The 112533-nt window shown below is 73.4% G+C and carries 85 protein-coding genes and 2 pseudogenes; 42 read left to right on the forward strand and 45 right to left on the reverse strand.

The genetic code is table 11. From position 1 onward, the window contains the following. The first annotated feature begins 166 nt into the window (after positions 1-166). The gene (locus AC07D6_RS14575; protein WP_315877211.1) at positions 167-859 is read left to right on the forward strand and encodes an iron-dependent transcriptional repressor DtxR; all 693 of its coding nucleotides are present in this window, start codon (positions 167-169) and stop codon (positions 857-859) included. 752 nt (positions 860-1611) lie between these two features. After that, complete coding sequence (locus tag AC07D6_RS14580; RefSeq protein ID WP_315877212.1) at positions 1612-2475, forward strand: alpha/beta fold hydrolase; 864 nt, start codon at positions 1612-1614, stop codon at positions 2473-2475. 112 nt (positions 2476-2587) lie between these two features. Here the strand turns inward: AC07D6_RS14580 and AC07D6_RS14585 are convergent, their stop codons facing one another. The 3 genes from AC07D6_RS14585 to AC07D6_RS14595 all read right to left on the reverse strand — a co-directional run bounded on the left by AC07D6_RS14585 (position 2588) and on the right by AC07D6_RS14595 (position 5938). Continuing rightward, entirely contained in the window at positions 2588-4246 is a 1659-nt protein-coding gene (locus AC07D6_RS14585) for a transporter (protein WP_479044391.1), read from the reverse strand. Further along, positions 4243-5067, reverse strand: coding sequence for an ABC transporter ATP-binding protein (locus AC07D6_RS14590; RefSeq protein WP_391653091.1), 825 nt, complete (start codon positions 5065-5067; stop codon positions 4243-4245). Before AC07D6_RS14590 ends, AC07D6_RS14585 begins: the two co-directional genes overlap by 4 nt. Before the next feature lie 187 nt (positions 5068-5254). Further along, on the reverse strand, positions 5255-5938 hold the full coding sequence (locus AC07D6_RS14595) for a bifunctional DNA primase/polymerase (RefSeq protein WP_315877214.1): 684 nt from the start codon (positions 5936-5938) through the stop codon (positions 5255-5257). A gap of 354 nt (positions 5939-6292) precedes the next feature. On the opposite strand from AC07D6_RS14595, the gene AC07D6_RS14600 reads away from it, so the two are divergent. Both AC07D6_RS14600 and AC07D6_RS14605 read left to right on the forward strand, forming a co-directional pair. Beyond that, entirely contained in the window at positions 6293-7675 is a 1383-nt protein-coding gene (locus tag AC07D6_RS14600) for an NsdA family TPR-like regulatory protein (protein ID WP_315877215.1), read from the forward strand. Between the two features lie 81 nt (positions 7676-7756). Then, positions 7757-9103 (forward strand): hypothetical protein, encoded by a 1347-nt coding sequence (locus tag AC07D6_RS14605; protein WP_479044394.1) that lies wholly within the window; start codon positions 7757-7759, stop codon positions 9101-9103. Between the two features lie 15 nt (positions 9104-9118). Here AC07D6_RS14605 and AC07D6_RS14610 read toward each other — a convergent pair whose 3' ends face one another. Then, a complete protein-coding gene (locus AC07D6_RS14610; RefSeq protein ID WP_479044536.1) occupies positions 9119-10387 on the reverse strand; it encodes an ABC transporter substrate-binding protein in 1269 nt (422 codons plus the stop codon). A 201-nt stretch (positions 10388-10588) separates the two neighbouring features. Here AC07D6_RS14610 and AC07D6_RS14615 point away from each other — a divergent pair, with 201 nt between their 5' ends. Together AC07D6_RS14615 and purU are read left to right on the forward strand one after the other, a co-directional pair. Next, a complete protein-coding gene (locus AC07D6_RS14615) occupies positions 10589-11071 on the forward strand; it encodes an SCO4402 family protein (RefSeq protein ID WP_315877218.1) in 483 nt (160 codons plus the stop codon). Positions 11072-11198: 127 nt separating this feature from the next. Next, the gene (purU, locus tag AC07D6_RS14620; RefSeq protein WP_479044396.1) at positions 11199-12050 is read left to right on the forward strand and encodes a formyltetrahydrofolate deformylase; all 852 of its coding nucleotides are present in this window, start codon (positions 11199-11201) and stop codon (positions 12048-12050) included. Positions 12051-12073: 23 nt separating this feature from the next. On the opposite strand, the gene AC07D6_RS14625 is transcribed toward purU, so the two are convergent. Together AC07D6_RS14625 and AC07D6_RS14630 are read right to left on the reverse strand one after the other, a co-directional pair. Continuing rightward, on the reverse strand, positions 12074-13369 hold the full coding sequence (locus tag AC07D6_RS14625) for a zf-HC2 domain-containing protein (RefSeq protein WP_479044398.1): 1296 nt from the start codon (positions 13367-13369) through the stop codon (positions 12074-12076). Continuing rightward, positions 13366-13950, reverse strand: coding sequence for an RNA polymerase sigma factor (locus AC07D6_RS14630; protein ID WP_479044400.1), 585 nt, complete (start codon positions 13948-13950; stop codon positions 13366-13368). The genes AC07D6_RS14625 and AC07D6_RS14630 overlap by 4 nt, the downstream gene beginning before the upstream one ends. 192 nt (positions 13951-14142) lie before the next feature. Here AC07D6_RS14630 and AC07D6_RS14635 point away from each other — a divergent pair. Then, a pseudogene (locus AC07D6_RS14635) lies at positions 14143-14487 on the forward strand (STAS domain-containing protein); the annotation flags it as partial. A 435-nt stretch (positions 14488-14922) separates the two neighbouring features. After that, positions 14923-15396, forward strand: coding sequence for an ATP-binding protein (locus AC07D6_RS14640; RefSeq protein WP_315877222.1), 474 nt, complete (start codon positions 14923-14925; stop codon positions 15394-15396). A 322-nt stretch (positions 15397-15718) separates the two neighbouring features. Here the strand turns inward: AC07D6_RS14640 and AC07D6_RS14645 are convergent, their stop codons facing one another. Further along, positions 15719-17659 (reverse strand): acetate--CoA ligase family protein, encoded by a 1941-nt coding sequence (locus tag AC07D6_RS14645; RefSeq protein WP_479044403.1) that lies wholly within the window; start codon positions 17657-17659, stop codon positions 15719-15721. Between the two features lie 254 nt (positions 17660-17913). Between AC07D6_RS14645 and AC07D6_RS14650 the strand changes: the two genes are divergently transcribed. Beyond that, positions 17914-19278 (forward strand): COG1361 family protein, encoded by a 1365-nt coding sequence (locus AC07D6_RS14650; protein WP_479044405.1) that lies wholly within the window; start codon positions 17914-17916, stop codon positions 19276-19278. A 392-nt stretch (positions 19279-19670) separates the two neighbouring features. On the opposite strand, the gene AC07D6_RS14655 is transcribed toward AC07D6_RS14650, so the two are convergent. Continuing rightward, a complete protein-coding gene (locus tag AC07D6_RS14655; protein ID WP_479044407.1) occupies positions 19671-20351 on the reverse strand; it encodes a pyridoxine/pyridoxamine 5'-phosphate oxidase in 681 nt (226 codons plus the stop codon). A 211-nt stretch (positions 20352-20562) separates the two neighbouring features. Next, on the reverse strand, positions 20563-21210 hold the full coding sequence (locus AC07D6_RS14660) for a TetR family transcriptional regulator (RefSeq protein WP_479044410.1): 648 nt from the start codon (positions 21208-21210) through the stop codon (positions 20563-20565). Between the two features lie 419 nt (positions 21211-21629). Here AC07D6_RS14660 and kbpA point away from each other — a divergent pair, with 419 nt between their 5' ends. Beyond that, positions 21630-22457, forward strand: coding sequence for an AfsK-binding protein KbpA (gene kbpA, locus AC07D6_RS14665; protein ID WP_315877227.1), 828 nt, complete (start codon positions 21630-21632; stop codon positions 22455-22457). 442 nt (positions 22458-22899) lie between these two features. Further along, entirely contained in the window at positions 22900-25395 is a 2496-nt protein-coding gene (afsK, locus tag AC07D6_RS14670) for a protein serine/threonine kinase AfsK (RefSeq protein ID WP_479044413.1), read from the forward strand. A 48-nt stretch (positions 25396-25443) separates the two neighbouring features. Here the strand turns inward: afsK and AC07D6_RS14675 are convergent, their stop codons facing one another. After that, positions 25444-26256: a hypothetical protein gene (locus AC07D6_RS14675; RefSeq protein WP_479044415.1), complete on the reverse strand. Its 813-nt coding sequence runs from the start codon at positions 26254-26256 to the stop codon at positions 25444-25446. 191 nt (positions 26257-26447) lie between these two features. Here AC07D6_RS14675 and AC07D6_RS14680 point away from each other — a divergent pair, with 191 nt between their 5' ends. Continuing rightward, a complete protein-coding gene (locus tag AC07D6_RS14680; protein WP_479044417.1) occupies positions 26448-26957 on the forward strand; it encodes a hypothetical protein in 510 nt (169 codons plus the stop codon). A gap of 140 nt (positions 26958-27097) precedes the next feature. Here AC07D6_RS14680 and afsS read toward each other — a convergent pair whose 3' ends face one another. From afsS to AC07D6_RS14695, 3 genes are all read right to left on the reverse strand, one after another. Beyond that, positions 27098-27352 (reverse strand): regulatory protein AfsS, encoded by a 255-nt coding sequence (gene afsS, locus AC07D6_RS14685; protein WP_479044419.1) that lies wholly within the window; start codon positions 27350-27352, stop codon positions 27098-27100. 209 nt (positions 27353-27561) lie between these two features. Continuing rightward, positions 27562-30600, reverse strand: coding sequence for an SARP-family global regulator AfsR (gene afsR / locus AC07D6_RS14690; protein ID WP_479044421.1), 3039 nt, complete (start codon positions 30598-30600; stop codon positions 27562-27564). 355 nt (positions 30601-30955) lie between these two features. Then, positions 30956-32242 (reverse strand): right-handed parallel beta-helix repeat-containing protein, encoded by a 1287-nt coding sequence (locus AC07D6_RS14695; protein ID WP_479044424.1) that lies wholly within the window; start codon positions 32240-32242, stop codon positions 30956-30958. Positions 32243-32365: 123 nt separating this feature from the next. Here AC07D6_RS14695 and AC07D6_RS14700 point away from each other — a divergent pair, with 123 nt between their 5' ends. Next, on the forward strand, positions 32366-32959 hold the full coding sequence (locus AC07D6_RS14700) for a pentapeptide repeat-containing protein (RefSeq protein WP_479044427.1): 594 nt from the start codon (positions 32366-32368) through the stop codon (positions 32957-32959). A 135-nt stretch (positions 32960-33094) separates the two neighbouring features. Here AC07D6_RS14700 and AC07D6_RS14705 read toward each other — a convergent pair whose 3' ends face one another. Then, positions 33095-33844, reverse strand: coding sequence for an SDR family NAD(P)-dependent oxidoreductase (locus AC07D6_RS14705; protein WP_315877235.1), 750 nt, complete (start codon positions 33842-33844; stop codon positions 33095-33097). Between the two features lie 453 nt (positions 33845-34297). On the opposite strand from AC07D6_RS14705, the gene AC07D6_RS14710 reads away from it, so the two are divergent. From AC07D6_RS14710 to AC07D6_RS14730, 5 genes are all read left to right on the forward strand, one after another. Then, entirely contained in the window at positions 34298-35230 is a 933-nt protein-coding gene (locus AC07D6_RS14710; protein ID WP_479044429.1) for a threonine/serine dehydratase, read from the forward strand. A gap of 256 nt (positions 35231-35486) precedes the next feature. After that, the gene (locus tag AC07D6_RS14715) at positions 35487-37052 is read left to right on the forward strand and encodes an APC family permease (RefSeq protein ID WP_479044431.1); all 1566 of its coding nucleotides are present in this window, start codon (positions 35487-35489) and stop codon (positions 37050-37052) included. Positions 37053-37385: 333 nt separating this feature from the next. Further along, the gene (locus tag AC07D6_RS14720; RefSeq protein WP_315877238.1) at positions 37386-37703 is read left to right on the forward strand and encodes a cupin domain-containing protein; all 318 of its coding nucleotides are present in this window, start codon (positions 37386-37388) and stop codon (positions 37701-37703) included. Positions 37704-38067: 364 nt separating this feature from the next. Continuing rightward, complete coding sequence (locus tag AC07D6_RS14725) at positions 38068-38571, forward strand: DinB family protein (protein WP_479044433.1); 504 nt, start codon at positions 38068-38070, stop codon at positions 38569-38571. A gap of 570 nt (positions 38572-39141) precedes the next feature. Further along, entirely contained in the window at positions 39142-41727 is a 2586-nt protein-coding gene (locus AC07D6_RS14730; protein WP_479044435.1) for a bifunctional FO biosynthesis protein CofGH, read from the forward strand. An 85-nt stretch (positions 41728-41812) separates the two neighbouring features. On the opposite strand, the gene AC07D6_RS14735 is transcribed toward AC07D6_RS14730, so the two are convergent. The 4 genes from AC07D6_RS14735 to AC07D6_RS14750 all read right to left on the reverse strand — a co-directional run bounded on the left by AC07D6_RS14735 (position 41813) and on the right by AC07D6_RS14750 (position 44499). Beyond that, positions 41813-42406: a sigma-70 family RNA polymerase sigma factor gene (locus AC07D6_RS14735; RefSeq protein ID WP_315877242.1), complete on the reverse strand. Its 594-nt coding sequence runs from the start codon at positions 42404-42406 to the stop codon at positions 41813-41815. A 157-nt stretch (positions 42407-42563) separates the two neighbouring features. Then, a complete protein-coding gene (locus tag AC07D6_RS14740) occupies positions 42564-43283 on the reverse strand; it encodes a hypothetical protein (RefSeq protein WP_479044438.1) in 720 nt (239 codons plus the stop codon). 149 nt (positions 43284-43432) lie between these two features. Next, complete coding sequence (locus AC07D6_RS14745) at positions 43433-44158, reverse strand: permease prefix domain 1-containing protein (RefSeq protein ID WP_479044440.1); 726 nt, start codon at positions 44156-44158, stop codon at positions 43433-43435. Beyond that, entirely contained in the window at positions 44155-44499 is a 345-nt protein-coding gene (locus AC07D6_RS14750) for a PadR family transcriptional regulator (protein ID WP_315877245.1), read from the reverse strand. Before AC07D6_RS14750 ends, AC07D6_RS14745 begins: the two co-directional genes overlap by 4 nt. Positions 44500-44593: 94 nt before the next feature. On the opposite strand from AC07D6_RS14750, the gene AC07D6_RS14755 reads away from it, so the two are divergent. From AC07D6_RS14755 to AC07D6_RS14785, 7 genes and pseudogenes are all read left to right on the forward strand, one after another. Next, positions 44594-45136 carry a hypothetical protein gene (locus AC07D6_RS14755; RefSeq protein WP_315877246.1) on the forward strand — a complete coding sequence of 181 codons (543 nt, stop codon included), beginning with the start codon at positions 44594-44596 and terminating at the stop codon, positions 45134-45136. A 5-nt stretch (positions 45137-45141) separates the two neighbouring features. Then, positions 45142-45435, forward strand: coding sequence for a DUF3817 domain-containing protein (locus AC07D6_RS14760; protein ID WP_315877260.1), 294 nt, complete (start codon positions 45142-45144; stop codon positions 45433-45435). 47 nt (positions 45436-45482) lie between these two features. Beyond that, a pseudogene (locus AC07D6_RS14765) lies at positions 45483-46103 on the forward strand (ABC transporter permease); the annotation flags it as partial. Positions 46104-46301: 198 nt separating this feature from the next. After that, positions 46302-47333: a ParB N-terminal domain-containing protein gene (locus tag AC07D6_RS14770; RefSeq protein WP_479044443.1), complete on the forward strand. Its 1032-nt coding sequence runs from the start codon at positions 46302-46304 to the stop codon at positions 47331-47333. Between the two features lie 540 nt (positions 47334-47873). Next, positions 47874-49076, forward strand: coding sequence for a cytochrome P450 (locus AC07D6_RS14775; protein WP_315877248.1), 1203 nt, complete (start codon positions 47874-47876; stop codon positions 49074-49076). An 875-nt stretch (positions 49077-49951) separates the two neighbouring features. After that, positions 49952-50575 (forward strand): dTDP-4-dehydrorhamnose 3,5-epimerase family protein, encoded by a 624-nt coding sequence (locus AC07D6_RS14780; protein WP_315877249.1) that lies wholly within the window; start codon positions 49952-49954, stop codon positions 50573-50575. Between the two features lie 30 nt (positions 50576-50605). Further along, positions 50606-50887: a ferredoxin gene (locus AC07D6_RS14785; RefSeq protein WP_479044447.1), complete on the forward strand. Its 282-nt coding sequence runs from the start codon at positions 50606-50608 to the stop codon at positions 50885-50887. Between the two features lie 365 nt (positions 50888-51252). On the opposite strand, the gene AC07D6_RS14790 is transcribed toward AC07D6_RS14785, so the two are convergent. Then, positions 51253-54054: an ATP-binding protein gene (locus tag AC07D6_RS14790; RefSeq protein WP_479044449.1), complete on the reverse strand. Its 2802-nt coding sequence runs from the start codon at positions 54052-54054 to the stop codon at positions 51253-51255. Between the two features lie 687 nt (positions 54055-54741). Here AC07D6_RS14790 and AC07D6_RS14795 point away from each other — a divergent pair. The 6 genes from AC07D6_RS14795 (at position 54742) to AC07D6_RS14820 (ending at position 62408) form a co-directional block, all read left to right on the forward strand. After that, positions 54742-56061 (forward strand): cytochrome P450 family protein, encoded by a 1320-nt coding sequence (locus AC07D6_RS14795; protein WP_479044451.1) that lies wholly within the window; start codon positions 54742-54744, stop codon positions 56059-56061. Positions 56062-56161: 100 nt separating this feature from the next. Next, positions 56162-57178 (forward strand): isocyanide synthase family protein, encoded by a 1017-nt coding sequence (locus AC07D6_RS14800; RefSeq protein ID WP_315880334.1) that lies wholly within the window; start codon positions 56162-56164, stop codon positions 57176-57178. Between the two features lie 88 nt (positions 57179-57266). Then, entirely contained in the window at positions 57267-58622 is a 1356-nt protein-coding gene (locus AC07D6_RS14805; RefSeq protein WP_479044454.1) for a cation:proton antiporter, read from the forward strand. A 1025-nt stretch (positions 58623-59647) separates the two neighbouring features. Continuing rightward, positions 59648-60148 (forward strand): hypothetical protein, encoded by a 501-nt coding sequence (locus AC07D6_RS14810; protein WP_479044456.1) that lies wholly within the window; start codon positions 59648-59650, stop codon positions 60146-60148. Then, a complete protein-coding gene (locus AC07D6_RS14815) occupies positions 60139-61173 on the forward strand; it encodes an NAD-dependent epimerase/dehydratase family protein (RefSeq protein WP_479044458.1) in 1035 nt (344 codons plus the stop codon). The genes AC07D6_RS14810 and AC07D6_RS14815 overlap by 10 nt, the downstream gene beginning before the upstream one ends. A 245-nt stretch (positions 61174-61418) precedes the next feature. Beyond that, a complete protein-coding gene (locus tag AC07D6_RS14820) occupies positions 61419-62408 on the forward strand; it encodes an alpha/beta hydrolase (RefSeq protein ID WP_479044460.1) in 990 nt (329 codons plus the stop codon). Position 62409: 1 nt separating this feature from the next. Here AC07D6_RS14820 and AC07D6_RS14825 read toward each other — a convergent pair whose 3' ends face one another. Genes AC07D6_RS14825 through AC07D6_RS14835 form a run of 3 tightly spaced genes read right to left on the reverse strand, consistent with a single transcriptional unit; the run spans position 62410 to position 65485 of the window. Continuing rightward, positions 62410-62910: a copper chaperone PCu(A)C gene (locus AC07D6_RS14825; RefSeq protein ID WP_479044462.1), complete on the reverse strand. Its 501-nt coding sequence runs from the start codon at positions 62908-62910 to the stop codon at positions 62410-62412. After that, positions 62907-65240 (reverse strand): heavy metal translocating P-type ATPase, encoded by a 2334-nt coding sequence (locus AC07D6_RS14830; RefSeq protein WP_315880340.1) that lies wholly within the window; start codon positions 65238-65240, stop codon positions 62907-62909. The genes AC07D6_RS14825 and AC07D6_RS14830 overlap by 4 nt, the downstream gene beginning before the upstream one ends. After that, a complete protein-coding gene (locus AC07D6_RS14835; protein ID WP_315880341.1) occupies positions 65237-65485 on the reverse strand; it encodes a hypothetical protein in 249 nt (82 codons plus the stop codon). The genes AC07D6_RS14830 and AC07D6_RS14835 overlap by 4 nt, the downstream gene beginning before the upstream one ends. A 393-nt stretch (positions 65486-65878) precedes the next feature. Between AC07D6_RS14835 and AC07D6_RS14840 the strand changes: the two genes are divergently transcribed. After that, the gene (locus AC07D6_RS14840; protein ID WP_479044466.1) at positions 65879-67351 is read left to right on the forward strand and encodes an MFS transporter; all 1473 of its coding nucleotides are present in this window, start codon (positions 65879-65881) and stop codon (positions 67349-67351) included. A 568-nt stretch (positions 67352-67919) separates the two neighbouring features. Here the strand turns inward: AC07D6_RS14840 and AC07D6_RS14845 are convergent. The 5 genes from AC07D6_RS14845 to AC07D6_RS14865 all read right to left on the reverse strand — a co-directional run bounded on the left by AC07D6_RS14845 (position 67920) and on the right by AC07D6_RS14865 (position 73905). Continuing rightward, complete coding sequence (locus tag AC07D6_RS14845; RefSeq protein WP_479044469.1) at positions 67920-69419, reverse strand: FAD-binding oxidoreductase; 1500 nt, start codon at positions 69417-69419, stop codon at positions 67920-67922. Positions 69420-69579: 160 nt separating this feature from the next. Next, positions 69580-71352, reverse strand: a complete 1773-nt coding sequence (locus AC07D6_RS14850) for an NAD(P)/FAD-dependent oxidoreductase (RefSeq protein ID WP_479044472.1) — start codon at positions 71350-71352, stop codon at positions 69580-69582. Between the two features lie 77 nt (positions 71353-71429). Then, the gene (locus tag AC07D6_RS14855) at positions 71430-72227 is read right to left on the reverse strand and encodes a TauD/TfdA dioxygenase family protein (protein ID WP_479044475.1); all 798 of its coding nucleotides are present in this window, start codon (positions 72225-72227) and stop codon (positions 71430-71432) included. Next, entirely contained in the window at positions 72224-73201 is a 978-nt protein-coding gene (locus AC07D6_RS14860; protein ID WP_315880346.1) for an L-tyrosine/L-tryptophan isonitrile synthase family protein, read from the reverse strand. Before AC07D6_RS14860 ends, AC07D6_RS14855 begins: the two co-directional genes overlap by 4 nt. A 32-nt stretch (positions 73202-73233) precedes the next feature. Continuing rightward, positions 73234-73905, reverse strand: coding sequence for an HAD family hydrolase (locus AC07D6_RS14865; RefSeq protein ID WP_315880347.1), 672 nt, complete (start codon positions 73903-73905; stop codon positions 73234-73236). A 548-nt stretch (positions 73906-74453) separates the two neighbouring features. Here AC07D6_RS14865 and AC07D6_RS14870 point away from each other — a divergent pair. Then, entirely contained in the window at positions 74454-75194 is a 741-nt protein-coding gene (locus tag AC07D6_RS14870) for a hypothetical protein (protein WP_479044478.1), read from the forward strand. A 122-nt stretch (positions 75195-75316) separates the two neighbouring features. Here the strand turns inward: AC07D6_RS14870 and AC07D6_RS14875 are convergent, their stop codons facing one another. The 3 genes from AC07D6_RS14875 to AC07D6_RS14885 are packed head-to-tail and all read right to left on the reverse strand — an operon-like array spanning position 75317 to position 78314. Next, positions 75317-76129, reverse strand: coding sequence for an ABC transporter ATP-binding protein (locus AC07D6_RS14875; RefSeq protein WP_315880349.1), 813 nt, complete (start codon positions 76127-76129; stop codon positions 75317-75319). Next, positions 76126-77232 carry a FecCD family ABC transporter permease gene (locus tag AC07D6_RS14880; RefSeq protein ID WP_315880350.1) on the reverse strand — a complete coding sequence of 369 codons (1107 nt, stop codon included), beginning with the start codon at positions 77230-77232 and terminating at the stop codon, positions 76126-76128. The genes AC07D6_RS14875 and AC07D6_RS14880 overlap by 4 nt, the downstream gene beginning before the upstream one ends. Then, entirely contained in the window at positions 77232-78314 is a 1083-nt protein-coding gene (locus tag AC07D6_RS14885) for an ABC transporter substrate-binding protein (RefSeq protein WP_479044483.1), read from the reverse strand. The genes AC07D6_RS14880 and AC07D6_RS14885 overlap by 1 nt, the downstream gene beginning before the upstream one ends. Before the next feature lie 187 nt (positions 78315-78501). Here AC07D6_RS14885 and AC07D6_RS14890 point away from each other — a divergent pair, with 187 nt between their 5' ends. Next, positions 78502-79623 (forward strand): ADP-ribosylglycohydrolase family protein, encoded by a 1122-nt coding sequence (locus AC07D6_RS14890; RefSeq protein ID WP_479044485.1) that lies wholly within the window; start codon positions 78502-78504, stop codon positions 79621-79623. Here AC07D6_RS14890 and AC07D6_RS14895 read toward each other — a convergent pair. From AC07D6_RS14895 to AC07D6_RS14910, 4 genes are all read right to left on the reverse strand, one after another. Continuing rightward, a complete protein-coding gene (locus tag AC07D6_RS14895) occupies positions 79608-81128 on the reverse strand; it encodes a sodium:solute symporter family protein (RefSeq protein ID WP_479044487.1) in 1521 nt (506 codons plus the stop codon). The genes AC07D6_RS14890 and AC07D6_RS14895 overlap by 16 nt on opposite strands. Positions 81129-81843: 715 nt before the next feature. Continuing rightward, on the reverse strand, positions 81844-82044 hold the full coding sequence (locus tag AC07D6_RS14900; RefSeq protein ID WP_315880354.1) for a DUF397 domain-containing protein: 201 nt from the start codon (positions 82042-82044) through the stop codon (positions 81844-81846). Between the two features lie 195 nt (positions 82045-82239). After that, positions 82240-83133 carry a helix-turn-helix domain-containing protein gene (locus AC07D6_RS14905; protein ID WP_315880355.1) on the reverse strand — a complete coding sequence of 298 codons (894 nt, stop codon included), beginning with the start codon at positions 83131-83133 and terminating at the stop codon, positions 82240-82242. 309 nt (positions 83134-83442) lie between these two features. Further along, on the reverse strand, positions 83443-84186 hold the full coding sequence (locus tag AC07D6_RS14910) for a GOLPH3/VPS74 family protein (RefSeq protein WP_315880356.1): 744 nt from the start codon (positions 84184-84186) through the stop codon (positions 83443-83445). Between the two features lie 178 nt (positions 84187-84364). On the opposite strand from AC07D6_RS14910, the gene AC07D6_RS14915 reads away from it, so the two are divergent. Further along, positions 84365-87094, forward strand: a complete 2730-nt coding sequence (locus AC07D6_RS14915; RefSeq protein ID WP_479044491.1) for a D-alanyl-D-alanine carboxypeptidase family protein — start codon at positions 84365-84367, stop codon at positions 87092-87094. Positions 87095-87340: 246 nt separating this feature from the next. Further along, positions 87341-89050 carry an MFS transporter gene (locus tag AC07D6_RS14920; protein WP_479044494.1) on the forward strand — a complete coding sequence of 570 codons (1710 nt, stop codon included), beginning with the start codon at positions 87341-87343 and terminating at the stop codon, positions 89048-89050. A 349-nt stretch (positions 89051-89399) separates the two neighbouring features. On the opposite strand, the gene AC07D6_RS14925 is transcribed toward AC07D6_RS14920, so the two are convergent. From AC07D6_RS14925 to AC07D6_RS14950, 6 genes are all read right to left on the reverse strand, one after another. Beyond that, entirely contained in the window at positions 89400-90233 is an 834-nt protein-coding gene (locus AC07D6_RS14925) for a 2OG-Fe(II) oxygenase (protein WP_479044496.1), read from the reverse strand. Positions 90234-90303: 70 nt separating this feature from the next. After that, complete coding sequence (locus AC07D6_RS14930) at positions 90304-90891, reverse strand: methylated-DNA--[protein]-cysteine S-methyltransferase (protein ID WP_479044498.1); 588 nt, start codon at positions 90889-90891, stop codon at positions 90304-90306. 40 nt (positions 90892-90931) lie between these two features. Beyond that, complete coding sequence (locus AC07D6_RS14935) at positions 90932-91738, reverse strand: Ada metal-binding domain-containing protein (RefSeq protein WP_479044500.1); 807 nt, start codon at positions 91736-91738, stop codon at positions 90932-90934. Further along, positions 91735-92328 carry an RNA polymerase sigma factor gene (locus tag AC07D6_RS14940; RefSeq protein WP_479044502.1) on the reverse strand — a complete coding sequence of 198 codons (594 nt, stop codon included), beginning with the start codon at positions 92326-92328 and terminating at the stop codon, positions 91735-91737. The genes AC07D6_RS14935 and AC07D6_RS14940 overlap by 4 nt, the downstream gene beginning before the upstream one ends. Positions 92329-92629: 301 nt before the next feature. Further along, positions 92630-93034, reverse strand: coding sequence for a VOC family protein (locus AC07D6_RS14945; protein WP_315880362.1), 405 nt, complete (start codon positions 93032-93034; stop codon positions 92630-92632). A 563-nt stretch (positions 93035-93597) separates the two neighbouring features. Next, positions 93598-97131: a hypothetical protein gene (locus AC07D6_RS14950; RefSeq protein ID WP_479044505.1), complete on the reverse strand. Its 3534-nt coding sequence runs from the start codon at positions 97129-97131 to the stop codon at positions 93598-93600. 608 nt (positions 97132-97739) lie between these two features. Between AC07D6_RS14950 and AC07D6_RS14955 the strand changes: the two genes are divergently transcribed. Together AC07D6_RS14955 and AC07D6_RS14960 are read left to right on the forward strand one after the other, a co-directional pair. Beyond that, positions 97740-100172: an aminotransferase class III-fold pyridoxal phosphate-dependent enzyme gene (locus tag AC07D6_RS14955; protein ID WP_479044507.1), complete on the forward strand. Its 2433-nt coding sequence runs from the start codon at positions 97740-97742 to the stop codon at positions 100170-100172. Positions 100173-100174: 2 nt separating this feature from the next. Beyond that, on the forward strand, positions 100175-101596 hold the full coding sequence (locus tag AC07D6_RS14960; RefSeq protein WP_479044509.1) for an aldehyde dehydrogenase family protein: 1422 nt from the start codon (positions 100175-100177) through the stop codon (positions 101594-101596). Between the two features lie 319 nt (positions 101597-101915). On the opposite strand, the gene AC07D6_RS14965 is transcribed toward AC07D6_RS14960, so the two are convergent. Further along, positions 101916-102140 carry a cold-shock protein gene (locus tag AC07D6_RS14965; protein WP_315880366.1) on the reverse strand — a complete coding sequence of 75 codons (225 nt, stop codon included), beginning with the start codon at positions 102138-102140 and terminating at the stop codon, positions 101916-101918. 341 nt (positions 102141-102481) lie between these two features. On the opposite strand from AC07D6_RS14965, the gene AC07D6_RS14970 reads away from it, so the two are divergent. Further along, positions 102482-104539, forward strand: coding sequence for a PA14 domain-containing protein (locus tag AC07D6_RS14970; protein WP_479044511.1), 2058 nt, complete (start codon positions 102482-102484; stop codon positions 104537-104539). 382 nt (positions 104540-104921) lie between these two features. On the opposite strand, the gene AC07D6_RS14975 is transcribed toward AC07D6_RS14970, so the two are convergent. Both AC07D6_RS14975 and AC07D6_RS14980 read right to left on the reverse strand, forming a co-directional pair. Next, positions 104922-105347 (reverse strand): VOC family protein, encoded by a 426-nt coding sequence (locus AC07D6_RS14975; RefSeq protein WP_479044513.1) that lies wholly within the window; start codon positions 105345-105347, stop codon positions 104922-104924. A gap of 990 nt (positions 105348-106337) precedes the next feature. Then, the gene (locus AC07D6_RS14980) at positions 106338-106559 is read right to left on the reverse strand and encodes a hypothetical protein (RefSeq protein WP_315880369.1); all 222 of its coding nucleotides are present in this window, start codon (positions 106557-106559) and stop codon (positions 106338-106340) included. 421 nt (positions 106560-106980) lie between these two features. Between AC07D6_RS14980 and AC07D6_RS14985 the strand changes: the two genes are divergently transcribed. Both AC07D6_RS14985 and AC07D6_RS14990 read left to right on the forward strand, forming a co-directional pair. Next, positions 106981-107304 (forward strand): helix-turn-helix domain-containing protein, encoded by a 324-nt coding sequence (locus AC07D6_RS14985; protein WP_315880370.1) that lies wholly within the window; start codon positions 106981-106983, stop codon positions 107302-107304. A 431-nt stretch (positions 107305-107735) separates the two neighbouring features. After that, positions 107736-108407, forward strand: coding sequence for an HNH endonuclease (locus AC07D6_RS14990; RefSeq protein ID WP_479044517.1), 672 nt, complete (start codon positions 107736-107738; stop codon positions 108405-108407). Positions 108408-109472: 1065 nt separating this feature from the next. On the opposite strand, the gene AC07D6_RS14995 is transcribed toward AC07D6_RS14990, so the two are convergent. Both AC07D6_RS14995 and AC07D6_RS15000 read right to left on the reverse strand, forming a co-directional pair. Continuing rightward, complete coding sequence (locus AC07D6_RS14995; RefSeq protein ID WP_479044519.1) at positions 109473-111200, reverse strand: GmrSD restriction endonuclease domain-containing protein; 1728 nt, start codon at positions 111198-111200, stop codon at positions 109473-109475. Between the two features lie 32 nt (positions 111201-111232). Continuing rightward, positions 111233-111994 (reverse strand): serine/threonine-protein kinase, encoded by a 762-nt coding sequence (locus AC07D6_RS15000; protein WP_479044521.1) that lies wholly within the window; start codon positions 111992-111994, stop codon positions 111233-111235. Positions 111995-112105: 111 nt separating this feature from the next. Here AC07D6_RS15000 and AC07D6_RS15005 point away from each other — a divergent pair. Next, positions 112106-112533: transposase family protein (locus tag AC07D6_RS15005; RefSeq protein WP_479044523.1), on the forward strand; the 428-nt coding region annotated here is incomplete at its 3' end.

Consider the following 112533-nt stretch of genomic DNA (forward strand, 5'->3'; position numbering starts at 1 on the left):
ACGGCCTTCCTCTCGTTGTGTCGCGGATCACGGTGCGGTCTGGACCATTCCCCTGTCAATACGGTGTCCGGCCACCGCTCCGTCCGGGGCGGCACGGCCGCCCACGGGATGCGCAACAATTGAGCCAGGGCCGCGCACACTGGAAGTCACGCATCGAGGGGCACGTATGTCCGGACTGATCGACACCACGGAGATGTATCTCCGCACCATCCTCGAGCTGGAAGAGGAAGGTGTGGTGCCCATGCGCGCCCGCATCGCGGAACGGCTCGATCAGAGCGGTCCCACGGTCAGCCAGACGGTCGCCCGGATGGAGCGCGACGGGCTGGTGACCGTCGCCGGCGACCGGCACCTGGAGCTGACGGAGGAGGGCCGCCGGCTGGCCACGCGCGTGATGCGCAAGCACCGGCTCGCGGAGTGCCTCCTCGTGGACGTGATCGGCCTGGAGTGGGAGCAGGTCCACGCCGAGGCGTGTCGCTGGGAGCACGTGATGAGCGAGGCCGTCGAGCGCCGTGTCCTGGAGCTGCTGCGCCACCCCACGGAGTCGCCGTACGGGAACCCGATCCCGGGCCTGGAGGAGCTGGGTGAGCAGGCGGAGGCCGACCCGTTCCTCGACGAGCACATGGTGTCCCTGTCCGAGCTGGACCCGGGCTCGGAGGGCAAGACCGTGGTGGTGCGCCGGATCGGCGAGCCCATCCAGACGGACGCCCAGCTCATGTACACGCTGCGGCGCGCCGGTGTGCAGCCCGGCTCCGTGGTGAGCGTGACCGAGTCGCCCGGCGGCGTGCTGGTCGGCAGCAGCGGCGAGGCCGCCGAACTGGACGCCGACGTGGCGTCGCACGTCTTCGTCGCCAAGCGCTGAGGCGCCCGCCGCCGAGCGCGGAGGTACTGGAGCACTCAAGCGCTCAACCGCTGAAGCACCCCACCGCTGAAGCGCTCAAGCACTCACGCACTGAGGCCCCGAGGGGCTCATCCGCTCCATCGCTGAGGTCTTGAAGCGTCCAAGCACTCAAGCGCTGAGGCCCCGAAGGGCTCACGCGCTCCATCACTGGGGTTCCGAAGCGCTGAGGGTGCCCGTTCCGCGCCGCCCCCGCCCGCTTCACCGGCCTCATCCGCCCTACCCGCGCCACCCGCCGCCCGGACGGTGCCGTTCCCCGGCCCGTCCGGGCGGCGCCGTTCCGTCCGGGGTCCGGCGCGTACCGTATGGGGTACTTTCGCGCGGAACGACAGCGGGGTGTCCGCGTGCGTGCCAGTCTGGGGCCAGGCCGGGGACCCGCCGTGGGGAGGGAGTCGCGCGATGCGCCGTCCGCCGTCCGCACCGAAGCGCGCGTCCACACACGAAGAAGGTCCCGGTGCCTTACGGCACCGGGACCCGGCCTCCCCTGTACTGACCCGGAGCCCCGAGCTCTCAGGGTCAATCCCGTCGGACCCTTTTCCCCGAGTGGTCCGCCTCCCGTTGAAGATCTCCCCTCGGCGGCGCCCGCCAATCCTTGAGAGGGGTCACTCGAACGAGCGATGTTGCCGCCGGCGCCCCTGTCTTCGAATTTATGTTCGATACTCTGGGCGGGGGTTCGTCCGACGCGACAGACGCGACAGAAGGGGGTGCCAGGGCACATGGCGCGACGCATCGATCTGACCGGGGCCGACGGCGTACGTCTCGCCGCCTGGGAGTTCGCCGACCCGCCCAAGGGACCGGGCGGCGACGGCACCGAGTACGCGGGGGGCGTCCTGTTCCTGCACGGCCTGATGGGCCGAGCCGCCCACTGGGCGGACACGGCCCGCTGGCTGTCCGGGCGGTACCGGGCCGTCGCCCTGGACCAGCGCGGGCACGGCCACAGCGGCAAACCGGCCGCCGGGCCCTACACGCGCGAGGCGTACGTGGCGGACGCGGTCGCCGCGATCGAACAGCTCGGGCTCGCGCCGGCCACCCTCGTGGGGCACTCCATGGGCGCCCTGACGGCCTGGCAGCTCGCCGCCGAGCGGCCGGACCTGGTCAACGCGCTGGTCATCGGCGACATGCGGGCCTCCGCGCTGGGCGCGGCGTCGCAACGGGAGTGGGAGGAGTGGTTCCGCAGTTGGCCGGTTCCCTTCGCGACCCTGGCCGACGTGCGGAAGTGGTTCGGGGAGGACGACCCGCGGATCGAGCGGCCGAACCCCGCGCGGGGCGCGTTCTTCGCGGAGGTGATGCGCGATTCGCCCGACGGGTGGCGGCCCTCGTTCTCGCCGCACCAGATGCTCGCGGCCCGCTCGACCTGGGTGCACGACGCGCACTGGGACACGCTGGCCCGGGTCCGCTGCCCGACGCTGGTGGTGCGGGGGATCGACGGCGAGCTGGGCCGCGCGGAGGCGCAGGAGATGGTCCGCGTCCTGCCGCGGGGCCAGTACGCGGAGGTGCCCGACGCGGGCCACTACCTCCACTACGACCAGCCGGAAACATGGCGCGAAACCCTCTGGACCTTCCTCGCCGCGACCGTCTGACCCGGCCGCCCCGGCGCGGCCCGCGCCGGGGGGTGCGCCCCGGGTGCGGGGCCGCCGGCCCCGCAGCGACGGCCCCGCCGCCGACACGGGCGCCCCCCGGGGCGCGGGGCCGTCAGGCCTTGCTCACGGCCGCCAGGATCTCCGGGAGCCGCCGGGACGTGCGGCCCGCCGCCAGGTGCAGACCGCCCCACGTCAGCAGCGCCCCCCACCCCGCGCCCAGCGGCAGCAGCGCCCACGGCTCGGCGGACGCCACGTGCGTCCACACCACCGCCGCGATCAGCGGGGCGCACAGCACCGCCGACAGCAGCATCCCGCCCATCATCGACGCCCAGGCCAGCCCGCCCTGCCCCGGCGCCGCGTTCTTGTACGCGCTGTCCTGCGGGATCGAGTACGGGAAGAACGCCGACGCCCAGGCGCCCACGCCCAGCATCGCCCCCAGCAGCCCGTACGAGAGGCCCAGCCCCTCCGCCAGCGCCCCCCAGTCACCGAGGACCGCGACGGTCACCACCGTCACCAGCGTCGCGTACGGCAGCGTCACCAGCAGCAGCGCCAGCGCCCGCGCCCGCAGCTCCACGTACGCGTCCCGCTTCGACGACACGGTCATCGCGACGATCCAGAACGCCGACGTGTCCTGACCGAACTGGTTGTACATCAGCGTCCCCAGCAGCCCCGCCGCGAAGCACGCCCAGTACACCGAGCCGTGCCCCTGGAGGGCGTTGAACACGGGGACGATCAGGCCCAGCGCGAGCGCCGTCACCCAACCGGACTTCGCCTTCGGGTCCCGCCACGCGTACCGCAGCGCCCGCTGCACCACCGCGCCCGTACGCCCCTCCGGCAGCAGCCGCGCCCAGCCGGCCCCGGAGCGGTCCCGACCGGTGTCCGCGCCCGCCGCCGCGACCGTCGAGCCGTCCGGCGCCGTCATCAGCCGCGTCAGGCTCCGCTGCCACCAGTACAGCAGCGCCGCCAGCGCCACCGCCGACAGCAACAGTTGCGCCACGGCCGTCCCGTACGCGCCGCGGCTCGCCGAGTCGACCGCGCCGACCGCCGAGGCGGGCGGCACCCACCGGACGACGTCCGCGACCGGCTCCAGCCGCGCCGCCCCACCCGCCTGGCCGAGCCGCTGCGCGCCGAAGTTGACGACCTGGATGCCGATCGCCACGACCAGGCCGCTCAACAGCGCCAGGTCCCGGCCCTTGCGGGACGTCAGCAGCCGGATGTTCGCCGCCGCGACCGCGCGGGCCAGCGCCAGGCACACCAGCAGCACCAGCGGCACCGCGAGTACCGCCATGGCCCCCGCGAACGCCCCGTGCGCCACGGAGATCCCCGCCCCCACCGCCAGGCACAGCGTGAACAGCGGGCCGATGCCCACCAGCGACGCCACCAGCAGCGCCCACACCAGCGGACCCGCCCGCAACGGCAGCATCACCAGACGCGTCGGGTCCAGCGTCTCGTCACCGCTCGGGAAGAACAGCGGCACCACCGCCCAGCCGAGCGCCGTCACCGCGGTCAGCAGCACCGCCACCGTGGCCGCCTGCGCGTGCCCCCGCAGCAACACCATGCCGAGCAGTTGCCCGGCCGCGAACAGCAGGGCGAAGACGATCGACACGACGAAGACGGCGGTACGGCCCGAGGACTGCCGCAGCCCGTTCCGCAGCAGCGACAGCTTGATCCGCACGAAGACGGAGGTCAGCGTCCCGGTGTCCGCGCCCCCCGCCGCGCCCGCGCCGGCGCCCGTGCCGAAGGCGCCCGCCGCACCGGTCCCGTACGTCATCGGGCACCCCCCAGCCAGTCCAGGGACTCGCCCGCGTCGCGGCCCTGCGCGCCGACCAGCTCCAGGAACGCCCGCTGCAGGGTCGGCGCGTCGCCGCGGACCTCCGCCAGCGGGCCGTGCGCGCGGATCCGCCCGGCGGCCATCACCGCGACCCAGTCGCACAGGGACTCCACCAGCTCCATCACGTGGCTGGAGAACACGACCGTCGCCCCGGACGCCGTGTACCGCTCCAGCACGCCCCGGATCGTCTGCGCCGACACGGGGTCCACGCCCTCGAACGGCTCGTCCAGGAAGAGCACTTCGGGGTTGTGCAGCAGCGCCGCCGCGAGGCCGATCTTCTTCCGCATGCCGGTCGAGTAGTCGATGACCAGCTTGTGCTGCGAGCCCGCCAGGTCCAGCACGTCGAGCAGTTGCGCCGCCCGCTTGTCGACCTCGGCGCCCGGCAGGCCCCGCAACCGCCCCGTGTACGCGAGGAGTTCGCGGCCCGACAGCCGCTCGAACAGCCGCAGCCCCTCCGGCAGCACCCCGATGCGGGCCTTCACCGCGGCCGGGTCCCGCCACACGTCGTGTCCGGCGACCTCGACGCGCCCCTGGTCGGGGCGGAGCAACCCGGTCACCATCGACAGCGTCGTCGTCTTGCCCGCGCCGTTCGGGCCGACCAGGCCGATGAACCGGCCCGCGGGCAGGACCAGGTCCACCCCGGCGACCGCGATCTGCTCGCCGAAGCGCTTCCCCAGCCCCTCCACGCGTACGGCGGGCGGCACCGCCTCCGGCGTCCCGCCCGCCACGTCAACTCTCCGGCCCTGCTCCGGCGTGGTCACTGCCGCCTCCCGCTGCCCCGTCGATCACCTGTACGAGCACAGCCTACGAACCCGCAGGTAGGGACGGGACCGCCGATTCCGGCAGACTCCGCGAGCCGCCACTGCCGGAAGCAGGAAGGACGGGGGCGGCGGAGGGACGGAGGGGACGGGGGTGGCGGAGGGCGGAGGGACGGAGGAGGAGGGCTCGTCAGCGGCTCCTCGCCGCCGCCGCGTCCCGGCCGCACGCGTACGCCAGCGGACTGATCAGCTCCTCCACGTCCGGCAGCCACCGGTTGGCGTGGGTCGGGCGGCGCACCCACTGCACCGGGCCCTGCCCGCCGCCGACCCGCGTCGGCGGTGCCACCACGTACCCGCCCTCGCCCTTCGCGACCAGGTCGATGCCCGACGGCGACCAGCCCAGCCTGCGGACCAGGTCCGCGACCTTCACGGCGGCCCCGGGCAGGACGAAGAACACCATCCGCCGGCCCGGCCCGCAGGCGACCGGGCCGAGCGCCAGGTCCAGCCGTTCCATCCGCGCCAGCGCCAGGAACCCCGCCGTCTCCGGAACGTCCAGCGCGTCGAACGTACGGCCCGTCGGCAGCAGGATCGACGCCCTGGGGTGGCTGCCCCACAGGCGGCGGGCCGCCACGGGACTGCCGGTGGCCTGGGCCGCCCAGTCCTCGCGGAACGGGTGCGCCCCCGGCGACGCGCAGGCCGCGTTCCCGCACGAGCAGCGCTCCCGGCCGTCGACCGTCTCCAACCACGTGCCGGGGAACACGTCCCAGTGCCGCTCCTCCGCGTACCGCACGGCGCTGTCCGGCAGCGGTCCCCCGTGCTGCCGGGGGACGTGTGCGGCCTCCGTGACTCCCATGGTCTCTTCCACGGACAGCACAACTGTCCACCGCACGGGTGGTTACGGGGCGCAGAAGTGAACGCCGTGGAGCACCGGTTCGGCACGCGGGGCGCATGGGTGCACGTCCGGGGGCGCGCACGGGCGGCGGAAGTCGCGGGCGGGTAGGCAGGGTCCGGGGGAGTGGCGGCAACGGCGTCACCGATGTCACTGGTGCCATGGGCGTCCGTGACGTCGACGACGCCGATGAGGCCATTGCGATATTCCTCGGGCATACACCGCGAACGCGGTGATTGCCGATGATTTGGTGTGTCATCGCCAAGTACTGCATTCTCCGGACATCAGCTGGGCAGTGATCGGGGCGACTGATCACCACCGGCACCACAGGGGGTAGTCATGGCAGCGAGGCCGCTCGTCGCCCGTCAGCCGAACGAACGGCTGCAGGCTCTCATCCAGGAGGCAGGTTGCTCCAACGCCGGGCTCGCCCGCCGCGTCAACATGGTCGGCTCGGAACGCGGGCTCGACCTGCGGTACGACAAGACGTCGGTGGCGCGCTGGCTGCGCGGGCAGCAGCCGCGGGGCCGGGCCCCGGGCATCATCGCCGAGGCGCTGGGGCGCAAGCTGGGCCGTACGGTCACGATCGACGAGATCGGGATGGCGAACGGCAAGAACCTGGCGAGCGGGGTGGGGCTGCAGTTCTCACCGACCGTGACGGGCGCCGTCGAGCAGGTCTGCGAGCTGTGGCGCAGCGACGTGGGCCGGCGGGACTTCCTCTCCGGCTCGACCGTCGCCGCCTCCGCGCTCGTCGAGCCCAGCCGGGACTGGCTGATCACCGGCCCCGACGCGCAGGTCGCCCGGAGCGCGGGCGCCCGGGTCGGCCTGGCGGACGTGCGCGCCGTACGGGCGATGACGGAGGCGCTGGTCGACCTGGACCACCGGTTCGGGGGCGGGCACGTGCGCCCCGTGGTGGTCCACTACCTGAACAGCGTCGTGTCGGGGATGCTCTCCGGCTCGTACCGGGACTCGGTGGGGCGGCAGCTCTTCGCGGCGGTCGCGCGGCTGACGGAACTGGCCGGGTACATGGCGATCGACACCGGCCAGCCGGGGCTCGCGCAGCGGTACTACATCCAGGCGCTGCGGCTCGCGCAGGCCGCGGGCGACCGGGCGTACGGCGGGTACGTGCTGGCCGCGTCGATGAGCCACCTGGCGGCGCAGCTCGGGAACCCGCGCGAGATCGCCCAGTTGGCGCGCGCCGCGCAGGAGGGCTCCCGCGGGCACGTCACCCCGCGCGCGGAGGCGATGTTCCTGGCGGCCGAGGCGCGGGGCCACGCCCTGCTCGGGGACGCGCGCACCTGCCAGGACGTGGCGGGCCGGGCCGTCGCCGCGCTGGACCGGGCCGACCCGGACTCGGGCGACGACCCGCCGTGGATCGCCCACTTCGACCACGCGTACCTCGCCGACGAACTGGCCCACTGCCACCGGGACCTGGGCCAGGCGCAGGCGGCGGCGCGGGCGGCGACCGAGGCGCTGGACGGCCACCCGGCGACGCGGGCGCGGCGGAGGGCGATCGGCCTCGTCCTGCTGGCGGCGGCGCAGGTGCAGCAGCGGGAGGTCGAGGAGGCGTGCCGCACCGGGGCGCGGGCGGCCGAACTCCTGGGCACGCTGCGGTCGTCGCGCGGCGCGGAGTACCTCGACGACCTCCAGCTCCGGTTGGAGCCGTTCCGGGACGAGCCCGCGGTACGGGAGTTCACGGCGCTGCTGGAGCCCCAGGCGGCGTAACGGCCGCACCCGTGTGCGGGGTCGGCGACACACCCGGTAGCGTGGGCCGACGGTTCCGTAGGTTCACACGTAGGAGTCCCGGTGACGCAGAGCGGACACGGCCAGGAGGGCCAGTCCTGGGGCCAGGCCCCTGGCCAACCCTGGGGGCCGCCGCCCCCGCAGGCCGTGCCGGCCGAGGATCCCGCCACGCAGTACCTGCGGCCGGTTCCGCCGGCGCCGGCGCCGCTGCCCCCGGAGCGGGGGCAGGCGCCCGCGGAGAGCCCGGCGGAGTCGACCCAGTTCCTGGGCACCGGCTTCGGCGCGAGGCCGCCGCAGTACCAGCAGCAGCCCCCGTACCAGCCCCACCAGCCGCCGCAGTACCCGCAGGCGCACCCGCCCCAGCAGTCCCACGGGCAGCCCCCGCACGGGCAGTCCCAGCAGCCCCATGGGCAGCAGCCGCCCCAGTCCCAGCACGGGCAACACCAGCCCCAGCACGGGCAGCACCGGCCGCCGCAGCCGGACCCGGACTCGGAGGCCACGCAGTACATCGCGCCCGTACCGGGGCACAGCGGCCCCCCGGCGGAGTTCGACAACCTGTTCCGCGACGACACGGCGGGCGCCACGCAGCAGATGCCGCGCGTCGACTCCTCCGCCCCGCCCCGGGGCCACGGCCACCGGCCGCCCCCGCCGTACGGCCACCAGCCGCCGGGTCAGCCCCACCAGCCCCACCAATCGCACCAGCCGTACGGCCAGCCGCCCCCGCCGTACGCGGAGTCGCGCGGTTACGACGACCACGACGAGCCCGAGCGGCGCCGCTCCTCCAAACTGCCGCTCGTCGCCGCCGTGGTCGTCGGGTGCGCCGTCGTGGGCCTCGGTGCGGGCGCCCTGATGAGCGGCGGCGACGAGGCGCCCGACGAGGGGGGCAAGGAGGGCGTGGTCGCCGCCTCGTCCCCGACCGCGGGCCCGGCGTCGTCGTCCGCGCCGGCCCCGGACCCGGTGAAGGCGCAGGCGGAGGAACTCGACAAGCTGCTCGCGGACAGCAACGACAGCCGCGCCGCGGTGATCCGCTCCGTCGAGAACATCAAGAAGTGCCAGGAGCTGGACAAGGCCGCCGCCGACCTGCGGGAGGCCGCCGGCCAGCGGCGGGAACTGGTGAACCGGCTGCGCGGCATCCGGATCGACAAGCTGCCGGACCACACGGAACTGTCCGCGTCGCTCACCAAGGCGTGGCAGGCGTCCGCCACCGCCGACGACCACTACGCGGCCTGGGCCGAGCAGGTCAAGAACCCCAAGAACTGCAAGGACGGCCGGGCGCGCAACACCGGCAGCACCGCGCGGGCGTCCGTGGCCAGCGGCGAGGCGACCGGTGCGAAGCGCGAGGCCGCACGCCTCTGGAACGGCATCGCCGAGACGTACGGCCTGACCGAGCGGCAGCCCACCCAGTTGTAGGGCGGGCCGCGGGGCTCAGGAGGAGCGGGCGTCGAGGAGCGTCCGGCCGACGTCGACGAAGCCGGCGCGCTGGGCGACGAGGCGCCCCTTCCGCACCACCTGGAAGGTCACCTCGTGGTTGACCAGCCGCGGGAAGCCGGGCGTGCCGAGCATGTCCTCGTACCGCCAGCGCAGCGGCGGCGTGAGGCCCCCGGTGTCCACCCGCAGGCCGCGGTCGAGGGTGTACGCGATCTTGCCGGGGGTCACCTCCTCGTCGCCGATCGCCTCCACGACCCGCTTGAGGACCGTGTACGCGATCCAGGTGGTCTGCACGCCGGCGTCGGCCGGGTCGATCCGGTTGTCCCCGAAGGCGTGCTCCCGGATCACCTGCCGCATCGGCTCCCAGCGCGGGTCGCCCGGGTCGGGGTACCAGCCGGTGATGTACGCGCCCTCGAACGGCCCGGCCGCGCCGCCCGTCCGGTCGACGAGCAACTGGTCGACGCTGCCCAGGACGGACGAGACCCGGACGTCGCGGCCGTCCGGGGCGAGCCGGCGGAACGAGTCGAAGAAGTGCGCGGTCCGCTCGCCGAGCGCGGCGGTGACGCAGCCGCGCTCCTCGCCGGCCCGCTTCCGGGAGCGGGCGGCGACGGCCGCGTACTCCCCGGCGTCCTCGGCGGCCGGGATGTCGTACGCCTCGCGCTGCTTGCCGTGGGCGAGGCCCGAGTTGAGCAGCGCGTGCAGGTAGTCGCCGGCGATCGTGTCGGGGCGGACCAGGGAGACCCGCTCGCAGGAGGCGGCGAGCTGCATGCCGTTCCCCGCGAGCAGGGCGACCTGCCCGCCGTTGACGGGATAGGAGAGGTAGCTGGTGAACTCCTCGTCGGACAGGCCGTAGCCGCCGATGTACGGGATGTTCGCCGCCTCCAGGGTGGCCATGAAGGCGCGGCCGTGCTGGCTGTACGAGCCGACGACGGCGGCCACGCCCTCCTTGACGGCCTGGCGGGCACAGGCCGCTGCGCCCGCCGCGGTGTTGCCCTCGTTGCACGTGATCACGCGCAGTTCGTGCCCGGCCAGGCCGCCCTGGCCGTTGGCCCAGCGCGCGTACGCCTCGGCCATCGCGGGCATGCCGGGCATGTTGGTCGCCTTGGTGTCGTGGGGTGCCCAGGTCATCACTGTGATGGGCTCCCTGGAGCCCCCCGTGGCTCCAGGGAGAGCACCGCAGCCGGTGAGGAGGGACGCCGCGACGAGAGCCGCCGCGGCCCTGGACGTGAGGGAGGTGGCAAAGCGTCGCCTGCCGTTACCGGTCATGGACACGCACACTTCCCGCTCCTGGGTAACGCGGGAGTGAGGGTGGTTCAACGGTCGGTGACGGGGAGGTGAATTGCGGGGGCCGCCGGGCGCGTACGGTGGAGCGCGTACGATCCGTACGTTCCGCTCCCGGCGGGGCGCACGACCCCCGGCTCGTCCGGGCCCGGTCCGCCAGGACCGGACCCCACAAGGTGAACGCAGATGAACTCTTCCCGTCACAGCCGTCGCTCCTCCACCATGGGCGGCATGCCCCTCAACGACATGCCGTGGTGGCGCTGGCGCGCCAACGTGCGCTCGGCGCTGCACATGCTCTCCGACCCGAGGTTCCACGAGGAGTGCTGGCTGGCCGGCGTCGACGGGTACGGGGACGTCACGGACGCCGTCTACCGGCTGGTCGAGGACACGTGGCTGGACAACTGGTCCGCCGAGAAGTACGTCGGGGCGATGTTCCGCGACTCGGGCGAGGCCCAGCTCGTCGACCTGGCCGTGCTGAAGGTCCTGCGGATCATGCACCAGGTCGGCCCGGACGCGCCCGTCTCCGCGTACCTGGGCCACCCCGGCTGGCCCGAGGCCGTGCACGCCGCCCGCGACGCCCACGTACGGCTCTCCGCGAACGACGGCGAGGACCCGGACGTGCCGCCGCGGCCCCTGCACGCCCTGCGGACGCTGACGGGCGCCGCGTAGCCGCGGGGCCCCGACCCCGATCGGCCGGGCCCGCCGGGTGGCCCGGCCGGGTCGGCCCGGTCCGCCGGGCGGTCCGGTTGGCGGACCGGACGGGGTGCGCGCCCGTCCCGTATGGCATGCTGCCAGGATGACCGACCAGTATGTCCTCACCCTCTCCTGCCCCGACAAGCAGGGCATCGTGCACGCCGTGTCGAGCTACCTCTTCATCACGGGATGCAACATCGAGGACAGCCAGCAGTTCGGAGACCGCGGGTCGGGCCTCTTCTTCATGCGGGTCCACTTCTCCGCCGAGGCGCCCGTGACCGTCGAGAAGCTCCGGGCGAGCTTCGCCGCGGTCGGCGACTCCTTCGGGATGGACTGGCGGATCCACCGCGCCGACGAGCGGATGCGGGTCGTGCTGATGGTGTCGAAGTTCGGCCACTGCCTGAACGACCTGCTGTTCCGCACGCGGATCGGCGCGCTGCCCGTGGACATCGTGGCCGTGGTGTCCAACCACACGGACTTCGCGGAGCTCGTGGCCTCGTACGACATCCCCTTCCACCACATCCCGGTCACGAGGGACACCAAGGCGGAGGCCGAGGCCCGGCTGTTGGAGCTGGTGCGCGGCGAGAACGTCGAACTGGTGGTGCTGGCCCGGTACATGCAGGTCCTGTCGGACGACCTGTGCAAGGCGCTCAGCGGGCGGATCATCAACATCCACCACTCGTTCCTGCCGAGCTTCAAGGGCGCGAAGCCGTACCACCAGGCGCACGCGCGCGGCGTGAAGCTGATCGGCGCGACGGCCCACTACGTGACGGCGGACCTCGACGAGGGGCCGATCATCGAGCAGGAGGTCGAGCGCGTCGGGCACGAGGTCACGCCCGAGCAACTGGTGGCCCTGGGGCGCGACGTCGAGTGCCAGGCGCTGGCCCGTGCGGTCAAGTGGCACGCGGAGCACCGCATCCTGCTGAACGGCAGCCGCACGGTCGTCTTCGACTGAGGACGGCCCGCGCGGGGCGGCGGCTACATCCGGCTCAGGGAGGCCGCGGCGTACAGGACCTCCCTGACGGCCTCCCGGTCGCCCGTCTGCCCCACCGCCGCCTCCTCCGGCGTGACGTGCCCCGCCACCAGCTGGCAGAACTCCACGCCGTCCAGCGCCACGAGCGCCACCTCCCGCTCCGGGCAGGCCAGCGCCGCCGGGGAGTCCAGGGCGATGTGCCAGCGGCCACCGCCCGGCCCCTCCACCTCCAGGCGCAGGGACCGGCCCGGAGCGCCCGCCCCGACGAGCGTGCGGGCCGGCCCCGCGAGCCCGGCGCGGCGGCGGTCGGCCAGCGCGGCCGGCAGGAGGCGGGCCGCCAGGTCGATCATGCCGCGCAGATGCGCCCCGGAAGGCGGGTCGTACGGGTAGTCCACGGCCGACGCGATGTCCCCGGCGTGCACCCAGCACTCGAACGCCCGCTCCACCAGGGCGTCCCGCAGCGGCAGGGAGAACGGCCCGTACGGCACGGACAGGTCCGCCACCCCGCGCCCCGCGAACGACACGGTCCGCACCAGCGTGTGCGCCTGTTCGCGCCACGGGGCCCGCATGCACCGCTGGACCTCCGCCTCCTCCAGGGCGCGCCAGAACGCCTCCGTGCGCTCGGCCGGCCCGTGCGGCGCCCGCGCGCCGTGGCGCGTCCCCACCGGATCGTCGAGCCCCAGGGCCGCCGCTACCAGGCCGTCCACCGCCATCAGGTGGGAGATGACGCCCGTGACGTTCGTCCGCCGTTCCACCTGCCGCTCGTCCGCGAACCACCGGAGCCGTACCGGCGCGCGCCACTCCGCGAGGCCGATGTCCTGGAGCAGCGCGTCCAGCCGTGCGGTCTCCGCGTCGTACGGGCCCGCCCAGTCCGGCACGGGGATGCGGGCGGGGCGCCGGCCCAGGCAGTTCTCCAGGACCCGCGACCGCAGCAGCGGGTCCAGGTCCAGATCGCGCTCGCTGTGCAGCAGCCCGACCGCGTCGCGCAACCGCAGCGCCTCGTCCGCGCACGGCGCGCACTCCGTCAGGTGCGCCTCGACGGCGGCGGTCTCCTCGGGGGAGCAGGCCGTCAGTGCCCACGCCCCGAGGAGCGACCTCAGCATCGCGTGCGGCAGCGGGGCCGGGGGCTCCGGGGGCGGCTCCCGCCGCTCCCGCGGCGGGCCGGGCGGCGGGCCCGGTACGCGGTGCGCCGAGTCGTCCGCCGCCGGCCGGGGAGCCGGTATGCGCGGCGGCCCGGGGGCCTCCCCGTCCCGGCCGCCCCACGCGCCGCCGCGGCCCCCGCCGTCCACGGGCCCGGTCACAGCGGCGGCCTTCCGGGCTCCGGCGGCGGCCCGTCCAGCGGCCGCGCGTGCGCCGTGGAGAGCAACTGGAGGCCCAGCCGCAACCGGCGCCGCGCCTCGTCCTCGGTCACGCCGAGGTGCGCGGCGGTCTGCCGGTAGTCCCGGCGCTGGAAGTACGCCATCTCCAGCGCCGTGCGCAGCGGGGCGGGCATCGCCGTGACGATGTAGTCGGCGCGGGCCGCCGCAGCCGCCCGCCGCACCCGCTGCTCCAACTCCTCCGTCGACCCCTCCCCGCCCTCGGCGATCGCCCGCGCGCCGCTCTGGCGCAGCCGGTGCACGGCCTGGCGGCGGGCCAGCCGGGCGATCCAGGCCCGCAACGAGCCCTCCACCCTCGGGTCGTACGCGTCCGGGTTCTCCCACACGTATCCGAACACCTCCCGCGTGACCCGGTCGGCGGCCTCCTGGTCCTCCAGGACGCGGCGGGCCGTGTTGTGGACGAGCGAGGCGAAGCGGTCGTACAGCTCACCGAGCGCGGCCGCCTCTCCTCGGGCCAGCCGCTGCTGCATCCTGCGGTCCCAGCGGGGCGGTGTGTCCTTGGGCATTCTTCGAATGTAGTGCGGAGCACCGGCGCCACACCGTCCTTTGGACAAGTGCTGGCATCTCGGCCGGAGCGATGGTAAGGAAGCCGCCGTCCTCGCCGTCTGGAGTTTCAGCGGTGGCGGATGGGGCAGCTGCGACAGGAAGAGCGTCCTCCGGAAGGTTCGGGCACCGGCGAGGAAAGGTCGCAGCGCGTGATGCTGAGGGTGGAGCGAGCCGAGCACGGCGCCTGGACCGTGCTCCACATCTCCGGCGAGCTCGACCTCGTGTCGTCGCCGGTGGTCCGGCGCCGGGTGCACGACGCGGTCGCGGACGGCCGCCACGACGTCGTGCTCGACCTGTCCGGGGTGCGGTTCTGCGACTCCAGCGGCGTGGGCGTGCTCATAGCGGCGCGCCGGCTGCTGCACTCCTGCCGGGGCCGGTTGCGGCTGATCCTGCCGGCGCGCGGCGCGGTCGAGGGCTCGCACGTCAACCGGGTGCTGGCGGCGCTCGGCGTGCGCCGGCTGTTCGACGTGTACCCGGACGTGCCGTCGGCGGCGGGCGTGCCGTCCGCGGCGGGCGCGGCGCCCGGCGCGGCGGAGGGGTGTCCCGGGGGTGCGGTGGACGGCGCGGCGGACGCCGTGGCGGTGTCCCGTACCGCGTCCGCCTAGGTCACGGTCGGTGAGGGGCGCGGGGCGTACGGAGGGCGGCGGCGCGGGCGGGCCGCGTCCGAACCGCGACCGGACGGCCGCCGTCGCCCGACGGGCGTGACGGGCCTGCCCGTTGCGCCTGAGCGCCGGTGGGGCGGTTGGGGCGGCTGAGTGCTCGCGTTCGACTGCGCGAAAAGTGCGTCGCACAGTATGCACCAGCCGTACTCCTTCGCGCTGGAATATGCCCGAAGCGCTTGTTGCGGTGACTGTACGTCAACCATGCTGTGCCCCCCAAGGTTCGCTGTGAGGCGCGAGGCGATGTGTCCGCCGGTTCGGATGGTGTGAGCGGTGCAGGTGCTTCAGGTTCAGTTGGAGATCGGGCCGGATCCCGCGGAAGTGGGGCGGGCCCGCAGATGGGCGAGGTCGCGGCTGGCCGGCTTCGACATAGCGGCCGACGAGCCGCTCGTCGACACGCTCGTGCTCCTCATCTCGGAGCTCGTGACCAACGCCGTCGTGCACACCGGCTGCCCGGCCGTGCTGCGGCTGCTGTTCGGCCCGGGCGGCGCCGGCACCGGCACCGTCCGGGTCGAGGTGGCGGACCGCAGCGACAGCCCGCCGCAGCAGCGCCGGGCCGACTGCGCCGACACCCACGGCCGGGGGCTGGAGCTGGTCGACGGGCTCGCCGACCGGTGGGGCTGGCAGCCGGAGGACCGCGGCAAGCGCATCTGGTGCGAGGTGGACCGGAGTGCGCCGGCGCTTGCCCCGGTGGTGTGCGAGCCGGGGGCGTACGAGCTCCCGCACGCCGTGTCGAATACCGCGTAGTGGTTGTTTCCGCGCATACCTGTTGACGGGCGGGGGCGTCCTGATCACGCTGGGTCCAGCGATCCGTGGCGAGGGGACGCCGAGGGCGTGACGCGCCCTTGACGAGTACGGGTCGCGGGTCCGGTGGCGGCCGGCCGCGCGCGAACGCGGCGCCCGCGCCGGGCGGGGTGGCGGCCGCCGTGCCGTGCTCGCGGCGCGCATACGCGTGCCGCCACCCGAGGAGCCGCCGAGCCGCCCCGCACGCCGAGTCACCCCGCACGCCAAGTCGCCCCGCGCGCCGGGCCGTCGGTTGTCGGGGGCCGTCAGGGGGTGTCCGGAGCCGTCAGGGTCTGTCCGGCCGGCACACCGCCCGCGCGCCGAGCGCGACCGCGCCCTGGCCCCGTTCCCGTACGACGAGGGGCTCGACGTCCAGCTCCGCGAGGTCGCCGCCCAGTTCCAGGGCGATGCGCTGGACGCGCAGGACCGTTTCGACGAGCGCGTCCACGTCGGCCGGCGGGCCGCCCCGTACGCCGTCCAGCGGCGGCCGTCCGCGCAGCTCGTCCACCATGGCCCGCGCCTCCCGCTCTCCGAACGGCGGGACGCGCACGGCCGTGCCCGCCCCCGCCTCCGCCGGGGCGCCGCCCGCCCCGATCCGCACGGTCGGCCCGAGCAGCGGGTCGTGCGCCACGCGGACCGCCAACTCGGCGCCCCGCCCCACCATCTGGCAGACGAGGACGCCGTCCAGGTCGACGCGGTCGTAGCGGGCGATCTCGGTGAACTCCCGGTACGCGTCGCGGACCTGGCTCGCCGAGGTGAGCCCCACCCGGACGAGGCCCCGCTCGCCGCGGTGCGCCAGCCGCGGGGCGGACGCCTTCATCACCACCGGGTACCCGATCTGGGCGGCCGCGCGGACGGCCGCCGCCGCGCTGGTCGTCAACTGCTCGCGCGGTACGCGGATGCCGTACGCCCGCAGCAGTTGCTTCGCCGCGTGCTCGCTCAGCCGCTGCCCCGGCCGCAGCAGGGACCGCGCCCTGCGCGCCGACGGCGACGGCGGCGCGGGCGACGGCGCGGCGGTGGGCGAGTCGTCGAAGGGCGGCTCGTCGAAGGGCGGTTCGTCGAAGGGGGACGGGTGGGCGGCGGCGCGGCGGTGGTGGTCGAGGTACGCGCGGACGGCCGCGACGCAGTTGCCGAACGTGCGGAAGACGGCGAGGCGCGACGAGCCGAGCAGCACCTCGCGGTACGCCGCCTCCGTGCCGGCCGGTGAGCCCCAGATCACGCACACCGGCTTGTCGGTGGCCACCGCCGCGTCGGCGAGGGCCCGCGCGAGGCGGTCCGTGCGCGGGGGGTGCGGGGCGGGGACGGGGCAGACGAGGACGCCGACGTCCGGGTCGGCGAGGAGCGCGTCGAGGGGGTCACCGGGACGGGCCGAGGCCCGCAGCCCGGCGGCGGAGGCGAGCGCGGCGAAGTGCGCCGCCGCGCCGGTGGCCTCCTCCTCGTACACCGCGACGCCCTCCGCGCGGGGCGGGCGGGCGCGGGCGAGCAGCGTGGCCGTGTCCTGGAGCTGGTCGGGCGAGCCGACCGGGACGACGCCGTACTGGCGCAGCGCGGCGTCCAGGACCGGCCGGGTGGTGGGGGCGGCGGCGGTGAGGGCGACGACGGGGACGCGGTGGCGGGCGGCGCGGCCGGCGGCGCGCAGGAAGGCGCGGGCGTCGCCGAGGCGGTCGAGGTGGCAGGCGATGGCACCGACGCCGGGCTGTTCGGCGTAGTACGCGACGAGGTCGGCGGCCGTCACGTCGGCCTCGTCGCCGGTGACCGCCCAGTGGGAGAGCCGGACGCCCAGCTCCTGGAGGGCGTACAGGGGGCGGCCCTGCGGGCCGGTCCGGGCGACCACGGCGATGCCGGGCCCCCCGAGGTCGTCCCGCAGCGGCGCGAAGAGGGCGGGACCGGTGGGTCCCAGGACCCGCGGCCCGGCACCGCGCAGCCGGTCGGCCGAGGGGGAGGAGCCCCCCAGGACCACGACCAGCGGCACTTTCGCGTCGGCCAGCGGGCGGAGGGCGGGCAGAGGGTCGCCGCCGAGCACCACGGCGAGGTCCACGTCGCCCGGCAGCTCCGCGGCGGACGCCACGGGCCGCACGCCGGGTCCCGGTTCGCCCCGCACCGCGTACACCCGCGCCCCGGCCCGCAGGGCCCACCGCACGACGTCCTCCCGCCCCTCGCCGGTCCCGACGAGCACCACGCCCCGGGGCCGGAAGAGGCCCTCCAGCCCAGCCACAGAAACCGCCAACGCGCGCCTCCCGCCGACCGCACCCGGATAGCTGACGGCTTGTCACGTTACCGAAGGGTTGCCTCCCGAGGAACAGCCCGCACATGGTCAACATCCCCCCTCGAACGGGACATTGGGGGCGCCTGGGGGTCAACCGGCCCAGTTCGTTGGGTCGTACAACCTCATGGCGGGGTCGCGGGTCGAGGTAGTGGTGCGTTGCCCGTGATCAGAGTGATCAGAGTGATCAGAGTGATCAGAGTGAACAGAAAGGCCCCATGTCCATGAGCCAGTCCCTCCCCGCGCGTGCCCTCACGCGCGGTCTGTGTGTCGCCGTCGTCGCCGGGGTGGTGGGCGCCGGGGCCGTGGTGCCCGCAGCCGCCGAGGAGCCCCAGAGCGACCAGTTGTGGATCAGCGCCGCCCCGTACGAGGCGAAGGTGCCCGTCGGGACCGGGGGCGAGGTCGGGCAGGACCGGGAGGTGGAGGTCGGCCTGTCGCACGACAACGGCAACTTCACCGTCACCGGCGGCCGGATCACCGTCGACGTGTCCGGCCTCGCCGGCGTCGCCGAGGTGACCTGGCCCGACAACTGCACGCCCAGCGGGACGACCGCCGAGTGCACCGTGCCCGAGGTGGCCCTGACGGGTGAGGTCGGGGAGCGGGTGCGCCTCCAGGTCCGCGCTGCGGCGGGCGCGGCGGTCGGCGCGACCGGCCGCATCGCGTACACGGCGCGCGCCGCCACCGACCAGCCCGGGGTCGGCGAGCTCGTCGCGCACGAGGCGGAGACCCCCGTCACCGTCGGCTCCGGCCCCGACCTCGTCGTACGGGGCACCGTGCCGACCGGCCAGGTCCAGCCGGGCGGCACCGTGTCCGTGCCGTTCAGCGTCGTCAACGCGGGCGGCGAGGCGGCGCACGGCGTCCGCGTCACCCTGTACGTCACGCGTGGTCTGGACGTCGGCGCCGTCGACCCGCACTGCACGACCACGCCGCTCGACGAGACCGACGGGTACGTCCCGATGAGCCGGGTCGACTGCGCCTTCGACGACGTCGTCGAGCCGGGCGGCACCTTCGCCCTGCCCCGCACGCTGACGGCGACCGCCGCCCCGTACGGGTTCCACGAGCGCCTCGACCTCACCGTCGAGCCCGGCGGCGGCGTCCAGGACCTGGCCCCGGAGGACAACGGCCTCTACGGGGCCGTCAAGGTGGCCAACACGAGCGACTTCTCCGTGCTGGGCGCCGACCTGACCGCCGCGGCGGGCGAGACCGTCAAGGCCGACCTGACGTTCCGCAACCAGGGTCCGGCGTGGGTCGCGAACCTGCGCTCCGGCGACCCCGTCGCCTCGGTCGACTTCGTCGTCCCCCCGGGCGCGACCGTGACGCGGGCGCCGGAGAACTGCTTCGGGCAGACGCTGGGGGGCGGCTGGTACGAGGGCCCGTCCGGCGCCCCGCGCTACCGGTGCGAGCTGCCCATGTGGGTCGGTGAGAAGCAGACGGTGACGTTCCCGTTCACCCTGCGCGTCGACACGGTCGTGCCGGACGCGACGGGCACGCTGACGCTGCGCAACGGGTGGGGCGAGGCGCGCCCGAACGACCCGGACAGCACGAACGACACCGCGAAGCTCGTCCTCAACGCGGCTGGCTGACCGGCGCGGACGCCGTAGGAGCGGGAACCGGGGTGGCCGCCGGAACGACCGGTGGCCACCCCCGTGCCTTGGTGGCGGCCATCCCGGCGGCTGCCGCACGGGGCCCCGGCGGGCGGCCTCCGGTCCGTGCGCGTCCCCGTGCTTCGGCCCGTACGGGTTGGGCTGCCTCGTACGGGGTGGGCTGCCCCGTACGGGCTGGGTCCTCCCTTACGGGGCGGGTCCTCCCGTACGGGTCGGGTCGTCCCGTACGGGTCGGGTTGCCCCGCGGTCCTCGCCGGGCGGTCCTCGCCGGGCGGCTCCCGCCGGGCGGCCCGGGCGGCCCGGGCGGCGGGGGGTGGTCCGGGTGGGCGCGGCCCGGATGCCGGCAGGCGGTCCGGGCGGTGGCGGGCCGGTCAGGGCCAGAGCAGGCCCCGGGACCACGGGCCGTCCGGTGCGCGGTGGTAACGGAGGCGGACGTGGCGGCGGCGGGCGTCGCCCTGGAAGAACTCCGCCTCCTGCGGGACCAGGCGGTACACCGTCCAGGTCGGCGCGTGCGCCGCGGGCTCCGCGGCGGCCCGGGACCAGGCCCGTTCGCTCGCCTCCGCCAGGGCCTCCGGGGAGGCGAGCGGCTCGCTCTGGCGGCCCGTCAGCGCCGCCGCCAGAGCGCCCGTCGAACGGGCGTGGAGGTCGGCGTACGCCTCCTCGGCTGTGCCCTCGGCGACGGGGCCGCGCAGGCGGACCTGGCGGCCCCGCAGCGGCCAGTAGAAGTGCAGCGCCGCGTACGGGCGGGCGGCGAGCTGCCGGCCCTTCGCGCTGGTGGAGTGCGTCGCGAACCGCCAGCCGCGCCCGTCGGCGCCGTGCAGCATCACCGTCCGCACGTCGGGGCGGCCGTCCGCGTCGGCCGTGGCGAGCTGCGTGGTGTGCGGCTCCGGCTGGCCCGCCTCCACCGCGTCGAGGAACCACGTGCGGAACAGGTCCAGCGGGTCGTCCGGGGCGGTCGCCGGGTCGAAGGCGGGCAGGTCGGCGTCCCACACCCGCAGGGAGTGGAGGGCCGACTCGAAGGCGGCGTGCGTGTCGTGGGCGCCGTGCGTCATGGGGACATCATCCGCCCGGTACGGGAGGGGGCCGGGCCCGGGTACGGGGTGCCGGCGGCGGCCGTCGCGGGACGGGCCGCCACCGGTGTGACAGGACGTGCCGTACCCGGGGCGCCCGAGCGGCGGGCGGACGGGGTGCGCCGGAGCGCGGGGGGTGGGGCCGTGCCGGAGCGCGGGGGAGGGGCCGTGCGCGGGTGCGCCGTACGCGCCCCTACTTCGCGGGCTTCTTGCCCGTGATGCCGAGGTGGACCAAGAGCGCCAGGTTCGGCCGGAGTTCGGCCTGCTTGACGCCCCACGTCTGGAAGCCCTTCTGGTGCGACGCCACCGACGCCAGCATCGTCACCAGCGCGCCGGCCATCGCGGCGGGGTTCACGTCCTTGTCGACCCGGCCCTTGGCCTGGAGCTCCTTCACCGCGTCCGTGAGGGAGCCGGTGACCGAGCCGAGGATCTTCATGCGGATCTTGTAGAACCGCTTGTCGCCTTCGGCGGCCCCCAGGTCGACGACGCGCAGGATCGCGTCGTGGCGCCGCCAGAAGTCGAGGAAGCCCTCGACGAGCTCCTCCGACGCCTGCTTCGCCCCCTTGCCGACCCAGGACCGGTCCGATACCAATTCGGACAATCCTGCGCCATCCTTGGCCATTTCCTCGGCGATCTCCAGGACAGCGCCCTCGACGTCCGGGAAATACTGATAGAAGGTCGCAGGTGAAGTGCCCGCCTTCCGGGCCACGTCGATGACTTTGACGTCCCGGTACGGCGAGGAGCCGAGCATCTCGCTGAGGCAGTCGAGCAGCTTCTGCCGCGTCGCCTGGCCGCGCCGACCGGCCACGCGGCCGTCGACGGTACGTACTTGTCCTGTCATGCCGTCAGCTTACCGAGGGGTGTTCGGCGCGCGATTCGGCCGAGTGCAAATGGGTGCGGGGCCGTGCGCGGGCTGTTCCGGACGGGTTTTCCGGAGTGGGGGAAGAAGGGCTGCGGAAGCGGTCCGCCGGGGATTCACCGCCGGTTCCCCGGACGGCCCCCGCGTTCCCGGCCGCGCCTTCCGCCCCCCTCGGCCCTCCTCTGTCTTCCTCTGCCCCTTCCGTCCTTCCCCGTCCTTCTCCGGCCCGGCCTTCTTCAGGTCCTCGTACGGAATGATTATCAACAGGCTGTGGAAAACATCGGTGGACAACTGCCCGACCGGACCTCCTCCCCCTGCGGCGGAACCCCACCCGCATTAGCGTGGCCGTGACGGGCACCCACGGTCCGTGCGCCCCCGCGCACAGGGAAGGAACCACGCCCATGGCCGCGACCACGGAACGCACGCCGGGAGGCGACCCGGAGGACAGGCCGGAGGGCACGCCGTGCTGGGCGGACGTGCTGCTCCCGGACCTGGAGGCGGGCAAGCGCTTCTACGGCGGACTGTTCGGCTGGACCTTCGCCGACAGCGGCGAGACGTACGGCCCGTACGCCACCGCCCTCAGCGACGGCCTGCGCGTCGCCGGGCTGGCCCCCAAACGGGACGGCCGCATGCCCACCGCCTGGGGCGTCTACCTGGCCACCACCGACGCCGTCGCCCTCGCCGCCCGCATCCGGGAGGCCGGCGGACAGGTCATCACCGCCCCTATGCGCGTCGGTGCCGCAGGCATCACCGCGCTCGCCGCCGACCCCGGCGGGGCCGTCTTCGGGATCTGGCAGACCGAGGAGCACGCCGGCTTCGAGAAGGAGGGCCTCCCCGGCTCGTACTGCTGGACCGAGGTGTACACGAGGGCCCGCGACAAGGACGCCGTCGACGCCTTCTACGCCACTGTCTTCGGCTACCGCACCCGCGACCTCGACGACCCGTCCGCCGACTTCCGCGTCTGGTCGCCGGCCGGCACCGGCGAACCCACCGACGCCGATGCGATCGGCGGGCGCAGCGTGATCGGCGATGCGTTCCCCGCCGAGATGCCGGCCCACTTCCTGGTGTACTTCGCCGTCGCCGACTGCGACGAGACGACGGCCGCCGCCGTCCGCCTCGGCGGCCGGGTCACCGAGGACCCGTTCGACACCCCGTACGGCCGGATCGCGCTCCTCGCCGACGACCAGGGCGCCGCCTTCGCCGTCCTGTCCGACTCCAAGGCCGCCTGAGCCCCGACCGCCGCAGCCCCGTCCAGCGGGCCCCCGCTCGCCGGGCTCCCGTCCGCTGGGCTCCCGTCCACCGAGGCCCCGCCCGCCGAGCCCACCGACCGAGGCCCGGTCCACCGGGCTCCTGCCCACCGGGCCCCGCCCGCCGCGGCCCCGTCCACCGGGCCCCGCCCGTCGAGCCCTCGCCCACCGAGGCCCGGCGGGCCGGCGCCGCGGTCCGGCGGACGGCGGTGCCACGGTCCGGCGGACGGCGGCGCCGCGGCCCGCGGTGGCCGGAAACCGCCCGTGCCCACCGGTCCGTCGCCCGGGTGTCCCTCACACGGGTGTCCCCTTCCGGGTGAGACACCCCGATCCGCCCCCGGGTTCGCAACCACCGCCCCGGACAGGAAGAATCAAGGTGCACAGGGTCGTACCCCCATGGCCCTGACGGGGAGGTGGCAGGCAAGTGGAGCAGCTGACGCAGCACGACCCGAGACGGATCGGCCCGTTCGAGGTGCTGGGCCGGCTCGGCGCCGGCGGCATGGGCCTGGTCTATCTCGCGCGGTCGGCGTCCGGCCGCCGCGTGGCGATCAAGACCGTGCGGACCGAGCTCGCCGAGGACCAGCTGTTCCGCGTCCGCTTCACGCGGGAGGTCGAGGCCGCGCGGGCCGTGTCCGGTTTCTACACGGCCGCCGTCGTCGACGCCGACCCGCGCGCCGCCGTGCCGTGGCTGGCCACCGCGTACGTCCCGGCGCCCTCCCTGGAGGAGATAGTGAACGAGTGCGGGCCGCTGCCCGCGCCCGCCGTGCGCTGGCTGGCCGCCGGCGTCGCCGAAGCCCTCCAGTCCATCCACGGCGCGGGCCTCGTCCACCGCGACCTGAAGCCGTCCAACGTCCTCGTCGTCGAGGACGGCCCGCGCGTCATCGACTTCGGCATCGCGTCCGGCGTCTCCAACACCCGGCTGACGATGACCAACGTCGCCGTCGGGACGCCCGCGTACATGTCGCCCGAGCAGGCGCGCGACTCGCGCAGCGTCACCGGTGCGAGTGATGTCTTCTCGCTCGGCTCCACGCTGGTGTTCGCCGCGACCGGGCACGCCCCGTTCCACGGCGCCAACCCCGTCGAGACCGTGTTCATGCTGCTCCGGGAGGGCCCCGACCTGGAGGGGCTGCCCGACGAGCTGCGCCCGCTGATCGACTCCTGCATGCAGACCGACCCGGCGCTCCGCCCCACCCCGGCGGACCTCCAGGCCCAGCTCGCCCCGCACCTCTTCGCCGGCGGCGACGACAGCGGCACGGCGTCCGCGTGGCTGCCCGCGCCGGCCACCGCCATGATCGAGCAGCGGCGCGGCGGCCGTCCCGCCGTGCCGCCGCCCCCGTCCGTGCCGCCCGCCCCGCCGGGGCCCCCGCCCGGCGCCCCGGCGCCCGGCGGCCCCGCCCCGGGGGCCCCCGCGCCCGGCCAGGACTGGGACGCCGCCTGGCGCGGCGGCGACCCCCGCACCGGGCACGGCCCCGTCCGGCCGCCCGCCCACGGCCCGCACGGCGGTGGCGCGTCGCCCGTCCGGCTCCCCGGCTCGAACGTGCCCATCGGCCCCGGCCCCCGCCGCGTCGACGGCCGCTCCGCCGCCGCGCCCGACCCGGCCGGACCCGCCACCGGCTGGATCCGCCCGCCCGCCGGGCTGACCGGCGCGGACGCCCCGCCGCCCACCGGCCGCCCCCTTCCCGGCACGGGTCCCGGCCCCGGCACGGGCACCGGCGTGCCGTCCCAGCCGAACGGCGCGGACGGCGGCCCCACCGTCGCCGCGCCCCCGCCCGCCCCCGGGCACTGGCGCCCCTGGCGGTTCCGCATGTCGAACGACGTGTGGGGCACGCCCGTCGTCGACGGCGACCTCCTCTACGTCACGTCCTTCGAGGTCCACGCCCTCGACGTGGCGACCGGCCGCCGCCAGTTCAAGACCCGCGACGTCGCCTGGTCCATGGCCGTCGCCGCCGGCCGCATCCACGCCTCCGACGGGCCCACGCTGTACGCGCTGGACGCCCTCGACGCGGGCGAGCTGTGGCGGCTCCAGACCGACGCGTGGGTGTACTCGCTCAAGGTCGACCGGGGCACCGTCGTCACCGGCACGCGCGGCGGCGGCGTCCAGGGCTGGGAGGCGTCCAACGGCGCCAGGCTGTGGGAGCTGACCGGCGCGCAGACCGACTTCGAGACCCCCGAGGCGGGGCCCGCCGTCCACGGCGACACCGTGTACGTGTGGCAGGACGCCCGGCTCCGCGCCCTCGACGCCCGTACCGGCACCGAGCGGTGGTCGTACCCGGTCGGCGACGCGGCGTCCTGCGGTGGCGTGCCCGTACGGGTCACCCCCGCGGAGGACGGCTACGTGTACGTCGCCGCCGGGACGCGGGTCCTGTCCGTCGACGTCATGTCCGGCCACGTCCGCTGGCACTTCGAGGCGCCGGCGGTCTTCCTGTCGCCGCCCGCCTTCGCGCCGGGGCCCTCCGTGACCGGCGGCGGGGTGTACCTCGCCGACTACCTCGGCACGGTGTACGCCCTCGACGCGACGACCGGCAAGGACCGGTGGCGGATCGCGACGGAGGCCCGGCAGTCGATCGAGCCGGTCCTCGTCGCGGACGGGAACATCCACGTGGGCAGCGGGAGCGCCCTGTACACGCTGGACGCGGTCACCGGGACGCCGAAGTGGCGGTTCGCGGCCGGCGGCGAGATCGTCGGCGCGCCCGTGGCGGCGGAGGGGCGGCTGCACTTCGGCTCGGCGGACCACGTGCTGTACACGCTGGACGCGGCGGGCGGGCAGCTCCGGTGGAAGCTGACGACGGGCGGCGAGATCACGGGCTCGCCCGTGGCGCGGGCCGGCGTCGTGTACGCGTGCAGCAAGGACCGCTGCGTGTACGCCCTGGACGCCCAGAAGGGCACCGCGACGGGCCCCCGCCCGTCCCCGACCCGGTAGCCGCCGGGGCGCCGGGCCACCGGGTGGCCGGGGCACGCGGTCGCCCGGCTAGGAGGGGCGGTCGTCCCGGCCCTGGGGGTGCGGGTGCGTCCGGGTGTCCTGCGCGTGCGGGTCCCGGTGGGGGTCCTGGTCCCGGTACGGGCCGGGGTCCTGGTCCCGGTACGGATCCTGGCCCTGGTGGGGGTGCGGGTCGCGGTACGGGTCCTGGTCCCGGTACGGACCCTGGTCCTGGTACGGGCCCTGGTGGGGGTCCTGCTCCCCGTACGGGTCGTGGTAGGGGTCCTGGTACGGGCCCTGGTGCCGGTGCGCGGACGCGTCGTCCGGAGCACCCGGGTACGCGGGGTCGCCGGGGCCCGGGGCCGGTTCCTGCGGCGCCCCCCGCCGCCGGGCGTGCCGCCGTCCCGTTCCGGACGCGTACCCCGCCTCGTGCCCGCCCAGCATCCGGCCGTGCCGCCGCCCCGCCATCACCACCGCGGCCAGCAGCAGCACCAGCCCGCCGCCGAGCGCCAGTCCGGTGCCCGGCCCGAGGCCCTTCCCGTCGCCACTCACCACGAGGCTCCCGGTGGCCTGCCCCTGACGCACGATCCACAGCACGGTGAACCCCAGCGCGACCAGCCCCGCCAGCGCCACCGCCGACCGCGACCGCAGTACCAGCCCCACCAACGCGACCAGCGCGGCGAAGGCCAGCGGCAGGAGCAGCGAGACCCACAGGTCGGCCCGGTCGGGGGTGATCCCCTCGAACAGGTCACCGACCCCGTAGTGCCGGCCCAGGCGCCCGTCGTACCAGGCGTGGAAGGGGCTCCAGACGACGGCTGCCGCTCCCACGAGGGCCAGGACGGCGCCGATGGCGTTGCGGATCATCCTCGGTCTCCCTCGACTCCGGGTGCCGGATCGACACGGTCCGGATCCGGTCCGGTGCCCGGGTACCCGCCTCCGCCCGGGGGAATCACGCGACGGCGGACGGGGCCGGGCCGCTCCGCTGCTAGGGTGACGTGCGCTCGTCAGAACGAGCTTTCTATTTTTCCACTTTCAACGGGGGTTGAAACGTGAAAATGCGTCATGTTCGCGCGGTGGCCGTCTTCGGTGTCGTCCTGATCGCCCTGACCGGCGCGCGCGGCTCGGGCGGCGGAAGCTGTGGCGGTTCCAGTTCCGGCAGCGGCTCCAGCTCGTCCTCCGGCGGCTCCGGCACCGGAGGCCACCAGGACACCGACGGCAACGGTTCCGGCGGCGGGAGCTCCGTGCCCGGCGGTTCGGGCTCCGACGCGTCCGCGATGCGGGACATCCGCATCGACGGGTGCACGCTCGACGCGTCCGGCAAGAACCTCGTCGCGCGCCTCACCGTCACCAACGACAGCTCGCTCGACTACGAGTACGACGCGACGGTCCAGTTCCAGGGCGCCACCGGCACGAGCGCGCCGTACGCCGCCGCGCACGTCGACGACCTGGTCGTCCCGGCGAACGGCTCGAAGAACACCGAGGCCACCACGGCCTACACGGGCACGCAGAACGGCGGCGAGTACACCAAGTGCGTCGTCACCAAGGCGCAGCGCTCGATGAGCTGAGACGAGCCGGGCGGACGCCACGACGGCGGGGGCCGACCCCCGTGGGATCGGCCCCCGCCGTCGTACCCGGCCCCGCGCATGCAGCGGCCGCGACGGCTCCCCCTCCGCGCCGCCGCGGCCGCCCCCCCGTCCGGGTTGGCTTACTTGACCGGCGGCGCCGGCATGTGGTTGTCCATGGTCACGATGGTGTCCCTCGGCGGGGCGGGCATGTGGTTGTCCATGGTGGTGACCGTCTCGCCCAACGGCTCGGACGGCATGTGGTTGTCCAGGGTCACGATGCCGTCCTTGGGCGGGGCGGGCATGTGGTTGTCCAGGGTCACGATGCCGTCCCTGGGCGGGGCGGGCATGTGGTTGTCCAGCGTCGTGATGATCTCTTCGGGCTTCTTGTCGCTCATGGCGCGTCATCTCCCCTTGACGGTATGACTCGGCGACGCCCGCTCGGCAACTCCCCCGAGGGTCGCCGAACGGGCGTCCAAGGATCGCTCACCTTAGCGGTGAGCGCCTTCGACCCGCCTGCCCCCCGACGCGACGGACCGTCCACCGAGAACGATGCCGGATCCGCATAAACGAATGCTGAACGCCCGTGTCCCCGGAGCCGGGCCGCTCAGATCGCCGCCGACGGGGCCAGCATGGCCCGTACGCCGGCCGCCTCCGCCGCGCCCAGGTGCTCGTACAGGGCCAGCGCCTCCCGCAGGCAGGCACGGGCGCGGTCGGTCTGCCCGAGGACGCGCAGCGCCTTCCCGAGCAGCACCAGGACGTTGCCCCGCATCTGGTCCCCGCCGATGCAGCCGAGCGCCAGGGCCTGCTCGGCGTGCTGTGCGGCACGCGCGGGGCGCCGGGACTTCAACTGGGCCTCCGCGATGCGGAAGTGGGTCGCGCCCTCCCAGAGCCGCTGCCGGTTCTTGGCGAAGATCCGCAGCGCCTCCGCGAACTCGTCCAGGGCTTCCGCGTGCCGGTCGGCCTGGTTGAGCGCTATGCCGAGGGCGTAGCGACCGTTGGCGAGCCGGAGGGTGAGCCCCAGCCGGTCGTAGATCTCGATGCCCTGCTGCGCCAGGGCTATGGCGCTGGACGTCCGGCCGGTCAGCAGGTGCAGCCGCGACAGGTTGCACAGCGCACTGGCGACGCTCGGCTGGTTGCCGTCCGCGCGGGAGCCCTCCGCCGCGCTCGTCAGGTGCTGCTCGGCGTCCGCGTGGCGGCCACCCATGGCCGCGATGATCCCCCGGTCGTTGTCCGCCCAGTACACCGGCGCCGGGTCGTCCGCCGACACGGCCAGGTCGCGGGCGTTGCGGGCCTCGCGGTCGGCCTCGTCGTAGCGGCCCGCCACCAGGTGGACGTTGCTGAGCGTCGTCCGGGCGCGGCCCTCCGTGCGGGCGTCGCCCGCCGCGTGGGCGGCTTCGCACGCCGCGAGGGCCGCCGATTCGTACTGCTTGGAGTTCGTGCCGGACTCCGTCAGGTCCTTCGCCGCCCACAGCAGGTCCACCGCGCGGCGCAGGCGGCTGCCCGGCGCGTCGCCCGCCGTGGCCTGGCGGACGCACGCCAGCACGCAGTTGGCCTCCCGGTACAGCCAGTCCTGCGCCTCGTGCCGGTCCGTGAAGGCCAGGCCCTCGTACGTCGTCGGTTCCAGGTGGTCGACCAGGCGGTCGCCGGGGCGTTCGATGGCGTACACGCGGGCCGCCGTCGCCAGGTAGAAGTCCAGGAGGCGGGACATCGCCGCCTCGCGTTCCGACGGGGGCTGCTCGTCGCGTTCGGCGCACGCGCGCGCGTAGAGGCGGACCAGGTCGTGGAACCGGTAGCGGCCCGGCGCGGCGGACTCGACGAGGGACGCGTCGACCAGGTTCTCCAGGAGGTCCTCCGTCTCCCGGGGCGGCAGGTCCAGCACGGCCGCCGCCGCCGCCAGGGAGATGTCCGGGCCGTCCGCGAGGCCCAGCAGGCGGAACGCGCGGGCCTGCGCGGGCTCCAACTGCCCGTACCCCAGCTCGAACGTGGCCTTCACCGCGAGGTCGCCCGCCTGGAGCTCGTCCAGGCGGCGCCGCTCGTCGGCGAGCTTCGCCGCCAGGACGGACACCGTCCACGTGCGCCGCGCCGCCAGCCGGGACGCGGCGATGCGGATCGCCAGCGGCAGGAACCCGCACGCCGCGACCACGTCCAGCGCCGCCTCCCGCTCCGCCTGCACCCGCTCGGCGCCCACGATCCTGGTGAAGAGCTGGAGCGCCTCCTCCGGGGACATCACGTCCAGGTCCACGAGGTGCGCGCCCGCCAGGTCGAGCATCCGGATGCGGCTGGTGACCAGCGCCGCGCACCCCTCCGTGCCCGGCAGCAGCGGTCGCACCTGGGCGGCGTCGCGCGCGTTGTCCAGCAGGACCAGGACGCGCCGCCCGGCGAGCGTCGACCGGTACAGCGCGGCCCGCTCGTCGAGGGTCTCCGGGATCTGCGCGTCCGGCGTGCCCAGCGCGCGCAGGAAGGCGCCCAGGACGGTCTCCGGCTCGGCGGCCCGCGAACCGGCGCCCATCAGGTCCACGTAGAGCTGCCCGTCCGGGAAGTGCGGGCGCGCCTGGTGCGCCACGTGCACGGCGAGCGTCGTCTTGCCGACGCCGCCGATGCCCGCGAGCGCCGACACGGCCATGACGGAGCCCTCGGCCGTGACGAGGAGGTCGCCCAGCTCCCGTACGAAGGAGACGCGGCCGGTGAAGTCGGGGACCGTGGCGGGGAGCTGGGCGGGCCGGGCGACGGGCGCCTTGCCGGGGGCGGGCCGCTCGACCGGCTGGGCCAGTTCGCTGTCGGCCCGGAGGATGCGCTGCTGGAGCCGGGAGAGTTCGGGGCGCGGGTCGACGCCCAGTTCGTCGGCGAGGAGGCGGCGCGTGTCGGCGTACACGGCGAGGGCCTCGGCCTGGCGGCCACTGCGGTACAGGGCGAGCATCAGCAGCTCCCGCAGCCGTTCGCGCAGCGGGTGGGCCGCGGTCAGCGCGGTCAGCTCGGACACGGCCTCCGCGTGGTGGCCGCACTCCAGGTCCAGGTCGAGGCGGGTCTCGACGAGCTGGAGCCGCCACTCCTCCAGGCGGGCGCGCTGCGTCTCCGCGTACGGCCCCGGCACGGAGGCGAGGGGCTCGCCGTCCCACAGGCCCAGCGCCTTGTTGATCAGTGCCACGGCCTGCGCGCGGTCCCCGGCCGCGCGGGCCTTCTCCGCCTCGGCGGCCAGCTCCTGCGCCACGTTCAGGTCCAGGGCGTCCGGGGCGCCCCGGATCGCGTACCCGCCCGACTCGCTGACCAGGACGTCCGGCGGGAGGACCTTGCGGAGGCGGGAGGCGTACGTGCGCAGCGCGGCGAGGGCCTGCGACGGGGGCTCCTCGCCCCAGATGGCGTCGATCAGTTCGGCGGCCGTCGCCGTCCGCCCCTCGCGCAGCAGCAGCGCGGCGAGCAGGGCCCGCTGCTGCGGGGAGCCCGACGGGAGCGGCTCGCCGTCCCGCCAGGCCCGTACGGGCCCGAGCACCCCGAAGCGCAGGTCGACGCGGCCGTCCGGCCCGTCCCCCGCGGGCACCGGGCATCTCCGGGGGGCCAGGCCGTCGCGCGGTGCCTGGCCGCCCGGTACCTGCGCCTGCCGTGGAACACGCTGCTCCGGCACTCGCGGCCCGTTGTCACGGTCCATAGCTCCCCCTGCCCGTACCGCTGGTATCGCCGCCCACAGTCTGCCTTGTCCACGGCGGAAACGTCAGCATCGGGTGACGCTCCGCACAAGGTCGTGACACATCCGGCGATACCGGCGGCACCGGCGGTATCGGCGTACGGAGGCGCTGGCGTACGGGATGCCGGGGCGCAGGGGTGCCGGCGGGTGCGCGGGGACGGCGGGCAGGGGGCGGTCTGCCCGCCGCCCCGCGTTGGACGGGGGTCGCCCGCCCGGCGGACAGGGGGAGGCCCGCCCGGTGGACGGAACCATCCGGTGAACGGGAGCACCCGCCCGGTGGATGGAGCCGCCCGGTGGACGGGGGCGGGCGCTTCCGTCCTCAGAAGCGGGCGCCCACCGCCGTCCCGTCGCGGGGCACGAGGAACGACGGGGCTCCGGGCAGCGAACCGTCCGCGTCGCGCGGGCCGGTGAGCGGCGCCGGGTCGGTGCTGAGCACGGCCGACTCGCCCCACGCGCCGCCCCGGTCCCAGGAGTTGCCGGTGGACGTGGTGGTGGAGGTGCGGGCGACGGCGCGCTGGTCGGCGACGGAGAGGTTGCCGGTGAGGACGGCGCGGGCGGCGGAGGTGTCGAAGTCGAAGCCGGTGCTCTGGTTGCGGTGGCTCGTCGACCGGGACACGGCGATCGCGCCCGGGTTGCCGTTGTCGGTGTAGCCCTTCGCGGCGTTGCGGAACGCCGCCGTGTTGCGGAGGACGTGGGCCACGGCGGGGGCGGGGGCGCCGCCGCCCAGCTTGAAGCCGTTGCCGTCGCCGGCGAAGTCGGGGAAGCCCCAGCGGTCGAAGCCGTTCCCGTACGCGATGGTGTCCTCGATCAGGACGGGCGAGGCGAACTTCCAGGCGTCGAAGCCGTCGTCGACGTTGTTCCACAGGCGGGCGCCGCGCACGACGTTGCCGGTGCCGCTGCCCTCCTTGATGGCGAGGCCGTCCGCGCTCTCGCCGTTCTTGCGCGGGTCGCGGTTGTCGTGGCTGTCCAGGTCGAGGATCAGGTTGCGGCTGGAGGCGCCCTGGAGCTGGAAGCCGGACTCGTAGTTGTCGTGGGTGTGCAGGCGGGCGAAGACGTTGTCGTTGCAGCCGTCGCAGTACACGCCGTACGGGCTGTTGACGATCTCCAGGTCGGAGATCCGCCAGTGCGACGCCTCCTGGTGGATCGCGCCGCGCTCGGCGCGGGGGACGCTGCCGCCGACCGGGGTGTGGCTGGCGGGGAGCTGTTCGCCGTCGATGACGACGCGCTCACCGGCGTACGCGCCGAGGGTGATGGGGCGCGAGGGCTCGCCGGAGGTGGTGAGGGTGATGTTGCGGGTGAGGAGGTAGCGACCGCCGCGCACACCGATGACGTCGCCCGGGCGGGCGCGCCGCACGGCCTCCTGGACGGTCCGCAGCGGGCGCTCCAGCGTGCCGGCCGCGGTGTCGTCGCCGTTCGGGGCGACGACGAGGGTGGGGGCGGTGACGACGGGTGCGACGGCGGCGGACGCGGCGGTCGCGGCGGTGGCAGCGGTGGTCGTGGCACCGGTGGCACCGGTGGCGCCGGTGGTCGTGGCGGTGGCGGGGGCGGCCGTCCCCACCAGTGCGGCGCCGAGCGCGGCCGCCGTGATCCCGCGGATGATTCCCATGGGTCCTCCTGTCGTCCCGCCGTCCAGCCGTCCCGTCGGCTGCCGGTCACGGGGGAGTGGCCGCCGGTCGGGCGGGGGTTGCCGGTCGGCGCGGATGTCAGTGGGATGCGCTTGGATCGGGGCATGCCGATCACACGCGATCTCGCCGTACGGGGCGAGGACTGGTACGGGCGGGAACTGGGCGCCGGCGACGCGTACGCGGGGTGCGTGTTCTACGACACGGACTGGACGGAGGGCGTCAGCGAGGGCGCGTCCTTCGACGGCTGCACGTTCTCCGGGGTGCGGTTCAACGCGTCGCGGCACACGGGCACCGCCTTCACGAACTGCACGTTCCGCCGGTGCGTGTTCTTCGACGCGCGGTTCGAGCAGTGCAAGCTGGTGGGCAGCCAGTTCCGCGAGTCGGTGTTCGGCCTGCTCGTGGTGGACGGCGGCGACTGGTCGTACGCCGGACTGACCGGCGCCGACCTGCGCAAGGCCGAGCTGGACGGCGTCCGCCTCCGCGAGGCCGACCTGGCGGGCGCCCGGCTGGAGGAGGCCGCGGTCAGACGGTGCGACCTGGCCGGTGCCCAGATGCGGGGCGCCCGCCTCCGCCGCGCCGACCTGCGCGGCAGCGACCTGTCCGCCCTCGACCCGAGGACGGTGGAGGCGGCGGGCGCCCGCATCGACTTGGAGCAGGCCGCGGTCCTCGCGACGGCCCTCGGCTACGAGGTCGGCTGAGCCGACCTCGCCGGACGGGCGGCTCAGCCGGTCGAGCGCGTCCCGCCGGACGGGCGCGTCCCGCCGGTCGAGCCCGCCCTGCCGGCCGAGCCCGCCCCGTCAGCCGAGCCCGCCCTGCCGGTCGAGCCCGCCCCGTCAGCCGAGCCCGCCCGTCGCCCGGAGGTTCTGGCCGGTGATCCAGGCCCCGTCCGGCCCCACCAGGAACGCCACCACGGCCGCCACGTCGGCCGGCTCCCCGAGACGGCCCAGGGGCGTGAGCCCGACGGCCATCTCCAGGGCCTCCGGCGGGTTCGTCCCGCGCAGGAGGTCCGTGTCCGTCGCGCCCGGCGACACCGTGTTGACGGTGATCCTCCGCGGTCCCAGCTCCATCGCGGCGGCGGCCGTCAGCTGCTCCAGCGCGCCCTTGCTCATCATGTACGGCACGATCCCGCGCCCCGGGCGGACCGTGTTGAGCGTCGAGATGTTGACGATCCGCCCGTCCTCCGGCATGAACCGGGCCGCGTACCGGACGGTCAGGAACGCCGCCTTCGCGTTGACCGCCATCGCCCGGTCGAACAGCTCCTCGCCCGTCTCGTCCAGCGGCGTCGGGGAGAAGCCGATGGCCGCGTTGTTGACCAGGACGGAGACCTCGCCCGCCGCCGACCCCTCCGACGCCGTGCGCATCAGCTCCTCCGCCGCCCCCGGCTCGGCCAGGTCCAGCCGGACCGCGCGGGCGCCGCCGCCCGCCGCCTTCACCTCCCGTACGACCTCCTCGGCGGCCTCCCGGTCGCGCACGTAGTTGAAGACGACCTCCGCGCCGTCCGCCGCGAGCCGCTCCACGATGCCCCGGCCGATCCCCCGCGAACCTCCGGTGACGACAGCGGTCCTGCCCCGTAACACGCCCATGTTCCCTCCCCGCACTTTGACGCCCTGCGGCGTTCCGAGCCTCCGAATCTATGGGCCGCCCGCCGCCCGGGGGGCCGTTTCCGGCAACCGCCCGCCGGGCCCGGCGGACCGCCCGCCCGGCCCGGCGGCGGCCGGACGTGCGGGGCGTCGGGGCCCGCCGTACGGTCGGAACGTGCCGTACGTCCTCCGCCCGGGCAGGCGACACGGCCCCCGTGCCGGCCGGACTCGCCGTGCCGATCGCGTCGACCGGGCCGACCGCGTCCACCGGGTCGACCGCGCTCACCGGACCAGCCGGGTCGACCGCGTCCACCGGGCCCACCGCGCCCCACGGTCCCGACCGGGTGACGGCGCCGCTCGCGCGCCGTGGAACCGGGCCGGGGCCCCGGGCGGTGCCTCGCGTCCGCCTTCCTTCCGCTGCCACCACCGGCGGTCGGCCCGTCGTATGGTCCTGGTATGGATCACCTCACGTACGCGGACGTGACAGCGGCGGCCGAGCGGGTCACGGGGCGGGTACGGCCGCTCGCGGTGGCGCCGGCCGGTGACGGGCGGACGTGGTTCGCGCTGGAGTTCCTCCAGCACACGGGCACGTTCAAGGCGCGCGGCGCCATCAACTTCATCCGTACCCACCAGGAGGCCGGCACCCTGCCCGACGCGGGCGTCACCATCGCCTCGGGCGGCAACGCCGGGCTCGCCTGCGCGTGGGCGGCGCGTGCCCAGGGCGTACGGGCGACGGTGTTCCTGCCCGAGACCGCGCCCCCCGTGAAGGTGGCGCGGCTGCGCGCCTACGGCGCCGACGTGCGGCTCTCCGGCAGCGAGTACGCCGACGCGCTGGACGCCTGCCGCGTCCACGCCGCCGAGAGCGGGGCGCTCGCCTCGCACGCGTACGACCACCCGCTCGTCGCCGCCGGGGCGGGCACGCTCATGGAGGAGCTGCACGCCCGGCTGCCCGACCTGGACACGGTCGTCGTCTCCGTCGGCGGCGGCGGGTTGTTCGCCGGGGTCGCCGCGGCGGCCCACGAGCACGGCGTACGGGTCGTCGCCGTCGAGCCGGAGGAGTGCCGCGCGCTGAACGCGGCCCTCGCGGCGGGCGAGGTCGTGGACGTGCCCGTCGCGTCGGTCGCCGCCGACGCGCTCGGCGCCCGCCGGGCCACGCCGATGGCGCTCCACGCGGCGCAGCGGTACGACGTGCGCTCCGTCCTCGTCACGGACGGCGAGATCGTGCGCGCCCGGCAGGAGCTGTGGGACACGTACCGCGTCGCCGTGGAGCACGCAGCCGCCACCGCGCTGGCCGGGCTGTGCGCCTACCGCCCCGCGGAGGACGAGCGGACCGCCGTGGTGCTGTGCGGGGCGAACACGGACCCGGGGGACCTGACGCGCCCCGCCTGAGGCCGGACGGGGCCCGGCGGAGGACGGACCGAGACCGGAAGAACAAGCACGGGAAATTTTCGAAAGGGGCAAAGCGGACACAGCTACGGTTCCCGCATATCGAACATCGGCCGTCATGGCTAAGAGTTGCGTGGTTCAACGGTAAACAGACCATGAATTCCTTGCTGCTGGCCCGATTCACCCCGCATAAGCGAAGGTAAAGATCGCGGAGTGAGAACCTCCGGATGTGGAAACCGCAGCGCTTACCGTCCTGCTCATGACTCAGGTGGAAGCACGGCCCCCGGCCGGAGACACGGTAAGGAACGTCGCCGCGACGGGTGAGAGCGGTGGCGTACGCACCAAGGGCCTCGGCGGGAACTCCGTCGGGCTGATGGGCGGTGCCGTCATCGGCATCTCGACCGTCGCCCCGGTCTACTGTCTGACCTCGACGCTGGGCCCCACGGTCGGCGAGGTCGGCCTCCAGATGCCCGCGATCTTCCTCGCCGGGTTCCTCCCCATGCTGCTCGTGGCCTTCGCCTACCGCGAGCTGAACAAGGCCGTCCCCGACTGCGGCACCTCCTTCACCTGGTCGGTGAAGGCGTTCGGCCCGAAGGTCGGCTGGATGTGCGGCTGGGGCCTCCTCGTCGCCACCGTGGTCGTCCTGTCCAACCTGGCAGGCGTCGCCACGTCCTTCTTCTGGCTGACCGCCGGCGAGATCACCGGCGACCCGTCGATCGCCGCACTCGACGACGACAAAGCCGTCCACATCCTCACGACCCTCGCCTTCATCGGCGCCGCGACGGTCGTCAGCTACCGGGGCATCACCGCCACGAAGTGGCTCCAGTACGCCCTCGTCGGACTCCAACTGGCCGTGATCGTCCTGTTCGCCGCGATGGCCGTGACCAAGGCCGACGAGGTGGCGGGCTCCCTGTCCTTCTCCTGGTCCTGGATGAACCCCTTCGCGGTGGACTCCTTCGCCGCCTTCACCGCCGGGCTCTCCCTGTCGATCTTCATCTACTGGGGCTGGGACACCTGCCTGTCCGTGAACGAGGAGAGCGTCGGCAGCGCCCGCACGCCGGGCCGCGCCGCCATGCTGGCCATCGTCGTGATCGTCTTCTCGTACCTGATGGTCGCCGTCGCCGTGCAGATGTACGCGGGCGTCGGCGAGAAGGGCCTCGGCCTCGGCAACCCGGACACCTCCGACAACGTCTTCGCCGCGCTCGCCTCCCCGATCATGGGCTCCGGGCTCGGCATCCTGCTGTTCGTCGCCGTCCTCGCCTCCGCCGCGGCCAGCCTCCAGACGACGTTCATCCCCGTCGCCCGCACGGCGCTCGCGATGTCCACGTACGGAGCGTTCCCGCCGGCCTTCTCCAAGGTGCACCCCGTCCACCGGACCCCCGGCCGCGCGACCGTCGTCGCCGGTGTCGCGACGGGCGCCTTCTACACGGTGATGACCCTGGTCAGCGAGAACGTCCTGGTCGACACGATCTACGCGCTCGGCCTGATGATCTGCTTCTACTACTCGATCACCGCCTTCGCCTGCGTCTGGTTCTTCCGCCGCGAGCTCACCCGCTCGGTCCGCGACCTGTTCGTCAAGGGCGTCCTGCCGGGCCTCGGCGGGCTGATGCTGACGGCCGTCTTCGCCCAGACCCTCATGGACATGTGGGACCCGGCGTACGGCAGCGGATCGTCGGTCTTCGGCATCGGCTCCGTCTTCGTCATCGGCGTCGGCCTGCTGCTCGTCGGCGCGCTCCTCATGGCGGTCATGCACCGCCGCAGCCCCGCGTTCTTCCGCGGCGAGGTGCTGACCAAGGAGACGCCCGCGCTGGTCGTCGAGGACTGACCCCCGCCCACCCGTTCCCACCTGAGCCACCACGCGGCCGGAGCCCCCAGGGCCCCGGCCGCGCGGCGTTCCCGCGCCCGCGCCGCGACCCCGGCCCCCGGGCCCGGCTTCCCGCCGCGCGGCCTCGGCTCCCGGCCCGGCCTCCGGGCCTGGGCTCCCGCCTCACGGCGTTTCCGCGCCTGCCTCGCGGCCTCGGGACCCCCGCGGCCTCGGCTCCCCGGCCCCGGGCCATGGCCCGCGGCCCCGGACCCGGGCCCGCGCCCGGACGGGCCGGATCGCCGGTCCGTACGCGCTTCCCGTGCGGCCCCGGCGCCGGGGGTGCAGGGTGGACATATGTACGACCTCTACGCCATCGCCGAGGAACACCTGGTCGCCGCCCACCGCTCGGAACACGGGCGCAGCGCCAACCTGCTGCTGCGGGAGCGGCCGCTGCGGCAGACCGTCATCGCCCTCACGGCCGGTACCAGGCTCGACGAGCACAACGCGCCGCCCGCCGGGTCCCTCCAGGTGCTGCGCGGGGTCGTGAAGCTGAAGACCGCGGCGGAGGAGATCGAGCTCACGATGGGCGACCTCTTCCTGATCCCGCCGGAGCGGCACAGCGTGGTGGCGGTGACGGACACGGCGTTCCTGCTGACCGCGGTCAACGACTGACCACCCCCTGACCCCGGGCCCCGCCCCCGCCCCCCGCCCCCTGACCCCGGGCCCCGCCCCTGGCCCCTGGCCCCGCCCCTGGCCCCGGGCCTCGTCCCTGGCCCCGGGCCTCGTCCCTGGCCCCGGGCCTCGGCCCCCGCCTTCCGGCCCAGGGCCTCGGCCTCCTGTCTCCCAGCCCCGGGCCCCGCCTTCCGGCCTCGGCCCCGGCCTCCCGCCCCGGCCTTCCGGCCCCAACCCCCGCCCCGGCCCCCGCCGCCTCCTCCCAGCCCAGGGCCCCCGCCTCCCGACCCCTCACCCCGGCCTGGGCCCCGGCCCCCGGTCTATTCGTTCGACACGGGGGCGCGGCGGCGGCGAGCATGCGGGCATGACCCGCACCGACCTGCCCCCGACGGGGGACGAACGCGCGCACCTGGCCACCTTCCTCGACTACGTCCGCGCCACCGCCGTCGCCAAGTGCGACGGCCTCTCCGCGCGGGACGCGCGCGAGGCGCCGCTGCCGCACTCCCCGCTGATGACGGCCGCCGGGCTGATCAGCCACCTGCGCTGGGTGGAGCACTACTGGCTGGACTCCGTCTTCCTCGGCGGCGAGGACAGGATGCCGTGGACCGCTGAGGACCCCGACCGGGAGATGCGGATCGCCGTCGACGTCCCCCTGCCGCAGCTCGTCGCCGAGTACACCGCGCAGAGCGACCGCCTGCGCCGGCTGGTCGCCGAGCACGACCTCGACGCCCGGGCGAAGCGGCCCGTCCGGGACGGCGTCCACGTCACGCTGCGGTGGATCCTCATGCACCTGATCGAGGAGACCGCCCGCCACAACGGCCACCTCGACGCGATCCGCGAACTCACCGACGGCCGCACCGGCACCTGAACCCACCCGCCCGTACAACCCGGTGATCTCCTCGCGGGTCTCCCTCCCGACGGAACGCCCGTTCCGCCCTGACCGGCGGCGTCGACTCCACCGGCGACGGCATCGCGGACCTGTTCGCCCGTGACACGGCCGGCGCGCTGTGGCTGTACCGGGGCACCGGGAACGCGGCCCGCCCGTACGCGCCCCGGATCAAGGTCGGCAGGTCAGGTTGGAACGCGTACACCGCGATCATCGCCCCCGGCGACGGTTCCCCGGCCGGCCGGGGCGCCCTCCTGGTCCGCGACAAGGCGGGCACCCTGTACTGGTACGACGGCACGGGCGTGGCGACCGCCCCCCTCAAGGCGCGCCGACCGGCGGGCCAGGGGTCCCAGCCGTACAACGCCTGGATGTGACCGACCGTCCCGGCCCGCCGCCCCGGCCCGCCGCCCCGGCCCGCCACCCCGGGCCGGACCACGCCGCGCCGCGCCGCGGAACCCCCGGTGCGCGCCCGCCGCCGGGGAGCGGGCGGCGGCCCCACTGGTTCCGGACGGCTGGGCGCGCCGCCTCCGGGACCGCTCGTATCCTCGGGGAATGACCTCCACGGGAACCGGACGCCGACCGACCGACAACGCCATGCGCCGCGCCCTGAAGCGGGCCAGGGACGGGGTCGCCCTCGACGTCACCGAGGCCGCCGTCCTGCTCCGGGCGCGCGGCGCCGACCTGGACGACCTGGCCGCGTCGGCCGCCCGGGTGCGCGACGCGGGGCTCGCCGCGGCGGGGCGGCCCGGCGTCATCACGTACTCCAGGAGCGTCTTCGTCCCGCTCACCCGGCTGTGCCGCGACACGTGCCACTACTGCACGTTCGCGACCGCGCCGGGCAAGCTGCGCCGCGCCGGGCACGGGATGTTCATGTCGATGGACGAGGTCCTCGACATCGCCCGCAAGGGCGCCGCGCTCGGCTGCAAGGAAGCGCTGATCACGCTCGGCGACAAGCCGGAGGAGCGCTGGCCCCAGGCGCGGGAGTGGCTGGACGCGCACGGCTACGACGACACCCTCGCGTACGTACGGGCCGTCTCCATCCGGATCCTGGAGGAGACCGGGCTGCTGCCCCACCTCAACCCGGGCGTCCTGTCGTGGACGGACTTCCAGCGGCTCAAGCCCGTCGCGCCGTCCATGGGCATGATGCTGGAGACCACCGCCGAACGGCTGTGGTCCGAGCCCGGCGGCCCCCACTACGGCTCGCCCGACAAGGAGCCGGCGGTGCGGCTGCGGGTCCTCCAGGACGCGGGCCGGTCGTCCGTGCCGTTCACCAGCGGGCTGCTCATCGGGATCGGCGAGACGTACGAGGAGCGCGCCGAGTCGCTGTTCGCGCTGCGCCGGGTGGCCCGCGCGTACCACGGCATCCAGGAGCTGATCATCCAGAACTTCCGCGCCAAGCCGGACACGGCGATGCGCGCCGCGCCCGACGCGGACCTGGACGACCTGGTGGCGACGGTCGCCGTGGCGCGGCACATCCTCGGCCCGTCCGCCTGCCTCCAGGCCCCGCCGAACCTCGTCGACGACGCGTACGGGCGGCTCATCGGCGCGGGCATCGACGACTGGGGCGGGGTCTCGCCGGTCACCATCGACCACGTCAACCCGGAGCGGCCCTGGCCGCAGATCGAGGTGCTCGCGGAGCGGTCCGCCGCCGCCGGGTTCGAGCTGCGCGAACGGCTCTGCGTGTACCCGGAGTTCGTGCTGCGCGGCGAGCCGTGGCTGGACCCGCGGCTGCTGCCGCACGTCACCGCGCTCGCCGACCCGGTGACCGGCCTCGCCCGGCCGGACGCCCGGCCCCAGGGGCTGCCCTGGCAGGAGCCCGACGAGGCGTTCGCCGCGACCGGCCGCACCGACCTGCACCGCACCATCGACACCGAGGGCCGCACCCGCGACCGGCGCGACGACTTCGACGCCGTGTACGGCGACTGGGACGCGCTGCGGGAGGCCGCGGCGCCCGGGCTCGTACCGCAGCGCGTCGACGGCGACGTACGGGAGGCGCTCGGCGTCGCGGCGGACGACCCGACGCGGCTGACCGACGCGCAGGCGCTGGCGCTGCTGCACGCCGACGGCCCGGCGCTGGACGCCCTGTGCCGGATCGCGGACGACGTGCGGAAGGCGGCCGTCGGCGACGACGTCACGTACATCGTCACCCGCAACATCAACTTCACGAACGTCTGCTACACCGGCTGCCGCTTCTGCGCCTTCGCCCAGCGGCGCACGGACGCCGACGCGTACACGCTCTCCCTCGACCAGGTCGCGGACCGGGCCGCGCAGGCGTGGGACGTGGGCGCGGTCGAGGTGTGCATGCAGGGCGGCATCCACCCGGACCTGCCGGGCACCGCCTACTTCGACATCGCGCGGGCGGTGAAGGAGCGCGTGCCGGGCATCCACGTGCACGCCTTCTCCCCGATGGAGGTCGTCAACGGCGCGAGCCGGACGGGCATGTCGATCCGCGACTGGCTGACCGCCGCGCGGGAGGCCGGGCTCGACTCGATCCCCGGCACGGCCGCGGAGATCCTCGACGACGAGGTGCGGTGGGTCCTCACCAAGGGCAAGCTGCCCGCCGCCACCTGGATCGAGGTCGTCCGCACGGCGCACGAGCTGGGCATCCGGTCCTCGTCGACGATGATGTACGGGCACGTGGACCAGCCGCGGCACTGGCTCGGCCACCTGCGGACGCTGGCCCGGCTCCAGCAGGAGACCGGAGGGTTCACCGAGTTCGTGACGCTGCCGTTCGTCCACACGAACGCGCCCGTGTACCTGGCGGGGATCGCCCGGCCCGGCCCGACCGTCCGCGACAACCGGGCGGTCACGGCGATGGCGCGGCTGCTGCTCCACCCGCACATCCCGAACATCCAGACCAGTTGGGTGAAGCTCGGCGCGGACGGCGCGGCCGAGATGCTGCGGTCCGGGGCGAACGACCTGGGCGGCACGCTCATGGAGGAGACGATCTCCCGCATGGCCGGGTCGGGTTACGGCTCGTACAAGTCGGTGCGGGACCTCGTCGCCATCGCGGAGGCGGCGGGCCGCCCGGCGCGCCCGCGGACGACGTTGTACGGCGAGGTGCCCGAGGAGCGGCGGGCGGCGGCCGCGGCGTCGGACGGGCACCTGCCGGAGCTGCTGCCCGTCCTGTCGGAGTAATCCCGTACGGAGTGGCCCCGCGCGGAGTGGCCCCGCGCGGGGGGAGGGGCGGCCGGGGTTCGTCAGGGGCCCCGGCCGCCCCCGTTCAGGCGGCGGCCTCCGCCGACTTCAGCAGGTGCGTGAGGTTCTGCCGGGCCCGGTTGACCCGGGAGCGCACCGTGCCGATCGGGCAGCCCGCGATCGAGGCGGCCTCCTCGTAGGAGAGGCCCTTGACCTGGGTGAGGATGAACGACTCCCGGCGCGGCCGGTCGAGCGACTCCAGCAGGTCGAGCAGGGCCACGCCCTCGTCGAAGCCGGGCAGCCCCGTCTGCTGGGTGCGTTCGGCGGCGGCCTGCCAGTCGGCCGTGTCGGCGAGGCGGGGGCGGGCGGCGTTCGACCGGTAGCGGTCGACGACGACCCGGCGGGCGATCGACAGCAGCCAGGTCCGGGCGTGGCAGCGCGCCGCGAACCGGGGGAGGCTGCGCAGGGCCCGCAGGTAGGTCTCCTGGGTGAGGTCGTCCGCGCTGTGGGCGTCGCCGCAGGCGCGGGTGATGTACCGCCACACGTGCAGGTGGGTCGCGGAGATGAAGTCCTCCGTCGCCGTGGCGTCGCCGCGGGCGGCGGCCAGGGCCCATTCGGTGATCTGGTCGTCGTCGGGGACGGCGGTGCGGTCGCGTACGCCACTGAGGTGAGTGGGCATGGAAACGTCCTTCGTTGCTGCGCGCCGCGGCCGGACGCGGCGCGTCCGGCCGCGCGTGCCCGCCGCGCGGCAGGGACCGGCGCGGCGGCGCACGTGCGAGGGGGAGGGGTGGGAGACGCTCGCACCGGTCCCCCGCCGGGCCGCCGGGGCGGCCGGGTCAGCAGGGGACCGGGTGCCCCCGCGGCGGCCCGCGCCGGGACATGGCGTGCCGCAGCAGCAGGTCGCGCAGCCGGCGCGGGTGTACGGCGACGGGAGCCCCGCGCGGGACGGACAGGGGCCGCGCCGGGGGGAGCCCGGCGAGGACGAGCCGCAGCGGCTCGAAGAAGGCGCAGTGGAGGGAGCGGGCGATCGCGAAGACCGCCGCTTCGCCGCGCCACATCCACAGCCCGCACACGAGGGCGGCCAGGACGTGCGCGAAGAACATGGTCCACGAGCCGTGGGTGATGAGCTGGACCACGTACGCGACGGGCGACTCGGGTCCGGGCGGCGCCGGGGGCACCGTACCGGTGTGGGCCTGCCACACGGCCTGGGCGACGGGGTCGGTGGCGCCGCCCATGCACGCGCTCTGCGGCAGGGCGACGGCCCGGTGGTGCTGGTGGTGCCCGCCGCCCGGAGCGGGCGCGAAGGAGAAGAAGCTGTGCAGGGCCAGTTGGGCGCCGACCGTCGTCGCCGTGATCTGGAGGGCGCCGCGCTCGACGCGCGCCAGCCACCAGGCGGCCGCGGTGGTGACGGCCATGGCGCCGGCGAGGAAGCCGAGGGGTAACGGGCTGCCGGAGGCGAGGGAGTGCCCCAGCGCGGCCGTCAGGACGCACACGGCGGCGAAGACGGCGGCGCGTACCAGCCTCAGGGCGGGCCCGGGGCCCGCGAGTGTCACCAACGCACGTCACCCCGCCTCCGGAGTACTGGGGTCCGGTCTTCCGCGCGGCTCCGAGCGTAAGGGGCGCGGCGGCGGACTGTCCTCGGTTGTCGGCCCTCGGCGGCGCTGCCGGGACCGGCCTGCTTCAACGGATACGCACGGTACGCGGTTCAGTTCACCGGCAGGCGGGCGCACTGCCGGCACGTGCGGGCCGAGGAGGCCACCACGGCGTGCGACGCCGCGGCGAGCGCCCCGGCGGCCACCGCGAGCGGCCAGTTGGTGACCACGACGGAGAGGGTGACCAGGACCAGCGCGGTGATGGCCATGGCGACGCTGGCCGCCGTACCCGTCCAGGCCACCGCGAGGGGCAGCCGGTGCGGCGTGGGCAGCCAGCGGGCGAGCCGCCCCGTCGCGGCGAGCGTCGTCGCGGCGAGGACCGAGGCCACGGCGGCGACGGCGACCAGGTGCACCGTCAGCAGCGAGGTGGCCCGGGGCAGTTGCCAGGTGGCGCTGTCGTGGCTGGCCGTCCAGATCAGCAGCCAGCAGGCGACGGCGAGGGGCACGGTGAGCCCGGCGGCGCGGGCGGTGTGCCGGGCCTGGGCGATGGTCAGCTCGTGCTGGAACGTCGGCGCCAGGTGGTCGGGCGCGCCGAAGTCGCGTACCGCTAACTCCGCGGCCCGCTCGTAGGGGACGCCCGCGCGCGTGTGCGCCGAGACCGCGTCGTCCAGGCCGTCCCGTATCTCCGCGACGAGGCGGGACTTGGCGCGGCTCGGGCCCTGCAAGGAGCCGGAGAGGGCCGCCACGTACGCGTCGATGGGGTCGGAGGGGACGGTGGGACGCCGTTTGCCGGACGCCGCTGCGCCGATGCTCGTCTCCATGCCCGCCCCGGTGCTCATGTGGCCAGTCCCGTCGAGGGGGTCGACGGGTTGAGGACCGAGCCGATCGCCGTGGTGAACTCCCGCCAGGCGGTCCGCTCATGGGCCAGGCTACGCCTGCCGGCCTCGGTCAGCTCATAGCAGCGGCGGCGCCGTTCGCCGACGGAGTCCCAACTGCTCTTGAGCAGGCCGAGCCGCTCCAGGCGCTGGAGCGCCGGATAGATCGTGCCCGTGCGCAGTTCCAGCGCGCCCCCGCTGCGCTGCTGGACGGCCGCGATGATCGCGTAGCCGTGCAGCGGGCCCGGTTCGAGCACGGCCAGGAGGAGTCCGTCCAAGTGGCCGCGCACCGCGTCTGTCCTCATGACCAGGGATTCTACCCAACCGTGATGTAGGCGTGCTATCTATTGGTAGCCAATCTATCGAGGGTCTGCTCCGGTCCCGCTTGGAGGCACTACCGTGACCAAGCTCCTCCTGTCCGTGCACGTGCTCGCCGCCATCCTCGCGGTCGGGTCGATCGCAGTGGCGGCTTCGCTCTTCCCGCGCTTCGCCAAGCTGGCGGTGGCGGAAGGACCAGCGGGAACAGCGGGATCAACGGGAACAGCAGAGTCAGTGGGGTCAGTGGGGCCGGAAGGGGGGGAGGAGAAGGGGAAGGCCGTCGGCATCGCCGCGTTCCTCCACCGCATCTGCCGGGTCTACGCCGTCGCCGGCCTGGTCGTGCCGGTCTTCGGGCTGGCCACGGGCGCGCAGCTCGGCGTCCTGGGCGACGCCTGGCTGATCTCGTCGATGATCCTCACCGCCGTCGCCGCGTTCATGCTCGCCATGGCGATCATCCCCGGCCAGGAGCGCCTGCTGACCATGGCCCGGGAGGGCGGCGCGACCGCCGAGGGGCTGAAGGCCGCGGCGACGCGGCTGGGCATGTTCACCGGGATCTTCAACCTGCTGTGGACGGTCGTCGTCGTCCTGATGATCGTCCGCCCCGGTTCCACGACGGGTGTGTGACCGGGATGAACCTGAAGGTGCTGCGCGCGGCGGCGCTGGTCGAGGCCGTCTCCGTCGTCGTCCTGTTCGTCAACCTGTTCACGGTCCACGCCGAGCCGATCACCTCCCTCGGCGGCCCGGTGCACGGCTCGGCGTACCTGATCACCATCGTGGCGGCGTTCGCGCTGACGGTCGCCGGTTCGGCGGGCACGGCCCGGGCGCTGGCCTTCGTCCCCGGCATCGGCGGGATGCTCGTCCTGCGGTGGCTGCGGCGCCACCCCGAGGCGGTCAAGGCGCGCGCCGGGGAACCGGTGGGGTGACCGGCCGTGGCTGACCGCGCGGGGCCGGGCGCCATACCGGCCGGCCCGGCCGTCGAGGCCGCTCGCCCCGCGCGTACATCCAGTACCTGCTGCCCGGCGTGATGGTGATGTCGGTCGTGATGACCACCGTGTACACGGGCATCGCGATCAACAACGACATCGGCAAGGGGGTCTTCGACCGGTTCCGCACGCTGCCGGTGTGGCGGCCGGCGACGGTCGTCGGCTACCTGCTCGGCGACGTGCTGCGCTACTCGATCGCCTCGGTGGTGAGGCTCACCGCCGGCCTGGCCATCGGTTTCCGGCCGGACGGAGGTGCCGCCGGAGTCGTCGCCGGCATCCTCCTCCTCATCGTCTTCGCCTTCTCCTTCTCATGGATCGGGACGATGTTCGGCCTGCTCGTACGGGATGAGAAGACGGTGATGGGGGCCTCGATGACGGTGATCTTCCCGTTGAACTTCCTCAGCGACATCTTCGTCGACCCCGGCACCATGCCGGGGTGGCTGCGGACCCTGGTCGACCACAACCCCGTCACCCACGTCGCCTCGGCGGTGCGCGGCCTCATGGACGGCCACTGGCCGGGCGCCGAAGTGGTGTGGACACTGGGGTGGTCGGCGGTGCTGGTGGCCGTGTTCGGATCCCTGACCGTCCGGCTCTACCACCGCAAGTGACTCCTCCGCGCGAACCGGCGTCCATGGCCGGTTCACGACCCCCTCCCCCTCCCGTCAACTTCCCTGGTGATCCAAGGGATTCAAGCCTTCCGGGCAGGCGCCGCGCACGCTCCGCGAACTCCTTGCTTTGGCCTGTAGCCGGTTGCTAACGTGCAGGCGTAGCACCATCGATCATGGCGGGGGAACGCGGGGGATTCGATGAGTAGCGCAGACGTCGACGACATACGGCCTTTATCACCCACCCTGAGTGCGGCGGCCCGGTCCGACATCCCGGTCGACACGCTCCTTCCAGCGGATTCGCCGCGCACGAAGGGCCTCGACCAGGAGTACGTCGACTCGCTCGTCGCCCTCGACGGGGAACTGCCGCCCATCGTCGTCCACCACCCCACCGGGCGCGTCGTCGACGGCATGCACCGCCTCGCCGCCGCCCGGGCCCGCGGCGACCGCACCATCAGTGCCTACCTCCTCGACGTGCCGGAGCGCAGCCTCTTCGCCGTCGCCGTGAGCCTCAACATCTCGCACGGCAAACCGCTCACCCACAGCGACCGGCTCGCCGCGGCCGCCCGCATCCTGCGGGAGAACCCGGCGCTCTCCGACCGGTACGTCGCCTCCGTCACCGCCCTGTCGCCGCGCACCGTGTCGCGCGTGCGCCGTTCAACCGCCGAGGTTCCGCACCTGAACACCCGCATCGGCCTGGACGGCAAACGGCGCCCCGCCGACGTGGCCGGCGTCGCCAGCGGCCGGCAGCGGGCGGGCCAGTTGATGCTGGAGCGCCCCGGCGCCAGCCTCCGCGAGATCGCCCGCGCCGCCGGGATCTCCCTGGGCACCGCACACGACGTGAAGAAACGCCTCCTCCTCGGCCGGAACCCGGTGCCGGAGGGCCGCGCCGGGACCCGCGCCGGCCAACCGGAGCCACGCGTCCCCGCACCCCGCCGACCACGCCACGAGACCACGTCGCTGCGGGACTCCGGCGAACTGCTGGAGCGGCTGCGCAAGGACCCCGCGCTACGGCTCTCCCAGTCCGGCCGCTTCCTGCTCCGGTGCTTCGCCGTCCACGACGTCGACGCCTCCGTCTGGGCGCGGCTCGCCACGACCATCCCGCCGCACTGCGCCGAGGGCGTCAGCAAACTCGCCCGCGAGTGCGCCGACATGTGGCTCCGCTTCGCCGACCGGGTCGACCGGGAGGCCGGGGCCGCCCGGGCCGGGCAGCGCTCCCACACGAGCGCCTGACGGCCGGACCGCCGCCCCGCTCCCGCGCGGGTGTCTGGGGGCCGGATCGGTGTCCCGTTCCCGCGTGGGCGTCCGATGGCCGGACCGTCGTCCCACTCTCACGCGAGCGCTGACGGCCGGACCGTCGCCCCGCTCCCGTCCCGGAAGCCCCGCGCCGATTTCGCCACCGTGCACGTGCTCGGGGCTTCCGCGTCCCCGCCCCGCAGCCCTCCGCACCGCCACCGACCGGCGGTTTTCACCGTCCGCCCGCCGCGCACGGGGGTCGGGATCAGGACATCGAACACCGTAATTACGAAGGGTCCTTGTGAGAGGATCCGGGACGAGAGGCCGGTTCGGGGCGCGATGGAGCACCCGCCGTCCGAAGGCCGACAGCGCCGCCGCAAGACCTTTTCGTACTTCTCCTCCCCACCGTCGAACCGCCGGGACTCCTCCGGAGCACCGGGCGTCGGCCTCGTGTGTGTGCCGCCACGGCCTGACCGCCCCGGTTCTCCGCCCTTCCCGATTCCCGGCGCGATGGACGACACGCAGAAGGTGGCAACGATGACCGTCACAGACACCGCCGGGCCGCCGAAGTACCCCTTCGGCCCCGTCGTCAGACTCGACCTGCACCCCCGGTACGCGGAGCTGTGCCGCAACGAACCGGTGTCCCGGGTGACGATGCCGTACGGCGGCGAGGCATGGCTCCTCACCGGGTACCACGAGATCAAGGAGTTCCTGGCCGACCCCCGGTTCAGCTCGTACGCCGCGACGGCGCCCGACACGGCGCGGGTGACGCCCCTGCCGCTGCGCCCCGGCAACCTGCTCAGCATGGACCCGCCGGACCACGGCCGGATCCGCAAGGTCGTCGCCCACGCCTTCCGGCCGCGCATCGTCTCGCAACTCGCCGACCGCATGCGGGACCTCGTCGACTCCGAGCTGGACGCCATGGAGGAGGCGGGCCCGCCCGGCGACCTGGTGCAGCGCCTGGCGATCCCGCTGCCGGTCCGCATGATCGTGGAGCTGTTCGGCGTCCCCTACGAGGAGCGCGCCGAGTTCCGCCGGTACTCCGACGTCTTCGTCGCGACCTCCGCGCACACGAAGGAGGAGATCAACGAAGCCCGCGACGGACTGGAGGAGTTCCTCCGCAAACTCATCGCCAAGCGCCGCTCCAGCCTCTCCGACGACCTCATATCCGTACTGATCGAGGCGCTGGACGCCGGCCAGCTCACCGAGGTCGAAGCCGTGCGGACCGGCATCGGCGTACTCATGGCCGGCCACGAGACCTCGCTCAGCATGATCTCGAACGTCTGCTTCCTGCTGCTCGCGCAGCGCGAGCTGTACGCGCAGCTGTGCGACGACCCGAAGCTGATCGACCCGGCCCTGGAGGAGATGCTGCGGATCATCCCGCTCCGCTCGGTCGGCAGCTTCCCGCGCCGCGCGTCGGAGGACGTCGTGATCGGCGGGGTGACCATCCGCGAGGGCGACACGGTCATCTTCCAGCGCGCCCAGGGCGACCGGGACGAGCGGGTGTTCGAGGATCCCGAGACGATCCGCTTCGACCGGGAGCGCAACCCGCACCTCGGGTTCGGCCACGGCATGCACTACTGCCTCGGCGCGAGCCTCGCGCGCGCCGAACTCCGCGTCGCGCTGGAGGGGTTGATGGCCAGATTCCCCTCCTTGCGCCTCGCCGGTACCGCGGAGGATGTTCCGTGGAAGCCGGGACTCATCGCGCGCGCCCCGGAATCCCTTCTCGTCACCTGGTGAGTTCCCCGGCGCGCGATGACGCGAGTCGCGAGAACCGATCGAGGGAGACCATGGCATCAGGTCGCACCACGTGCGCCGGCGCCGGTGCGGGACCCGCCGGGCCGCTGCTCGGCACGCTCCCGGCCTGCGCCGGAGCCGAAGCCGGAACTGGATCCGGAGCCGGAGCCGACACGGCGGACCCCGAGGAGCGCGGCGACTTCCCGCGCGGCTTCCGGGGCGACACGGTCCACGCCCCCACCCACCGGCCCGCGGACCGACCGGGCCCCGGAGGAACGTTCCGGAAGCCCACCCGACGGCACGCCGAACACCCCCGGGCCGCCACCGGCGACGGACCGCACACCCCCGCGGACCACGACCGGCCGCCGGGAAGGGCCCCGTACGCCGTGCTCCTCCCGTGGCGGGACTTCCCCGGCCTCCCCCGCGGAGGGACCGACCGGTCCCCGGCCCCCCGGCCCGTGCACGACCGGATGCCGTACGGCGCCCTCCCGGCAGCCCGCCCGACACCCCACCCGGCGGCCTGCCCAGCGGTTTGCCCGGCGGGGGTCCACCACGCCGGTCCCGGTACGGCGCCGGGCGCGACGGCGCACCGCCCGCCACGGACCACACCCGCCTCCACGGGACCCGGCCGACCGACCCACGCCGGGGCGACCACCGACCGCGGCACGGGCCGCACCGCCGAACCGGACGGCAACCACCCGGAGCCGCCGTAACCGGTCCGCGCGGACCAGCCGAACCGGAAGGCCACGGCGGAGGACCGCGCGGAGAGCAACGCCATGCCGACCCCGCACGCCGTCGCCGCCCACCCGGACGAGCCGGCGGCACGCTGACGCGCGGCGGCGCCCGCCGGGCGCCGCGCCGGTGGAAGGACGGAAGTCGTGGAGGTGCGTGAGCTGAGGACCGCGGGAGCTTTCCTGTTCGTTCCGCGGACCCTCCACGACGCGCGCGGATACGTCGCCTCCCCCTACCGGGAGGCCGCCTTCGAAGAGGCGACCGGCGGACCGCTGTTCCCCGTACGGCAGGCGAACCACAGCCGGTCGAAACGGGGAACCGTGCGCGGCGTGCACTTCACGCGGACACCGCCGGGCGTGGCCAAGTACGTGCACTGTTCACGGGGCCGCGCGCTGTACGTCGTCGTCGACGTGCGCGTGGGCTCGCCGACGTTCGGCGCGTGGGAATCCCTCGTACTGGACGCCGAATACCCCAGCGGGGTGTACGTGCCCGCCGGTGTGGGCCACGCGTACGTGGCCCTGGAGGACACCGTCATCACCGACCTCCTGTCCGCGGAACACGCGGAGGGGGACGAGGAGGCGGTCTCGGTACTCGATCCGGATCTCGGCCTGCCGATACCCGACGACTCGGATCTGATCATTTCGGAACGCGACCGGAGGGCGGTGACGATGGCCGAGGCGGAACGAAGGGGAATCCTGCCCGGATACGACGCCGCCCTGTCCGTGGAGCGGTCGCTGCGCGCGGCCGCCCGTGCCGCGACCGCACCGTGACGCGACGCGACGTGAGAGGAAGACAGGAAGATGACCCAGCAGCAGGACAAGACACAGGGCGAGGCGCAGGGTGAGGCACAGGACGGCACCGGCACGTGGCGGATCGAGGTCGACCGGCTGGTGTGCGCCGGCACGGGCCTCTGCCTCGGCACCGCACACGGCCGGATGCGACTGGACGGAGGACGGGCGCGCCCGGTCGAAGACGTGATCACCCCGGACGACGCGGTGAGGGACGCGGCGGAAACCTGCCCCATGGAAGCGATCACGGTACGCGACACGACGACGGGCGAGGTGGTGGCGCCCCTTTTTTAGGCTCGTTGCGCCTCCGGGGCGCGCCCCCTTTTTTGGGGCTCGTTCCGCCTCCGGGGCGCTGTGAGCGGGTGTCGAGGCGGCGAACGTGCTCAGCGCTTCGCGCCGCCCTTTTTTGGGGCTCGTTCCGCCTCCGGGGCGCTGTGAGCGGGTGTCGAGACGGCGAACGTGCTCAGCGCTCCGCGCCTCCGCGCGATCACCGCCTCGACACCCGCGCGCCCCTTCGGCTCCACGAGCGGTCCAGGGGGGTGCCCTCCCCCTCCCGGCCCGCAGGGTCTTCCGGTCCTACAAGTGGTGCCCGACCGCCTTCCCGGTGCCCGACCGCCCCTCCTGCTCCTCCTGCCGGTCCGGGGAGTCCCGATGCTCGCTCACCGTGCTTCGGAGGCGGAACGCGCCAAGAAGGCTTCGGCGCGCGGTTCGTGTTCCTTGGCCTCGTGCGGGTCCTCGCCGTGGGCGCGGGCGTGGGCGATGCCGTCGAGGGCGAGGGCCAGTTCGCGCCGCAGACCGGCCTGCTGGGCGAGGCGGCGGGCCTGCTGGTGGTGGCCCTCCCCGCGCTCGTAGTCGCCGCGGTCGCGGTGGACGGCGCCGATGACGTTGTGGACGGCCGCCGTCAGGGCCGGGCGGCGGACCCGGCGCAGCAACTGGAGGGCGGCGTGCCCGGCGTGCAGGGCCTCGCGGTGGCGGCCCTGGCGGCGGTAGACGTCGGCGTACTGGGCGAGGATCGGCGCCTGGCCGTCCGGGGTCGTGGTGTGCCGGGCCAGTTCGGACGCCTCGGCGAGCCGGTCCAGGGCGGTGTCCAACTGGCCGGCGCCGGCGTACGCGGTGGCCTCGCCCAGCAGGCCCGTGAGTTCCCCGTACGCGTCGCCGCTCTGCCGGCTCTGGAGGACGACCAGGCGGCTGGTCTGGAGCGCCTCGGCGTGCCGGCCGAGAGCGGCCTGCGCCTCGCCGAGGGAGACCAGGACGGCGCTCTCCTCGTCGTGCGCGTCCGAGCGGCTCAGCTGCACCAGGGCCCGGTGCAGGGCGGCGATGGCGTTCTCGTACTGGCCGAGGGCGTTGTGGAAGGCGCCGATCCGGCCGAGGCAGAACGCCGCGCCGACCCGGTCCCCGGCCCGCTCGGCGAGGGACAACGCCTCCCGCGCGCACTCCAGGCCCTCCTTGACGCGCCCCAGGTGGCCGTAGGGCGCGGCCATGCCGGTGAGCGCGGCACCCTCCAGCGCGGGGTCGCCGAGGCGGCGCGCGGCGGCCGCGGCCTTGCGCAGGACGCCGAGCTCGTCCTCGATGTGGCCGCTCGTGTGCAGGTAGGGGGCGAGGGCCAGGGGCAGGCGGGCGACGTGGGAGTCGAGTCCGACCGCCTCGGCGTGGGCGAGGGCGGCGAGCAGGTTGGCCCGCTCCGCCTCGAACCAGCCGAGCGCGTCGGCCGCGTCCCGCAGGGGCGGGACGGCGACGGGGGCGTGCGGCGGATCCGCCGGGCGGGGCCGCTCCCGGGCAGGCCGTTCGTGGTGGGGCCGTTCCCGGTGGGGCCCGAGCAGGTCGGCGGCCTCGTCGGCGACCCTCAGGTAGTGGTCGAGGAGCCGCTGTTGCGTGTCGCGGGTGGTGTGCGGCTGGTGGGCCGCGGCCTCCCGGGCGAGGGCGCGGACCAGGCTGTGGAAGGTGTAGCGGCCGGGGGTGTGCTGGACGAGGAGCCGCGCGTCGAGCAGGTCCTCCAGCAGGGCCTCGGCCGCGTGCGGGGTGAGCCCGGCGAGGGCGGCGACGGCGTACCGGTCGAAGTCCGTGCCCGGGTGCGCGCCCAGCAGCCGGAACAGCTCCTGGTGGCGGGGCGACACGACCGCGTACGACAGGTGGAGCGCGCTGCGGACGCTGCGGTGCTCGACGGTCAGCTCGTCGAGGCGCAGGGATTCCTCGCGGAGCCGCCCGGCCAGGTACGCGAGGGACCAGTGGGGCCGGTTGGTGAGGCGGGACGCGACGATGCGCAGGGCCAGCGGCAGACGGCCGCACAGGGCGACGAGTTCGGCGGCGGCCTCCTGCTCGGCGGCGACCCGCCGGTGGCCCAGGACCTGGGAGAGGAGCGCCAGCCCGTCGGCGGGGGAGGGCAGCGGCAGGGGGAGCGGCACGGCGCCGTCCAGCCCGGCGAGGCGGGGGCGGCTCGTGACGAGGACCAGGCAGCCCGGCCCGGCGGGGATGAGCGGGCGTACCTGGTCCGAGGCGACGACGTTGTCGAAGAGGAGCAGCATGCGGCGGTCGGCGGTCGTGCCGCGCCATAAGCTCTCGCGGTCGGCCGGGTCGTCGGGGATGAGGTCGGCGGGCACGCCGACGGCCCGCAGCAGCGTACCGAGCGCGTCGCGCGGTTCGACGGGTTCGCAGTGCGGGCTGAAGCCGTGCAGGTCGAGGAAGACCTGGCCGTCCGGGTAGCGGTCGGCGACGCGGTGCGCGGCGTGCACGGCGAGGGCGGTCTTCCCGCTGCCGGCCATCCCGTCGACGGTGATGATCCGTACCGCCTGGTGGGGGGCGGGAGCGTCGGCGGGGTCGCCGGGGGCGGGCGGGACGTGGGCGAGGAGCTGCTCCAGCTCGGCCTCGCGGCCGGTGAAGTCGGGCAGGTCGTGCGGGAGGGAGCGGGGCGGCGGCGCCGGGGCGGGCGGGGCGGCGGGCCGGTCGCGGCGGGCGGCGGGAGGCGTGTCGAGGCCCGGTTCGTTGCGCAGGATCTGCTGGTAGCGGTAGTTGACGGCGCTGCTGGGGTCGATGCCCAACTGCTCGGCGAGCAGGTTGCGCAGGTCGTGGTAGACGCGCAGCGCGTCGGCCTGCCGGCCCACCCGGTACAAGGCGACCATCAGCAGGGCGCTCAGGGACTCGCGCAGCGGGTGCTCGGCGACGAGCGGCATCAGCTCGCTGACGGCGTCGTGGGCCCGACCCTGCTCCAGGCGGAGCTCCAGGAGCCGTTCGCGGGCGCCGAGGTAGCGGTCCTCCAGGGCCGCCGCGGCGGAGGTGAGGACGGGGCTGCGGCTGTCGGGGAGGACCCGGCCGCGGTACAGGGCGAGGGCGGCCTCCAGGGCGGCGACCTCGCCGTCGACGGTGGCGTGGCGGCGGGCCTCGTCGAGGGCCTTGTCGAAGCGGAGGAGGTCGAGTTGGTCCTCGTCGACGACGATCCGGTATCCCGGCCCGTCGGTGAGGATCATTTCCTGCGCGTGAGGAATGCGTGAACGGAGATCGGCAACGATCTTTCGAATCTGGTGTTCCGCCGTCGCAGGCGGGACGCGTTCCCACACCGCTTCCACCAGATGGGAAATCGGCACGAGCCGATTGGCCTCCAGCAGCAGTGCGGCGAGTACCGCGCGGGCACGTGGGCCACCCAGCGGGAGCTGCTGCTCTCCGACCGAAACCACCAACGTGCCCAGAATGCTGAACCGGACAGCGCTCCCCCGTGAGGCCATCATGGAAACTCACTCTATGGGATGAACGCAGAGGTAGCGTCAGTCATTTAGGACAGTTCTTTGATCAATTCCGGTCAATATCGAACGAGTTGATGTTCAAACAGATCCAACTTGACACGTCGACCAGTGGCCAAGAATACTCGCTCACTGTTGGTGACCTGTACGCGTTGACGGTTCACAACCGGCCCCGCTGATCAAGCGGTTGGTCCCCCGGAGACGCCACCGACGGCCCGCCCGAAAGGCCGGCCCGCCGCACCCCGCGTACCACCGCCCCCTCTCCACCTCCGACCCGTACCCCCGCCGCCCGAGGCCCCGACGCGCCCGGGCGTGCGTTCGCGTGCCCGCGCCCGGCCGGACCGAGCGTGCAGCGTTCCGCGAACCACCGCTCGCCCCCCGGGAGCGGTCTGCCCATCAGGAAGGAAGCACCACGCCATGCCGCGTTCCGAACCGCTGCCCCTCTACGGCAAGGAGTACAAGACCGACCCGTACCCGCTGTACCGGAAGCTACGCGAGGAGGGCCCCGTCCACGCGGTCAACTTCCCCAGCGGAGTCAACGCGTGGCTGGTCACGGGCTACGAGGCGGCGCAGAGCGCCCTCACCGACGACCGCCTCGGCAAGAACCACGACCTCGGCAACAGCGCCTGGCGCGAGCGCGCGGCGATCATGCCCGAGCCGCAGCACTCCCAGCTCCAGGTCCACCTGCTGCACCAGGACCCGCCGAAGCACACCGTGATGCGGAAGCTGGTCACCGAGGCGTTCACCCCCCGCAACGTCGAGCGGAAGCGCGCCCGCTTCGAGGAGATCGCCACCGAGCTCCTCGACGCCGCCCTCGGCGCGGCCGGCACCGACGCCGCCGACGCCGCCGGGAGCGGGGTGGTCGACGTGGTCGGCGCCTTCGCCGCGCACTTCCCGTTCCGCGTCCTCGCCGAGGTCATCGGCCTGCCCGACCCGATCGCCGCCCGCTTCGACCGCGACTGGGGCAAGGTCGTCCAGCCCGTCGGCCCCGCCGACCCGCAGCGCCCGGTGTACGAGGGGCGCCTGCGCGGCCTGCAGAACTACATCGCCGAGGTCGTCGAGCACAAGCGCACCCACCCCGAGGACGACCTGCTCACCAAGCTCGTCCGCGCCTGCGAGGCCGGCCAGATCACCAAGGAGGAGCAGGACTCCATCGTCTTCCAGCTCCTCGTCGCCGGCCAGGAGCCCGTCACCAACCAGATCACCACCGCCCTCATCGCCCTCCTGCGCCACCCCGCCGAACTGCGCCGGCTCCAGGAGGCCGTCAGCGGCGACATGAGCGACGCCGACCAGGCGCTGCTCGCCCGCGCCGTCGAGGAACTCCTGCGCTACGACAGCGCCTTCGAGCTCACCACCTGGCGGTTCTTCGCCGAGGACTCCGAACTCTTCGGCACCACCGTCCCGGCCGGGGACTCGGTCATCGTGTCGCTGTGCGCCGCCAACCGCGACCCCGAGCGGTTCCCCGACGCCGACACCCTCGACCTCGACCGCTCGCCCAACCCGCACATGGCGTTCGGGCACGGAATCCACTTCTGCCCCGGCGCCGCCCTCGCCCGTGCCGAACTCCAGATCGCCGTCCGGGCGCTGCTCACCCGGTTGCCCCAGATCCGCCTCGCCGTCCCGGACGAGGACCTGGTCTGGGTGGGCGCCGTCCTCGCGCGCGGCGTCAACGAACTGCCCGTCGCCTACGGCTCCTCGGACGACGCCCCGCGCGGCGGCTGCCCCGTACGGCACTGACGGCCGTACCGCGCGAACCGTGCCCGGCGGAACCCGCCGGGCCGCCTTCCCTCGGACCACTCCTCCCGCACCACGACTCACGGAAGCGAGCCGATCACCCATGCCCGAGTCCGCCACCACCGCCCTGACGCCCGAGGTCGAGCGCATCAGCAAGGAGATCGTGCGGCTCCTCCTCCCGCACCGACGCACCGTGGAGCCCGACACCCATCTCGACACCCCCGACGACTTCCCCGAGCAGCTCAGTCAGATAGCCGACTTCGTCGCCAAGAACGAGCGGGTCATCTTCAGCCTGCCGGGCTTCCCGTGCAAGTCGCCCAACACGGACAAGGTCTTCGGCCACCTCCCGGACCAGGGCGAGCGGCTCGCCCTGCGCTTCCTCGACTCGCTGTGCGCCGACATCGAGAAGGTCTACGAGCCCGGCGCGAAGGTCCTGATCTGCTCCGACGGCCACATCTTCGGCGACGTCATCCGCGTGCCCGACGAGCACATCGACGCGTACAACGACGCGGTGCTCGACATGATCCACGCCGAGGGCCTCGCCGACCACCTCGACACCTTCGACCTGCGCGACGTGTACGGCCCCGACCTGACGTACGACGAGAAGCGCAAGAAGGCCGCCGAGACCCTCGGCCCGACCCTGGAGGAGCTGCGAGCCGAGGTGCGCGAGGACGAGGCGTCCCTGCGCATGTACCGCGGCATCACCCGCTTCCTCGTCGAGGACACCGCCGGCTGGGAGGGCTCCCGCTCCGCCCTGCAGCGCGACTGCCGCCGCCGCGCGTACGAGGTCATCCTCCGCAGCCGCGCCTGGAGCGAGCTGATCGCCGAGAGCTATCCGCGCAACGTCCGGCTCTCCATCCACCCGCAGAACCGCGGCTCGGTCAAGTTCGGCATCCGCCTCCTCGGCGCCGCCGACGCGTGGACCACGCCGTGGCACGCCGTCCTGCTGCACCACACGGACGGCACCTGGGAGCTGATGCACCGCCGGGACGCCGAGAAGCTCGGCCGGGAGGTCCACCAGGACGGCCGGCCCAGCCACTTCGAGGCGATCGGCGACGGCAGCGGCGCGGGCACCGACACCGACGTCGAGACCGGCACCCCCTCCGCCGCGGCGGCCTGACGCGTCACCGCGGCCCGGCCGGCGCGACCCGCGCGTCACGCCGGCCGGGCCGCGCGCCCGAGACGTCGTACGGAAAGGAGTACCGCTCATGCCCGTGGCCGCCTCGGTGGTCGAGCCCCTCCCCAGCCACGCCCTGATGGTGCTGCTGCTCCAGGTGGGCGTGCTGCTGCTGTTCGCGCTGCTCCTCGGGCGGCTCGCCGAGCGCCTCGGCATGCCCGCGGTCGTCGGGGAGCTGACGGCCGGGGTGCTCCTCGGTCCGTCCCTGCTGTTCCACGTGGCCCCCGGCGTCGGGAACTGGCTGTTCCCGCAGAGCACCGAGCACATGCACCTCCTCGACGCGGTCGGCCAGTTCGGCGTCATCCTCCTCGTCGGCTTCAGCGGCATCCACCTGGACCTCAAGCTCGTCCGCAGACAGGGGGCCCGCGCGGCCGGGGTGGGCGCCGCGGGGCTGCTCGTCCCCCTCGTCCTCGGCGCGGGGCTCGGCTTCCTGCTCCCCGCCCAGCTGCGCGCCCCGGGCGCCGACCACACCGTCTTCGCGCTCTTCGTCGGCGTCGTGATGTGCGTCAGCGCCATCCCCGTCATCGCCCGCACGCTCATCGACATGAAGCTCATCCACCGGGACATCGGCCAGATGATCCTGGTGGCGGTCACCATCGACGACGCCGTCGGCTGGATCCTGCTGTCCCTGATCGCCGCCATGGCCACCACCGGCCTCTACGCCGGGGAGGTCTTCACCACGCTCGGCGAGGTCGGCCTGCTCATCCTCGTCACCGCGACCGCGGGCCGGTACCTCGTCGGCGCCGCGATGCGCGCCTCCGCCCGCGCCGACGTGCCCGGCCTGCCCGTCGTCACCGCCGTCGTCCTGATGATGCTGTCCGCCGCGGGCACCCACGCCCTCGGCCTGGAGGCCGCCCTCGGCGCCTTCCTGTGCGGCATCCTCATCGGCGGGACCGAGCAGTTCGACACGGTGTCCCTCGCCCCCCTCAACACGACGGTCATGTCCGTCCTCGCACCGCTGTTCTTCGCGACCGCGGGGCTGCGCATGGACCTCACGTCGCTCGTCGACCCCGAGGTCGCCCTGTGGGGGCTCGCGGTGTTCGCCGTCGCCGTCATCGGCAAGTTCCTCGGCGCCTTCCTCGGCGGGCTCACCACCCGCATGAACCGCTGGGAGTCGCTCGCCCTCGGCGCCGGGATCAACGCCCGCGGCGTCATCGAGGTGATCATCGCCCTGATCGGCGTCCGGCTGGGCCTGCTCACCGTGGAGATGTACTCGATCGTCGTCCTCGTCGCCGTCCTCACCTCCCTGATGGCGCCCCCTCTGCTGCGCCTGGCCATGAACCGCGTCGAACAGACCGCGGAGGAGGAGCTGCGCGGCCACCGCTTCCTGGCGCAGACGCGGCCCGCCCAGGCGGCCCCGGCGCCCAGCACCACCGCCGACCCGTGACCGGACCGGGTCCGTGACCGGGTCGGGTCCGTGGTCGGGTCTGTGGCTGGGGCGGGTTCGTGACCGGGTCGGGCCCGTGGCTGGGGCGGGTTCGTGGCTGGGTCCGTGATCGGGTCCGTGACCGGGCCTGGCCCGTGACCGTCGCGGCACCGGAAGGGGGGCGGAGGCCGGAGGGAGCCGTCCTGGTCGGCGGCGGCACCCGTCCGCACCTCGTCGCCCCGAACGTCCCCGAGGGGCCGCCGGCCCGCGGCGGGCCGACGACCTCCCACCCGCCGCCCGCGCCCGCGCCGGACGGCACCACCGGGAGCCGGGGCGCCGCCGCGCCGCCGCGCCGGGTGAGGCGGCCGGGCCTCCAGCGCCTCCCGGACGGCGGCTACGCCCCGGCCCCGCGCCGTACGGGGCAAACCGCGCGGTACGGCGTCGGAGGGACCGGCCCCGAGGGGCGCCCCGTCCGGAGGGGAAACCCACCGGATCCCACTCCGCCCCCGGTCACCCCGGCCCGTACGCCCCCTGTCCGTACGCCTTCGGCCCGGTCGCCCCGGGCCCGTGCGTCCTCGGCACCCCGACCCGCGACGGCGACCGGGTCGACCCGCCGGCCGCCCACGCCCGGCCCGCCCCCGTCCGCGGCGACGGGGGTGACGCCCCGCTGCCCGGCCATGACACGGCCGCCCACCTCGCCGCCGAGCCGCCCGCCGCCCGTCCCGTCGACGGCGGCACCGACCCCACCCCGCCGCTGAGCCGCCCGCCGCCCGCGCCGCGACGGCGAGGCAGAAGCCCACGAGGCCCGCTGCACCGCGCCCGCCGCCGTCCGTCCGCGGCCCGTACGCGAACCCCGTTCCCGCCCGGCTCCCCGACCCCGGCCGGGAGCCCGGGCCGCCGCCCGTCACCGGAAGCACCGGCGGGATGTCCCCGCCGCCCGTGCGCCCGGCACCGCCCGAAGACCTCCAGGACCGCGTCGTCGGCACCCCGTGCGACGTGACCGCCGGGACCGTGACCGCCACCTCCACCGGAAGGGAGTGAGCACCGTGCAGGCAGAGAGCCCGGGCACCGGGGGCGCGTTCGCGTCCACGCCGCCCGTCCCCCGCGACCACCGCGGGCCGTTCACCTCGCCGTACCAGGACGTCCCGCTCACCGGCGCCCGCGGCGGGCCCCCGTCCCCCGTCCGCGCCACCAGCCACCGCCCCGCGGTGCGCGGAGTGCCGTACGGCCCCCACCGCCCGGCCGCGCCGCCCGGCCGCGCCGAGACCGTCCACTGCCACCACCCCCGCCGCCGCGTCCACGGCCACCGCGTCGACCCGCGCGCCGGGTTCCCCGCGTTCGGCCGCCGCGGGGCCGCCGAGCCGGGCGGCAAGCCGGGTGCCGAGCCGGGCGGCGGCACCCGCCGGGCCCTGCCCGCCCCCGGCGGCCACGGCCTCACCCGGTCCGGGCGGGACGCCGCCGCCCCGGCCCCCACCGGGACGCGCGGGCGGGGCCCGCTGCCCGAGTACGGCACCTGCCGGAAGACGGAGGAGGCACTGTGGCAGTGAACCCGCCCCGGATCGCGCTCCTCGGCGCCACCGGCTTCATCGGCTCCGCCGTGCTCCGCGAACTCGCCGCCCGGCCCGTGCGGGTACGCGCCGTGTCCCGCCGCCCCGCCCCCGTGCCCCCCGGCGCCCGCGCCGACATCGAGGTGCGCGCCGCCGACCTCACCGAACCCGGAGAGATGGCCGCCGCCGTCGCCGACGCGGACGTCGTCGTCCTCGCCGCCCTCCACAGCGCCGCCCCCGCCGCCCGGCTCGCCGGGGACGGCGACACCGCCGCCGAACGCGTCGACGTCGGCCTCGCCCGCGACCTCGTCGCCGCCCTCGCCGCCCGCGCCTCCGGCCCCCTGCCGAAGGTCGTCTTCACCGGCGCCGTCTCCCAGGCGGGACCCACCGGCAAGGACGTGCTCGACGGCACCGAGGACGACCGCCCGGCCGGCGCCCACGACCGGCAGAGGCTCGCCGCCGAACGCACCCTCCTCGACGCGACCGCCCGCGGCGTCCTGTGCGGCACGTCCCTGCGGCTGCCCACCGTCTTCGGGTACGGCCCCGGGTCCACCGCCCACGACCGGGGCGTCGTCTCCGCCATGACCCGCCGCGCCCTCGCCGGCGACCCCATCACCCTGTGGTACGACGACTCCGTCCGCCGCGACCTGCTGTACATCGACGACCTGGCGCGCGCCGTCGTCGCCGGCGTCGACCACGCCGAGGCCCTCGCCGGCCGCCACTGGCTCCTCGGCACCGGCGAGGGCCGCCCCCTGGGCCCGGTCCTCCAGCAGGTCGCCGTCCTCGTCTCGCACCGCACCGGCAAGCCGCCCGTGCCGGTCGTGTCCGCCCCGCCGCCCGCGCACGCCGAGCCCGGCGACCTCGTCAGCGTCACCGTCGACGCGTCCGCGTTCCGCGCCGTCACCGGCTGGGCGCCCACCACCCCGTTCCCCGAGGCGCTGCGCCGCACCGTCGACCACCTGGCCGACGAGGCGGAACGCGCGAACCGGGCCCGGGGGGAGCGGGTCGCGGGGGGCGCGGCGTGACCGCCACCGCGCTGCCGCGGCCCGCCCGGCCGGTCGCCGCGACCGGCCACGGCCCCCACCCCCGTACCGGGAGTGTCCCCGCCCACCGGCGGGCGCCCGCCGGACGGCCCGACTCCCCGACGGCGCGCGGACACCGCGCCGGAGTCCGGGCGCGCACGCTCCCGGCCCACCCCGCCCCGGGCGCCGTGCGCCTCCGGGGACCGGGGGCCCCACCTCTCCACCCACCATCGAGAACAGGAGGACCCATGCCCCCCACACCCCCGCCCCGAGCGGCCGTGCGCGTCGCGCTGGACGCCGGTGGCCTGACGCTCTCCGGCCTGCTCGCCGAGCCGGCGGACGAGCCGAGGGGAACGGTCTTCGCGCTGCACGGCGGGGGGATGTCCGCGGGCTACTTCGACGGCAGGGCGCACCCGAGCGTGTCCCTGCTGGCCCTCGGGGCACGCCTCGGCTTCACCGTGCTGGCCGTCGACCGCCCCGGCTACGGGGCGTCCGCGCCCCACCTGCCGGACGGCGCGGACCGCGTCGAACAAGCGGACCTGATCCGGGCGGCGTTCGCCGACTTCGCCGCCCGGCACGCGCTCGGCGACGGCGTGCTCCTCCTCGGGCACTCGTTCGGCGGGCAGGTCGCGCTGACGGCGGCCGCACGGGGCTTCCACGAGCGGCTCGTCGGCCTGGACCTCTCCGGGTGCGGCCACCGCTACGCCTCCGGCCCGACCCCGGAGGGCTGCCCCGTGGACGGCCCGCGGGACCCGCGCTCGACGTGGGGGCCGCCCAGCCTCTACCCGCCCGGCACGCTCGCCGCGGGCGTCGACCTGATGTGCGACCCGCCCGCCGTCGAGGTGGCCGAGGCGGCCCGCTGGCCCCGCGACTTCCCGGCCGTGGCGGCGCGGACGACGGTGCCGGTGCGGCTGACGTTCGCCGAGCACGAGGCGTGCTGGCGCCACGACGCGGAGGCCCTGGCGGAACTGACCGCCCACTTCACCGCGGCGGAACGCGTCCAGGTGGCGCGGCAGCCGGCCGCGGGGCACCGCATCAGCCTGGGGTGGGCGGCGGCGGCCTACCACCGCCGCGCCCTCACCTTCTTCGAGGACCTCCTGGCCCGCGTCCCCCGGCCGGTCCCGTCCGGCATGGACGGCTACCCCGCCGGGAGGCACCCCTGGGCGACGGCCACGGGGGAGGAGCGCGAGGGCACGGCGGGGGCACGCGTCCCGTACGGGGCGAGGCTCGCCCTGTAGGTCAGCGGGCGGCCCACTCCGTGTGGCGGACCACCAGGGCCTCCGCGGTGACGGGGCCGCTCTGCTCGAAGCGCAGGGTGAACGGGATCCGCTGGCCCAGCTCCACCGGGGCCCGCAGCTCCACCATCACGTCCGTGCCGTACGGCGTCATCTCCAGCGTGCCCCGCGCCGGCACCTCCACGGAGGCGATCATCTGCATCCGGGCCGCCGCCTCGCCCGCGTCCGCGTCCCGGGACAGCATCGCCTCGCTGATCGCCGGGGAGGTCACGGACGTCAGCCGGTCGTCGGCGTTGCCGGAGTTCACCACGGTGAAGACGACCGCCGTCCTCTCCCGCCCCGGGAACGGCTGGAGGAGCCGCGCGTGGGTGACCTCCAGCTCCGCCGGGGAGCCCGCCGCGCCCGCCGCCGTCCAGGCGGTGAGCCCGCCGAGCGCGAGCGCGCTCGCCACGACGGCGGACAGCGCGGGCACGACCCGCTCGACCCGGTCCCGCAGGGCCCTCATGCGCGTGCCTCCGAAACGCGGCGGCGCGCGTTCCCCGACGGGCGCCTCGGCTGCCAGCCGCGCAGCCGCAGGCTGTTGGTGACGACGATGACGGAGCTCACCGACATGGCGGCCGACGCCACCATCGGGTTGAGCCAGCCGGTCGCCGCCAGCGGGATGGTGACGACGTTGTACCCGAAGGCCCACACCAGGTTCATCCGGATCGTGCCGAGCGTGCGGCGGGCCAGCATCACGGAGTCCGCGACGGCCTCGATGTCCTCCCGGACCAGCGTCACGTCCGCCGCGCCGATCGCCGCGTCCGTACCGCCGCCCATGGCGATGCCCAGGTCCGCGCCGGCCAGGGCGACCGTGTCGTTGACGCCGTCGCCGATGACGGCGACCCGGCGGCCCTCCGCCTTCAACCCGGCGACCAGCGCCGCCTTGTCCTCGGGCGTGCAGCGGGCGTGGACGTCCGCCTCCGGGATGCCGAGCTCCGCCGCGACGGCGCGGGCGGTGGCGTCCCGGTCACCGGTGGCCAGGACGGGCCGCAGGCCCAGCCTGCGCATCCGCTCCACGGCCCGGTACGCGCCCGGCCGCAGCGTGTCGCCCAGCGCGATCACGGCCTGCGTCGTGCCGTCCACCTTGACGAGGACCGGCGTGTGCGCGGCCTCCTCGGCGGCGGTGAGCGCCCCGGCCAGCGGCTCGGGCAGCACCTCGTCGCCGGGCGCGCACACCTCGACGCGCCGCCCGTCGACCCGGCCGGCGACACCGACCCCGGTCGTGGAGGCGAAGTCGTCGACCCGCGGCAGGGCGTCCTCGCCGAGCGTCCGGCGGGCGTACGCGACGACGGCCCGGCCCAGCGGGTGGTCGGAGCCCTGCTCCACGGCGCCGGCGAGCCGCAGCACCTCGCGCCGCTCGTCGTCGCGGTGCGCCCCGCTCAGCGGGGTGACGCCGGTGACCTTCAGCTTGCCCGTCGTCAGCGTGCCGGTCTTGTCGAGGACGACCGTGTCGACGTTGCGCAGGGTCTCCAGGGCGCGCGGCCCGCTGACGAGGATGCCCAGCTGGGCGCCGCGCCCGGTGGCGGCGAGGAGCGCCGTCGGCGTGGCGAGGCCCAGCGCGCACGGGCAGGCGACGACCAGTACGGCCACGGCGACCGTCACGGCGACCTGCGCGTCGGCCCCGGCGCCCAGCCAGAAGCCCAGCACCGTCACCGCCAGCGCCAGCACGACCGGCACGAACACCCCGGCGACCTGGTCGGCGACGCGCTGCGCCCTGGCCTTGCCGGCGAGCGCGTTCGTCACCAGCCTGGTGATGCGGGCCAGTTGCGTGTCCTCGCCGACCGCCGTCGCCCGGACGAGCAGCAGCCCGCCCGCGTTGACGGCGGCACCGACGGCGGGGGAGCCGGGACCCACCTCGACGGGGTCGCTCTCGCCGGTCACCAGCGACAGGTCGAGCGCCGAGCTGCCCTCGACGACCACGCCGTCCGTGGCGACCTTCTCCCCGGGCCGTACGACGAAGACCTGGCCGACGCGGAGCTGGTCCACCGGGACGCGCCGCTCGCGCCCCGACTTCTCGCAGCGCACCGCCACGTCCTTCGCGGCCAGCTCGGCCAGAGACCGCAGCGCGGCGCCCGTGCCGCGCTTGGCGCGCGCCTCCAGGTACCGCCCGGTCAGCACGAACATCGGTACGGCGACGGCCGCCTCCAGGTAGACGTGCGCGACGTCCGCCGACGGGGAGGGCAGCAGGCTGAACGGCATCGTCATGCCCGGCACGCCGGCGCCGCCGAGGAACAGCGCGTACGTCGACCAGGCGAACGCCGCGATCGTGCCGAGGGAGACCAGCGTGTCCATCGTGGACGCCGCGTGCCGCAGCCCCCGCACCGCCTTCACGTGACACGGCCAGGTGCTCCAGAAGACGACGGGCGCGGTCAGCGCGAAGCACAGCCACTGCCAGTTGCTGAACTGCAGGGAGGGGATCATGGAGAGGGCCAGGACGGGCACGGAGAGCGCGACGGTCACCCACATCCGCTGCCGCTGCGCGGCCTCCTCGGCGGCGGCCTCCTGGTCGCGGCGCTCCTGCCGGGCGGCCTCCGACTCCTCCTCGGCCTTCGGCGGGGCCGGCGGCTCGGCGGTGAAGCCGGAGCGCTCGACGGCGGCGACGAGGTCGGGGACGGTGTACGTCGGCGGGTGCGTGACCCGGGCGGTGTGGGTGGCGAGGTTGACCGACGCCACCACGCCCTCCAGCTTCGCGAGCCCCTTCTCGACGCGGGCGACGCACGCCCCGCACGTCATGCCGCCGATGGCGAGGTCGGTGGTGACCGTGGCGGAGGCCACGGGTCCGGGCGCGGTCATCGGCTCATCTCCTCCATGTCCATGCCACCCATGTCCATCCCGCCGCCCCCGCCGGTCGTCTCGGCGGGGCGGCTGTCTCCGGGGTGGAGGCCGGGGGCGACGGGCCCGGCGAGCGTTCCGACGGCGTACGACACCGCGAGCAGGGCCACGAGCAGCGCCAGGAACCCGCTCAGGCCCAGCAGCGGCCCGCGCGTCGCGGCGCTCGGGCGGTCGGGCGCGGCCTGTCCGGGCCGGGCATCCTTCATGATGTTCCGCTCCTGAAACAAGCGCCCGTCAGCCACGACTCCCGGTACGGGGGATGGCCCGGACACGCGGCTGACGGGCCGACAAGGGACGGGCCGCCGGAGGGAGGTGATGATTTCCCGCGGCCCGGACTCTCATGCTGGCACGAAAAGCCACGGAATCCACCCGTCACGGCGGGGACACCACACGTGAGCATTCTCCCGTTCCGCGCCGGGAACCCGTGCGGGCCGCGGGCCGACTACTTGGAGAAAGTCTCCGCCGTTTTTCCGGCCAACTGTCTCCGAAGGACGCCGGTTTCCGGCCGCCGTGTCCCGAAAAGCCGGGGAACTCGCCACCTGCCACCTGCGACTATGAGGATGGAACCCGCCGTACGGCGGACACGAAAGGAACGGGCAATGCCGCACGACGAACAGGGTGTCGCACCAGGGCCGGAGAAGCAGGGCAAGCCGGAGAACCCGTTAACGGGTGGCCGCAGTCCGTGGATCCTGGTCGCCATCGCGGGTGCCCTGTCGTTCACGGCAATGCTCGATATGAACGTCGTCAATATCGCGCTGGCCACCATATCCACCGACCTGGACGTCTCCCCGTCGATGGCGCAGTGGGCGGTCCTCGGCTACCAGCTCGCCGTCGTGTCCCTGTTGCTGCCCGCCGGCCGCTGGCTGGACGGCGGCCGGGGTGGCGGGGGCGGCGGTGTGGGGCTGCGTTCGGCGCTGCTGCTGGCGATATCCGGTTTTTCGCTGTGCGGGCTGCTCGCCGCGCTCGCCCCGTGGATGGCCTGGCTCGCCGTCGCCCGGATCGCCCAGGGCACCTTCGGCGCCCTCCTGTTCGTCCTCATGCCCGTTCTGGTGATGCGCGCCGTGCCGCCGTCGCTGCGCGGGCGCGCGATGAGCGTGCCCGCGACGCTCGGCCCGCTGGGCGCCGTCACCGGGCCCGCCGTCGGCGGTGTCCTGCTGGACGCGTTCGGCTGGCGGGCGGTCCTGCTCGTCAAGCTGCCCGTCTGCCTGGTCGCCCTGTTCGTCGTGGCCCGCGTCCTGCCCCGGCGCGGCGGGCTCGTCGCGCCGGGCCGGCAGCCCCTGGCGGACGCCGCGCTCGTCGGCGGCGCCGTCGCCGCGCTGCTCCTCGGCCTCACCCTGGCACCCGAGGTGCCCGCCTGGCTGCTGCTGGGCCTCGCCGCCGTACCGCCCCTCGTGTGGTGGTCGCGCCGCCCCGCCGCCCGCCCGGTCCTCGACGTGGTCCGCGCGTCGGGGGTGGCCGGGGTGTACGGCGCGGTGTTCGCGCTGGCCGCCGGGTTCGCGGCCATGCACTACGTGGTCGCCCTGCGGCTGCAGAGCGACAGTGGCCTCTCCGCGACCGCGACCGGCCTCACCGTCCTCGCGTTCCCGCTGGCCATGGGCTTGATGGGGCCGCTCGGCGGGCGTCTCGCCGACCGGTACGGGCCGCGCCCCACCGCCATCACCGGCGCCTGTGTGACCGCTGTCGGCCTCACCCTGCTCGCCCTGAACGGCGACCACTGGACGCAGGCCGACGTCGCCTGGCGGCTCGCCCTCGCCGGTGCCGGCATGGGCCTGTACGGCGGGCCGACGCAGACGCTCGTGATGACGGCCGCGCCGCCCCGTGCCGTGGGTGTCGCCGGGTCGCTGGTGCAGCTCTCCCGGAGCCTCGGCTTCGCGATGGGCCCGGCGCTGGCCGGTGCCGCGTGGGGCCTGGCGGGCGGCGCGGACGGCGCCCGGTACGGACTGGTGATCTCCGCGAGCGCCGCCTGGCTGTGCGTCCTGCTCCTCGTCACGCGCCGCCGCACCCGTCCCGGCCCCCCGCCCGAGACCCCGGCCGGGACCCCGACCCCGGCGCAGGAACCGGCGACACGCTGACCCCGACCCCCGCCCGCCGAGCCCCGCACCCCCGCCCACGCCCCCCTCACGGGACCGAAGAGACGCACGGGCCGGGAGGGGGCGGGTGCCCCCATGGGCCGCGCGTAGGGCCGGAGGGACGTGCGGGCGCCGGAAGGATGGCCACACGCGACTCGTGGGGCTGGAGGTCCCTGTGGGTCGGGAGGGGGTGGGTGCCCCCGTGGGCCGTATAGGGCCGGAGGGACGTGCGGGTGCCGGAAGGGCGGCCGCGCGCGACTCGTGGGACCCGAAGACCCTGCGGGCCGGGAGGGGATGGGTGCCCCCCTGGGCCGTATAGGGCCGGAGGGGCGCGCGGGCGCCGGAAGGGCGGCCACACGCGACTCGTGGGGCTGGAGGTCCCTGTGGGTCGGGAGGGGGAGGGTGCCCCCATGGACCGCTCGTGGAGCCGAAGGGGCGCGCGGGTGTCGGGAGGGCGATCACGCGCAGGCGCGGAGCGCTGAGCATGTTCGCCCTCCCGACACCCGCTCACAGCGCCCCGGAGGCGGAACGAGCCCAAAAAAAGGGTGCGCGCCCCGGAGGCGCAACGAGCCTAGAAAACCCGCGCGTACCGTCCGGGGGAGAGGATGCCGTCCGGGTCCAGGGCGTCCTTGAGCAGCCCGATCGCTTCCCACGGTGCGGTGTCCCACGTGGTGAGCGTTTCCATCGTCTCGACGCCGACGCGGTAGAACCGGAAGCCGTCTTCGTACAGTCGCCGGTGGAGTTCGGTGTTGCAGGCCCGCGCGGATTCTTCCTGTTCGGGGTCGGTGCGGTCGAAGTACAGGTTGACGACGGATTCCAGGTAGTCGGGTCCGGTGGGGTTCACGGCGATGGCCGGGACGAGGCCGTGGTCCGCGCAGGTCTTCTCGATGGTGGCCACGAGGTCCGCGACGGTCTGTCCGTCGACGGCGGCGACCGGCATGCAGGCGAGGTAGCCGACGGTGGTTCCGTCGAGGACGTCCGGGTCGGCGGGGGTCTCCTTGCCGGGAACCGACTGGTACAGGCCGTGCAGGAACGCGGTGGTGGGCCGGCCGGTGTGCACGTCGTACATGGCGGTGACGATGGGGTCGGCGTCGGGTTGTCCGGCGTCTTCCGCGCCGATCACCCGTACGGTCGCGCCCGCGGCGGACAGGGTGCGTTCGGCGTCGGCGGTGGCGAGGGCGACCTGTTCCTGCGTGCCGTCGACGGCGACGGCGCCCGTCCAGGTCGGTACGCGGTCGCTGTCCGTCATGGCGAGGATTCGCTTGTCGTTGAAGATGTGCACGATGGATCGGAGGGTGCCGCGCAGGAACAGTCCGCGTACCGCGTCGACCACGCCGGGCAGTGCCGTTTCGGAGAGGGTGAACATCAGGAGGCGCAGGTGTTCCTGGCGGGGCAGCAGGTCCACGACGGCGGCCGTCACGATGCCCAGGTTCGACTGGAGGAACAGTCCGTCGAGCTGCGGTCCGATGCCGTGTGCGTAGTGGTGCAGTTGGCGGGTGCTCTCGCCGGCCCACAGGCCGGTGCGGATGCGCTGTCCGGTGCCGAGGACGACTTCCAGGCCGCGTACTTCGTCGGCGCGGTGGCGGCGGAAGCCCGTTCCGCGTTCCAGGAGGTTGCCGAGGACGGAGGAGTGCGGGGACGAGCCGGTCACGTTGGCCACCAGGTCGGGGGCGTGGGCGGCCAGGTGGTCGGCGAGCTGGAGTTGGGTGACGCCGGGTTCCACGATGGCGTACCGGCCGGTCGTGTCGACTTCCCGGATGCGGTTCAGCGCGGACAGGTCGAGCAGGGCGCAGCCGTCCTGTACGGGGAGGCGGGAGCCGAGGCCCCAGTTGCGGCCGGTGCTGTACGGGTGGAGCGGCACCTTCTCCTCGCGGGCGACCTGGACGATCCGGGCGACCTGGTCGGGGTCGGAGGGCCGCAGGACGGCCACCACGCGGCGTGACGGGAACGCCGAGGTGTTGTGGGAGGCCGCCGTCAGGGTGGCCTCGTCGTCCGCGACGGCGTCGGCGCCCACGATGTCCCGCCATCGGGCGACCGCTCGCTCGTCGCCTGCCCTGCTGTTCTGTCCCATGCGACCCTCACCATTCTGCTGGAACGTCCTGGACGGCACCGCGTGCCGCCGCCCGCCCGCCCGGCTTGCGGCGGGCGGGGCGGGCGGCGGCGACGCGGGTCTTACCGGTGGTGCGGTGGTACGGGTGGTGCCTCGGGTGCTGTCGTGGTGCGTCCGCCCGTCAGGCGCGGGCGCCCAGGTCCAGCATCCCGGCGTGCAGCAGCCGCTTCAGGAGCCGCTGCTGGCCCTCGTCGAGGTCCTGGACCAGCTCGTGCCAGAGCACCGGGCCCTTGCGCAGCCGCTCCCACAGGCCGGCCGCTCCGTCGCGCTCGTCCAGGCCGCGGACCTGCGTGCCCTCGGGGTCGTCGGTGAAGTAGAACCGGTGGGCGGGGAGCGTCCGGTCGAGCGGCGACTCGACGAGGTCGCCGTTGCGGACCGGGTCGTCCCAGTAGTCGGCGATGGCCTTCTGCTCCTCCGCCGGCATGAGGTCCGGGTTCGGCGGGATCGCCGCCTTGAAGCCGGGGATGTCCAGCGCGGGGCCCTGGAGGACGGCGACGTTCTCCTTGAGGGACACCTTCGTCTCGGCGTCCAGTCGCAGGTCGTTGGCTTCGGCGTACGCGGCCATGAACGGGCCGTTCACGTCGAGCGCCGACAGGCCCTCGCCCTGCGTCAGCACCTGGAGGAGGTCCGGGGTGAACGCCGTGTTGAGCAGCGCCTGGAACGTCGCCTCGTGGTCGGGGCCCGCGGGGCCCTCGGTGCCGCGGCTGTTCCAGTACACGCTCTCCGGGTTGTCCTTGCCGATGGCGTAGTACCACTGGTCGATGGAGAGCGCGAAGGACGACGCCATGCCGTGCCACTCGGTGTCGTAGTCCTTCCACAGGCCCCGCACCTCGGCCTCGCTCAGGCCCTCGCGGCGCGTCTCGCGGATCAGCGCGGCGGCGGCGCGGGCCTGGTTGGTGGCGAAGGCGACACCGGAGGAGAACAGCGGGTCGACGAAGTACGAGGCGTCGCCGAGCAGGATCCAGCGGCCCTCGTAGTCGGCGAACTTGTCGTTGATCATCGAGTAGTTGGTGGCCGTCAGCATCTTGTTGTCGATCGGCGTGACGTCCTGGATGAGTTCCTTGAGCTTCGGCACCTCCTTGACCGTGCGGAGGAACACCTCCGGGTCGGTGAAGTCGGTGCCCGGCTGCTTGAGGATGTTCGGGTCGGTGACGATGCCGATCGAGTGGGTGGTCACCCGCTTCCCGTCGATGACCTTCCGGACGGGGATGTACCAGCACCAGCCGTCGCGGAACGCGAAGCAGCCGATCGGGGACATGTCCCCCTCGCGGAAGATGTTCCAGTCGCCCTCCAGCGTCTGCGTCGGCTTGCCGCCGAGGTAGTGCTGCCAGATGGCGATGTTCCGGTAGCCGGACAGCCACTCGCGCCGCTTCTTGGTGACGATGCTGTTGCGGCGGCCCGAGGCGTCGACGAAGAACCCGGCGCGGACCGTGCGGCCGTCCTTGAGGGTGACCTCCTGGCCCTCGCCGTCGGGCAGCAGCGTGCAGTCCGAGACGGCCGTGCCCTCGAACACCTCGGCGCCCAGGTCGCGGGCGTGGTCGAGCAGGATCTTGTCGAACTCGGACCGGTTGACGTGGATCGCCCAGCGGTACGCGCCGTCGCGGACGGTGTTGAAGTGGTCGAAGAACGCGACGTGCGGGTCCTGTCCGCGCCACTGGAATATGCCGCCGAACTTCTTCACCCAACAGTCGCTGGCCAGGACCTTCTCCAGCGCCCCGGTCTCTTCCAGGACGGGTATCAGCGGGTGGGCGAAGGATTCCCCGATGTGCTCGCGGGGGAACTCCTCCTTCTCGAACACGGCGACGCTGAGACCGCCCTGCCGCATGAGCAGGGCGGCGAGCGACGACCCGCCCGGGCCGCCACCCATGATCACCACGTCGTAGTACGGTCGCATCAAGTCTCGCCTCTCGTTGTCCGATGCAGTACGGATGGTGCGAGTGGTACGGGTAGTACGGGTGGTACCTGTGGTGCTCACAGGACGTGCACGCGCCGAAGGTGGCGCGGCGAGCCCTGGGTGAACGCGGTACGGCCGTGCAGCAGGGCGTGGTTGTCGGTGATGACGAAGTCACCGTCCTCCCACGCGTGCTGGTACATCACGTCCGGGGAGTACAGGCGCTCTCGGATGTCGGCGAAGAACGCCTCCGCGTCGGTGTCCTCCGGCAGCCCCTCCACGTCGAGGAAGAGGGGGCTGAGGAACTCCTCGGGGTCCAGCGGCTCGGCGTACCGGATGATCGGCACGCCGGTGTGCGGGTGCGACTGCACGAGCGGGGCGGTGATGTGCCCGCCGTAGTGCGCCGTCTTCTCCTTGCGGTAGGTGACGTTCAGCGCCTCCCACTGGGCGCGCTTCTCGGCGGGCAGCGCGTCCAGGACCATCGTGGTGTCGCAGAACGTCGTACGGCCGCCGGTGTCGCGGGCCGGCGCCTTCACGCACTGGAAGATCTGGTGCGTGGGCGTCTTCTCCGCGAACGCCCCGTCCCAGTGGTAGGGCACGGGGCCCGGCGTGAACACGTAGTCCTTGGGGTCGGCGTGCACCTCCAGGTCGAGGACCTCGCCGAAGTTCCAGGACAGCAGGTCGCCCCAGCGCCGCGCGTACGCGACGAGCTCGTCCTTGTGCGCCCAGGTCCGGAACCGGCGCAGGACGACCACGCGGTGCTCGCCGACCAGCGCGCGGACGGCGTCCAGGTCGACCTCGCCGAGGTCGGTGCCCTCCTGCCGGGCCTCGACGACGGCACCGAACGGCTTGAGGGCGGTGACGGTGTACTCGGTCATGACGCGACCTCCTCGATCAGCGGCTTGAGGGATGACGAGACGTTCGGGGCGATGTAGTGGCTGACCCGGCCGCCGCGCATGACGAGCGTCGCGCCGAGCTTCTCCGCCTCGTGGCGCTTGACGAGGCGCACTCCATCGCCGTCGTCGAGCGCCACGCCGTGCCAGGGGGTCAGCCAGTTGTCCTTCGTCCGCATCATGTGGATGCCGATCTTGGCGGAGTGGCTGACCTGCGGGTGGATGGAGAGCCGCAGCGCCTCGGGGAAGAAGTCCTCGACGAGGTTGCTCCACGCGTCGCTGCGCTGGATCACCTGGTACGCGAGGGACTTGGTCTCCTCGCGGACGCTGTTGCGGCTGCGGCCGGTGCTCAGGGCCATCCGGTCCTCGAAGAGGAACCGGTGTATCCCGCCGAAGATGTTCCGCGCGGCCGGGTCCGCGAGGGCGCGGGCGCGCACGTCCTCGACGGGGACGGCGTACTGGCTGGTGAGCATGGCCCGCTGCTCGTCGTAGGGGAAGCCGGGGAACGCGTCCTCCAGGCCGTACGTGTTGATCGCGTCCGCGCCGATCGCCCGGAGTAACAAGTCCAGTTCGGCGCCGTACGCGCGGACGACCTCGTCGGGGACGCCGACGAGGTCGCTGAAGACGTAGCCGTCGGAGCAGATGGTGATGCGCGCGCCCGGCTCGTAGTAGTGGCGGGTGTAGTCGCACAACTCCTGGAGGAACTCCAGCGACACCCGCTCCGCCATGTCCGGGAGCGTGCCGAGCACCTTCTCCGGGTTGGGCGACTTGGCGGGGAACGCCGGGATCACGAAGTGGATGGGAACGCCCTGTTCGATGAAACGCTCGACCTTCGGCCGGTGCAGCGCGAAGCACTCCTCGCACGTCCCGGTGGCGCAGGCGCTGTCGGCCGGCCCGTGGGCGAGGCGGCGGAACGAGAAGACCAGGCGGAGAATGTCGTCCGCGGGTGAACCGGACATCGTTCCCTCCTTGAGGGATAAGTGGGGTTCGGTCATCGGATCGTGTGGAACCGGATGCGTGCGGTGTGCGCGGTGGTCTCCAGCGCGTCGAGGCGGGCCAGCTCCAGATCCGGGGCCTGGGCGGGCCCCGGCCGTCCGTATCCGAAGCTCACCCAGGCCGCGGGCATGCCGGCGGCCCGGGCGGCGGCGAGGTCGTGGCGGCTGTCGCCCACCATGAGACCGGCCGTGCCGCCGGCCAGTTTCAGCGCGTGGTGCAGGGGTTCGGGCGACGGCTTGCGCCCGGCCGGGCCGTCCCCGGTGACGACCGCGTCGAAGCAGCCGTCGAGGCGCAGCGCCTTGAGCAGCTCACCGGTGACGCCGCCGGCCTTGTTGGTGCACAGCGCGGTGCGGACACCCGCCGCGCGCAGCCGCTCCAGCAGCGCCTCGGCGCCCGGGTACGGCCGGGACCCCTCGGCGGGCGAGGCGGCGTAACCGGTCAGGTACGCCTCCTGGGCGCGGGCCACGACGGCGGGGCCCACGGCGCGCCCGGACTTGCGTACGGACGCGTCGATCAGCGCCGTACCGCCCTCGCCCACCCGGTCCCTGACCTCCGCTCGGGACAGGACCGGAAGGCCGTGGTCGCGCAGGGCCGCGTTCACCGCGCGGACGATGTCGTCCAGCGTGTCGACCAGGGTGCCGTCGAGATCAAAAAGGACTGTGTCCACGGTTCGGAAGCCGGTTTCCGTGGTTTCCGTGCGCGTAGTGATGTCGGCCTCAATTCCTCGATGCTGGTACGGAGCCGGCGGGAATATCAATACCGCCCGGCGGGTCGCTTCCGGCCACGACGAGGGAACGGCCCGGCGGGGCGTATGTCAAAGGGGCTCGCCGGGCGTGTCGGCGGCGTGTCCGGGAAGAACGAAAGGGACGCCGTGGCGCCCCGCGTGCATGCTGAACACCCCAGCTGAGCTGGGGATATGTGCGAACGAAAAGTCAACGGATGTGGTTCATCATCGTTTTACGCGTTGTTTACGCGAAAAACCTGGAGGCCCCCGGGAGGTGCTGTCCGAACCGGACATGAAACACCAACCTGAGGCCCATCCTCTTGGCGGCCACAGGCTTTTGTCAAGGGTCGTCCACCGACACCGGCGAGCGGGAACGGAACGGTATCGACCTGGTAGCCCGGAGCCTCAGGCTCATGATGCTGTCGTCATACGCCTGCAGAGGATGCCCTATGCCATGTGCCTCTATTCCTGCCTATAGCACGAGCGCGCAGGTGACCCGCCGGCGGATCACCAAGAACCTGGTGGCCCTTGGAGAGCTGTACAACGAACTCACCCACTCCCTGACCTCGGCCCGGCCCCCACAAGGGGTGGTCGAGCGGGTCCGGGAACGCGGCACCCCCGGCATCCCGCTCAACAGCCGCGCCGTCGACGTCAGGGACCGCATCCGCCGGACGCTGGCGAGCTGGGCCGCCGTGGTCCGGGAAGGGCGGGGCGTCCAGGCCCCGACCCGCAACACCGTCGCCCTGCTGGCCTTCCTCAGCCACCACTCCGGATGGCTGGCCGGGCACGAGGCGGCGGCGGACCTCGTGGCCGAGACCGATGAACTGGTCACGTCCGCCTGGGGCGTGCTGTCCGGGCGCACCGACCGGCACATGGTGGTCGGGCCGTGCGTGCGCCCCGGCTGCCGGGGCACGCTCGTCGCGCACCTCGGCTCCGGAACGTCGCCGTCCGGCCGGGCCGCGATCACGTGCACCGCCGAGCGCGGGCACACCTGGTCCCCGGAGCTGTGGCACACCCTGCACGAGACGCCGTCGCGCCCGGGACGCGGCGCGGCGGGGCTGACCGCGCAGGACATCTCCACCGGCTGGCGCATCGCCTCCGGCACGGTGTACTGGCTGGCCAACACGCACCGGTGGCGGCGCCGCAAGGACGGACGCCAGGTCTACTACGACCGCGACGACGTCCTCGCCACCATGCGCGCCCGCGCGGCGGCCCCCCGGGAAGCCACCTGACCCCGGCCCCCGCGGGTCCCGCCCGCCGGCCGGCCGCGGGCGGACGCCCCACGGGACGGGGCGGGTCCGCAGGGGCGCGCGCATGCCCGCGGCCGGGGCGGCGGACACGGCGCGGCCGGGGGTCACGGGGCCACCGCCTCCGTGGTCAGGGGCGGGGCCGCCGCCGCGGGGGAGCGGTGGTCGAAGGCGATCAGCGGGTCACCCGTCAAGGGGTGCTCCACCACCGCGGCCCGCACCCCGAACACCTCCGCCAGCAGCTTGGGCGTCAGCACCTCCCGCGGCGTCCCCGACGCCACGACCCGCCCCCGGTGCAGCACGTGCAGCCGGTCGCACACCGACGCCGCCGCGTTCAGGTCGTGCAGCGACACGAGCGTCGTGCGCCGCTGCTCCCGCAGCAGCGCCAGCAGCTCCACCTGGTGCAGGACGTCCAGGTGGTTCGTCGGCTCGTCCAGCACCAGGACGTCCGGGTCCTGCGCCAGCGCCCGCGCCAGCAGCACCCGCTGCCGCTCGCCCCCGGACAGCGCCGAGAACGACCGGCCCCGCGCCTCTCCCATCCCGACCCGCTCCAGCGCCCGCGCCACCACGGCCCGATCGGTCGCGTCCTCCCCGGAGAACGGCCCCTTGTACGGGGTGCGGCCCATCATGACGATGTCGCCGACCGTCAGCTCGAAGTCGCTGGTCCGCTCCTGCGGCAGCGCCGCCACGCACCGCGCCACCTGTACGGGGGTCAGGCCCCACACGTCGCGCCCGTCGACCAACACCCGGCCGGCCGCCGGCCGCAGGTGCCGGTACACGGTGCGCAGCACGCTCGACTTGCCGCTGCCGTTCGGCCCGACGAGCCCCGCGATCTCACCGTCCGCCGCGATCAGGTGGACACCCGACACGACGGCCCGGCCCGCGTAGGCGACGCTCAGCTCCTCGATGGCGATGTTCACGCGTTCCTCCCGAGGCGCCGGTCGAGCAGGTACAGCAGCGCGGGCGCGCCGATCAGGGACGTGACCACGCCGACCGGCAGCTCCTGCGTGTCCAGCGCCGTACGGCACACGATGTCGACGACGACGAGCAGCACCGCCCCGAACAGCGCCGACACGGGCAGGAGCCGCCGGTGGTCCGCACCGACGAGGAGCCGGCAGGCGTGCGGCACCATCAGGCCGACGAAGGCGATCGCCCCGGACACCGCGACGAGCACCCCGGTCAGCACACTGGTGACCACGAACAGCTCGCGCCGCAGCCGCGCCGGGCTCACCCCGAGCCCCGCCGCCGTCTCGTCGCCCATCATCATCGTGTTCAGCGCCCGGGCCCGCGCCAGGAGCAGCAGCAGTGCCACCGGTACGGCCGCGGCCGGCACGGCGAGGGTCTCCCAGCTCGCCCCGCCGAGGCTGCCCATCAGCCAGAACAGCACGCCCTGCGTCTGCTGCTCGTCCCCGGCCTGGAGGACGAGGTAGCTGGTGAACCCGGTCAGGAACTGGCCGATGCCCACCCCCGCCAGGACCAGCCGCAGCGGCGAGAAACCGCCTCCGCGCCGCGCGATCAGCCACACGAGCGCGAACGTGGCCAGCGCCCCGGCGAACGCGGCGCCCGACGTGCCGAGCCCGAGCGCGCCGCCCGCGCCCAGGCCCAGCACCAGGGCGCCCACCGCGCCGAGCGACGCGCCGGAGGAGATGCCGAGCAGGTACGGGTCGGCGAGCGGGTTCCGGACGAGCGCCTGCACCGCCGTGCCGACGAGGCCGAGCCCCGCGCCGACGACGGCGGCCAGCAGGGCCCGGGGGAGGCGGAGCTGCCAGATGATCAGGTCCGACGTGCCCGGCCGGGGCGCCTCGCCGGACAGCCGCCGCAGCACCACCGACCACACCTCGCGCGGAGGCACGTCCGTCGACCCCCACGCCACGGCGAACGTGAGCGCGGCGAGCAGCGCCGCACCCAGCACGGTGGCGAGGACCCCGGCCCGCACGTGCCGGACCCCGGGCGCCCTGCCAGGCGTGTGGTCCGGCCCCGTGCGGGCGGGGGTGGTCTGCGCGTTCGCCTCCACTGTCGGCATTACCGTCCGGCCTTCACCTTGCTCGGGTACAGCGTCGAGGCGATCTTCTCCACCGTGTCGGCGTTGCGCACCCCGGCGATGGTCGTCGCCTCGGACCCGATCCGCAGGTACTTGCCCTCCTTGACGGCCTTGAGGCCGCGCGTCGCCGCGTTGCCCTCCAGCCAGGCGCGGGCCTCGTCGAACGCCTTCTCGGTGGCGGCGGCGCTGCCCCGGTCGCGGACGGCCAGCTGGATCCAGTCGGGATCGGCGGAGACCACGTCCTCCCAGCCGACCTGCTGGAACGTATCGTCACAGCCGGCGAAGACGTTCCGGGCGCCCGCCAGGGTGATGACCGCGTTCGCGACCTGCCGGTTGCAGACCGCGATGGGCTGCTTGGTACCGGCGTCGTAGTCGAAGAAGAAGTACGTCGGCCGGTCCTTCTCCGGCGTCGGGCCGAGGGCCTTCTGGACGGCCGCGACCTTCCGGTTCATCTCCGCGACGAGCTCCGCCGCCCTGTCGGACGTACCCGTCACGGCGCCGAGGGTCTCGATGTCCCCGGTGACCGCGGTGAGGTCGGTCACGGGGGCCTTCGCCGCGGCGGCGCACGCCGTCGACTTCAGGTACACGTGCGTGATGCCGGCCGCGCGGAACTCCTTCTCGGTCGGCTTGTCGCCCATGCCGTGCCCGCCGCGGTTCGCCGAGGCGAACGTGTCGATGTACAGGTCGGCGCCGGAGCCGAGCAGCTTCTCCTTCGGGATGACGGTCCGGCTCAGCACCGGGACCTTCTGCGCCTGCGCGTCCAGCTCCCCGGGGAGGGTGCCCTTGCCGGGCGGGAAGCCGGTGCCGACGACCCTGTCGCCCGCGCCGAGCCGCAGCAGCAGCTCCAGGGCGGCGGCGTTGCTGGTGACGATCGCGCGGGGCGCCGACTCGACCGTCGTGCGACCGCCCTCGCAGTCCGTCACCTGCACGGGGAAGCCGGCGGTGGCGCCCGCTCCCCCGGTCGCGCCGCCGGACGACGCGGAGCCACCGCCGTCCGAGCCGCAGCCGACCGCGGCGAACGCCAGGACGGCCGCGATCCCGCACCGCACGCGAGGTTGCCTCACCACTGTTGACCCTTCCTTGCCGTTCGGGCCGGAGAACGACCCCGGACAAGTAGTCGGCGCGGCTTCCCGTGGAGTTCCCGGCGGGTTCGCCCGTCCGTGGAACCCCTTCCCGAACGGCCTCCTGCGGAAGGCGGCCGTTCGATTACAGTGCTGCGCCGGAGTCACGTCGTGGGGGAGGGGCCTCTCGGTGAGTACCACAGCGGCAGCCGTCTGGGGCCGGGTCGAACAGCAGGACTACCGCGCCCGCGTACGGGGCTGCCTGCTCGGCGGGGCCGTCGGCGACGCCCTCGGCGCCTGCGTGGCCCGACTGCCCGTCGAGGCCGTCCGCGACGCCCACGGCGCCGACGGGCTCACCGACCTGGTGCCGGTCCACGGGCGGCGCGGCGCCGTCACGTACGCGACGCAGCTCAGCCTGTTCACCGTGGACGGCCTGATCCGCGCCCAGGTGCGCCGCGACACGGGCGTCTGGCACCCGCCGACCGACCTGCACCGCGCGTACCTGCGCTGGGCGGCGACCCAGCGGGACTGGGGGCCCGACGAGCGGCGCGAGGACAACGGCTGGCTCGCCTCCCAGGAGTGGCTGTACACCCGCCGCGACCCGGCCCGCGCTTGCCTGACGGGCCTCGCCGACGACGTCCCGGGCACCCCGGCGGCGCCGAAGAACCCGGGGGCGCGGGACGCGGGCGCGCTCGTCCGGTCCGCGCCGTTCGGGCTGCTGGTCGGGTGGGAGCCGCACCTGGTGTGCCAGCTCGCCGTGGAGTGCGCGACGCAGACCCACGGCCACCCGGTCGCCTACCTGGCGGCCGGCGCGTACGCGGTGGTGGTGCACGGGGTGGCGCGCGGCCAAGGCGTCGAGTCGGCGGTGCGGGCCGCGGTGGCGCAATTGGCGGCCCGGCCCGGCCACGAGCCGGTCACCGGCGCCCTGGAGCGGGCTGTGGCCGCCGTGCGCCAGGGGGTGCCGTCCCCGGACCGGATCGCGTCGCTGGGCGACACGGACGGGGAGTCGGCGGAGGACGCCCTGGCGATTGCCGTGTACTGCGCCCTGGTCGGCGAGGACGTGCGGCACGGGCTGCGGCTGGCCGTGAACCACGACGGCCCGTCGGAGGTGACGGGCGCGCTGACGGGTGCCCTGCTGGGGGCCCTGCACGGCGAGACCGCCCTGCCGCCGGCCTGGCTGGCCGAGTTGGAAGGGCGGTCCACACTGTTGGAGCTGGCCGACGACTTCGCGATGGAGATGACGCAGGGCCCGGCGCTGCACGGTCCGTCGACGGCCGCGCCGGGCTGGCTGGCCCGCTACCCGCGCGGTTGAACGGCGGGGGCGGGGGCGGTGTCGGGGGCCTCCGTGTTGATCTGTTCGAGCACGGCGTCCCGTTCGGGGGTGTCCTCCGGCTTGAGGTAGCCGATGAGGATATACAGGACGAGCGACGTGGCGACCGGCGACACGATCTGGATCTGCAACTCGATCCCGTCGAGACCGTAGTTGGTGAGCCAGAAGGCGAACAGCCCGGCGGCCCACGAGACGAGCGCGGCGGTCGGCCCGGACCGGCGGAAGGCGCGCAGCATGCCGAGCATGAACGGGATCGCGATCGGCCCCATCAGCCCGGCCACCCACTTGATGACGACGGTGATGATGTCCTTGAACGTGGGCGAGTTGACCTGGGTGGCGATGGCCATGGAGAGCGCCAGGAACGCGACGGTCGACCAGCGCGCCGCGATCAGCCCGGCCCGGTGCGTCCAGGAGCGGGCGGCCTTCGACAGGACGGGCATGATGTCGCGGGTGAAGACGGCGGCGATGGCGTTGGCGTCGGAGGAGCACATCGCCATCGTGTGGGAGAAGAACCCGACGATGACCAGACCCAGCAGGCCGTGCGGCAGGAGCTGCTCGGTCATCAGGGCGTACGAGTCGGAGGCGTCCGGCTTCTCCGGCGTCACCAGCAGCGGCGCGACCCACATGGGGAAGAACAGGACGAGCGGCCAGATCAGCCACAGCACGGACGACAGCCACGCGGACCGGGTGGCCGCGTGGGCGTTGGGCGTGGCCATGTAGCGCTGGGCCTGGTTCCACATGCCGCCGTTGTACTCGAAGGTCTTGATGAAGAGGTACGCGAGCAGGAACGTCAGCGTGTACGGGCCGGCGGTCGGCTCGGCGTGCCCCTGGAGCTCGGGCCGGTCCCACACGGTCCACAGGGCGCTGAACCCGCCGAGCTCGGCGAGGACCGCGACGAGCATGGCGATGCCGGCGAAGAACTGGATGATGAACTGGCCGAGTTCGGTGAGCGCGTCGGCCCACAGTCCGCCGACGGTGCAGTAGATGCCGGTGATGACGCCGGTGATGAGGATGCCCTGGTTGAGGGAGATCCCGGTGAAGACGGAGAGCAGGGTCGCGATGGCCGCCCACTTGGCGCCCACGTCGACGATCTTCAGCAGCACCCCGGACCAGGCGAGGGCCTGCTGGGTGCGCAGGTCGTAACGGTTCTTCAGGTACTCCAGGGGCGAGGCCACGCCCAGCCGGGAGCGCAGCCGGTTGAGCCGGGGCGCGAACAGCTTCGCCCCGATGGCGATGCCGATGGCGATGGGGAAGGACCAGGTGACGTACGAGGTGATGCCGTAGGTGTACGCGATGCCGGCGTAGCCGGTGAACATGACGGCGCTGTAGCCCGACATGTGGTGGGAGATGCCGGACAGCCACCAGGGCATCCGCCCGCCCGCGGTGAAGAAGTCCCCGACGTCGTCGATTCGTTTGTGCGACCAGAGCCCGATCGCCACCATGACGCCGAAGTAGCCGATGAGCACGGCCCAGTCGAGACTGTTCATGTGTCCCCTCCGGGGGTCCGCCTTGTGAACACCACGCCACTTCGTCAGTGCGGCTTGAGTAAGCGGTTTCCCCCGTGCGGGAGCGGGGGATTCTCGGGGATTGAACCCTCCGTTCGAGGGACCGGTCAAGACCTTTCAGGGTCAAGGATGTGAACGCAGGTCACCAAGCAGAACGACTTTACTTGTTCTTGACCATCGGGGCCGTTGTCGTCGGTGCGCGCCCCGGCGGAGTATGACCGGGCGCTTCGTCAGGGCCTCCACGGCCGTGCGTACACGACGACGGCCGCGCGGGATGCGGGTCCCGTGCGGCCGAGAAGAGGAGGAGGGGAGAGGAAGAGGAGAAGCGGGGCAGGGCAGGGCGGAGGGGTGCGCGGAAGCGCCGGGGTCCGGAGCGGGGAGGCGGGACCCGGCGGTGCCACTCACGGGCCACCCTGCCGGGTACTCACCGGTATGTCGACCGTCCGTACGGAAAGGTCCGGAAAAGGAGCCGGTGGGGAACCGGCGAGGGGTGGGGCCGGCAACGGACCCGGGAGCGGCCCCGGAGCGACTCCGTGGGCGGATCCGGGAGCAGCCCCGGAGCGGCTCGCGGGAGCGGGCCCGGCAGGGGCCCCGGTGGCCGTTCCGGCAGCGGGCCCGGACAGGGACGAGCCCCCTCGGCCGGGACGGCGGACCAGTCGAGAGGGCTCACGCGCAGTGCGGGGAAAGGGCGTCAGGCTCAGAAGGAGCCGGTGCTCACCTCGCGGACGAACGCGTTCCACGCGTCCGGCACGAAGGTGATCGACGGGCCCGCCGGGACCTTCGAGTCGCGGACCGCGATCGACGCGACGACGGGGGACTTGACCTCGACGCACGCGCCGTTCCCGCCGGAGTACGAGGACTTCGTCCAGGTGTCCGTGGCGCCCTGAATAATGGCCATGATCTAGCTCCGGTTCTGGCTGGTGGTGGCTGACTGGCAGCCACGCCAACCCTTCAGGCTGGCGTGATCGACGCTACCGGCCCGGCCTCCCGGCCCGGCACCGTCGTTCACTCGACCGGATGGCGTGCCCCGGCATGGCCTTCCGCTGGTGGCCGGCCACGCTGTACCGTGCCGGCTTCTCCAGCAGCGCATCCGTCAATCCCGGACGAACCCGGGCAAGGCAGGCGGCTCGCTCTCCGCGTGGTCCTTCGCGATCCTCGCCATGAACCGCCGGCTCTGCTCCACCCCCAGCGCCTGGGCGCGCAGGTGCTCGTACATCACCGTGTACCGCTGCACGTCGTTCGGCTTCTCCAGGTACAGGTCGCTGGTCACGCCCTCGATGTAGACGACGGACGAGTCGGTCGCGTCGGGGAACTCCAGGATCGCGTAGTGCCCGCTGATCCCCGTGTGCGCGCCCATCTCGAACGGCAGCACCTGCACGGTGACGTGCGGCAGGTGCGACTGCTCGATCAGCGCCTCCAGTTGCGCCACCATCAGCTCGCGGCTGCCGACGACCCGGCGCAGCGCGCCCTCGTCGATCACCGCCCAGAGCCGCAGCGGCTTCTCCGCGTCGTTGATCCGGTCCTGGCGGCGCGTACGGACGTTCACCCGCTTCTCGATCTCCGAGGCGGGCACCTCCGGGAGCGCGCCGGTGATGACGGCCTGCGCGTACGACCGGGTCTGCAGCAGTCCGGGCACGACCTGCGGCTCGTACACGCGCAGCGACGCGGCGTCCGTCTCCAGACCGATGTACACGCTGTACGGGATGTCGCCGAAGGCGTGCCACCAACCTTGCTGTCGCGAATCCTTCGCCATCTGCATGAGCGAGTCGACGATCCGCCGGTCCTCGACCTCGTAGACCCCGCACAGGTCGCGCACGTCGCGCTGGCTGATCGAGCGGCGGCCGTTCTCGAGGCGGCTGATCTTCGACTGCGAGACCAGCAGGCGCTCCGCCACCTCCTCCGCCGTCATGCCCTTCTGCTCGCGCAACCGGCGGAGCTCCATGCCCAGTCTGCGTCGCCTGACGGTGGGATTGACATTGGACGCCACGGGAACTGCACCTCCGGCTGCCTGGCTGTTGCTGGCGTTGCTCTGTGTGTCTACTGCTCAGCAGACTGCCACCAAAGGACGTGCCGCGCTGGAGAATTGCCACACGGGTGAGCGACCGCGAACGCGCGGGGCGGCCGGTGGCCGCCCCGCTCGTCCGGTGTGACGCCCGACCCGGCCCGTGTGGGGGCCGGGTCGGACGGAGGTGCCGTACGGGCGTGGCGCTCCCCCTACGGGTGGTGCTGCGGTGCTGCGTGGTGCTGCGGCGCGGTGTCGCCGCGGGCCCGCCGGGGCGCTCGAACGCGTCGAGGCTCAGTGGGCGGCGACCTGGGCCATGGAACCCGGCCCGGGCCGCGAGGGGGACCGCAACGGGGCGGCGGCGGCCTGGCGGCCGTTGTTGCCTCCCTGTGCGGCGGTACGGCGCGGCTGCGCGCCCACGCCGTTCTGGACGTCCATCACGGCGTGCGCCACGAGACCGCCCATGGGGTCGTGCCGGATCAGATCCCGGAGCCGGGAGCGCGACGAGCGCCCCTCGTTCCCGGGGTACAGGTGCTTGCCGAGACCCACCGCGTGCGCGAGCGCGGCCAGTGCGGCGGTCCGCGGGTCCGGCGGCACACCGGTGCGGATCGCGCTGTCCAGCCGGGCCCTGATCTCCCGGCTGATGGCCGTGTCCGTCGCCTGGTAGCGGGTCGTCGGCAGCACCCCGCACATCTGGCTCTCCACGGCATGGACCATGCCGCAGCGCTCCAGGTGCGAGAGGTACGTCTGACGCAGCCCCAGCCGGGGCCCGCCTATCCAGTGGACGGCCCGTACCGGACTGCCGCGCCTGCGCAGCAGTTCCAGTGCGGAGTCCAGCGTCGGATCTCCTGTCGGCCGTGGCATCACCACGGCGATACGATCCCCGTCAGGGGCTATCCGTCCTGCCAGAGCCAGCTCCACTAGCTGTGCTCCGGCGAGACCGAGGTCGAGCGACTGCGGCTGCGCTGTGGTACCCGTGGCCGGGTCCAGAGCGAGCAGCAGAAGCTCCTCCGGAAGTGTTCTGCGGCTCCTGCCCATCCATGCCTCCCCGCGTGGATGAATGACAGGGTGACCCCTCTCACATTCATCTGTCGAGAGCACCCGGGTGCTTCGTACGGGAACCAGTAGGTATGTCGTTCTCGTCTTGCACGGGAGCCAAGCGCTCACACAGGACACTGGTACATGGTTCGGACAACGCGTTGGTTGAGGAGGCACGGTGGCGGGCGAGTCCCCCGACAAGTCGGAGCAGCGTAGGTCTCCGGGGGAGAGGGCGGCCGGCGGCCGCGATCCGCGGCTCGCCGTCGGCGACGCGACCCCGGCCGGAGTGGACCAGCCGACGGCGGTCTTCAAGGCCCCGAAGCCGACCGCGGAGACGACGGAGCCGCGCCCCGCGAAGCCGTCGTTGATCGCCCAGCGCCAAGAGGCCGTGACGGCCGAGCCGGTGGAGACCTCGGAGGAATCGGACCCCGAGCCCGCCACCCCGGCCGACGAGCCCTCCACCTCCGACGAGCCTGACGGGCCCTCCTCCGCCGATGAGGCCGGTGCTTCCGATGACGCCGGTGCTTCCGGCGTGACCGACGCGTCGTCCGGCGAGGACGGGGCGTCCGGGCCGTCCGGCGTGACGGCGGTCCCCGGGCCGTCCCGCGCCCCGGGCGACTCCGATGACGACTCCGACAACGACTCCGACGACTCCGGTGCCGGTGAGACGCCCGACGAAGACGAAGACGAAGTCGAGGGCGAGGACGAGGACGAGGACGAAACGGACCCGGCGGCCGAGGGCGGGCGGGACGACGCGGCCTCCCCGGTCTCCGGGGCGCGCGGCGACGCGGGGGCACCCGAGGCGGCCGGCGCGGACGCGGCCGGGAAGCTCCGTACCGCGAGCGGCACCACGGCCGGCTCCCGGGCGGCGAAGGCATCCGGGGCGGGGACCTCCGACGTGTCGGAGCCGACCCGCGACTCCGGAACGGACGCGGCCGAGGAGCCCGAGTCCGGGACGAAGGCCGAGTCCGAGGCGGGATCTGGGAACGGGGCGAAGCCTGGGTCCAGGGTGGAGGCCGAGGCCGAGTCCGGGGCGGAGCCCGGGGCCGGGGCGAAGCCTGGGTCCAGGGCGGAGGCCGAGGCCGAGTCCGGGGTGAAGTCTGAGTCCAAGACGGAGGCCGAGTCCGGAGCCGGGGCGAAGCCCGAGGCGGGGGCCGAGGCCGGATCCGGGGCCGGGCCCGTGGACCAGCCCACCGCCGTGTTCAAGGCGCCCGGGAAGCGCGACGGCGCCGCTCCCGCCGTGGACCAGCCCACCACCGCGCTCAAGGCGCTCCCGTCCGGGGCCGAGGGGAAGCCGGTCGACGGGAAGCCCACGCCCAAGTGGGCGGCGGGCGCGGACGGTGACGGCGAGCGGCCCGGCACGTTCGTTCCGCTGCGCTCCGACGACGTACGTCCCGCCGCGGCCGCGACCCGCACCGCGAAGACCGGCGGGACCGCCTCCGCGCGCGCCACCGCGACCGCGGCGGCCACCGCCGAGGCGGCCGGCACCGGCTCCCGCACCGCGTCCGCCGAGGCGGCCGACACCGCCCTCGACGACGCCGAGGTGACCGCGGCCGTCACCCCGCCGTCCCTCACCGAGGCGGAGCGGACCAAGCAGCAGCCCATGCCGCCGCGTCCGCCGCTCGACCTGCTGGCGGAGCTGACGAACACGCCGCCCCCGCCGGACACCCCGGTCCGCACGCTGGTCCGCCGCGTCAAGATCTGGACGCCTCTGGTCGTCCTCCTGCTGATCGTCTTTGCGACCGTGCAGTTGCTCCGCCCGCTGCCCGACCCGTCGCTGACGCTCTCCGCCGACGCGACGTACACCTTCGAGGGCGGTCGGCTGAAGATGCCGTGGCCCACCGAGGGCCAGGGCGCCGTCGAGGTCGAGGGCGTCGGAGTGGTCGGCACGTACGGGCCGCAGACCCCCGCGCCGACCGCGAGCGTCGCCAAGGTGATGACGGCGTACGTGATACTCCGCGACCACCCGATCAAGGACAAGGACTCCGGTCCGAAGATCGAGATCGACCAGAAGACGGAGGACCAGGCGAGCAACCCCGACTGGTCCACCGCGCCGGTCGAGAAGGGCCAGCGGTACACGCAGGGCGAGCTGCTCCAACTGCTGATGGTCCGCTCCGCGAACAACGTCGCCCACCTGCTGGCGCGTTGGGACGCGGGCTCGGAGGAGGCGTTCATCAAGAAGATGAACGCCACCGCCGAGGACCTCGGCATGACCGGCACGGTCTACACGGACGCGAGCGGCTTCGACAAGGGCACCGTCTCCACGCCCAAGGACCAGCTGAAGCTGGCGAAGGCGGCGATGAGGTCCGACGTGTTCCGCGAGATCGTCGACATGCCGAACCTGAACCTGCCGCAGATCGGGCGGCAGTTGGAGAACGGCAACACGATCCTGCTCAAGGACGGTGTCAACGGCATCAAGACCGGTACGTCCACCCCGGCGGGCGGCAACCTCCTGTGGTCCGCGAACACGGTGGTCGACGGGGAGGTGCGGCGCGTCATCGGCGTCGTGATGAACGTCAAGTCCGGCGTGACGCTCTCCGAGAGGACGAAGCTCGCCGTCGAGACGTACAGCTACGGCCTCATCAAGGCCGCGCAGGACGGTGTCGTCTCGGCGACGGCCGTGAAGAAGGGCGACGTCGTCGGATACGTCGACGACGGCCTCGGCGGCCGTACCCCGGTCGTCGCGACGAAGGACCTGAAGCCGGTCGGCTGGGCGGGTCTGGAGGTCGAGCTGAAGCTCACCGAGGGCAAGGACGGCAAGGGCGGAGTGCCGGGCGCGGCGGCCGAGGGCACGGTCGTCGGCGAGCTGGCGGTCGGCTCCGGCGAGGGCCGGGTCGGCGTTCCCGTCGCGCTCCAGCGGGACCTGGAGGAGCCGGGCTTCGGCGCGAAGCTGACGCGCATCGGCTGACGCACACCACGCGGCGTCGGGGCGCCCCGGACACCGGGGCGCCCTCGCCCGTACCGGACAGGGAGCCGACGAGTGACGACCACGCAACCGCCCGCCCCGCGCGGGTGGCGCCGCCGCGCCGGACGCCGGTCAGCGCTCCGCGCCGGGCTCCCGACGCCCGGGCCGACGGGATCGGCCGGACGGGCCGGGCCGGTTGGGTCGACGGGATCGGCCGGGTCGACGGGGTCGGCCGGGTCGTCGGGGTCGATGGGACCGGCCGGGTCGACGGGATCGGCCGGGCGGATCCGGTGGGTCGGGCCGGTCGGTGTCGTCGTCACGGCGGCGGTCCTCGCGGCGGTCCTGCACGCCGGCTGGTTCCTGTTCGTCGCGAACAGCGGCGGTGACCTGGCGGCGCAGGACGCGTGGGCCGACTTCGCGGACCGGCACCCCGGTTCGGCGTACAACCTCTCCTGGTACGGCGGGATGCACACCGTCTCGTACAGCGCGCTCTCGCCGTACGTGATGGCGCTGTTCGGCGTGCGGGCGACGATGATGGCCGCCGGGACGGCCTCCGCGGCGCTCACCGCGCTGGTCCTGGTGCGGACGCGGGCCGTCCGCAACCCGCTCGCCTGCTCGCTGGCCGCGGTCTTCGCGCTGCTGTGCAACGCCCTGTCGGGGCGGGTGACGTTCGGGCTGGGCCTGGCGTTCGCGCTGGGCGCGGTGGCCGTCGTCTTCTGCGGCCGGTGGCCCCGGCCGCGCGGCCCGCGCCCGAACCGCGCGGTACGCGGCGCCACCGCGGCGCTCCTGGCGGGGACGGCGACGGCGGCCAGCCCGGTCGCGGGACTGTTCGTGGGGGTCGTCGCGGCGGCGCTGTTCCTCGGCGGGCGGCGCCCCGCCGCGTACGCGCTGGGCGTGCCGCCGGTCCTGGTGGTCGCCGCGTCGGCCCTGCTGTTCCCCTTCTCGGGGACGCAGCCGATGGCGTTCGGGACGGTGCTGCTGCCGCTGGCGTTCGGCGTGCTGTGCCTGCTGGCGGCGGACCGGTCGTGGCGAACGGTCCGTACGGCGTCCGCCGTGTACGCGGTCGGCACGCTCCTCACCTGGCTGGTCGACTCGCAGATCGGCTCGAACGTGACGCGGCTGCCGATGCTGTTCGCGGGCGTGGTGCTGCTGGCCGCCGTGCCGTACGCGGCGTCGCGGCAGGTCCGGTACGGGCTGCTCGCCGCACTGGTGGTGTTCCACGGGTGGGTCGGCTTCAAGAGCGTCGACGACGTGCTGGTGACCACGCCCCACGCGTCCTGGGCGGAGCACGCGGCGCGGCCCCTGCTCGACGAGCTGGAGCGACGGGGCGCCGAACGGGCCCGCGTGGAGGTCGTCCCGGCCCGCAGCCACCGCGAGTCCAGCGCGCTCGCCCCGTACGTCACGCTGGCGCGCGGCTGGAACCGCCAGGCCGACCTGGAACGCAACCCGGTCTTCTACGACGGCTCCCTGACCGCCGCGAACTACCGCGCCTGGCTGGACCGCTGGGCCGTTCGGTACGTCGTCCTGCCGACCGGCACGCCCGACACGGGCGCCCGCGAGGAGACCGCCCTGATCGAGGGCGGCCTGCCGTACCTGGACCTGGTGTGGTCCGACGCGCACTGGCGCCTCTTCTCCGTCCGTGACGCGACGCCCCTGGCGGGCCCGGCGGCGACGGTCGACCGGGCGGCGGCGGACCGCGTGACGCTCCGCGTGGACAAGCCGGGCACGGTCCTCGTCAGGATCCCGCACTCGCCCTGGCTGTCGTTGGTGGACGAGGAGGGCGACCGCCTGGCACCGCCGGGGGACGCCGGGCGCGCACCCTGCCTCCGCAAGTCCGCACGTACGGCGGACGGCGACGAGTGGACGGAACTCCAGGTCCCCTCGGCGGGGACCTACCACCTGGCCTCGCCGTACACCCTCTTCCCGCGGGGCACTCCCTGCCCCGCGGCACCCGACTGAGGGCCCTTGGCACATTTGTTGCCAGACAGAGGGGCCGCAGGGTTGACCGTGGTGCGAAGCCAAGCCTTGAATGCCGTGCGTCTTCGCGAAGCGACCGTATGCGGGCGTGGTGGTGTGGATCTCCAGTGATTCTCCGGCGGGAGGGGCAGTTTCGGGGGCTGGGGCCGGAGTCGGGGCCGGGGCCGAGGCCGGAGTCGGGGGCGGGGCCCGGGATCGGGGGCGGAGTCGGGGCCCGGGGCGGCGCGGGTGGCCGCGAAGGACCAGGGCTTGCGTCAGGAGCGGTGGCTCGCTGTGGCGGGGAGACGGGAACCGTGTCTGGTCGGCGGTTGGTCCGGACGTAGCCGCCCGTTCACCGGGCGTCGTGGAAGATCACACCCAGCACGTGCCGCTGTCCGCTGTGCACGGCGCTCACCCCGTGCCGCAGGGTCACCCGGCTCCAGCCGCGCACCGAACGGACCGGGCGGTTGCTGACCGCGAAGATCATGCCCTGGCCTTGCCGGGGCCGTTTGACTATGGGGCGTGACTGGGCGCGCGGCCGCTGTTCCACGAACACGCTCTCACCGCCGGTGAAGTCCTCGTCCGGTTGGTCCAGCATCACCGCTACCTGCAGGGGGAACGCCAGCTCCCCGTACACGTCCTGGTGCAGGCAGTTGTAGCCGCCCGGCTCGTACCGGAGCAGCAGGGGGGTCGGGCGGTGTTGGCCGGCGGCGGCGCAGGCCGCGACGAGGTCTTCGTGGTCGTGGGGGAACCCGGGCTCTCCCAGTCGCTCCGCCCACGTGTTGGCGATGTGCGCGAGCGGCGGGTAGAGCCGCTGCCTCAACGTCTGCACGAGGTCCGGCAGGGGGTGGGCGAAGTAGCGGTACCGTCCCTCGCCGAAGCGGTGCCGCGCCATCGTCACCGTACTGCGGAACAGCTCGGGTTCGTCGAACAGCTCCCGGAGCCGCGCGCACTGGTCCCGTGACAGCAGCGGCGGGGTCAGGGCCACTCCTTCCTCGTCCAGCTCGGCGGTGAGCGCGGACCAGTCGAGGCTCTGGAGGGCGAGGAGTCCGCCGCCGGCGCCCCGGCGGGCGGCGTCGACGGGGGGTGCGGCCGGGGACACGGGCGGAGTCACGGGTGGAGTCACGGGTGGGGGCGGGGCCGCGCGGGTCAGGCCGGGCAGGTGCGGTGTTTCGTAGGCGCTCACGTGCTCCACTCTCCGGGTCGGAAGGAGGTGGCGGGCTCCGGCGGCGGGGAAGTCCGCCGGCGCCCGCCGGTCACAGAGGCAGACGGTCCGCCGGGCGGGCCGCCGCTTCGAGGTCGAGGAGGTACCGCTTGGCTGCCAGGCCGCCCGCGTATCCGTTGAGGCCGCCCGTGGAGCTGACGATCCGGTGGCACGGGAGCACCACGCACAGCGGGTTGGCGCCCAGCGCCGTCCCGACCGCCCGGGCGGCCCGCGGCCGGTCGAGGGCCTCGGCGAGCCGCGCGTACGTCGCGGTCCGCCCGTACGGCACGAACTCCCCGAGTATCGATACGGCCCGGCGGCTGAACGGCGTCGCGAGCCGCAGGTCCATCGGCATGGTGAAGTCGCGGCGCCCGCCGCTCAGGTAGGCGTCGAGTTGCGTCCGTGCCTCGTCCAGCACCCGTCGCTGCGCCGCTGTGGCCTCCCCTTCCTCCGTCGTGGGCAACCCGGATCTCCTCGCGCGTTCCACGGCCGCCTCGGGCGGGTCGAAGCAACACAGCACGAGCGCCTCGCCCGTGGCCGCCAGCACGAGCGGCCCGAGGGGCGTGGCGTGCACCGCCACGGCGGCGGTGACGGTGGCGGTAGCGGCGGTAACGGTGGCGGGGTAGCTGGTGGTTCGCATGGGGAACTCCGTAGTGTTCGTCGTTTCTGCCGGACCCGTGTCACGCGGTGACGGGCCGGCAGCTCTTGCACGCGCGGTACCCGGCCCGGCCGGCCTCGTGCGCCGTACGGAACGGGACCTGGTGGCGCGGGACGATGCGGCGGGCGTGCGCACAGGTCGGATGGCAGTAGATGCGCGTGGTGTCGCTGCCGAGGAACACCACCCCGCCGCGGCGGAGCTCCGTGACCCTCTCCAGGTCGATCCCCTCCGCGGCGCGCAGCGCGTCCCCCGCACCGGGGACGAGGTCGGCGTCGCAGGGGGCGCCGCCGTCGTGCGTCACACGGTGGGAGGGGACCAGCACGGGCACCGGGTTCCTCGCCAGGGCACCGACCACCGTGGTCGTCGGGACCCGGGCTTCCCGCGCGATCCAGACCACGGGTCTCAACTGCCCTGCCGGAATGGTCCGTACGGCTTCCAGTACCGCCCGCTCGGCCGCGGTGAGGCCGGACAGGTCGACGGGCAGCCTCCCCGCCCGCCCGGTCCGCAGAGCGGGGACGACTCCCGGGAACGGCTTGGCCGACCGTATGGCCGAGCGGTGCGTACGCACGCGGTGCAGCTCCTCGAAGGCCGTCGCCGTGAGCCCCGTCGAGTCGAGCGCGGCACCCGTCACGGCGTGCGGCCCCGCGGCCACGAACAGGCCGCCGGCGGGCGTTTCGAGGCGGACGTACGTGTCGTACTGCTCACGCTGGATGCCGACGCGCCGCAGCACGCGCAGGGCGAAGTCATCCGGAGGGTCTACGGCGAGTCCGATCAGGTCGCCCGCTGCCCGTTCGAGACGGGTCAGCGCCTCGTGGTCACTCTGTTTCACGTCGTCACCTCCTCCAACACGGGTACCTCCGGATCCAGTAGCTGTCGGAGACTTCTCAACCCTCTGGACACCTGTGCCTTGGCCGTCCCGACCGCGCACCCCTGCACCTCTGCCACTTCCGCGTAGCTCATCCCCATCACATGGCGGAGCACGACCGCTATCCGGTGGTGCTCGGGCAACTCCAGCAGTGCGGTAACCAGACGCTGCCGGTCGTCGACCAGCGCAGCGCGCTCCTCCGGCCCGGGCCTGTGGTCGGCCCAGGAACCGGCGGCGTCCTCCACGGACACCCCCGCCAGGGCAGGGCGTCGCGTGCAGGTGCGCACGTGGTTGCGCCACACGTTCGTGGCGATGGTCAGCAACCAGGCACGGGGCTTCAGCTCCCTCCGTCGCTCGGGGTCGTACCCCTGTAATGCCGTGTAGGCGCGCAGGAACACGTCCTGTCCCAGGTCGTCGGCCTCGGTCGCGGAGCCGGAGACCCGGAGCAGGAACGTGTACACCGCTCTCCCGTGCACCCGGACCAGCTCGGTGAACCCACCGTCCAGGTCCGCGGCCAGGAGGTCGGTCAACTGCTGCTCGGCCTTTTCGTCCATCACTGAAGAGAACACCGCCCCGGACGGAAGGGTTGCAGGAACGCCGGGCCGGCGGCATCGGCCCGGGCCGGGGTGGTCAGCGCCCTGGTCCGGGACCTCCACGGCCTCCCGGGCCGGGACCTCCACGGCCTCCCGGTCCGGGACCTTTGGCCCGCCTCCCGGGCCGGGGCCCTCGGCCGGCGACCACCGCCCCGCGCGTCCCGGGCGGCTCCGCGCCGCGCGGCCTACGGCCCGCGGACCGGCCGCCAGGACCCCGGTGGGCGCGGCGGGCCGGGTCCGGGGCGGGTGATGGCCGCCGGGCTCAGGCGCCGCCGTCCCCGTCGAGGTAGTCGGTGTGCCCGTCGTCGTCGACCTCGAACGGCCCGGGCGGGATGACGCAGAACTCGTTCCCCTCCGGGTCGGCCATGACCAGGAAGCCGCCGGTCGCGTACCGGTCGAGCCGCCGGCCCCCCAGCGCCTCGATCCGCGCCTGCGCGGAGGCCGGGTCCGGCGAGGAGAGGTCGAGGTGGACGCGGTTCTTGCCGGCCTTCGGCCCGGAGACCCTCTGGAAGCCCACCCCCGGCCCCGTGCCCCGCGCGAGCCAGACGTAGGGCCCCGTCCTGCCCGCGACCGGCCTCCCCAGGAGCTCGGCCCAGAACGACGCCAGCCGCTCCGGGTCGACGCAGTCGATGATGACGTCCTTGATCTCCAGCCGAGCACTCGCCATGCCCGGATCCTCGCAGCTCACGGGCTCGGACGGTAGCGGTCCGCCCAACCGCCGCGCCTCGTGCGGGGAGCGGCGCGCGCGGCGCGGCGGCCGTGGCCGTCCCTCCGGAGGCCGGGCGCCTGCCGTTCGAGGCCGACCGGAACCGCCACCGCGCCGGGCCGTTGCGCCGGGCCGCCGTGCCCGGCCGTTGTACCGACGCGCCGGGCCGCCGCTGCGGGACGAACCGGCTCCCGGGCCGTTTCCGGTATGACGGGTCCTCCGGGGCGGTGCGCGGGGAGGCGGTGGGGCACCGGCGGGCGGGTTCGAGCAGTTTCCCGCCTCTCCGGACGGCCTCCCCGGACGAGCCGTGCGGCACAGGCGGGGGAGGAGCCGCGCGCCGGAGCCCGACGGCGGAACGCACCGGGGCTCGGCGGCGGAGCGGACCGGGGCCCGACGCCCAAACGGATCGGGGCCCGGGCGGTCACCGCCCGAGCCCCGCCCGCCAGGAGCTCAGGCCCCGGCCCGCTCAGAAGCTCAGGCCCCGCCAGGAGCCGGCCCCCGCCGGAAGCCCGGCCCCCGCCCGTTCAGGAGACGACCGCCGCCGTGGCGGCGCTCAGTGCCGTACCGCTGTGGTGGCCGGTGCGGTGGGCGGTCACCCGGACGGTGATCCGCGTCCCGCGCTGGGCCCTGGTGGGGACGAACGTGGACTTCGTCGCCCCCGTGATGACGCGCCCGTTGGCGTACCACTGGTAGGCGTACGACGTCGGGGCCGGCGTCCACGCGCCGCGGCCGGCGGTCAGGGTGCGGCCGACCTTGGCCGTACCGGAGACCTTCGGGAGGGTCGTGGCCTTCGGGGCGACGCCCCGGGCGACGACGACCGCCGCCGACCCGGCGGTACCGCTCTGGTGTCCGGTGCGGTGCGCCGTGACGGTCACCGACAGCTTCTTGCCGAGGTCCGCCGCGGTCGGCACGTACGTGGCGGCACCGGCCCCCCTGATGCGGGCGCCGTCGATCCTCCACTGGTACGCGTACGACGTCGCCGCCGGCGACCACGTGCCCGGCCGGACGGACACCTGCGTGCCGACCCGCACCGTGCCGTACACCGACGGCGCGGCCGTGGCCCGCGGAGCCGCCCCCGGCGCGACCGTGACGGCGGCGGAGGTCGCGGCGGTGCTCAGGTTGCCCGCCCGGTGGGCGGTGACCGTCACGGAGAGCCGCTTGCCCACCAGGTCGGCCGGCACGGCGTAGGTGGCCGCGGTGGCGCCCGCGACGGCGACGCCGTCCGCCTTCCACTGGTACGTGTACGACGTCGGCGCGGGGCTCCACGCGCCCGGCTGCGCGCTCACCGTCGCACCGGCCTGCGCGGTGCCGGAGACCACCGGCGCGGCCGTGTTGGCCAGCGGCGCCTGCGGGGTGACGGTGAAGGCCCGCGAACCGAACTGCATGCCGCTCGCGTAGACGCTCAGGTACCAGGTCCCGGTCGGGACGCCGGCCAGGTCCAGGACGGCCGTCAGGGACCTCCGGTCGGGGGCGACGGTCACGCCGGTGGCCTCGACCCGGCGGTCGCCGGAGGCGATGACCACCCTGGTGGAGTCGGGCAGGGCGGAGCCCTTCACGGCGACGGCGACCTTGGTGCCGGTCACGCCGGTGTCCGGGGTGACCTCGGTGACCCCCACCTTCTCCGTGCCGCACCGCGACGGGCAGACGATCTGCGCCCGGTACGACGTCTGCGACGCCTTCTCGGGCAGGCCGAGCACGAACAGGCTCGGGGCGGTCTCCGTGGTGTACGACCCGGACAGGGCGCACGAGTGGTCGCCCGTGGACCAGGCGCTGCACCGCTGGGTGAGGGCCTTGTCGTACAGGGAGGGCACGGCGGTCTGCGCGGCGCCGGCCGTGTCGGAGACCTTCACAGTGAAGTAGTCGTGGTAGCTGGTGGGCAGTTCGGCGCAGATCGCGGTGTGCTGTTCGTCCAGGGTGCCGGTGATCGGCCCGTACCCGTAGGTGATGTTCGGGACCTTGACGCACTCCGGGGCGGGGCCGGCGGCCGTGGCGATGCGCTGCGCGTCGAAGCGGTACGAGTCGGCGGCCTTGAGGTTCGACGGCACGGCGAGGAGGACCTGGTACCGGTCCGCGCCGGTGACCGCGCAGGCGCGGTTGCGGAACGGGCACGTGGTGACGGAGCCGTCCGGGCCGTGCGCCGCCACGTTGGTGGTGCCCAGCGGGTCGCGCACGTCGAGGTGGAGGGTGTCGGCGGCGTCGGCCGTGGTGACCTGGTGGCAGACGAGCGTCCCCGGCGCGCCGGGGACGCCGGCCGTGGACGGGCCCCCGACGGCGGTCGCCGGCGTGGGGACGCAGCCCTTGGCGGTGGCGGTGACGTCGCGGCGGGTCAGGGTGTACTCGGCGGTGGCGGTCGAGCCGGTGGCCAGGACCGTGTGGGCGAGGCCCGGGGTGAGGGCGCAGTGCGTCCAGGTGGTGCGGTGCGGCCAGACGGAGCAGACCTGCTTGCCCTTGGCGTCCAGGACCGTGAACTCGGCGTTGGCGGTGCCGGACACGGCCCGGAGCTGGATGTTCTCGCCGGTGGAGTGGTCGTCCGCCGGGATGGTCAGGCAGTCGGAGAAGACGCCGCCGCCGGTGGCGAACCGGGCCGAGGCGGTGGCCGCGGTGAAGTCGCCGGCCGGGAAGACCCGGCAGCCGTCGCCCGTTCCGTCGGTGCGGTACAGCGCGAAGCGGTAGGAACCGGTCGGGTGGTTCTCGCTGTCGGTGGAGACCAGGACCTGGTGCGGGCCCGGGCCGGTGAGGGCGCAGGTCCCGGCGCGCAGGGAGTCACTGCTGCACCGGTGCTCGCCGTCGGCGTCGTAGACGGTGAGGTCGGCGCCGAAACTGGTGCCGCTGAGCGCGGTGAGCGCCGCCATGGTGGCGCCCTCGGGCAGCGGCAGGGTGAGGCAGTCGACCTCGCCCGGCACGCTCAGCGTGCCTTCGTGGACGCCGAGTTCGGTCGGGCGGCACCCGGCGGACGACGCGCGGTCGAGGATGAGCGTGGGCCGCTCGGTGAGGACCGTGTACTGGCCGGCGGTCGGCACGGTGCACAGCAGCCACGACTCGCAGACGGTCCGGCCGGCGCTGTCGTACACGGCCAGGCGGGTACGGGAGGTCCCGTCCGTCTCGTACACGTCGTAGCGGCCGGACGGCGAGGCCGTGAACAGCTTGCAGGAGGCCGCGGGCTCCACGCTGGTCGGGGCCGAGCCGTACGCGTTCACCGGGACGGTCGCGCAGCCGGCCGGGTCGGAGAGCCTGCGGACCTTCAGCGTGTACGCGGCGGGGAAACCGGCCTCCGCCGAGCCGACCCGGACGTACACCCGGTAGGGGCCGTCACCGGGCAGGACGCAGCCGGTGCTGCCGTCGTCGTAGCGCGGCGGGCAGATCCGGGCCCCGCTCTCATCGGTGATCCACTTCTCGGTGGAGGTGTAGTGGGCGCCCGCCTCCACGAGGAGCCGCTCGCCCGCCTTCGCCGAGACGCGGTGGCAGAGGATCGCGAACGCGTCGGGCGCGGAACCGGTCACCACCGGCGAGTCCCAGGAGGTGGGGATCTCGTCGGCGCACGGCCCGTCGACGGCGAGCGGGACGACCACGACGGATTCCCGCACCTCGGTCACGGTGTCGTTCAGCACCTCGATCCGGTACGTGCCGGTCCGGGGCAGGTCGCACCAGCCGTGGCTGTACCAGGCGGGGTCGTAGCACTCCAGGCGCTGGTCGCCGTCGAAGACGGAGACGTACACCTGCGTCAGCTCCCGCGACATGACCCGGTGCATGCCGGGCCGCTCGACGTCGACCGTGAGGCAGGCGGTGCCCCCGGCGGGGATCGTCACGTCGGCCCGGGCTTCCCCGGTGCCCCCCAGCGGCGCCGTGGCCAGCGGGGTGCAGTCCCCGGCCGCGCCCGACTCGGCCGATTCGCTCGACTTGCCCGACATGGCCGGTGCCGCCGACGTGGCCGGTGCGGCCGACTCGGCTGCCCAGGCCGTCCCGGTCGGCAGGAACAGCGAGACCAGCACGGCCAGGGCGGCCAGCAGCGCGGTGGCCTGCGGCACGGATCTTCGGGTCGCTCGCGCGCGGTGAATCACGGGGTCTCCCCATTGGGTACATGACACGTCCCCAACATGACGGTCCACGCGGACCTTTGGTTGTACGCGGACGGCGGTACGCGCGGCACGGGCGCCGCAGCGCGGCCCTCGAGGGGGACGGGGTGGCTCGCGCCGATCGAGGAGGCCCGGGCGGCTTGCGCCGAACGCCCACGGCCCATGGCCCGCGGCTGCCCGGCGTCGTCGACGCGACCGGCGCCGGGGACGGGCGCCCCTCACCGGAGGCGCGGGGCGCGCCTTTCCGCGCATTCGCGGTCACGGCCACGGCCACGGCCACGGCCACGATCGCGACCGTGTTCACGCTCACGTTCACGTTCGCGTTCGCGGAAGCGGAGCGATTCATTTCCGAATGGGACGCAGATCATTTCCGGGGTGGAAAGATCCATTCCAGTCCGGGGTGGTGCCGCCGCCGATCCCCGCCCCGCACGCCCCATTCACTTGAACCCGTCATTTATCCACTTGAACTTGTTACTTCCCCCTTCTCCCTCACGCAGACTGGCGTCCGCGCGAAGAACACCAGAAGGAAACCTCCGGCCGTTTGTCGATGTGAGGACGCGATGACGCCATTGAATGCAATGACGGCACCATTGGTGGACGCAGAAACCCTGGTGAAAACGGACCGCTCCCGATTGATCCATCCGCATCTGGGCGGTGACACCACCGAGCGAATCGTCATGGTGGAGGGTTCCGGGTGCCGCCTGCGCGACGCGCACGGCCGCGAGTACCTGGACGCCACCGGCGGTCTCCTGCTCGCGCACGTCGGGCACGGGCGGCGTGATCTGGCCGAGGTCGCGGCCGGGCAGATGGCGAAGCTGGAGTATTTCAGCAGCTTCCACGAGTTCACCAACGAACCCTCGATCAGGCTGGCCGACCGCCTCATCGACCTGGCGCCCTCCCCGATGGAGCGGGTGTACTTCACGAGCGGCGGCGGGGAAGCGGTCGACGCCGCGCTGCGGATGGCCCGGCTCTACCACCACCGGCGCGGCGAGCCGGAGCGGACGTGGATCCTCTCCCGTCACTTCGGATACCACGGAATCTCGTACGGCGGCGCCGCGGCGACCGGAATGCCCATGTTCCACCAGGGCTTCGGCCCCATGCTGCCCGACGTCCGGCACCTGACGCCGCCGATGCCCTTCCACCCGGAGATGTACGGCGGCGAGGACCCCACCGAATTCTGCCTGCGCGAACTGCGGGAGACGATCGAGGAGATCGGCGCGGAGCGGATCGCGGTCATGATCGGCGAGCCGATCCTCGGCGTGGCCGGCGTGATCGAACCGCCGAGCGACTACTGGCCGCGGGTCCGCGAACTGCTGGCGTCCCACGGGATCCTCCTCATCCTCGACGAGGTCATCACGGCGTTCGGCAGGACCGGGCACTGGTTCGCCGCCGGGCGGATGGGCGTCACGCCCGACTTCATCGTCACCGCCAAGGGACTGACCTCGGGCTACTTCCCGATGGGCGCGCTCCTGGTGGCCGACCACGTGGTCGACGTCGTCACCCGCGACGAGGGGGTCATCGGCGGGTACACCTACAGCGGTCACGCGACGGGCTGCGCGGTGGCGCTGGCCAACCTCGACATCATGGAGCGGGAGAACCTGCTCACGGCCGCCGTCGAGGTCGGCGACCACCTCGGCGCCCGGCTGCGCGAGCTGGAAGAACTGCCCTTCGTGGGCGAGGTGCGGCAGATCGGCCTCATGATCGGCATCGAGCTGACCCAGGACCCGGACACCGGGGAGCCGCTGTCGGCCGGCTGGGTGCCGCCGCTGGTCCGGGAGCGCAGCGGGGTCATCGTCCGCAACAACCCGAACACCGTCCTGGTGAGCCCGCCGCTGGTGATGAGCCGCGGCGAAGCGGACCGGGTGGCCGCGGCGGTGACCGACGTCCTCACCGAGTACGCGACCGGGCGGGGGAGGAGGAAGGCCGCGCCGGCACCGGACCCGTCGGTGCTCGACCGGCCGTGGGAGCAGCCGCCCTCGATGCCGGAACTCCTCGCCGCCACGATGGAGTGGCACTTCAACCCGAAGACCGGCTCCCGGTTCTGGCTGGAGCGGGCCAAGAGCCTGGACTTCGACCCGCGCAAGGACATCCGCACCGAAGCCGACCTGGCGATGTTCCCGAACGTCGTCGACGAGCTGCGCGACGTCCGCGTGGAGGACCTCGTCCCCCGGGGGTACGGGGACGAACCGATTCCGCTGGACGTCTTCGAGAGCGGCGGGACGACCGGTGCGCCCAAGCGCATCGCCTGGCTCCCCGACCTCCACGAGCGGCTGAACGCGTGGCACTCGGGGGTCCTGGACGCCCGCGGCGTCCCCCGCGGGGTGAACTGGCTGACGATCGGCCCGAGCGGACCGCACATGTTCGCTCCCATGAGCCGGGCGCTGGCGCACCGCCGGGGCGGCGTCCCGTTCACCCTGGACCTCGATCCGCGCTGGGCCAAGAAGTGCGCCGCGGAGGGGAGGACCGAGGACACGAAGAGGTACCTCGAACACGTCCTCGACCAGGTCGGGGAGATCCTGCGGAGCCAGGACGTCGGGGTCGTCTTCACCACGCCGCCGCTGCTGGAGGCGCTGGCCGGCGACGAGGAGCTGGCCGAGCTCGTCAACCGGAAGGTCCACACCCTCATCTGGGGCGGCGCCTCGATGAGCGTCGACACCCGCGGCCTGCTCCGCACGGAGGTGTTCCCCGGGACGCGGCTGCTCGGCTTCTACGGGAGCACCATGGTCGGCGGCGGCATGTACGAGCGGGCGGGGCTCGCCGAGGACGAGCCGTCCACCTTCGACCCGCCGTACCCCTTCATCAGCATGAGGGTCGTCGACCCGGACACCGGGGAGACCGTGCCCTACGGCGAACGCGGCCAGGTGGTCATGAACCACCTCAGCCGCAGCATGCTGATCCCCAACAACCTCGAACGGGACACCGCGATCCGCCGGCCCGGCGCCGAGGGCTTCGGCGGCGACGCGGTCGCCGACATCAAGCCGGTCCCGACGTTCGGCGGCACCACCGTCGTCGAGGGGGTGTACTGACGATGCCCGGTTCCCCGGCGCCGATCCACCTCGACGCCCTCGGGCCCAACGGGCCCTACCGGGCGCAGGCGAGGGAAGTCGTCACCGACGTCACCGGCCGGCCGGTCGCGGAGCTGAGCACGGTGCCGCGGCTGTACGTGCGGCGCGGCCTGGCGGCGTTGCGGCGGGCGGAGACGCCGCCGCTGGACGAGCGGGTGGCGGCCCTGGCCGAGGCGGGCCGGCTGTTCGCCACCGCCACCCTCGGCGGGATGTCCGTCGAACGGTACGAGCACGCCGTCGCCCGGGTGAGCGGCCTGCCGATCCCGATCGTGCGGGAGGCCACGAGGAACACCGCGACGGGCCTGGCCGGCGCGTACGGCTTCGCCCACCAGGCCCGGCCGCGCGGCAGCCGGGACCCGTCGAACGGCGCCGGCACCGCGGTGTGGATCCGGCGCGCAGACGTGCTCGCCGTCCTCACCGCCGGCAACCACCCCGGGATCCACGTGCAGTGGGCGGAGGCGCTGGCACTTGGCTACCGCGTCGCGGTACGGCCCTCGCGCCGCGAGCCGCTGAGCGCGCACCGACTGGTCACCGCCCTGCACGAGGCCGGGTTCGGCGGGGACCAGGTCGCCCTCATGCCCACCGACCACGGCACCGCCGACGAACTGGTCGGGGGCGCCGACCTGGCCATGGTCTACGGCGGCGACGACGTGGTGGACAAGTACCGGGCCAGTACGACCGTGCTGACGCACGGACCGGGACGGGCCAAGATCCTGATCACCTCCGACACCGACTTCACCCGGCACCTCGACACGATCGTCGACTCGATCGGCCAACAGGCCGGAGCCGGGTGCGTGAACGCGACGGCCGTCTTCGTCGAAGGGGATCCGGCGCCGGTGGCCGAGGCCGTCGCCGACCGGCTGGCCGGCCTGCCCTCGCTGCCACCGGAGTCCGACCGGGCGGTGCTGCCGGTCCGGCGGCTGGACGCCGCCCGGCTCCTGGAGAAGTACGTGCACGCCGAGGCCGCCGGGGCCAGGGCGTGGCTCGGCGGTGACGGCCTCGCCGCCGAGCTCGGCGACGGCTCCGCGGTACTGCGCCCGGCGGTGTTCCAACTGGACCGTGCCGACGCGCCGCAGGCACGTCTGGAGATGCCGTTCCCCTGCGTGTGGGTCGCGCCGTGGAGCCGCGCCGACGGCCTGGCCCCGCTGCGCGACACGATCGTGCTCACCGCGCTCACGTCCGACCGGGACCTGGTCGGGCGCCTCCTCGACGAGCCGACGATCCGCAACCTCCACGTCGGGGACCACCCGACCCACGTGCTGGTCCCCGGCCTGCCGAACGACGGCTACCTCGGTGAGTTCCTCATGCGCAGCAAGACGTTCACGCACACGGCCCCGGCGCCCCTGGCGGCTCCGGCACCTCCGGCGGTCCCGGCGGTGTCGTAGCGGGGGCGTGGCGAGAACAGTCGGGGAGCCCTCGTACCGCCGTGGGGTGCCTGCCGCGCCGGGAGACCGGCCGTGGCGGGGGACCTGCCGCGCCGGGGGCCGCCCACGGCCGGGGGAGCCGCCCACGAGACGGCCCCCCGGCGCCACGGGGCACCACGGACACGGGCCCCTCCCGCCCACCGGACGGGAGGGGCCCGATCGACCGGGCACCGCCACGGGGCGGGCCACGGCCGTACGCCGCCGTCGACGTTGGACGCCGCTATCGACGCCGGACGCCGCTATAGATGCCGTACATCGTCGTCGACGCCGGACGGGGACGTCAGGCGGAGCGGGGCACGATGTTCACCGCCCGGTAGGCGTACCCGTCCTGCTTGAATCCGGGAGCCTCCCACTGGAGTTGCACCCGCTGTCCCGGCGACAGCGTGCGGAACCCCTCCGCCTGGATGTGGGAGTAGTGGCCCCAGCACCCGCCGGGGGTCTCGGGGGAGTCGAGGACGCCCCACCCTTCCTCGTCGTGCCACTCGCGGACAGTCGCAGTCACCATGGACGGAACCTTACGGGTTCCACCTGCGCCGACGGATCGGGAGCCCCGACCGGGAAATCACCGCCCCCTGCCCCGCTCCCACCCCTCCGAACAGGGAGGACACGCGCACGGCGAAGTCCGTGGCCCCGTACCGCACCCGACGTCCACCGCTCTTCCCCGGCCGGGTGCGCGAGGGCTGTGCCGCGCCCGCTCGAAGCGGCCCGCCCGTACGGCTCCTGGAGCCCGTGGTGGTGCCGTTCGCCCGCTCACCCCGCCCCGGCCCTACAACCAAGCGGGCTCCTCGCGAGTCTTGATCGCCGGTGGTCACCACCTGTCGCCGACGATCAGAACCGAAGGAACGCATGAACCGACCCAGAGGTACGACGGCCGCCACCGCCGGCGCCGTCGTACTCGCCACCGCGGGCGGCCTGCTCGCCGCGGCCCCCTCCGCCTCCGCCGCCGTGACCTGCGCGTCCCCCGTCTTCAAGCGGACGTTCTACGCGAACACCACCTTCTCCGGGACGCCCAAGGCCACGGACTGCGACTCCGCGATCGACGAGAACTGGGGCACGGGCGCGCCCCGCTTCAAGGGCATGCCCGCCAACAACTTCGGCGTCCGCTGGGCCGTCACCCGCGACTTCGGCTCCGGCGGGCCGTTCACCTTCACCGCCTCCTCCCGCGACGGCATCCGCGTGTACCTCGACGGCGTCCGCAAGGTCGACCTGTGGAAGGACGTCGGCACCACCGTCTCCAGGACCGTCAACCTGACCATCCCGTCGGGCAGGCACAGCCTCCGCGTCGACTTCGTCAACTGGACCGGCTCCGCCAACGTCAAGTTCTCCTACGCCCCGCGCACGTCGGCGACCGTCGACAAGGTCAAGCCGCTGTCCCCGACCGGGTTCACCGCCTCCTACAGCACCGCGACCGCGTCCACGAAGGTCAGTTGGGCGAAGAACAAGGAGATGGACCTCGCCGGTTACCGCGTCTACCGGCGCGTGCAGGGCGCCTCCTTCCCCGCGAAGCCGCTGGCGACCACGACGTCCACCTCGTACACCGACACGACCGTCCCGAAGGACGGCAACGTGTACCACTACGAGGTCCGCGCCCACGACAAGGCCGGCAACGCCTCCCCGGGCACCGTCGACCTCGCCGTCACCACGGCCGACCGCACCGCCCCCGCCGCCCCCAAGGGCATCGAGGACAACTGGAGCATGGACTACCCGGACGAGATCACCCTCTACTGGGACGGCAACACGGAGGCCGACCTCGCCGGCTACCGCGTCTACCGCTCGACGTCCTCCCCGGTCGCCCTCACCGCCGAGAACCGGATGACCGGCGACACGCTGTCGCCCGGCGGCTACACCGGGCCCCTGCCGCAGACCGGCGACGTGTACTACTACGTCGTCACCGCCGTCGACAGGCACGGCAACGAGTCCCCGCCCTCGGGCACGGCGATGTACTACACCCGCGACCTGATCGGCCCGGTGGACACCGCCCTCAACGCGAGGGCCTCGGAGAGCGAGGCGGGCGTCACCCTGACCTGGGACGCCTCGGAGCGGACCAGTGACGACTTCGCGGGCTACTCGGTCTTCCGGTCGCTCAAGCCGCGCGGCTCCCGGGCCACGACGGTGGAGGTCGGCAAGGGGCTGAAGGGCACCTCCTTCACCGACGCGGCCCCGCCGCCCGGCGCCACGTACTACTACTGGGTGATCGCCCTGGACCACGAGCGCAACGGCGGCACCCCCTCCCAGGAACTCGCCGTCACCGTCGCCGGCAACACGACCGCCCCCGCCGCGGTCACCGGCCTGACCGCCACCCCGAAGGAGAACGGCGTCACCCTCTCCTGGGACCCGAGCGGCGATGCCGGTCTCGACCACTACCTCGTGCTGCGCGGCACCCTGGTCGACGGGAAGTGGTCGTACGTCCCGATGACGCACCCCGCGGACTTCAAGCCCTGGGAGATCGAGGAGGTGACGTTCCACGACGGCGTTCCCGCCGACGGGCAGCAGGTCCGCTACGGCGTCGTCGCCGTCGACCAGTACGGCAACCGGCTCGCCCCGGACACCGGTGCGTCCACCGCCGAGGTCACCGAGCTGGACCTCCGCCCCACCGCCCCGCCCACGACCGGCTCACCGCTGGGCCACCTCGGCGCCGACCGGAGCGGCTGGCTCCACTGGTGGCTGTCCAGCGACACGAACGAGAACGGCAGCAAGGTCTCCGCCTTCAACATCCGCCGCTGGAACCCGCAGACCCGGACGTTCGAGCTGATCGGCACCGAACCCAAGGGCGACAGCGCCAGCGGCTGGAACTGGTCCGACCGCAGCCTTCCGGCCGCCACCACGGTGTACTACCGCGTCTCCGCCCTCTACGCGGACGGCACCGAGTCGGGCGCGGCCGAGGCCGTCACCGCGACCTACTGAGCGCGGGCGGGCTGAGCACACCCGCACGGGCGGGCCGAGCGCGGCCGTGTCGAGCGCGGTCGCGCCCGGCGTGGTCGCGTGGGCGGGGGCTCCCCGAAGGGGACTGGGATTCGCCTTCCGGTCCCCTTCGCCCTGCCACCGGCGTTCCACGCCGAACTCCCCGAACGGCGAGCGACGAACAGGGTCCGGGGAAGGTCCGGGAGAGGCCCGAGGGGCGGCCCGGGGAAGACCCCGAGGAGGCCGGGGGAAGACCCGGGGGAGGCCCGAGGGGAGATCCGGGAAAGGTCCGGGGAAGACCCAGGGGGCCCAAGGGGGATCCCAGGGGGTCCCAGGGGGTCCCAGGGGGACGGCCCCCGCCTCGGCGGCTCCGAGGGCGCGTCCGTCAGTCGAGGCAGAACTCGTTGCCCTCGACGTCCTGCATCACGATGCAGGCGTCGTGGCCGTCGTACAGCAGGCGCACGCGTACCGCACCGAGCGCGACCAGCCGTGTGCACTCGGCTTCGAGCGCGGCCAGGCGCTCCTCACCCACGAGCCCGGTGCCGACCCGCACGTCGAGGTGCAGCCGGTTCTTGACGACCTTGCCTTCGGGAACGCGCTGGAAGTACAGCCGCGGACCCACGCCCGAGGGGTCGGTGCAGGCGAACCACGAACCCCGTTCCTCAGGGGGCTGGGACTGGTCGTACTCGTCCCACGTGGCGAACCCCTTCGGCGGGGGCGCGTCGTACCCCAGCACCTCGCACCAGAAGCGAGCGACGCGCTCGGGTTCCGCGCAGTCGAAGGTGACTTGAAACTGCTTGATCGAGGACATCGACGCACCATAGCAGGGGGGATCCGCCGTACAACTCCCGGCGACGGCCCCTGCGTTGCCGAGAAGAAGGCCCCCGCGGACCGTACGATCCCGATGCGATGCGATGCGATGCGATGCGATGCGATGCGCGCGCCGGCCGCGACCACGGCGAAGGGCACCCGTAGGCCGGCGCCCGTAGGCCGGTGCCCGTCGGCCCGTGTGCGAAGGACGGCCCGGACGTCTGAGTCCCCGCCGCCGAAGCGCCCGTCGCACGCCCGGCGGCCCGGCCCGCCGTCCACCGGCGTTTCGCTCCAAGCCACTGATCGCCTACGACCACAGGGCACCGGGCCACATCGGAACCACTCGTCCTGCCCGTCCTCGACGGGCATCCTGCCCGCACGACTCCCCACCGTCCGCGCGTAGGACACGGGCATGGGGTGCGCCGCAAACGCGGAAGGCCCTCCCGTCCGCCGGACGAAAGAGCCTCTGAGAAGGTGCTTGCCCGTGCCCCGGCAGGATCCGGACCTGCAGCACCCGCCGCAGGAGCGCGGCCCGAGCCCCCTCCGGTCACGGCCGCCGACTGGCGCGACGACCGGACGGAGACGCCGGCGCACGCCCCCGCCCGGCATCGTCGACGTCAGCCGTGGAGGTCAGAAGCCTGCTGACCCGCGACTCCGTAGCTCTGGGGCTAGAAGAGAGAACAGCGGCGGAGACACGGAGGGCCCGTGGCCCGCTGTCGGATTCCCCGCGACCGAGGGGAACCGACAGTCTCGGGTCACGCCGCGCTCATGCCTGAGACGTGTCCTTGCTCGTCCTCGTACACGTCGGCCTCGTCCTCCCCGAAGTCCGGGGCCTGGAAGGGGTTCGTCGCCGGAGGCGGCGACACTGCGGCAGAGCGGCGGGACGCCCCTTCCAGGGCGGAGAACAGCGAAGTCGAGTCGATGAGAGGTCTCCCTTTTCAGTCCAGGCCCTTGAATGGGCCCGGCGTTCCTTGGTCGGACACGGAGGTCCTTACAGCTTGGCCATCTTGGCGTACGGGCTCAAGATCCGCTCTTTCGTCGAGCCGAAATCCACGAGGACCGCGACCTCGTCCTCGACGCCGATCACCCGGCCGAGGCCGTACATGTCGTGCGTCACCTGGTCGCCCACGGCGAAGTGCCGGGGAGCCGGTGTGGCCCGGGCCTTGAAGGGGCTGGTGGGCAAGTGACGCTTCGGTGCAGCAGGCTTTGTCATCGTTCCCAGTATGAGGCCGCGGGTGCCCCCTTGGCTGCGGCCGTCCACGTCGGATTCGACACAGCCCCGGACGGCAGCATCCGCTCCAGGAGAGGCACCGGGGCGTCGTGCCGGTGGCCTACGGCTCCGACACCTGGTGAGAGGGTCCGGAAGCCGATCGCAGGACACCCTCGCCGCCCGTGGTCGACCTTCGCGTCGGGCACGCTTGTGGTACACGCCTCAGCCGGCGACGGCCAGCCACGACGACGGACCTGCCGACCGACCCCAGCACATCTCGTTCCTGGTGGCGGGCACGCGAAGGCGGATCCCGCCAAGGAGGCCCGATGCCCGGGACTGTTCCTCTCGCCCACCAGGCCCAGAAGGTCTGCGAGGCCGAGCACGGCCATGCCCGGCACACGTACGAGCGGCGCAAGGAGAGCTGATGAATCACAGCACGTGGAGGACGCGCCGGACCCGGCAGCTCGCGGGTGAGGCGGTGGAGTACGACCAGGAGTACGTCGACGCGCGGCTGGCCGGCGACCTCGGGCAGGCGGTCTACAACCGTCGGATCGAGCTCGGCCTGTCCCAGGCGGAACTGGCGGAGCGGGCCGGGATGACTCAGCCCCAGGTCTCCCGGATGGAAGGCGGCGACACCGTACCGACTCTCCCGCTGCTACGGCGCTTGGCCAAAGCCCTGGAAGGCACGCTGAACCTGACCATCGACGAAGGCGACTCACACGTCACCTTCACCCCACACGCCGCCTGATCCTCTGGCGGGCGAGCCGCCGCCCATAAACCCCGAAGGGCACCTACGAGAGTCCGCAGGTGCCCTTTTCCCTGTGCCCCCGGCAGGATTCGAACCTGCGACACCCGCTTTAGGAGAGAGGCGGGGTGACCTGCGGGCTGAGCTGCGGCTTCACCGGCCGAGGAAGTGAGTGGCTACTCGACCGCAGGGCACCGGGCTTGACCGTAGCTGACCCGTGTATCTGGCACGGTTGTGGCACGAACCTCAGCCGACCACAGTCAGCCACGACGACCGGTGCTGGTGAGCTCGTCAACTGGCACTCGACGGCCGGTCATTGTACGACTTGCTGTCACTGGCCAAGTCGCTCTGTCAGACCTGTGCGCTACGTTCCTGCTGCCTGCAGGGGAGCTGGTTGGGCATGCAGCTGATCCGGCGAGAGGGAGGAGAAACAAGTGTTCGTTGGCGAATACCTCAATTGGACAGAGGGTAACCCCATTGTTCCCTACGAGAACCCTCGGCGAACGAGCCACACATGGACGTCTTGTGCGGTTCATAGATGGTTCGATCCGGGCCCTCTGAGGTGCACCTATTGTGGCGTTAATGTCTACTGTGCTTGCGGCGCTGCAGAGCTGGAGCCGGGTGCAATTTTCCGCTTACGTGTTGCCGATCTTTCGAAGAGGCAGGCGACGCTTGATCATTTGATTCCGAGAAGTCGTGGCGGGAGGCATGGCGCGGATAATGTCGCTGTCGCATGTCGTAGCTGCAACAGTAGTAAGCAGGATTTAATGTTTCCTGCTGAGTGGATCCCAAAAAGAGACTTATTCACGTACATTAGTTCATCAGAGCCGATTCCCTCACTGGAGAACATTAGTCGGATGGGACATCTGATTATTCGACTTATTTCCGAGTTGGGTCCTGAGGAATTTCCTCCGTCTGTAGCTGAGGTCTGCGCAGCTCACCGTTGGCGGCCGCGAGATGTCCATCTGGCTCTTGCTGAAATGCATCGCGCGGGAGCGTTCTGTGTATTTGCTCATCCGTGCGCCCCTTCAACGCGCTATTATCGGCCCATTGCTGACCCTCAAGATGTGTTTGCAGGTGCAGTATGGGTTGAAGGGTGGTCATGACGTAACGGTGGCGTATTCAGCTTGGGAAGCTTAGGTTACTTCCGGATGGTTGCTGAGCTGACCTGCGGCGGAGTGGCGTTGAACTCCTGGTCGCGCGGGGGCAAGCTTCCGTTGTTCCCCGCAGGATCTGATACGCGAATGGCACGGCCTTTGTGCCTCGAACGTCCCTTGGTGCGTCTGAGCCTCAGCCGACGACAGTCAGCCAACCGTGTAGGCGCGCGTGTGCCTCGCTGCATCCCCGCCGGCCTGAGCCACGCTGTCACCCGTCGATCAGAGCAAACCCTGACGGCGGAAGCACACTGGCGGCACCTTGCGCGATGACCTCTTCGTCCCGAAGCAACTCGGGTAGGGGCTCGACCAAGGGCCGGTGTTCCTGTCACCTGCTGCGATGGTCCGCAGGTGTGCGCGGTTGTTCGTCGCTGTGCGTCGGCGTTGTCACGCAGATAGACACTCACCCCCAGTTGGTGGGGACACTGCTACGCGGGGTCGCCACTGTGCCTGAAGGCAATGGCTGCGCGACACGTGTCCAGATGTTCAGGGCAGCCGAAGTACTGCTTCGGCCGCTTGAAGAGCCCTTGGCGCTTGGTCACCCGGTACTCCGGCAATTCGTCACATGCCTGCACGTCGCAGGACGGGGCACGGGCTATGTCCGGGATGCGGTAGAAGTCCATAGCGAAACAGCATCGCTGGGACGCTCTGACCTGGGGTTTCGCCGCCGCAGACGGCGGCACGTCTGTCACTATCGGGCCCCGTTGGTCGGCTTCGGGGTGCCTCGGACGGCCCAGCGACGGCCCAGAGGGGCAGTTGGCTAAGGCGTCGTGTTGTCGGCACGGAGGCAGAGCTCGCGCGTGAGCTGGCCCTTCAGTAGAAGCGGGAGACCTTCCGGGTAGGCGGCCAGGTCGCCTCTCCTCCCGCAGGTCGAGGCACGCGCCGCCACGCCCGCTCCTCGACCTGCTTACGCCTACGCCGGCGCAGGCCGCCCCGTCCTTACCTCGTCCACACTTTGGCATACGCGTGCGCCCCGGTTGAGGCAACGTCTGCGGCTGGGGCCGCCAGCTCGTCGCCTCACAACTCCGAGTCGTAAATGACGGACTGTCCCGTCACATTCTCAATCTCTTCAACCAGTCGAGACAGACGCTCTCTCAAGAACTTCGCGTAGTCGCGCTGCTGGAAGCCGCCATCCGGCTCCGAGTCAATCAGGTGTGAATCGAGCACTTCGAGATACTTCCTCTGAGTGCCAGGTTCTTGGCCGTCAATGTAATCGGAAAGCAAGTTGTCCTTGACGGACCGCTTGGTTGACCGATACACGATGACTCTGTTGAGGATTAGCTCGGGTCCGAACCCTTCGGGATTATTCCCGGGAATGCTCAGCCAGCTCTTCGGGAACACACGCACAGTGTCGAGGGAGGACTCGGCAACGGGCATACTGGAATACGCCTGGGCTGAATCTGCGTCCTTTGCTCCGGCCTGAATCAGCAGTGTTACAAAACCTCTGAAGAGCGCCTTCCTGTTCGCTCGGGCGCTTAGAATATCCGCGTCTGTCAAGCTGAAATCTTCCACCGCCTCGGGTGCCTTTTCGGATTGCCCGATAACCCAATTGCGCAGAAGTTTGAAGTCCGCTCCAGCCTGACTGTTAGCGCCCTGATCATAGTTCTCACTGAAGACCGTGCACCAGTAGTACTGCCTCAACTTTTCGCGGGCCCCACTTCGAAAGTGCGACTTCAAGTGGCTGATTTCTGGATAGACGGCAGCCATGGGCACCAAGGCCATGCCGTAGGGAAGCCACTGCGGCGAGATTGCACCGCACTCTCGTTTAAGCATGTCCAGAATCTCAGCAGCAGCCGCGATTACTGCATCCCAGTGCTGCTCGATATCGGCTGCGGTAAGCCTATTCAAAACGTCGTATCGCTGAGCCGATGCATGGGACCGCAAGCAAATCACCTGCAGCAGGCTGTACGGGTCGATGTTGAACTCGACCAAAGAAGGGTATTCTTGCTGAGCTACGTCCCAGAGGTCTCGCAGTTTTACGCCCGACGGGTAAAACTTTGCAGTGAGTAGTTCGAACGGCCCCAGAACTTTCCCGGACCGGTTTAGGGTCTCGAAAATATTACAAACAGCCACTAGCGAAGTTTGCTCAGGGAGGTCTACCACCGGGAAGGCGTAGGATTCTAGCGGCTGCAAGTACGTGTCGCGAAGTTGATGCAGCAACTCTTCGAGTTGATCCGCAGCGTCTCGGTCCTGCTCTACCTTGCGGGAGAAGCTCTTGAACCACGGCCGCAATCGATCATATTCAGAAAGGGGAAACACCCCCTCCTCAAGTTGCCAATCACCGTCCAGCGGGTTGAACCGTGCTCGACGGTTCCCATCGTGAGCGAAGATCGCATTCTCTAGGTCGACTTCTTCCAGTGCACGGAGCTCCCCCCTTTCTCGGTCGATGAATGGCCAAACCTTGACAAAGAACTTATAGTCGCCTGTTCCCGTCAGAGCTTGGTAGAGGGAAGTGAGCCGCTGTTGTCCATCAAGAACAAGGCGGCGAGGCTGCTTATCTGGTGTCTCTGGTGCACCTTCAAAAGGACGACTGCCGAACTGGATGTCTGTCGACTGCTCCCAAGTGAGTAGTGTTCCTGCGGGGTACCTGGAGATGATGGACTTCAAAAGCTCGATCGTCCGCTTCGGCTCCCACACAAAGCTTCGCTGAAAGTCCGGTAGGGCGAGTAGACCCTTTTGAATTGCGACTACAAGCGAGCCGATCGATTCAGGAGTCGCTTTGAATACCGGGTCTTCTTTGAACATGGACGACATTTGCAGGCCTTCCGAGTGAGACATCAAAGTGATAGCAGGGCGGACCGAAGCTCGGAGACAGTTTGGAATCGACTGCCAGGCATCTCCGCTAGGCACTTAGCCACGACTGATCGGTATTTTTCCGGAGCTGTAGCAAGGTGAGCCGTAATGTAGGGTGTGGGAGGGCTCCAGATCAGGCCCTGAAGAAGCATTCTGCCGATTGAGAAAATGTCAGCGGGCGGTCCGGCTTCGTGAGCATCATCGTATTGCTCCGGTGCCGAATAGTATTGCGACCCAAAGAGCTCCTTGGGTCTCGTCAGCACGGCGCTATCAGAGTCTGTGAAGCGGCAAAGGCCAAAGTCTGACACTCGCCAGGTGCCGTCAACTAGCAGGACGTTAGAGGGCTTCAGGTCGCGGTGGATCACGTTGTTCTTGTGCGAATATTCGATGGCATCAAGAACCTGCACGGTGACACCGAGTACCCAATCCTCATCCTTACGTTCTCCTCGAAACACATTATGCAAAGTGTCCTGAGCGAGAGGCATCGCGTACCATGGACGGTGCGCACGTTCGGCGCAAGCATAGATGGGTACGATATTCGGGTGGCGTAAGCTCTTTTGAGCTTTGACTTCGCGGATAAATCTTGCGCGCGCTTCTTCCGCCTCTTCAGCGTCTCCGCTCCTGGCACTGAGGCTTGGCGTGAGGTACTTGAGTGCGACAATTACGCCGGTATCTACATTCTTCCCCCGGTACACTTCCGCTTGACCGCCTGAGTCAATCTTCGCAAGCTTCTTATATCGAGACATTTCCGCCCTCGATGGCGATATTTTGCCGTGATTATACCTAGTCGGCAGCGATGCTGTGCCGGCCTTAGAGGTTGTCCCGTAACTGCTGGTCAGGGTTGAGATGATCTTGTCGTGGCTGGTGTGATCACGGCGTCGGAGCCCTCCTGGATAGGCCCGTTCACCGGGCTGAGCCCGCGGCAGTTCGGCAAGCTGATCACCGCGCTGCGGCGTGAGGGAGCCGATCCGGTCCGCCGGGGCCGGCCGTGGTCGCTTCCATTGGAGGACCGGGTGCTGCTGGTGGCCGCCTACTGGCGCACCAACCTCACCCTGCGCCAGCTCGCCCCACTGTTCGGCGTCTCGAAGTCGGCGGCCGACCGGATCGTCGACCACCTCGGACCGGCTCTCGCCCTCCAGCCCCGGCGGCGGTACCGCAAGAACAGCGTGCTCATCGTGGACGGCACGCTCGTCCCCACCCGCGACCGGACCGTAGCCGCCTCCAGCAAGAACTACCGCTACTCCACCAACCACCAGGTCGTCATCGACGCCGACACCCGCCTCGT

This window comes from Streptomyces sp. NPDC045287 (assembly GCF_056432325.1).

Bases quoted from the DNA above. Each gene is read 5' to 3' on its own strand.
- AC07D6_RS14710 (WP_479044429.1), top strand. From the start codon at position 34,298: ATGGATCACCTCACGTACGCGGACGTGACAGCGGCGGCCGAGCGGGTC.
- AC07D6_RS14975 (WP_479044513.1), bottom strand. From the start codon at position 105,347: ATGTCCTCGATCAAGCAGTTTCAAGTCACCTTCGACTGCGCGGAACCC.
- AC07D6_RS14580 (WP_315877212.1), top strand. From the start codon at position 1,612: ATGGCGCGACGCATCGATCTGACCGGGGCCGACGGCGTACGTCTCGCC.
- AC07D6_RS14995 (WP_479044519.1), bottom strand. From the start codon at position 111,200: ATGTTCAAAGAAGACCCGGTATTCAAAGCGACTCCTGAATCGATCGGC.
- AC07D6_RS14835 (WP_315880341.1), bottom strand. From the start codon at position 65,485: ATGAAGGATGCCCGGCCCGGACAGGCCGCGCCCGACCGCCCGAGCGCC.
- AC07D6_RS14770 (WP_479044443.1), top strand. From the start codon at position 46,302: ATGAGTAGCGCAGACGTCGACGACATACGGCCTTTATCACCCACCCTG.
- purU (WP_479044396.1), top strand. From the start codon at position 11,199: ATGACCGACCAGTATGTCCTCACCCTCTCCTGCCCCGACAAGCAGGGC.
- AC07D6_RS14680 (WP_479044417.1), top strand. From the start codon at position 26,448: ATGCGTCATGTTCGCGCGGTGGCCGTCTTCGGTGTCGTCCTGATCGCC.
- AC07D6_RS14920 (WP_479044494.1), top strand. From the start codon at position 87,341: ATGGGACCGGCCGGGTCGACGGGATCGGCCGGGCGGATCCGGTGGGTC.
- AC07D6_RS14860 (WP_315880346.1), bottom strand. From the start codon at position 73,201: ATGTCCGGTTCACCCGCGGACGACATTCTCCGCCTGGTCTTCTCGTTC.
- AC07D6_RS14695 (WP_479044424.1), bottom strand. From the start codon at position 32,242: ATGGGAATCATCCGCGGGATCACGGCGGCCGCGCTCGGCGCCGCACTG.
- AC07D6_RS14840 (WP_479044466.1), top strand. From the start codon at position 65,879: ATGCCGCACGACGAACAGGGTGTCGCACCAGGGCCGGAGAAGCAGGGC.
- AC07D6_RS14675 (WP_479044415.1), bottom strand. From the start codon at position 26,256: ATGATCCGCAACGCCATCGGCGCCGTCCTGGCCCTCGTGGGAGCGGCA.
- AC07D6_RS14910 (WP_315880356.1), bottom strand. From the start codon at position 84,186: ATGGGCAGGAGCCGCAGAACACTTCCGGAGGAGCTTCTGCTGCTCGCT.
- AC07D6_RS14655 (WP_479044407.1), bottom strand. From the start codon at position 20,351: ATGACGCACGGCGCCCACGACACGCACGCCGCCTTCGAGTCGGCCCTC.
- kbpA (WP_315877227.1), top strand. From the start codon at position 21,630: ATGGCCGCGACCACGGAACGCACGCCGGGAGGCGACCCGGAGGACAGG.
- AC07D6_RS14575 (WP_315877211.1), top strand. From the start codon at position 167: ATGTCCGGACTGATCGACACCACGGAGATGTATCTCCGCACCATCCTC.
- AC07D6_RS14730 (WP_479044435.1), top strand. From the start codon at position 39,142: ATGACCTCCACGGGAACCGGACGCCGACCGACCGACAACGCCATGCGC.
- AC07D6_RS14970 (WP_479044511.1), top strand. From the start codon at position 102,482: ATGAACCGACCCAGAGGTACGACGGCCGCCACCGCCGGCGCCGTCGTA.
- afsS (WP_479044419.1), bottom strand. From the start codon at position 27,352: ATGAGCGACAAGAAGCCCGAAGAGATCATCACGACGCTGGACAACCAC.
- AC07D6_RS14705 (WP_315877235.1), bottom strand. From the start codon at position 33,844: ATGGGCGTGTTACGGGGCAGGACCGCTGTCGTCACCGGAGGTTCGCGG.
- AC07D6_RS14825 (WP_479044462.1), bottom strand. From the start codon at position 62,910: ATGAGGGCCCTGCGGGACCGGGTCGAGCGGGTCGTGCCCGCGCTGTCC.
- AC07D6_RS14760 (WP_315877260.1), top strand. From the start codon at position 45,142: ATGAACCTGAAGGTGCTGCGCGCGGCGGCGCTGGTCGAGGCCGTCTCC.
- AC07D6_RS14940 (WP_479044502.1), bottom strand. From the start codon at position 92,328: ATGGACGAAAAGGCCGAGCAGCAGTTGACCGACCTCCTGGCCGCGGAC.
- AC07D6_RS14660 (WP_479044410.1), bottom strand. From the start codon at position 21,210: ATGACAGGACAAGTACGTACCGTCGACGGCCGCGTGGCCGGTCGGCGC.
- AC07D6_RS14720 (WP_315877238.1), top strand. From the start codon at position 37,386: ATGTACGACCTCTACGCCATCGCCGAGGAACACCTGGTCGCCGCCCAC.
- AC07D6_RS14800 (WP_315880334.1), top strand. From the start codon at position 56,162: ATGCCCGAGTCCGCCACCACCGCCCTGACGCCCGAGGTCGAGCGCATC.
- AC07D6_RS14880 (WP_315880350.1), bottom strand. From the start codon at position 77,232: ATGCCGACAGTGGAGGCGAACGCGCAGACCACCCCCGCCCGCACGGGG.
- AC07D6_RS14615 (WP_315877218.1), top strand. From the start codon at position 10,589: ATGAACTCTTCCCGTCACAGCCGTCGCTCCTCCACCATGGGCGGCATG.
- AC07D6_RS14610 (WP_479044536.1), bottom strand. From the start codon at position 10,387: ATGACCGGTAACGGCAGGCGACGCTTTGCCACCTCCCTCACGTCCAGG.
- AC07D6_RS14965 (WP_315880366.1), bottom strand. From the start codon at position 102,140: ATGGTGACTGCGACTGTCCGCGAGTGGCACGACGAGGAAGGGTGGGGC.
- AC07D6_RS14790 (WP_479044449.1), bottom strand. From the start codon at position 54,054: ATGATCCTCACCGACGGGCCGGGATACCGGATCGTCGTCGACGAGGAC.
- AC07D6_RS14845 (WP_479044469.1), bottom strand. From the start codon at position 69,419: ATGGGACAGAACAGCAGGGCAGGCGACGAGCGAGCGGTCGCCCGATGG.
- AC07D6_RS14795 (WP_479044451.1), top strand. From the start codon at position 54,742: ATGCCGCGTTCCGAACCGCTGCCCCTCTACGGCAAGGAGTACAAGACC.
- AC07D6_RS14930 (WP_479044498.1), bottom strand. From the start codon at position 90,891: ATGCGAACCACCAGCTACCCCGCCACCGTTACCGCCGCTACCGCCACC.
- AC07D6_RS14895 (WP_479044487.1), bottom strand. From the start codon at position 81,128: ATGAACAGTCTCGACTGGGCCGTGCTCATCGGCTACTTCGGCGTCATG.
- AC07D6_RS14700 (WP_479044427.1), top strand. From the start codon at position 32,366: ATGCCGATCACACGCGATCTCGCCGTACGGGGCGAGGACTGGTACGGG.
- AC07D6_RS14600 (WP_315877215.1), top strand. From the start codon at position 6,293: ATGGCAGCGAGGCCGCTCGTCGCCCGTCAGCCGAACGAACGGCTGCAG.
- AC07D6_RS14785 (WP_479044447.1), top strand. From the start codon at position 50,606: ATGACCCAGCAGCAGGACAAGACACAGGGCGAGGCGCAGGGTGAGGCA.
- AC07D6_RS14855 (WP_479044475.1), bottom strand. From the start codon at position 72,227: ATGACCGAGTACACCGTCACCGCCCTCAAGCCGTTCGGTGCCGTCGTC.
- AC07D6_RS14850 (WP_479044472.1), bottom strand. From the start codon at position 71,352: ATGCGACCGTACTACGACGTGGTGATCATGGGTGGCGGCCCGGGCGGG.
- AC07D6_RS14725 (WP_479044433.1), top strand. From the start codon at position 38,068: ATGACCCGCACCGACCTGCCCCCGACGGGGGACGAACGCGCGCACCTG.
- AC07D6_RS14745 (WP_479044440.1), bottom strand. From the start codon at position 44,158: ATGAGCACCGGGGCGGGCATGGAGACGAGCATCGGCGCAGCGGCGTCC.
- AC07D6_RS14650 (WP_479044405.1), top strand. From the start codon at position 17,914: ATGTCCATGAGCCAGTCCCTCCCCGCGCGTGCCCTCACGCGCGGTCTG.
- AC07D6_RS14900 (WP_315880354.1), bottom strand. From the start codon at position 82,044: ATGGCCATTATTCAGGGCGCCACGGACACCTGGACGAAGTCCTCGTAC.
- AC07D6_RS14980 (WP_315880369.1), bottom strand. From the start codon at position 106,559: ATGACAAAGCCTGCTGCACCGAAGCGTCACTTGCCCACCAGCCCCTTC.
- AC07D6_RS14750 (WP_315877245.1), bottom strand. From the start codon at position 44,499: ATGAGGACAGACGCGGTGCGCGGCCACTTGGACGGACTCCTCCTGGCC.
- AC07D6_RS14735 (WP_315877242.1), bottom strand. From the start codon at position 42,406: ATGCCCACTCACCTCAGTGGCGTACGCGACCGCACCGCCGTCCCCGAC.
- AC07D6_RS14775 (WP_315877248.1), top strand. From the start codon at position 47,874: ATGACCGTCACAGACACCGCCGGGCCGCCGAAGTACCCCTTCGGCCCC.
- AC07D6_RS15000 (WP_479044521.1), bottom strand. From the start codon at position 111,994: ATGTCTCGATATAAGAAGCTTGCGAAGATTGACTCAGGCGGTCAAGCG.
- AC07D6_RS14715 (WP_479044431.1), top strand. From the start codon at position 35,487: ATGACTCAGGTGGAAGCACGGCCCCCGGCCGGAGACACGGTAAGGAAC.
- AC07D6_RS14585 (WP_479044391.1), bottom strand. From the start codon at position 4,246: ATGACGTACGGGACCGGTGCGGCGGGCGCCTTCGGCACGGGCGCCGGC.
- AC07D6_RS14820 (WP_479044460.1), top strand. From the start codon at position 61,419: ATGCCCCCCACACCCCCGCCCCGAGCGGCCGTGCGCGTCGCGCTGGAC.
- afsR (WP_479044421.1), bottom strand. From the start codon at position 30,600: ATGGACCGTGACAACGGGCCGCGAGTGCCGGAGCAGCGTGTTCCACGG.
- AC07D6_RS14945 (WP_315880362.1), bottom strand. From the start codon at position 93,034: ATGGCGAGTGCTCGGCTGGAGATCAAGGACGTCATCATCGACTGCGTC.
- AC07D6_RS14830 (WP_315880340.1), bottom strand. From the start codon at position 65,240: ATGACCGCGCCCGGACCCGTGGCCTCCGCCACGGTCACCACCGACCTC.
- AC07D6_RS14960 (WP_479044509.1), top strand. From the start codon at position 100,175: ATGCCCGGTTCCCCGGCGCCGATCCACCTCGACGCCCTCGGGCCCAAC.
- AC07D6_RS14630 (WP_479044400.1), bottom strand. From the start codon at position 13,950: ATGCCCAAGGACACACCGCCCCGCTGGGACCGCAGGATGCAGCAGCGG.
- AC07D6_RS14985 (WP_315880370.1), top strand. From the start codon at position 106,981: ATGAATCACAGCACGTGGAGGACGCGCCGGACCCGGCAGCTCGCGGGT.
- AC07D6_RS14805 (WP_479044454.1), top strand. From the start codon at position 57,267: ATGCCCGTGGCCGCCTCGGTGGTCGAGCCCCTCCCCAGCCACGCCCTG.